Origin of the sequence: Nocardioides cavernaquae (assembly GCF_003600895.1) — a bacterium.
GTDB lineage: Bacteria > Actinomycetota > Actinomycetes > Propionibacteriales > Nocardioidaceae > Nocardioides > Nocardioides cavernaquae.
In genome coordinates, this window is the sequence record NZ_QYRP01000002.1 from 2719427 (window position 1) to 2832852 (window position 113426).

The following is a 113426-nucleotide window of genomic DNA, read 5'->3' on the forward strand; positions in this document are numbered from 1 at the left end:
CACCTGGAGGGTCGCATCTTCGAACATCAGTCCGGGGTGCCAGTTGAACCCGTCGCGGGCCTCGAGGAAGACGACGTCGAGCTCTCCCGCCTGCGCAAGGGGCTCGGCGAGTGCGGCGAGACCGAGGTTGAACGGACCCAGGCCGATGCCGACGAGGTCGTGGGTGCGGGTCGACGTCGTCATCGGGCGACCTCCATGACGGCGCGACCGAGTGCCCGGACGTCCTCGACGATGTCGAGGATCTCCTCCGGGGTGGCCAGCGGGTTGAGCAGGGTGAACTTGAGGAACTGACGGCCGTCGACCTTGGTGGCGGCGACGACGGCGCGGCCCGACGACCAGAGCTCGGAACGGATCCGGCGGTTCAGCTCGCCGAGCGTCTCCTCGTCCAGGGCTGCATTGGTGTAGCGGAACACCACGGTCGAGAGCTGTGACCGAGCGATGGTCTCGATGTCCGGCATGAGGGCAAGGCGGTCGTGGACCTCGCGGGCCAGGTCGATCGCGGCGTCGAAGCAGGCGCCGAGGCCGTCGGGGCCCATCACGCGCAGTGTCATCCAGAGCTTCACGGCATCGAAGCGGCGTGTGGTCTGGAGGGACTTGTCGACCTGGTTGGGGTTCTCCGACTCCTTGGGGTTCAGGTAGTCGGCGTACCACGACGCGTGCTGCATGGAGGCCAGGTCGCGCACGATGAGGGCGCTCGAAGAGACCGGCTGGTACCACGACTTGTGGAAGTCAATCGTGACCGAGTCGGAGCGTTCGATGCCGTCGAGGAGGTGGCGGTACCTCGGTGAGGCGAGCAGGCCGCCGCCGTACGCCGCGTCGATGTGGAACCACGCGCCGTACCTGCTGCAGGCGTTCGCGATCCGGTCCAGCGGGTCGATGACGCCGAAGTCGGTCGTGCCCGCGGTCGCGACGACGGCGGCGGGGACCAGGCCGTCGGCGACGCAGTCGGCCAGCATCCGCTCGAGTTCGTCGACGTCCATCCTGCGGCTGCCATCGGTCGGAACGGCGACCGCGGCCGCGTCGCCCATGCCGAGCAGGCGCGCGGACTTCGCGATCGAGAAGTGGCAGTCGGCGGACGTGAAGAAGCGGAGCTTCTCCAGGGGGACCCCACGGAGCTGGGCCTCGCCGCGGGCAAGCAGGAGCGCCTGGAGGTTGGACTGGCTGCCGCCGCTGGTGAAGATGCCATCCCGCAGGCCCTCGGGGTAGCCCGCGCGGGCAGCGGTCCAGTCGATGAGGTGGCGCTCCATGAAGGTGCCGCCGACCGACTGGTCGAAGGTGTCCATCGAGGTGTTGATGGCGGCCATGAAGAGCTCCGCGACCAGTGCCGGGATCACGACGGGGCAGTTCAGGTGGGCGGCGTACTTCGTGTCGTGGAAGTAGACGGTGTCGTCGAGCCAGAGCTCACGGATCTCGGCGAGCGCCGCGCTCGTGTCACCGAGCGGACGGTCGAGGTCGACGTCGAGGACCGGCTTGGCCGCGACCTCGGGGGAGAGGCCGGTGACCGGACGGTCGATCCTGGCGAGCTGCTCGAGCAGCAGGCGCAGTCCGTCGGTCATCGCCGTCGTGTAGCGACCGGCGTTGTCCGGATGGAAGAGCTGGTCGAACGAGGGGGCGGTCATGGGGTCCTCCCGAGGCAGTAGATTAAGTTAGGCACACCTAAGTAAGGCTTACCTTACTCACGAAGGTGTCGATGGTCGACACCCCCTGCGACGAGAGGACCGTCACACCGTGGCTCCGGCCCCTTCCCGCCTTGACCGGCGGGTGCTTCTCGGCTTCGCGGTCTCCGCGATCGGCAACGGCCTGACGATGCCGTTCCTCTACGTCTATCTCGCCCACGTGCGGGACCTCGGCCCGTCGACGACCGGCTGGCTCTTTGCCTGGATCGGGCTCGTCGGTGTTGTCGTGGCGCCGGCCCTCGGCTCGCTCATGGATCGCTTCGGACCCCGGCTCGTCATGATGTGCGGGCTGGGGGTCGAGGTCGTGTCGGTGGGATCCCTGGGCTTCGTCGACGAGATCGTGCCGGTCATGCTGGCACTCGCCGGACTCGTCGTCGGCGCCGCGCCGCTGTGGCCGGGCACGACGGCCCTGCTCGCCCTCGTGGTGGCTCCCGAGCGTCGCGAGGGCGTCTACGGCCTCGTCTTCCTCGCGGTCAACGCCGGCCTGGGGCTCGGTGGCGTCGTGGGGGCCGCGCTGATCGACGTCTCGCGCCTCGGGTCCTTCCAGGTCCTCTACGTCGCCGACGCGTGCAGCTACCTGGTCTATGCGGTCGTCCTGGCGACGTTGCCACGTGGGGTCGGGCGGACCCCGTCGGGAGAGCAGTGCCTCGAGGGTGGGTGGCGCGAGGTGGTCGCCGACCGTCGCGTGATGGCGCTGCTGGCCTGCGGCGTCCTGGCGGTCACCTTCGGGTACGGCCAGTTCGAGGCCGGCGCATCGGCGTACGTCGTGGAGGTGGCCGGGCTGCCGGCCCAGGTGCTCGGGTGGGGATTCGCGGCCAACACGCTCGTGATCGTGGCCAGCCAGCTGCTCGTCCTGCAGCTGACGGCGCACCGGCGCCGCACGGCGGTGCTCGCCTTCGCTGTCGCGACCTGGTCCGTCGCCTGGGTGGTCGTCGGCCTCTCTGCTGCAGTGCCGGGCTGGTGGGCAATCGCGGCGGTCGTCATCGGGCTGGGAGTCTTCGGCCTCGGGGAGACGCTGTGGGCGCCGGTCGCCACCGGCCTGGTCAACACGCTTGCTCCGGCCCACCTCCGGGGCCGCTACAACGCCGCTCTCGGCCTGGTCTGGACCCTCGGGCAGGTCTTCGGGCCGGCGATCGCCGGTGTCCTGATCGGTCACGGCCATGGGGGAACGTGGGTCGCCGTCGTCGTGGGCGGCACGTTGTTGTCAGCGCTCCTGCTCGCCTCCTTGCGGCGGCGGCTGACGCCCGAGGAGGACGGTCTTCCTGCGCGACGCGGATCACAGTGCGGACCGCTGGACGAACGCCCGAGGCATGTGACTAAGGTAAGGCAATCCTAACTTCCTACGAAAGCGGACGAATGAACCTCCGACTGACTGCCGCCGCTGCGGCCGTTGCCCTCGCGGCGTCGGCCTGCTCCACGGGATCCACCGCCGAGAAGAGCGACGAGACCGCTGCTGCCGGCCTGACCAAGGCCGAGGCGGGCGCCTTCCCGACGACGGTGAAGCACGCCTACGGCGAGACCACCATCGAGTCCGAGCCCACGCGCGTCGTGGCCCTTGGCTGGTCCGACGCCGACGTCGTCCTCTCCCTGGGCGTCGTGCCGGTGGGTGCCTCCAACAACTCGTGGGGCGGCACCAAGGAGGGCTCGACCCTCTGGTTCGACGAGGCCCTCGCCGAGATCGACGGCGCCCAGGCACCGACCCGCATCGATGACACCACCAACGCCATCGCCGGCGCGGTCGCCGACATCGCGAAGCTCCAGCCCGACCTGATCCTCGCCACGAACTCCGGCATGACCAAGGCGGAGTACGACAAGCTCTCCAAGCTGGGTGTCCCGGTCGTCGCGATGCCGGGCAAGCCCTGGATGACGACCTGGACCGAGAGCCTGGACATCGTCGGTCAGGCGCTGGGCCGCAACAAGATCGCTGACGAGGTCGAGGCCGATGTCAAGGAGAAGTTCGAGGAGGCCAAGGAGGAGTACGACGACCTCCAGGGCAAGTCGGCCTTCGTCTCCTGGATCGACCCCACCGACACCTCCTCCGTCGGCGTGTACGCCGACAGCCGCGGCACCGTGCTGGAAGAGGTCGGCCTGGTCATGCCCGAGTGGGTCGAGAAGGCCACCAAGGGTGAGGCCTACGCCTCCGTCTCCGCCGAGCGTGCGGGCACGATGGACGCCGACCTCGCGCTGGTGACTGCCGAGTCACAGGCCGAGGCCGACCAGATCAGCAAGGACAAGCTCATCGCGAAGATCCCGGCGTTCGCCGCCGGCACCGTGTGGTGGGACCTCCCCGACCACTCGACCGCGTATGCCCTCGACGTCGCCACCGCGCTGTCGCTGCCGTACATGGTCGACCACCTGCTGCCCGAGCTCGAGAAGGCGCTCGAGGACAAGTGACGCACGACCTCGCCCTGCCCGGGGCGAGCGCGGGGCACCCCTCCGGGGGTGCCCCGCGACCTACCCGGGTCGTCCCCGTGAAGGCCATCGCCGTGCTCGCAGCCGTGGCCTTCGTGGCGTTCCTCTTCTCGGTCTCCGTCGGCTCCGTGGGAGTCGTCGCCCCGTGGGCCGCCCTCGACCCCGAGCACCCGTCGTACGCCGTCGCGGCCGCCCGCTTCGAGCGGACCGTGACCGGCTGTGCGGTCGGCGCGGCTCTCGCCCTGTCAGGAGCGCTGCTACAGGGACTGACCCGCAACCCGCTCGCCGACCCCGGCCTGCTCGGCATCACCTGGGGTGCGACGACCGGCATGGTCCTCGCCGTCGCCGTCTTCAGCATCGGCACGCTCTCGGGCTACCTCTGGTTCTCCTTCCTCGGTGCGGCGATCTCCGCGGTCGCGGTTCACGTCCTCGCGACCCTGGGCGGTGGCGCTGCGACCCCGGGACGGATCGTCATCGCCGGCGCTGCGGTCTCCGCGGCCCTGAACAGCTGGACGACCGCGATCCTGCTGGCCGACCAGGCGCGCTTCGACAAGCTGCGGTTCTGGATGGTCGGCGGTCTCGGTGCCGGCTACGACGCCCTGCTCACCGTCGGCCCGACGCTGCTGCTCGGCATCGTGCTGGGCCTTGCCGGAATCCGGCTTCTCGACATGCTCGCGCTCGGTGACGACCTGGCCCGTGGCCTGGGTCGCAACGTGCTGCGCGACCGCCTCGTCGTCGGCCTCGCCGTCGTGCTGCTCGCCGGTTCGGCCACGGCAGCGGCCGGACCGATCGCGTTCGTCGGCCTGATCGTGCCGCACGCGGTGCGGGCGACGGTCGGCTCCAGCCACGGTCGCCTGCTGCCGCTCACGCTCGGCTGGGGGGCGGTGCTCGTGATCGTCGCCGACACCGTCGGCCGCGTCATCGCGCCTCCCACCGAGGTGCAGGTCGGCATCATGACCGCGCTCGTCGGCGTACCTGTCTTCTTCGTGATGATCCGCCGCGGATCAGGGGTTCGCTCATGACCACGCTCGCCCCTGTGCCCGCCGAGCATGCGGCGACCGTGCGGGCTGCGCGCCGCCTCCCGCGGCGCCGGCTGTTGCTCGTCTGGCTCGGTCTCTCCCTGGCCACGACCGGAGCGTTCCTCGCCCGGGTCCTGCTCGGGGACTACAGCTTCACGATCCCCGACGCGGTCGCGATCGTCTTCCAGGACAAGCAGATCCCGACCGCAACCTTCATCCTGATGGAGACGAAGCTGCCGCGGGCGGTCCTGGCCGTGCTGGTCGGCCTCGCGTTCGGTGTCGCCGGCGCCATCTTCCAGGGAGCGCTGCGCAACCCGTTGGCCTCACCGGACGTCATCGGTGTCGGGATGGGCGCCAGCGCAGCGGCCACGTTCGCCTTCGTCGAGCTGAACGCCGAGGGCGTCGAGGTGGCGCTGTGGGGTGCGGGGGGAGCGATCCTCATGGCCGTCGTGGTCCGACTGGTCGGCGGCTCGGGCAACAAGCTGATCCTGGCCGGTGTCGGAGCGACCGTCGCGTTGCAGGGCTTCATCCAGTACCTCTTCACCCGCGCCGACGAGTACGACGCGCACATCGCGCTGCGCTGGCTCACCGGCTCGGTCAGCGAGGCGACGTGGGAACAGATCCAGCTCGTCAGCGTGGGCCTGCTGATCCTGCTCCCGCTCACGGCAGCCCTGGTCAGGAGCATCGGCATCGCCGAGCTCGGCCCCGACCTCGCCACGGGGCTCGGTGTCGGCCCGCGGCGCACGGATGCGGTCCTGCTGCTCGCGGTGCTCCTGGTCGCGCTCGGTGTCGCCGTCGCCGGTCCCGTGTCGTTCGTGGCCTTCCTCGCTGCGCCGATCGCCCGCGCGCTCAACGGCGGGCGCCGCACGCTGGTCGGCGCGGGCCTCACTGGCGCGCTCATCGTGGTCGCTGCGGAATACCCCGCCGACTACCTCTTCGCCGACGTGAACTATCCCGTCGGCGTGATCACCGGTGCGCTCGGCGCACCGTTCCTCCTGTGGCTGCTGGCCACGGGTCGTGCTGGAAGGAGCGCCCGATGACTGACACCCTGAGCCCCGTGGTGACCACCCCCCGCCTTGTCACCTCCACGCTCTCGCTCGGCTACGCCGACCGGCCCGTCGTGCACGACCTCGATCTCGCTGTCCCCGACGGCAAGGTGACGGTGATCGTCGGTGCCAACGGCTGCGGCAAGTCGACGCTGCTGCGCGGCCTGGCCCGGCTGCTCAAGCCCTCGACCGGGGCCGTGCTCCTCGACGGACGCTCGATCCACGAGCAGCCCAGCAAGGAGGTCGCGCGCCGCCTCGGCCTGTTGCCGCAGAACCCCGTTGCCCCCGAGGGCCTCACCGTCGTGGACCTCGTCGGTCGCGGCCGGCACCCGCACCACGGTCCCTTCCGCCGCTGGTCGGCCGAGGACGACGCCGCCGTCGCGCGCGCCCTCGAGATGACCGACACGCTCGACCTGGCCCGCCGGCCGGTCGACGAGCTCTCCGGCGGCCAGCGCCAGCGCGTGTGGATCGCGATGGCGCTCGCCCAGGAGACCGACCTGCTCCTGCTGGACGAGCCGACGACGTACCTCGACGTGGCGCACCAGGTCGAGGTGCTCGACCTCCTGGTCGATCTGAACGCCGCCCGCGGCGCGACGGTCGTCATGGTGCTGCACGACCTCAACCTCGCCGGGCGTTATGCCGACCATCTGGTCGCGCTACGCGAGGGACGCGTCGTCGCGTCCGGCACACCGTCTGAGGTCGTGACGCCGGAGCTCGTGCGCGATGTCTTCGGCCTCGAGTCGCAGGTCATCGTCGACCCGGTCTCGCACACCCCGCTCGTCGTGCCGCTCGGACGGCACCACCAGTGACCCGACACGACGCACGTCGTCCTGCGGCGGCGTGACAGACTCGGATCATGCGCAGAACCAGCACCACCGAGCCGACGGGTGACCTCGCGGACCTGAAGCGGGCGATCGACAAGGCCGGTTACTACCCCGAGGTCGTCTTCGACGGCGTCGCGACCGCCGTCGCCGGTGAGGAGATCGTGGACTTCTACGTCCACCACGAGCCGACCATCGAGCACGACGAGGTACGCCGACACATCACCGTCGCGGTCCTCACGCCGAGCCGGCTGATCCTGGCGCACACCGACGAGCACGCCGGTGACGACCTGCTCCCGCAGCCCTACACGTCGACCTCCAGCGAGGCGATCGCGCTCAGCGGAGTGAAGTCCGTCGTCGTCACGCGCATGGTCACCAACCCGACCAAGGGCGCCCAGCCGCCGGTCGAGGCCGTGCTCACGATCGGCTGGGGTGGCGTCGGTCGTCTCGACCTCGAGCCCGCCGGCTGTGCGGACCCCAACTGCGATGCCGACCACGGCTACACGGGCGTGCTCGCGAGCGACGACTTCTCGCTGCGGGTCTCGGCAGCCGCCGAGGGCCAGCACGCCGTCGACGCACTGCTCGGCTTCGCCGCCTCGCTCTCGGCGCACACCCAGGGCACGCGTTGACGGACGGCGGAGCCTTCGTCGAGCCCGCCTATCACCAGCGCACCCTCGGCGATGTCGTCCCGGCGATCGCTGCCGCGCTCGGGGTCGAGCGCCATCTGGCGGGCACCCTCGTGCTGCCCGACGCCCCGGCGTACGTCGTCTTCCTGATCGACGGCCTCGGCCAGGAGCTGCTCAACCGCTACTCCTACGCGGCGCCCTTCCTCGCCTCGCTGGCGGGTTCGCCCGGCACCTCCGGCGTGCCGTCGACCACGGCCACGTCGCTCACGTCACTGGGCACCGGGCTGACCCCGGGCCAGCACGGGTTGGTCGGCTACACCGCGCGCGTCCCGGAGACCGGTGAGCTGCTCAACCACCTGCAGTGGGACCGCGACGTCGACCCGACGCTGTGGCAGCCGCACCAGACCGCGTTCGCGCGGCTCTCGGCCGCCGGCGTGCGGGTCACTTCGATCAACAAGCGCGCGTTCGCCACCTCGGGCCTGACCGTTGCCGGCCACCGCGGATCGGCCTACGTCGGCGCGGACAACGCCGAGGAGCGCTTCGCCGCGGTCCTGGAGGCCGCGGGCACGGCTCCGTCGCTGACCTACGTCTACGACGGCGACCTCGACAAGACCGGTCACCAGCACGGTGTCGCCTCGACCGAGTGGCTGCTCGAGCTCCAGGCCGTCGATGAGTTCGCCGAAGACCTGCGCGACGCGCTGCCGCCCTCCGTCCGGCTGCTCGTCCTGGCCGACCACGGCATGGTCGACTCCCCGCGCGCCTCGCGCCTCGAGCTCGACGACCACCCCGAGCTGCGCCAGGGCATCGCTCTGGTGGGGGGAGAGGCACGCTTCCGCCACCTCTACTGCCGGTCGGGTGCCGTTGACGACGTCGCCGCGGCCTGGCGAGCCGTGATCGGCAGCCGCGCCACCGTGCTCACGCGGCCGGAGGCCGTGGCGAAGGGCTGGTTCGGCGAGGTCGACCCGGCCGTCGGGCTGCGGCTGGGCGACGTGATGATCGCCTGCCACGACGACTTCGCGGTCTTCTCCACGCGGGACTTCCCGAGGGAGCACACGATGGTCGGCCTGCACGGTTCGCTCACCCGCGACGAGATGCTGATCCCGATCCTGATCGCCTGACCCGCCGCACTACTCCGGCTCGTTGCCGCCCCCGAGCCGGTAGGACGACCGCACGCCGCCGTACATCAGGTGCGCGATCAGGCCCTCGGCCGCGTGGGGCAGGTTGTGGCAGTGGTCCATCCAGATCCCGGGGTTGTCGGCGACGAAGGCGATCTCGAACTCCTCGCCCGTCCCCACCTCGAGGCTGTCGATCCACCACGGGCTGCCTGTGGTGGGTTCGCCATCACGGGACAGCACCAGGGCGCGATGCCCGTGGAGGTGCATCGGGTGGGTCTCGCCGCTCCGGTTGACGATGTGCACGACGGCGACGTCGCCCTCCTCGACGTGGAACATGGGGATGTCGGGGAAGAGGTGGCCGTTGATGGTCCACCACCGGCCCGGCCGGCCGTCGAGGAAGCCGAGGCGACGTCCGATCTCGTACTCGAACCGACGCTCCGGGTCGCTGACGTCGATCCCGGGCTCGGCCGGTGTGCCGTAGTCCAGCAGGTCGAGCTCCTGCCGCGGCTGCGCTGGTACGACGGCGGGCGCAGGTGAGCTGCCCAGGGTGATCACTGTCGTGCCGTCGACATCGATCCGGACGCCGTCCGGAGGGACGACGACGCCCAGGTCGATGCGGCCTCCGGCGGTCACACCGATCCACCTGCCGCTCACCTCCGTAGGCCCGTTGAGGTCCGTGCCGTCGACCGCCAGAACGCGGTAGGGCGCGCCGGTGACCCAGACCGAGGCCTGCGTGTTGTCGGTGTTGACGAGCCGAACCCGGACCTCCTCGCCCGGAGCCACGTCGGCGTGGAGCGCGGGAGCGCCGTTGAGCGTCGGCTTGCCGTCGTACTGGTGCAGGACGGCGACCAGGTCCTGCGTCGCCGGCCCGCTCGGATGCGTCGGCTCGACGACCAGCGCCCCCAGCAGGCCCTGCCGCACCTGCACGTGGGAGAGCTGGTGGGCGTGGTACCAGTAGGTGCCCGCGCGGTCCGCGACGAAGCGGTAGACGAACCGCTCGCCCGGGGGCACGGCGTCCTGGGTGACACCCGCGACACCGTCCATCGCGTTCGGGACGTCGACGCCGTGCCAGTGCAGCGTCGTGCCGCCCCGGACGCTCGAGTTGACCAGGGTCGCCTCGATCAGCTGCCCCTGCGTCACCCGGAGGACGGGGCCCGGCGAGGTGCCGTTGACCAGGATCCGGTCGCCCTGCTGGGTGACGGTCAGCGTGAACCGGACATCGGCCGGCCGGGCCGGGTCCTCGATCAGGTCTGCGACCGCACGGTCGCCCTTGCCGCTGCCGTGCTCGCCATGGCTCCCGGGAACGCCGTGTCCGACCGGACCGGGCCCGCCACCGGTGTCGACGTAGCCCATCGAGGCGACGTCATAGGTGGCCGGAAGCAGGCTCGACCACCACGACCACGCCAGCGGTAGAAGGAGCGCCAGCGTCGCCCCGCATGCGACGAGCAGGCGGGTCCGGCCGGATGCGACCTTCATCAGGTCACGCGTTGACCAGGTCCTGCTGCTCGGTCGTGGCCGACCTGACCCGTTTGCCGGCCATGACCGCAGCGGCGAAGAGGACGAGTGCGTTCAGCCCGTGGAGTGCGCCGAATGCAGGGTCGACGTCGCGCGCGAGGCCAGGGAGGACCTGCGACTGCAGCATGACGAGGACGAACACCGCGAATGCCCACCAGACGCCCCGGGGCACCTTGGCGAAGAACGACACGATCAGGAAGATCAGCGACAGCAGCGGGACGATCATGAATCCGTTGATTCCGTGGATCATGAAGCCACGCTCCGCCGTGAAGTTCCACGGGCAGTCGCGACAGTCGAGCTGTGCCTTGGAGAACGTGTTGCCCTCGTCGATCCAGACACCGAATCCGAAGAAGCCCCAGGCGATCGCGGTGGCCTGGACGACGACTTCGAGTGCGATGAGGAACGCGAGGACCTGATAGGCCTTTCGCATGCCGCCTCCTCCAGCGGTTCGAACAACATTCCCATGTTGCTCGTCCTCACCGGAGCCCGACATGACCCGATCGGGCCTAGGGGCGTGCTGGGGTCACCGAAGGCCGAAGGTCACCCAAAGGGGAGCGGCTCCGGAGCCAGCGAGACCGCCTTCGCGCGCGCAGCCGTCAGCCCGCGGCGGTGGTGCTGGCGGCACAGCACCTCGTAGGCGACGTGTGCCGGCGCCTCGCCGGCGGCCTCGACATCGCCCACCATCACCTGGTCACCCTCGACGACCATGACGCCGTCCTCGGTGCGGGCGTTGTGGGTGGCGCGCTTGCCGCACCAGCACAGGGCCTCGACCTGGAGCACGTTCATCCGGTCGGCCAGCTCGACCAGCCGCGCCGAGCCGGGGAAGAGCTGCGAGCGGAAGTCAGTGAGGATGCCGAACGCGAAGACGTCGATCTGCAGCTCGTCGACGATCTTGGCGAGCTGCTCGATCTGGGCTGCCGAGTAGAACTGGGCCTCGTCGCAGATCAGGTAGTCGATCCGCCCACCCTGGGTGAGCGACTGGACGACATAGGTCCAGAAGTCGAATCCGTCCGCGACCTCGAGCGCCTCGTGGGTCAGTCCCAGCCGTGAGGACAGCGTCGCCTCGCCGGCACGGTCGTGGGTCGTGAAGATCCGGCCGACCCGACCGCGCGCGGCGTGGTTGTGGTTCGTCTGCAGCGCGAGGGTCGACTTCCCCGAGTCCATGGTCCCGGTGAAGAAATGGAGTTCAGCCACGGGAGGGATTCTGCCAGCGAGGCAGACTGGAAGCATGAGCGGACCCTTGATCAGTGCCACTGAGCTCCAGGAGCTGCTGGCCGGAGCGATGCCCCCGGTGCTGCTCGACGTGCGTTACCGGACAGGCGGCCCCGCCGGCCCGCACGAGTACGCCGCGGGCCACGTCCCCGGCGCGGCGTACGTCGACCTGGACGGCGCGCTCGCTGCTCCGCCCGGCCCCCGTGGGCGTCACCCACTCCCGGACCCGACCGTGTTCGTCGCGGCGATGCAGAAGGCGGGAGTGACCCTCGAAGGCCCCGTCGTCGCGTACGACGACTGGGCCGGCCACGCTGCAGCGCGCGCCTGGTGGCTGCTGCGCCACTACGGCCACCGTGACGTGCGGGTGCTCGACGGTGGCTGGGCGGCCTGGCAGGCAGCAGGTGGTTCGGTCGAGAGGGGCACTCCCGTCACCGAGGCCGGCGACTTCCACGGAGCTCCGGGCTCCATGCCCGTCGTGGGACCCGGCACCGTGACCGAGGTCGACGTGCTGATCGACGCCCGGGCCCCCGAGCGCTATCGCGGTGAGCACGAGCCGATCGACCCGGTCGCCGGCCACATCCCGGGCGCGGTCAATGTGCCGACCGCCCGCAACCTCGACAACCACGGCCACTTCCGCGACCCGCGCGAGCTCTGCGAGGTGTACGCCGAGGTGGGCGCAGTGGATCCGGACGCATCCGTCGCGGCGTACTGCGGCAGCGGGGTCACAGCCTGCCACGACGTGCTCGCCCTCGAGCTGATCGGCGTGAGCGCCGCGCTCTACCCGGGAAGCTGGAGCGGCTGGATCACCAGTGCACGCCCTTGAAGACCTTGGCGAGCATCGCCTGCTCTGACTCCTTGCCGGCATCGGCTGAGGCACCCTTCGCGGCCGCCGAGTCCGGGAAGACCTGGTAGGCGAGGTTGAGCACGCGGAACGCCGCGCGCGGCATGAAGGTGTGCGCGACCTCGCCGACGTTGCCGGCCATCGTGTTGATCTCGAACGGCCGCTGCACCAACCCGCGGATCACCCGGTCGGCCGCCTGGGCCGGCGAGATGGTCGGGAACTTGTCGTAGAGCTTGGTCGGCGCGATCATCGGCGTCCGCACCAGCGGCATGTGGATGTTGGTGAAGCTGATGCCCTCACCGACGAGCTCGGACGAGACCACGTTGCTCCACGCGTCGAGCGCCGCCTTCGACGCGACGTACGCCGAGAAGCGCGGTGGGTTGGTCTGGACGCCGATCGAGGAGATGTTCACGACGTGGCCGAACCGGTGCTCGCGCATCTTCGGGATCAGGCCCATCACCAGCCGGATCGCGCCGAAGTAGTTGAGCTGCATCGTGCGCTCGAAGTCGTGGAACCGGTCCTGCGACAGCTTCAGTGAGCGGCGGATCGAGCGCCCGGCGTTGTTGACCAGGAAGTCGACCTGCGGCAGCTCGTCGGAGAGCTGCTTGCAGAGCGCGTCGATCGCGTCGAGGTCCGAGAGGTCGCAGGGGTAGACCAGCGCCTTGCCGCCACGGAGCTCGATCGCCCGCTTGGTCTCCTCGAGCTTCTCCTTGCCGCGCGCCACGAGCACCGGGATGCCACCGCACTGCGCCACCTTGTGGGCCGTCACGAGCCCGATGCCGGAGGAGGCGCCGGTGATCACGACGTACTTGCCCCGCAGGGCCTTGCGGTTGGCGCGGTCGTCGGCGGTGGAGGTGTCGAGCTGCTCCTCCCAGTAGGTCCAGAGCGTGCGGATGTAGTCGTCCAGCGGCGGCAGCTCGATGCCCGAGGCCGCGAGCGCGAGCTGGGTGGCCCGGGAGTCGTAGACGGTGTGGAACGCGGTGTGGGCCAGCACCTCACCTGGGATGCCGACCCGGCCGGTGGTCTGGTCGAGCAGTGCGACGACGGGCTTCAGCTTGAGCAGCGCGGTCGCGATCGTGCCCGGGTGCAGCGGCTTCGGCAGCCGCGAGAACGTACGCCGCGTGACCGGCGTCGCGAACTGGGGAGACCCGGCCGCACGGCAGATCGAGTTGACCAGCCCGATGACCGACTGCGGCTCCGGGTTGACCAGGTGGAAGGCCTGCCCGTCGTGCCCGGGGAGGTGCGCAAGGTGCTCCATCGCCTGCGCGACGTAGTCCACCGGGACCACGTTGGTGTCGCCCAGGTCGATGCCGACCAGCGGCACCCAGCCGGGGACGCTGTCGCGGATCCGCTTGATCAGCGCGAAGAAGTAGTAGGGACCGTCGATCTTGTCCATCTCGCCGGTCGTCGAGTCGCCGACCACGATCGCGGGGCGGTAGACCCGCCACGGGATGGGTGACTCCTCCCGCACGATCTTCTCGGACTCGAACTTCGTGCGGTGGTAGGGCGAGGGCAGCACCTGGCCCTCGTCGAACATCGCCTCGGTGAAGCGCCCGTGGAACTCACCGGACGCCGCGACGGAGGAGACCTGGTGGAAGCAGCCGGCGTCGATGTCCGTCGCGAGCTCGAGGGCGTGGCGGGTGCCATCGATGTTCAGCACCTCGTTGGTGCGCTCGTCCGCGGTCATGTCGTACATCGCCGCGAGGTGGAAGAAGTGCCTGATGGTGCCGCGATGATCCCCGACCCAGGCGGGGTCGACCCCCAGCGCGGGCTGGGCGAGGTCGCCCACCACGAGCTTCACCCGGTCGGATCCCCAGCCGTCGAGCAGGACCTCCATGCGCGGGATCGAGCTCGCACGTGTGAGGACGAAGATGTCGCCCTGGCGGTTGTTCAGCAGCTCCTGCACCAGCCGCCGGCCGATGAAACCGGTCGCACCGGTGACGAAGTAGGACATCCTCGGAGGCTAGACCCGCCGCCTCCGGCTGAACAGGGCGTGACCGCAGCGGGTCAGTCCTGCTGGCCGCCGCCGAACATGATCTCGTCCCAGCTCGGGACGGACGCCCGGCCACGGCGCTTGGTGGCCGGCTTCTTGGGCGCCTCGGGCTCGGGCTCCACCTCGGCGGCCGGCTGGGCGGTGGGCTCGGTGGGCTCGGCGGGTGCAGCGGCGGGGTTCTCGCGAACGCGCGCGGCGGTCTCCGTGAGGTCGACCGTGGGCTCGGCGGGGGCCGTCTCGTCGAACACGAGCTGCTCGGCAGCTACCGGCGGGGCCTGGCGGCGCTCACGGGCCTGCTGGAGGTCATCGCGCTTCGGCGTGGCCTCGGACTCCTGGAGCGGGTCGCCGATCAGCCAGCGGGCGTCGTCGTTCTCGGTGGTGACGTAGTTGCCGGGGGCGTCGAAGGCGAAGCGGGCGTGGCCCTGGCGACGACCGGCGGAGTACTCCGCGGTGAGGGCCCAGCGGCCGTCCTCGCGGCGCCACGCGTCCCACTCGACCGACTCGGGGTCGACGTTGAGGGCACGCAGCTGACCCGCCACGGCGTCACCGAGCGTGCGGGCGCCGGAGTCGAGCCCGCCACGCCGGCGCACCGACGAGCCTTGCGCGCGGCGCGCGACGTGCTCGCGCTCGGCGAGCACCGGGTTGGCGTACGGAAGGATCTTCTCGACCGTCGTCTTGGCGGCTAGTGCCACGTCCTCCGGTGACTCACCAGACCGGATCCGGGCCTGGATGTCGCGGGGGCGAAGGGTCGACTCCATCTTGGTCTCCAACTGGCCGAGGCGTGCACTGTCACCACGGAGTGCGGCTCGCAACCGGACATCGACATCCAGCGAGAACTCCTGCCCGGCCCCGTCGACCATCAGCAGACGGCGACCGTCTTCGCTCAGTCCTGCGAGCGAGAGGTGCTGCATGTCCGTTGGTCCTTTGTTGTGCGAAGGGTCGGGCGACTCCGTGGCGGCGAGCCTACGCCCTTCCTCTCTACGATGGGCGCATGCAGCCGGACCCCACGCCGTACGACGCGTTCCTGCTGGTCTCCTTCGGGGGTCCGGAGAAGCCGGAAGACGTCGTCCCGTTCCTCGAGAACGTCACGCGCGGACGCGGCATCCCGCGCGAGCGGCTCGTGGAGGTGGGGGAGCACTACTTCCACTTCGGCGGGAAGTCGCCGATCAACGAGCGCAACGAGGAGTTCCTCGCCGCGCTCCGTGAGGACTTCGCGGGCAACGGGCTCGACCTCCCGGTCTACTGGGGCAACCGCAACTGGGCGCCGTTCGTCACCGACACCGTGCGGCAGATGGCCGCAGACGGGGTGAAGCGCGCTGCGGTGCTGACCACGTCGGCCTACGCGTCGTACTCCGGCTGCCGGCAGTACCGCGAGAACCTCGCGGACGCGGTTGCAGCGGTCGAGGGCGCACCGGTGCTGGACCGGCTGCGGCACTACTTCAACCACCCGGGATTCGTCGAGGCGATGGTCGACTCGACCCTGACGGCGCTCGGCGAGCTGGCCGACCGCTCGCGCGAGTCGGCGCACCTGGTCTTCGTGACCCACTCGATCCCCGAGACGATGAACGCCTCCAGCGGCCCCCACGGCGGGTCCTACGTCCGCGAGCACGAGAGCGTCGTGGAGGAGATCATCGAGCGGGTGCGGCTCGAGACCGGCCACCGCTACCGCCACGAGCTGACGTTCTGCTCGCGTTCCGGCGCGCCGCACATCCCGTGGCTCGAGCCCGATGTGAACGACCACCTGACCAAGCTGGCGGAGATCGCCGAGCGACTCGGTCAGGAGCGCCCGGCCGTCGTCGTCGTGCCGATCGGCTTCGTCTCCGATCACATGGAGGTGGTCTGGGACCTCGACACCGAGGCTGCCGCGACCGCCGAGAAGCTCGGCCTCGAGTTCGTGCGCGCGGCCACGGCCGGCATCGACCCGCGGTTCGTGTCGATGGTCCGCGAGCTCGTCGTGGAGCGCGCGGCTGTGGAGCGCGCCGCCGTCGACGGGGGACCCGAGGTCGAGCGACCCGCCGAGGGCAGTCTCCCGGCCTGCTGGGATCGCTGTGCGCCCGGCTGCTGCGCCAACCCGAGGGGTGCCCGCCCGGCCCTGGGAGGCGCGGAGCAGTGACGGACCTGAGCGCGGAGCTGCTGGCGCTGGCGCGCGCCGTTGCGGCCGAGGCAGCCGACCTGGTGCGCACCAGGAGGGCCGACGGCGTCAGCGTTGCCGCCACCAAGTCCAGCGCCGTCGATGTGGTCACTGATGTCGACCGGGCCGCCGAGGAGCTGATCCGGGACCGCCTCCTCGTCGCCCGCCCCACCGACGCCGTGCTCGGCGAGGAGGGCGACGACGTCCCCGGCACCAGTGGTGTCCGCTGGATCGTCGACCCGATCGACGGCACCGTGAACTTCCTCTACGGCATCCCGCAGTACGCCGTCTCCATCGCCGCCGAGGTCGACGGAGTCGTCGTGGCCGGCGTCGTCTTCGACGTCGCGTCCCGCACCGAGTACGCCGCGGCGCGCGGCGCGGGAGCGACCCGCGACGGCCAGCCGATCGGCGTACGGGCGCCGGCGCCGCTGGCAGAGCGCCTCGTGCTGACCGGTTTCAGCTACTCCGCGGAGCGGCGCGCGATCCAGGCCGCCGCCGTGGCGCGGATGCTGCCGCAGGTACGCGACCTGCGGCGCATGGGCTCCTGCGCCCTCGACCTGTGTCACCTCGCCGAAGGTGCCGCCGATGCCTATGTCGAGGAGGGCACCGAGCTGTGGGACCACGCGGCCGCCGGGCTGATTGCCGAGGAGGCGGGCGCACAGGTCGCCCACGCGCCCGGGGCCGGTGGGCGCAACTGCGTCATCGCGGCGCCTCGACACGGCTTCGAGGAGTTCCTGGGGCTGGTCCAGACCTGCGGATTCCTGGCCGGCTGAACCGGCGATTCGAGCGGCATTCCGGGAATAGCCGACCCCCGGTTGCTGTTCCTTGGCAAGCATCCTGTGGAATGCGCGTGCACAAACTCGGGAGATGGTGCACAATCTGGCGCGCCGACCGCGTAGTTCCACGAGAAGAAGCGACGGCAGGACGACTGGAGAAGGTTTTATGGCGACTGACTACGACGCACCTCGGAAGACCGAGGAAGAGCAGGGCGAAGAGAGCATTGAAGAGCTCAAGGCCCGTCGTCACGACAAGAACTCGGGCAAGGTTGACGAGGACGAGGCCGAAGCGGCCGAATCCTTCGAGCTGCCGGGCGCGGACCTGTCGCACGAAGAGCTTGCGGTCGAGGTTCGACCCAAGCAGGACGACGAGTTCACCTGCATGAGCTGCTTCCTGGTGCACCACCGCAGCCAGCTGGCTGACCCCAAGAAGATGATCTGCCGCGACTGCGACTGAACGCAGCCGGCTACAGACGCGAGAAGGCCGCCGTCCCCCGATGGGGACGGCGGCCTCTCGTGCATTCAGGGCGCGCCCGGAAGCCGACCTCAGATGCTGGCGCCGATGACCTCGCCCGCGTCGCTCAGGTCGCGCCCGCCCTTCGGCTCGGCCTTGCGCTTGCCGGCGGGCCCCTTCTTGCTGGCCTTGTTGCCGTCGGCGCGGAGCTCCGGGGGCAGGTTGCCGGTGGACTTGAGGTAGTAGGTCGCGGCGCGGCGGGTCGCGAGCATCTTCATGATGTTGACGAACGTGCCACTCGCGGCAGCCCAGGCAACGGCTTCCCACAGCGCGACGTCAGGGTCGGCCGGGTTGGACGGAGGGGTCTTGCCGGTGGCGGACTTCCACCCGGTGTTGAGCGTCTTCTTCGCGACCGCGGCGCTGCCGAGCGCAGCGCCCAGCGACATGAGCGACCAGGCCTTGGAGCCGGATGCCATCGAGATCCCTCCTCAGGGGGTAAGCGTTCCGTCACACCCTAGCCAGAGCCGGGCCTCAGGAGGAGAGTGCCCGCGCCAGCCGCTTCGGGTGGCGCGTCGACAGCAGCCAGTACGGCGTGGGGTCGGCCGGGTCGTTGATCTCGACCCGGACGGCACGCCTGGCATAGGGACGGAGCAGCAGGAACGCGCGTGCGTCCGCGTCGCGCCCGGCCGCCAGCCGGGCCTGCTCCTTGTCCAGCGCCGTCACGACCCCGACGTACGCCGTGGAGATGTGGGCGCGGCCCGCGCGGAGCTCGTTGCCACGGATCTCGATGCGCGCGGCGCCGTAGCGGACGAAGCCGGCAGCGACGAGAAGGCAGATCCCGCCGGTGATCGAGAACGCCGGGACGGGCGGCACCGCGACGGCCAGGGCCAGCCAGAAGGTGGCGATGAGCATCGTCGCCTGCACCCACCAGCGCAGGGGGACGGTCAGTCGCTCGGCGTACTCCACGGGAGAAGCCTGACATCCCGCCTCGATCGGCCCGCAGGTAGGGTCGGAACCATGTGCGAGATCCCGCTCGTCCGGCTTGATCCGGACGTCCCTGTCCCGTCCTACGCACACCCGGGTGATGCCGGCGCCGACCTGGTCACCACGGTGGACGTGACGCTGGCCCCGGGGGAGCGCGAGCTGGTCCCGACCGGTGTCGCACTCGCCCTTCCGGACGGGTTCGTCGGCCTGGTGCACCCCCGGAGCGGTCTTGCTGCGAAGCACGGACTCTCGATCGTCAACGCGCCGGGCACGGTGGACTCGGGCTACCGCGGCGAGATCAAGGTCTGCCTGATCAACCTCGACCCGCGCGAGCCGATCACGCTGCGCCGCGGTGACCGCATTGCCCAGCTGGTGGTCCAGCGCGTCGAGCGCGCGCGCTTCGTCGAGGTCGACTCCCTCTCGGAGACGGCCCGCGGCGAAGGTGGCCACGGCTCCACAGGCGGATTCGCCGAACCCCTCATCTCAGCTGCCAGGAGCACCTCGTGAAGTTCAACCGCAAGAAGAACGCCGTCGCTCCGAGCTTGGCCGGCGACGCCGCCGAGACGCCGGTGGCCGCGACCGAACCCGCCCGTCCCCGCGACTCGGCGCAGGTCGACATCGATGGCGACGGGGTGGCGCGGGTCGACCTCGGTGGACTGCTGCTCGCTCCCGTCGAAGGACTCGAGGTGCGCATGCAGGTCGAGGAGAGCACCGGTGAGGTCCAGGCGGTCGTCTACGCCGGCGCCGACGGTGCTCTCGAGGTCCGTGCCTTCGCAGCGCGCCGTGGCGGCGCCATGTGGGACGAGATCCGCCCGCAGGTCGCCGCTGACGCCGCCCGCAAGGGCGGCACGGCCACGGCCGTCCCCGGTCCCTGGGGTGACGAGCTGCTCTGCCAGTTCACCGCTCCGATGCCTGACGGGACCCCGGGCCGGCAGGAGTCGCGCATCGTCGGCATCGACGGCGACCGCTGGTTCGTCCGCGGCACCCTGATCGGTGCACCTGCTGTCGACGACACCGCCCGCGCGCCGTACGACGCTGCGCTGGCCTCGCTCGTGGTGCGCCGTGGCGCCGGCGCCATGGCTCCCGGCGAGGCGCTGCCCCTGGTGGTTCCGGCGTCTGCCCGACGCCTGGACACCTGACGACTAGGCTGGAGTCATGGGTGAGGGACGCAGCCGCTTGCGGCAATCGATCAGCAGCTGGGCCAACAGCTCGGACCAGCACGCACGCGACCTCCAGGCCTCCGTGGCGGGCAGCGGCTGCGGCACGATCGCGGCTGCCCCTGACCGCGAGCACGTGGTGCTGCAGGGCTCGCTGCGCACGGTGACGCTCCGCCCCCGTGGCGGTGTCCCGGCGCTCGAGGCCGAGCTCTACGACGGCACGCAGGTGCTGACCCTGATCTGGCTGGGCCGTCGGCGCATCGCCGGCATCGCGCCGGGCCGTGAGGTCCGTGTCGAGGGGCGCATCGGCGTCCAGGACAACACGCGCGTCATGTTCAACCCGCGCTACGAGCTCACGTCGTGAGTGATCCGATCGCCGAGGCACCGTCCACCCAGACCGTCGAGGCAGTCGTTCGCCAGCACCTCGCCGACGCACTCGGCGGCCGACGCGGCATGGTCGAGGCCGCCGTCCCGACGGTGCTGTTCACCGTCGTCTTCCTGACGACGCGCGACCTGAAGCTGGCGCTGGTGATCAGCCTCGCCGCGGCCCTCCTCGCGCTGGCGGTGCGCGTCGTCCAGCGATCGTCGGTCCAGTTCGCGGTCAACGCACTGCTGGGCATCGGCATCGGCGCCCTGTTCGCGGCCCGCGCGGCCAAGGGCGGCGGCACCGCCGATGAGCAGGCGCTGGCCTACTTCCTGCCGGGCCTGCTCTACAACGCCGGCTACGCAGTGGTTCTCGCGTTCAGCAACATCGTCCGCTGGCCGGTCGTCGGCTTCATGGTCGGCAGCGTCACGGGAGACCCGACCGGCTGGCGGTCGGACCGTCAGATCGTCAAGCTCTGCAGCCTGCTCACCTGGGTGCTGGTCGCCCCGTGCATCCTGCGCGTCGTCGTCCAGGCTCCGATCTACCTGGCGGCGACCAACGGCCTGATGGACACCGGCCTCGCGGTCGGCATCCTCGGCGGCTGCAAGCTGGTCATGGGCTGGCCGCTGCAGATCGCCTCACTCGCGGCGATGGCGTGGCTGCTCAGCCGCAACGCCACGCCGCTGGAGGAACAGCCCGCCTGACCTGCTGCGGACTGGCCTCCTGCGGCGCAGCGTGGTCAGCCGTGGGTGCCGGGCGCGAGGATGCGCTCGAGCTCTTCCTCGACGTCGGCAGGCACGACGAACAGCAGCTCGTCGCCCGCCTCGAGTGGCTGGTCGTTCTCGGGCACGTAGACCTGGCCGTCGCGCAGGATGGTGACCAGCGCGCAGTTGTCGGGCCACGGCACCAGTCCGCTGGGGCGCCCCACGTGCGGGGAGTCCTCGGGCAGGACCATCTCGACCAGGTTGGCGTTGCCCTTGCGGAACGTGAAGAGCCGGACCAGGTCGCCGACCGAGACCGCCTCCTCGACCAGCGCCGACATGATGCGCGGGGTCGAGACGCTGACGTCGACGCCCCACGCCTCGGTGAAGAGCCATTCGTTGTTGGGGTGGTTGACCCGAGCCACGGTGCGCGGCACACCGAACTCCGTCTTGGCGAGCAGCGAGGTGACCAGGTTGACCTTGTCGTCGCCGGTCGCGGCGATGACCACGTCGCAGTGCTCGAAGCGCGCTTCCTCGAGCGAGCTCAGCTCACACGAGTCGGCGAGCAGCCACTCGGCGCCGGGCACGCGTTCGGGGCGGATGGAGTCGGGGCTCTTGTCGACCAGCAGCACGTCGTGGCCGTTCTCGATCAGCTCACGGGCGATCGAGCGGCCCACGGCGCCGGCTCCGGCGATGGCGACGCGCATCAGTTCTCCTCAGGTCCGCGCTCGATGGCGGCGTAGACGCTGCCGGCGGTCAGCTCGGGCATGACCATGTGGAGGATGTCGCCCTCCTGGATGCGGGTCTCTCGGTTGGGCAGGATGCCCTCACCGAGACGATCGATCCACGCGATGCGGCAGACGGCCTGCTCCTGGAGCGCGCCCATGCGGTGACCGATCCACGGCTCGGGGGCCGGGACCTGGTCGACGCGGATGGTCCCCGACGGGTCGCGGAAGTTGGGCTCGGCGCCGGCCGGGAGGATCCGGCGCAGCACCTGGTCGGCGGTCCAGCGCACGGTCGCGACCGTGCTGATGCCGAGTCGTTCGAAGACCTCGGCGCGTCCTGGGTCGTAGATCCTGGCCACGACCTGCTGGATGCCGAACGTCTCGCGCGCCACCCGGGCGGCGATGATGTTGGAGTTGTCACCGTTGGAGACCGCAGCGAACGCGTCGGCACGACGGATGCCGGCCTTGGCCAGGACTTCCTGGTCGAAGCCGTAGCCGAGGATCTTCTCTCCGTTGAACGACGGACCGAGGCGTCGGAACGCGTCGGCGTTGTTGTCGATCACCGAAACGGTGTGATTACGGTCTTCGAGGCTGCGGGCGAGCGTCGATCCGACGCGGCCACAACCCATGATCACGACGTGCACGGAACAGACGCTAGCGCAGGTATGTGGCGCGCATTGGTCTAGCCTGTCGGCTTGTGGGTGTCGGCGATGTTTCCAAGCGGATCCTTCTGGGCCGCAAACTGCGTTCTTCCCAGCTGGGAGAGACGCTGCTGCCCAAGCGCATCGCGCTCCCCGTCTTCGCCAGTGACGCCTTGTCGTCGGTGGCGTATGCGCCCGACGAGGTCTTCATCATGCTCGCCGTCGCGGGTGCCTCGGCGTACGTCTGGTCGCCGTGGATCGGCCTCGCTGTTGCGCTGGTGATGCTGACCGTGGTCGCGTCGTACCGGCAGACGGTGCACGCCTATCCGTCGGGCGGCGGCGACTACGAGGTGGCCACCGTCAACCTCGGTCGCAGCGCCGGCGTGACGGTCGCGAGCGCGCTGCTCGTCGACTACGTGCTCACGGTGGCGGTGTCGATCTCGTCGGCTGCGCAGTACGCCGCCGGCGCGATCCCGTCGCTGATCGGCCACGAGGCCATGGCGGCAAGTGCGGCCGTCGTGCTGCTCACCGCCCTCAACCTCCGGGGCGTCCGTGAATCCGGCACCTTCTTCGCGGTGCCGACGTACCTGTTCATGGTCGCGATCCTGGGCATGTGTGCCCTCGGGCTGTTGCGCCTGACCTTCGGGCACCTTCCGGAGGCCGAGAGCGCGCACCTGAAGATCACCCCCGAGGAGGGCTGGGAGGGGCCGCTGAACCAGATAGCGCTCTTCTTCCTGCTCGCGCGGGCCTTCTCGTCCGGTTGTGCGGCGTTGACCGGTGTCGAGGCGATCTCCAACGGCGTGCCGGCTTTCCAGCGGCCGAAGAGCCAGAACGCGGCGACGACGCTGCTGCTGCTCGGCCTGATCGCGGTCACCATGATGCTGAGCGTCATCATCCTCGCCAAGCAGATGGGCATTCGCTACGTCGACCCGCACCACCTGGAGAACCTCCGCCAGGCCGCAGGCGGCGCGCTTCCCGACGGCTATGACCAGCACCCGGTCATCTCGCAGATCGCTGCAGGCGTGTTCAGCGACTTCTCGCCGGGGTTCTACTTCGTGGTCTCGGTCACCGGCATCATCCTGGTGCTTGCCGCCAACACCGCGTTCAACGGGTTCCCGGTGCTCGGGTCGATCCTGGCGCAGGACGGGCTGGCGCCCCGTGCGCTCGGCTCGCGCGGCGACCGCCTCGCCTACAGCAACGGCATCGTCTTCCTCGCGGTCATGGCCATCGTTCTGATCCTGGCCTTCGACGCCCAGACGACGAAGCTGATCCAGCTCTACATCGTCGGCGTCTTCGTGTCGTTCAACCTGAGCCAGCTCGGCATGATCCGGCACTGGACCCGTCACCTCGCCACCGAGCGGGACCCCTCCGAGCGCCGGCGCATGCAGCGCTCGCGGATGATCAACACCTTCGGTCTGGGCATGACCTCGGTCGTTCTGGTCATCGTGCTGATCACCAAGTTCCTGAGCGGAGCGTGGATCACGATCATCGCGATGATCCTGTTCTTCCTGCTGATGCAGGGCATCCGCAAGCACTACGACCGCGTCGCCGAAGAGCTGGCTGCGGACGACCAGGACAAGGTCATGCCGACCCGGGTCCACGCGATCGTGCTGGTCTCCAAGCTGCACAAGCCGACGCTTCGTGCGTTGGCGTTCGCGAAGGCGACCCGGCCCAACACGCTCGAAGCCGTCTACGTCGGCATCGATGCCGAGTCCACCGACCGGCTGCTGGAGGAGTGGGACGAGCGCGGCATCGACGTGCCCCTCAAGGTCCTCCACTCGCCGTACCGGGAGCTGACCCGTCCGATCGTCGACTACGCAGTCGCGATCCGCAGCGCCCACCCCCGCGGTGTGGTCGCCGTCTACATCCCTGAGTACGTCGTCGGGCGCTGGTGGGAGCAGCTGCTCCACAACCAGACCGCGCTGCGCCTCAAGGGGCGCCTCCTGTTCACTCCGGGCGTCATGGTGACGTCCGTTCCGTACCAGCTCCGCTCGTCCCGGATCGCGCTCGACCGGGAGGCACGCGAGGAAACCCGCGTCCATGCCGGCGACCTGCGCAGCGGACGCGCGCGCGACAACTGAAAGGACCCTCGTGTCCCGAACCACCCGTAGCCCCCGCCAGCGACAGGCCCGCGGCGACTCCGTGGTCGGTCAGCGCCACACCGTCGAGGTGGAGCGGATCGCTCACGGCGGCTTCTGTGTCGGCCGTGTCGAAGGCCGCGCCGTCTTCGTGCGCCACACCCTGCCCGGCGAGACCGTCGTCGTCGAGATCACCGAGGGCACCGAAGGTGACCGGTTCTGGCGCGGCGACGCGGTCGAGGTGCTCACCGCCTCGCCCGATCGCATCGAGCCCGTCTGCCAGTACGCCGGCCCGGCGGCCTGCGGTGGTTGCGACTTCCAGCACGTCACGCTGAAGGCGCAGCGCGCCCTGAAGACCACGGTGGTGCGCGAGCAGTTGACGCGCCTGGGCAAGCTCGACCCCGCGGACCCGCTGCTGACACGGCTGTCGGTCGAGCACGTGTCGGGGGAGTCCGCCGACATCAACGCCGGCCTGCGGTGGCGCACCCGGGTGACCTGGGTCGGGCTGCCGGGAGGGCTGCACGGCCTGCACGAGCACCGCTCGCGCAACGTCGTCGAGATCGACGACTGCCTGATCGCGACGGAGGAGGCCAACGCCGGAGCCCCCACCGGCCCCGTGTCGCACACGGTGACCACGTCCGCCGGCACGCACGACTACCTGGTCGCTGCCGACGGCTTCTGGCAGGTCCATCCCTCCGCGCCGAAGCTGCTGGTCGAGACCGTCCTGGACATGCTCCAGCCGGCCGAGGGCGAGAAGGCCCTCGACCTCTATGCCGGCGTCGGCCTGTTCGCCTCCTTCCTGGCTGACGCGGTGGGGGAGAGCGGCAAGGTCGTCGCGATCGAGGGCGACCAGTCCGCGGTCGACCACGCCACCACCAACCTGCGCGCGTTCCGCCAGGCCAAGGCGGTGATGGGCGCTGTCGACAAGACCCTCGCCACGTCCTACGACGAGCCGTTCGACGTCGTCGTCCTCGACCCGCCGCGCGACGGTGCCAAGAAGGCTGTCGTCGACCAGGTCGTCGACCGGGCCCCGCGCGCCGTCGCGTACGTCGCGTGCGACCCCGCGGCGCTCGGGCGCGACGTTGCGCTCTTCGCGGAGCACGGCTACACGCTGTCGGCGCTGCGGGCCTTCGACCTCTTCCCGATGACACACCACGTGGAATGCGTGGCGCTGTTCACTCGACGTGATGTATCTTGATGTCAAGAGACTTGAACGAGATCGACCCGAAAAAGCCCAACAGCTTCTGAGACATCCCATCAACGTCTACCGCCCTCGCGAGGGGCGCGGCAGGATGGGCCCGAGTTGCGCAGCACAACACACACGAGGAGATGGCTGATGGCCAGTCAGGACAGCTTCGGCGCCAAGGGCGCCCTCGACGTCAACGGGACGTCGTACGAAATCTTCCGGCTCAACGCCGTCGAAGGCGAGGGCCTCGACGTTGCGTCGCTGCCGTTCTCGCTGAAGGTCCTCCTGGAGAACCTGCTCCGCACCGAGGACGGCGCGGACATCACGGCCGACGACATCAAGGCGCTGGCCGGCTGGGACGAGACCGCCGAGCCTGACAAGGAGATCCAGTTCTCCCCGGCGCGCGTGATCATGCAGGACTTCACCGGCGTGCCCTGCATCGTCGACCTCGCCACGCTGCGTGAGGCCGCTGCCGACCTCGGCGGCGACCCGTCGAAGATCAACCCGCTGTCCCCGGCCGAGATGGTCATCGACCACTCGGTCATCTCCGAGTTCTTCGGCACGGTCGACGCGTTCGAGAAGAACACCGAGATCGAGTACGAGCGCAACCGCGAGCGTTACCAGTTCCTGCGCTGGGGCCAGACCGCGTTCGACGACTTCAAGGTCGTCCCGCCGGGCACCGGCATCGTGCACCAGGTCAACATCGAGCACCTGGCCCGCACGGTCTTCACCCGCGAGGTCGACGGTGTCCTGCAGGCCTACCCCGACACCTGCGTCGGCACCGACTCGCACACCACCATGGTCAACGGCCTCGGCGTCGTCGGCTTCGGTGTGGGTGGCATCGAGGCGGAGGCTGCGCTCCTCGGCCAGCCGGTCTCCATGCTGATCCCGCGCGTCGTCGGCTTCAAGCTCTACGGCGACCTGCCCGAGGGCACGACCGCCACCGACCTCGTGCTGACGATCACCGAGATGATGCGCAAGCACGGCGTGGTCGGCAAGTTCGTCGAGTTCTACGGCGCCGGCGTCACCGTCCTGCCGCTCGCGAACCGCGCCACCATCGGCAACATGTCTCCGGAGTTCGGCTCCACGATCGCGGTCTTCCCGATCGACGAGGAGACCATCAACTACATGCGCCTGACCGGCCGCTCCGAGGACCAGCTCGCGCTGGTGGAGACGTACGCCAAGGAGCAGGGCCTCTGGCACGACCCCGCAGCCGAGCCGCGCTACTCCGAGAAGCTCGAGCTGGACCTGTCGACGATCGTCCCGTCGATCGCCGGCCCGAAGCGTCCGCAGGACCGCGTCCAGCTGACCGACGCCCAGACCGCCTTCGCGACCGCGCTCCCGACGTACAGCACCGAGCCGGCCGCGTCCGTCCCGGTCACGCTGGCCGACGGCACGTCGTTCGAGCTGAAGAACGGCGCCGTCACGATCGCGTCGATCACCTCGTGCACCAACACGTCCAACCCGTCGGTCATGATCGGCGCCGCGCTGCTGGCCAAGAACGCCGTCGAGAAGGGCCTGACCAGCAAGCCGTGGGTCAAGACCACGCTCGCGCCCGGCTCCAAGGTCGTCACCGACTACTACGACAAGGCCGGCCTCACGCCGTACCTCGAGAAGCTCGGCTTCGACCTCGTCGGCTACGGCTGCGTCACCTGCATCGGCAACTCGGGCCCGATCATCCCCGAGGTCTCTGCCGCGGTGAACGAGCACGACCTCGCGGTCGTCTCGGTGCTCTCGGGCAACCGCAACTTCGAGGGTCGCATCAACCCCGACGTGAAGATGAACTACCTGGCGTCCCCGCCGCTGGTCATCGCCTACGCGATCGCCGGCACGATGGACATCGACCTGCTGCACGGTGTCATCGGCATCGACACCGAGGGCAACGACGTCTACCTCAAGGACATCTGGCCCTCGCCGATCGACGTCGAGACCACCATCGCCCAGGCGATCAGCCAGGACATGTTCACCAAGGACTACGCCGACGTGTTCGCGGGCGACGAGCGCTGGCAGGGCCTGCCCACCCCGGAGGGCAAGACCTTCGAGTGGGACGAGGCCTCGACGTACGTCCGCAAGGCGCCGTACTTCGACGGCATGTCGCTCGACACCACGCCGGTCACGGACATCTCGGGCGCACGCGTGCTGCTCAAGCTCGGCGACTCGGTCACCACCGACCACATCTCGCCGGCCGGCAACATCAAGGGCGACACCCCCGCCGGCAAGTACCTCACCGAGCACGGCGTCACGCCGCGTGACTTCAACTCCTACGGCTCGCGCCGCGGCAACCACGAGGTCATGATCCGCGGCACGTTCGCGAACATCCGCCTGCGCAACCAGGTCGCGCCCGGCACCGAGGGTGGCTACACCCGCGACTTCACCGTCGAGGGTGGTCCGGTCTCGTTCGTGTACGACGCCTCGCAGAACTACCAGGCCGCCGGCATCCCGCTGGTCGTCCTGGCCGGCAAGGAGTACGGCTCCGGCTCGTCGCGCGACTGGGCCGCCAAGGGCACCTCGCTCCTGGGCGTCAAGGTCGTCATCGCCGAGTCCTACGAGCGCATCCACCGCTCCAACCTGATCGGCATGGGCGTCCTCCCGCTGCAGTTCCCGGCCGGCCAGAACGCCGAGTCGCTGGGCCTGACCGGCGAGGAGACGTTCTCCGTCACGGGCGTCACGGCGCTGAACGACGGTGTCACGCCGAAGACGGTTCGCGTTGTGACCGACTCGGGCGTCGAGTTCGACGCCGTCGTCCGCATCGACACCCCCGGTGAGGCGAACTACTACCGCAACGGCGGCATCCTGCAGTACGTCCTGCGCAACCTGGTTGCCCAGGGCTGATTGCCAGGGCTGATCTGCCCCTGCTTGATCGGTTCGGCCCGCTGCTCCTCCGGGAGTGGCGGGTCGGTCTGTTTTTCGGCGGCTCCAGATTTTGCGAGCGGACGACCCCTCCTTTCTGGCGCCTCAACACGTGTTGAGGGGTGAGGATGCTTCCGACAGTCCGAGGGGAACCACATGAGCAGCGACCTGCACGCCCAGCTGGCCGACCTGGCCGGTGATGCGCCCGCGCCCTTGCACGGCGGAGCGGGGGAGCTCTGGGCTGCCGGCAAGCGCCGCCAGCGACGTCGTACGGCGGCCGGGGTGCTCGCCGCTTCAGCGCTGGTCGTGGTGCTGGTTGTGGGCGTGGGGATCGTCGGGGGAGTCGTCCGGGGGGTTGCCGACCCGCAACCAGTGGTGACCCCGCCTCGCGCACTCCACCTTCCGGACCACATCTACCCGCCGGCCCCCTGGTCGGACGGGACGTCGGACGATGGCGAGATCGGTCCGCTGGCTGCGATAGCTGGTGGGAAGCGGCTTCGCGCGACAGGCTGGAACGGTCAGGTCGAGACGCAATCGCTGTTTGGCGTATCCGCAGTGGACGGGACGCAACGGTTTCTGGACTTTGGTCTGGACACATCGTTCCGCCCGCCCTGGGACGGCCCGACCACGGCGCTGTCGCCCGACGGGCGGAGTGTCGCCTTCGTCCTCGAAAAGGAGTCAGCCAACGGTCCGGACGCGACTGTCGCCGTGGGCTGGGCGGTGTACGACACCGTCAGTGGCAAGTTGCGGAAGTTCATGGATCCAGCGACCCCCGAGGTCGCGACTGGTCTCAGCGACCTTTCCTTCACAAGCGACTCCCGGTACCTCGTCACGGTCTACGGGCCCGCAGATCAAGCGGCCGACAACCACGCGGACTCCTTGGTGCTCTGGGATGTGGAGAGTGGCGAGCGGATCGTCGCGGAACCTGCGGGCAAGTACTGGGTGCCCAACGTCGGTTCCGCGCCTGAGGGCTTGGTGTGGGCGAGGAAGCGCGACGTTCACTGGTTCAATCCAGCGACCGGAGATCATTCGTCGTTCCGGCTTCCGAAGGCCGTCGTCGAAGCCACGGTCGGTCCAGATGGGGAGGCCCTCGCCTACATCGGTGGTGACTGGACTCCCGGGCCTGACGGAGGGATCAACGGACACACGTGGCGTCTGTACGTAGGGCCTGACCGCGACCACCTCCGTTTGACGAACCTGACAGATGAAGAGGCCGGGTACGTGTTGGGTTGGCGCGACCCCTCCCATGTCGTGGTGAGCGACTGGAGTGGTGGAGTTGTGACGGTCGACGTCACCACCGGAAAGGCAGAGCGTGCGCGTGTGATCGACGGCAATGGCCGCGCGGTGCTCGCCTCGGACCTTCTAGCGCACATGGTGGTGCCGGGCGTCCGGCCAGCGTCAGCCCATGATCCGCGGCTGTGGCGGCAGTGGGGATCCTATTCGGCACTCGTGTTGGCGTTCGTGATCGTCGTCTGGAGGCGACGTGCTCGGGCCTGAGCCTGACTTCGAGGAGTACGTCGCGGCGCGGATGCCGGCGCTGCTCCGCACGGCGTACCTGCTGACGGGACACCATCAGGATGCCGAGGACCTCGTCCAGATGGCGCTGATCAAGGTCGTGCCCAGGTGGCGCCGCATCGCTGATCGTCCTGATCCGTATGTCCGGAAGGTGCTGGTGCACGAGCACGTCTCCCGCTGGCGGAACCGGCGTTGGCGTGAGGTGCACACGGACCGGGTGCCGGAGACGGCGGAGCCTGCGCCGGGTCACGACGACCGACTCTCCCTGCAGGCGGGGCTTGCGGCGCTCGCACCACGTCAGCGGGCGGTGATCGTGCTGCGCTACTACGAGGACCTGACCGAGCGCGAGACCGCCGAGGCCCTCGGCATCTCGGTCGGCACGGTGAAGTCGCAGGCTCGCGATGCCCTCGCGCGCCTTCGTGTGGGTGCGCTCGCCGAGGTCTGAGTATCCGGGCAACGGTGTGCCCTAGCGTGGCGGCATGAGTCGCGACGTGCCCGACACGACGGCGCCCGAGCGCCAGATCCTCCAGGACCTCCTCAATGACAACCGGGAGGGACTCCTGGAGTGCGTCTCGGGGCTCACCGAGCAGCAGGCGCGCACGCGCCTGGTGGCGTCGCTGACCACGCCGATGGCGCTGGTGAAGCACGCAGCTTTCGCGGAGAAGGTGTGGTTCCACGTCACGCTTCCCGGGCGGACGCGTGCGGAGGTCGGCATCCCGGAGACGATCGACGAGAGCTTCAAGCTGGAGGACTCCGACACGATCGCGTCTCTCGTGGCGGCCTTCCGGGAGACCTGCGCCGAGTCGGACCGCATCGCCGCGGCGTACTCGCTCGACGACGTGGGGGAGCACTCCCGTCTGGGGCCCGTCAGCCTGCGCTGGATGTATGTCCACATGATCGAGGAGCTGGCTCGGCACGCCGGTCACGGCGACATCCTCCGTGAGCAACTGCTGGCTTCGCGGTCCTGAGTACGCCGCTGCGAAGGGCTGTGGATCGAGCGCCGCGGTTGTCGGTGGTCGAAGGTATGTTCGAGGTGTGATCGAGACGGACCGTCTGCTGCAGCCTTATGAGGTCGATGGCCTTGTGAGGGCTGATGTGCTGCTCGCGGTGCGTGATGCCGAGGTTCAGACGAGGATGTCGGAGCGTCGCAAGCTGCGCCTGGCGGTGCGGTGGTGTGTGCTGAATCCGGGTTCTGCGGACGATCGGGCTGACCTGGCGGATGTCGAGCGGAGCTATGGCATCGATCTGCCGGATCTGCACATTGCGGGTGAGGGGACGCCGTTGCTGGCGGCGGGTGCACCGGAAGCGTTTGCTGCTGCGTCGGGGGTGTCGGCGGCGAGTGGTCAGTCGGCGTTGGCGGATGCTCTGGACCTGACGCATCGGCTGCGGCGGATCATGCGTGGTGTCGAGGGTTTGACGGTTCCGGTGTGGAAGGCGCGCAAGGTCGCGCAGTTGACGCGGCCGATGCCGGCCGAGGCTGCGGTGTGGGTGGATCAGGAGTTGGCGCCGAAGCTTGCGGCGGGGTTGGGGTTTGTGACGATCGAGCGGACGGTGCTGGCTGCGATGGCGGCGTTCTGTCCGGAGTTGCTTGATGAGCGGGAGAAGCAGGGCAAGGCTGCGTGGCGCGTCGAGGTGGATGATCGGCGCGGTGAGGGGTGGGACGGCACGTCGGTGCTGGATGCGTTGGGTGACACCGCTGATCTGCATGATTTTCATGACTTGGTGTGTGCGGTGGCTGATCGCCTCGGTGAGCTGGGTGATACCGACACGGTGGGGCAGCGGCGTGCGAAGGCGCTGGGTGTGATCGGGCGTGGTGAGCACGGTGCGCTCCTGGGTGGCGCTGGGACGGTCGCCGCGGCCGGGGATCGCGTGCCTGAGCGGTCGGATGGGGTCGGAGGATCAGCGGGCCAGCCTTCTGCCGACGATGCCGGGGATGGCCCTGCGGTGCCTGCACGGAGTGAGCGGACCGAGGTCGCGCTGGCGGCTTCCGCTGGCTCGGCCACGGTTGTGCCATCGCGTCGGGTGTCGCGTCGGTTGTTCGTGCACATCGATGCCGCGATGCTGGCGCAGCTGAACGCCGACCCCGACTCCGGCAGCGTCACAGCTGGTGCTGGGGCGACGGTGGATGTGGAGCGGCTCGGGGTGGCGACCGCAGCGTGGGTGCGGTCGTGGCTGGGATCGGACCAGGCACTGAAGGTGACCCCGGTCGTTGACCTGGGCGGCGGGGGTGGGGTGGATCGTCATGATCCGCCGCCGTGGATGCGCGAGCAGGTGGTCTTGCGTGATCGGCACTGTGTGCATCCGTACTGCGAGGTGGACTCGAGGAGCTGCGATCTCGACCACATCGAGCCCTATCGGCCGCATGGTCCACCTGGTCAGACCCGCCCGGAGAACCTGGCGCCGTTGTGCCGGCGTGCGCATGTCGCGAAGACGCATCTGGGCTGGCGCTATGTCCGTAACCGCGACGGCACGTATACGTGGACCGACTCGTCGGGGCTGCGTTACCTCGTCACGCCTGAGGGCACCTTCCCGATCGGCTGACGGCCCGGTCAGTCGGTGGTGGGCGCTAGCGTGGCTCCCATGCGATCCGAGGTCATTCACGTGCACACCGGCGATCGGGAAGTCGTGCTGGACCTGACGGCCCAGTGCGAGCAGTTCGTCGCGAGTGTGTACGCCGAGTCCGTGCGCTCGGTGAGCGGCCTCCTGCACATCTTCGTGCCACACGCGACGGCCGGCGTGGCCATCCTCGAGACGGGCGCGGGTTCCGACGACGACCTGCTCGCCGCGTTGAAGGACCTGCTGCCGACGGATGACCGCTGGCTCCACCGTCATGGCAGCGCGGGCCACGGCCGCAGTCACGTGATGCCGGCACTGATCCCGCCCTATGCCACCATCCCGGTCCTTGACGGCCAGATGGCGCTCGGCACCTGGCAGAGCATCTGCCTGGTCGATCTGAACGTCGACAACCCCGACCGCGAGGTGCGGTTCTCCTTCATCGCGAGCAGCGGGACGAGCGACCGGTGAGGGGCGACCGATGAGTCGGCCAGATGTCCCGCGGGAGTGGATCGACCGGCTCGGCGCCATCCTGTCCGGCTTCCCCGAGTGTGTGGAGGAGCCCGCGTGGACCGGAGTCCACTGGCGCGTGGGTCGAGACGGCGTTGCCCATGTGTTCGGTGGCGAGGACCAGCTGTTCCGCATCGTCTTTCGCGCGGAGCCCGACGAGGTCATGGCGTTCACCCACCTCGGCGACCCGTACTTCAAGGGGAGCTGGGGGACCAACGTGGTCGGCATGCTGCTCGACGAGGACACCGACTGGCAGGAGCTCGCCGAGCTGCTGACCGACTCCTACTGCATCCAGGCGCCGCGGCACCTCGCACAGCGGGTCGAGCGACCCGCCCCACTCGCCGCAGAAAGTGGCAGGCTGGAGTCATGATCGTCGCGTTCAGCATCAGCCCGATGACCCCGGACGCCACCGGATCGGTGAGTGCGGCCGTGGCCGAGGCCGTCCGGGTCGTGCGGGCTTCGGGGTTGCCTCACGAGACCAACTCGATGTTCACGAACATCGAGGGCGAGTGGGACGAGGTGATGGCGGTGGTCAAGGAGGCCGTTGACGCCGTGGCGGCGGTGAGCCCGCGGGTGGGCCTGGTGTTGAAGGCCGACATCCGTCCCGGGTGGACGGGGCAGTTGAGCGCCAAGGTCGAGCGGGTCGAGCGGATCCTCGATGAGGATGCTCGCTAACGTGACGGCGTGACCGCCGCCCGGACCTTCTCCAGCATCGCTCTGGTCGACCGGCGCGGCTGGGTGCTCCTGCAGGAGCGCGACGAGCACCCGGTGATCGACCCGGAGAAGTGGGGCTTTCCCGGCGGCCACGTGGAGCCCGGGGAGACGCCCGACGCGGCGGCGTACCGGGAGCTCGAGGAGGAGACGGGTCTGGTCGTGCCGCCGGGCGGGCTCACGCAGGTCGCCTGCATCGACCTCCTTCATCCTGACAGCCCCCATCTCGACACGATCCACCTGTTCGCCGGGCAGACGACCGCTGGCGACGGAGACATCCGTCTGGGGGAGGGGCGACGAATGACGTTCGTGGCACCGGACACGGCGCGGGACCTGGACCTCGGGCAGGGTGCCTCGCTGCTCCTGCCCGACTTCCTGGCGTCGGCGGCGTACCGTGCGTTGGTCGCCGGAGCACAGGGCTAGACTCGTCCGACGGCCCGCCGGGTCACCACCTGGCCAACACGGCCACCTGAACCACTCACCGGAGGACCACGCATGGGCTACCTGGAGTCGATCGCGACCCCGCGGGACCTGCGTGACCTCACGGCCGAGCAGCTCGAGGAACTTGCGGCAGAGATCCGCGAGAAGCTCGTCGCGACCTGCGCGCGGACCGGCGGTCACCTCGGCCCCAACCTCGGCGTCGTCGAGCTGACGATGGCGATCCACCGCGTCTTCGAGTCGCCGATCGACCGCGTCGTGTTCGACACCGGTCACCAGTCCTACGTGCACAAGCTGCTGACCGGGCGCGCCACTGCGTTCGACACGCTGCGGCAGGAGGGTGGCCTGTCCGGCTACCCGAGCCGCGCGGAGTCCGAGCACGACATCGTCGAGAACTCCCACGCGTCCACCGCGCTCTCCTACGCTGACGGCCTGGCCAAGGCCTACGCGATCCGCGGCGAGGAGCGCCATGTGGTTGCCGTGATCGGCGACGGCGCCCTGACCGGTGGCATGGCGTGGGAAGCCCTCAACAACATCGCGATCGCGCCCAAGAGCCGCCTGGTCATCGTCGTCAACGACAACGGACGTTCCTACACGCCGACGATCGGCGGTCTCGCCAACGCGCTGACCAGCCTCCGCACCGACCCGCGCTACGAGCAGGCGCTCGACACCGTCAAGAAGCGCCTCAACTCGATCCCCGGCGTCGGTCCACTCGCCTACGACGCGCTTCACGCCATGAAGAAGGGCGTCAAGGACGCGATCGCCCCGCAGGGCCTCTTCGAGGACCTCGGCCTGAAGTACGTCGGCCCCATCGACGGTCACGACCGTGACGCTCTCGAGCAGGCGCTGAGCCAGGCCAAGAAGTTCAACGGCCCGGTCATCGTGCACGCCCTGACCCGCAAGGGCTTCGGGTACGACGCAGCGGAGCGCCACGAGGCGGACCAGTTCCACGCACCCGGGCCCTTCGACATCGTCTCCGGCGAGGAGAAGCCCAAGGGAGCCATCTGGACCGACGTCTTCGCTGAGGAGATGGTGCAGCTGGGCGAGGAGCGCGAGGACCTCGTCGCGATCACCGCCGCGATGATGCACCCCGTCGGCCTCGACCGCTTTGCCGCTCGCTTTCCTGATCGCACGTTCGACGTCGGCATCGCCGAGCAGCACGCGGCCACCTGCGCTGCAGGCCTCGCGATGGCCGGCACGCACCCGGTCGTGGCCGTCTATGCAACCTTCCTCAACCGCGCGTTCGACCAGGTCCTGATGGACGTCGCGCTCCACGAGTGCGGGGTCACCTTCGTCCTGGACCGCTCCGGCGTGACCGGTGACGACGGCGCCAGCCACAACGGCATGTGGGACCTCTCGATGCTCCAGGTGGTCCCGGGCCTTCGCCTGGCCGCTCCGCGTGACGCCAGCCGTCTGCGTGAGCTGCTCCGAGAGGCGGTGTCCGTCGACGACGCGCCGACCGTCGTTCGCTTCCCCAAGGGGCCGCCCCCGGCTGACATCCCGGCGATCGAGCGTGTCGGCGGCGTGGACGTCCTCGCGCGCGGCGCAAGTCCCGAGGTCCTCGTCGTCGGCGTCGGCGCGATGGCAGCGACGGCCATGGAGGCTGCGGCGCTCCTCGCCGACCGGGGGATCGTCGCCACGGTCGTCGACCCGCGCTGGGTCAAGCCGGTCGACCCTGCACTCATCGACCTGGCCCGTGCACACCGGCTGGTCGTCACGATCGAGGACAACGGCATCGTCGGCGGTGTCGGTGCCTCGGTGCTCCAGGCACTCAACGCAGCAGGTGTCACGACGCCGGTGCAGATCCACGGCATCCCGCAGGAGTTCCTCGGACACGCCAAGCGCGCGGTCATCCTCGAGCGGATCGGCCTCACCCCGATCGCCCTCGCCTCGGCCATCGCGGCCGCCGTCGATGCGCAACGGGTCGGCTGACCGTCTGCTGTCGCTCGGGCTCACGCTCGCGACGGTGGCCAGCCTGACCGCGTGCAACCCCTTCGACCGCGCCAAGCTCGAGGCGCCGGCTCCGGTCGCCCCTGCCATCGACGGTGCGATAGCCGATGCACTCGCCCTTCGTGCCCGGGCGGTCCGCACCCGTGACCAGCCCGAGTTCCTGGACGGCATCGACACCGACGAACGTGCGTTCCGGCGCAACCAGTCGCGGCTCTTCGACAACCTCCAGGAGCTTCCGCTCGCGGCATTCGACTACGAGCTCGAGGCGGTCACGCAGCTCCCCGACGGTCGGGTCGAAGCCGCCCTCACCCAGACCATGCAGCTGCGCGGCTACGACTCCGAGCCGGTGCGGACCCCGAGCCGGTTCATCTTCCGTGACCTCGACGGACGCTGGGTGCTCGACGCCGACCACGATCGCGCCTTCGACCTGGACCACGACATCAACCTCCAGCCCTGGGAGCTGACCCGCATCGAGGCAGAGCAGGCGGACGGTGTGCTCGGGATCTTCGACGCCGGCAGCATCGACGCGGCGTACCAGATTCTGCCGGCGGTCTCCGGCGGCATCGCCGACATCAGTGCCAGGATCCCGCTGCGCTGGTCGAACCGGGTGGTCGTCTACGCGCTGAGCGACATCACGATGATGGCGTCGCTCGATGACCTGCCGGGCGGTGACCCCGAGCGCCTGGAAGGCGTGGCCTTCGGTGTGCCCGCCGAGGCCGGCACCACCCGTCTGGCAGGCATGCGGTTCATGCTCCACCCGAGAGTGATCGACCAGGACGACGACCGCCGCGACCGGCTGATCCGCCACGAGCTGACGCACGTCGCCATCGGCACCCGTGACGACCACGTCCCCACCTGGCTCGCCGAAGGCCTGGCCGAGTGGGTGTCGGTGCAGGCAGTGCCGCGTGCCGAGCGCGAGATCTCCCGGGAGGCGTTCGAGATGGCGCAGGCCGGCATCACGGCGTTGCCCGCCGACGAGGACTTCAACGGCGAGCACTCGCAGGCCAACTACGGCATCTCCTGGTACGTCTGCGAGTACGTCTCGCGACGGTTCGGCCCGGAGACCGTGTGGCGGCTCCTCGCGGAGATGGACAAGGGCACCGGGACGCCCGAGGCGGACCAGGACAAGGTGCTGCTCGCGGTCCTCGGGATGCGCGGCGACGAGCTCGCCGCCGCGGCTGGCCGTCAGATAGTGCGCACGTTCAGCTGACAGGCCATCCGCTAGCGTTCGACGCCATGAACGTGTTTCGCACCAAGTCCGTCGAAGCGTCGATCGCGGAGACCGTCGAACCCGAGCACCAGCTCCGTCGCACGCTGACCGCTCTCGACCTCACCGTCTTCGGTGTGGGCGTCGTCATCGGCGCCGGCATCTTCACGCTGACCGGACGGGTGGCCGCGCAGTACGCCGGCCCGGGGGTCGTGTTCTCGTTCGCGATCGCGGCATTCTGCTGTGCGCTCGCGGCGCTCTGCTACGCCGAGTTCGCCTCGGCCGTGCCCGTCGCCGGCTCGGCGTACACGTTCTCCTATGCGACGCTGGGCGAGCTGGTGGCCTGGATCATCGGCTGGGACCTCCTCCTCGAGCTCCTGCTCGGCGCAAGCGTCGTGGCGCAGGGCTGGAGCAGCTACTTCGTGGCGCTGCTCGGCGAGCTCGGTGCGACCTGGCCGGCCGGGATCGGTCCGGGGTCGGACTTCAACCTCGCGGCGTTCCTCATGGTGGCGCTGATCGGTGCCCTGGTCTGCTACGGCATCAAGGAGAGCCTCCGCGTCAACCTGGTCCTGGTCGGGCTGAAGCTCTTCGTCGTCCTCTTCGTGATCGTGGCCGGCATCGGCTTCATCGACAAGGACAACTACTCGCCGTTCGTCCCGGACGCCGCGGGCAGCGTCGGCGCGGCTGGTAGCTGGCTCCACGCCCCGCTCGTGCAGACCCTCTTCGGGATCGAGCCGCAGGTCTTCGGCATTCTCGGGATCGTCTCGGCAGCCTCGGTGGTCTTCTTCGCCTACATCGGATTCGACGTCGTCGCGACCACCGCCGAGGAGGCGCGCAACCCCCAGCGCGACCTGCCGGTCGGGATCCTCGGGTCACTGGCCATCTGCACGGTCCTGTACGTCGCGGTCGCGCTGGTGATCACCGGGATGGTGCCGTACGACGAGATCAACCCTGACGCCGCGTTGGCCAACGCCTTCCTGGAGCACGGCAAGGACGGCTACGCCACGCTCATCTCCGCGGGTGCTGTCGCCGGTCTCACGACCGTGGTGATGACCCTCATGATCGGTGCGGTCCGGGTCGTGTTCGCGATGAGCCGCGATGGTCTGCTGCCCGAGAGCCTCGCGCGCGTGACTGCCCGCACCGGTACGCCGCTGCGCACCAGCGTCGGCATCACCGTCCTCGTGGCGCTGGTCGCATCGTTGACGCCGATCGGCAAGCTCGAGGAGATGGTCAACATCGGCACCCTCTCGGCGTTCGCCCTGGTGTCGCTCGCGGTGCCGGTGCTCCGACGTACCCGTCCCGACCTGCCGCGATCGTTCAGGGTGCCGCTCTCGCCGGTGCTCCCGGTCGCCTCGGCCCTGGTCTGCCTGTACCTGATGCTGAACCTGAGTGCCGAGACCTGGCTGCGTTTCCTGGTGTGGATGCTGGTCGGCTTCGCGATCTACTTCGGCTACGGCTATCGCAACAGCCGCGTCGGGACGACGAACGAGGCTGCCGCCGACGCCCATCTCGGGCAGTAGGTCTCGGACGCCGAACGGCGCCGGACCCCCTTGCGGGGACCGGCGCCGTTGACGTTGGAGCGGACAGATCAGTGGAACTTCTTGCCCGTGACCTTCTCGGAGACACCCTCGCGGTCGAGCAGCTTGGTGATGCCGCCGTTCCAGAAGGTGAAGCCTGCGCCCATGATCATCGCGAGGTCGATGTCCTCGGGAGCCGAGGCGACGCCCTCGTCGAGCATCAGGCGGATCTCGTCAGCCAGCGCCTCGAGGACCTGGCCGCGGACCTCGTCGGTGCTCTTGACGACCGGGTTCTCCGGGAGGGTGACCAGCGCGGCGACCTCGGGGGCCACCTCGCCGTCGGCGCCGTACCAGGAGCCGATCTTCGCCTCGACGACCTTCTTGAGGTTCTCCGACACGTACATGCGGTCGGGGAAGGCCCGGTTGAGGGTCTCGTTGTTGTGCAGCGCGATGGCCGGACCGACCAGGCCGAGGAGCACGAACGGCGGCATCGGGGCGAGACCGGCGAAGGCCGCGTCCGCGTCCTTGACCGGAGTGCCCTCGTCGACGACCTTCGCGACCTCACCCATGAACCTGCCCAGGAGGCGGTTCACGATGAAGGACGGCGAGTCCTTCACCAGGATCGAGGTCTTGCCGAGGCCCCGCGAGGTGGCGAACGCCGTGGCGAGCGCCTCGTCGGAGGTGGTCTCGCCCTTGATGATCTCGACGAGCGGCATGATCGCGACCGGGTTGAAGAAGTGGAAGCCCACGACCCGCTCCGGGTGCTCCAGGTCGGCCGCCATCTCGGTGATGGAGAGCGACGAGGTGTTGGTCGCGAAGACGGCGTGAGCCGGAGCGACCTTCTCGGCGTTGCCGAAGACGGTCTTCTTGACGCCCATCTCCTCGAAGACGGCCTCGATGATGAAGTCGGCGTCGCCGAAGGCCTTGGCGTAGTCGACCTCCGCGGTGACCAGCGCCTTGAGGCGGTTGGCCCCGTCGGTGGTCAGGCGGCCCTTGGCCACGAGCTTGTCGATCTCGCCGTGGACGTAGGCGACACCCTTGTCCGCGCGCTCCTGGTCGAGGTCGGTGAGGACCACCGGGACCTTGAGGCGACGGACGAACAGCAGCGCGAACTGCGAGGCCATCAGGCCGGCGCCGATGATGCCGACCTTGGTGACCTTGCGGGCCAGGGCCTTGTCGGGCGCACCGGCAGGGCGCTTGGCGCGCTTCTGGGTCAGGTCGAACGAGTAGAGGCTCGCGTCGAGCTCCGGCGTTGCCGCCATGTCGACCAGTGCCTGGTCCTCGAGCGCGAAGCCCTCGGCCTTGGTGTTGGTCTTGGCGGCCTCGATCAGGTCGAGCAGGCGGGTCGCGGCGACGGACTTGCCGCCGGTCTTGCCTGCGGCGACCATGCGGCCCCAGCCCACGGCGTCGTCCCAGGCCTTGCCACGGTCCACCTCGGGACGCTCGACGGTGACGTCGCCCGTGAGGACCCGAGAGGCCCACAGCAGCGACTGCTCGAGGTAGTCGGCACCGGTGAAGATGGCGTCGGCGAGACCCAGGTCGAAGACCTCGGTGCCCTTGAGGACCTTGCCCTGGTTGAGGGGGTTCTCCAGCGCGACCTTGACCGCGGTGCCGGCACCGACGAGGTTCGGCACGAGCCAGGCGCCGCCCCAGCCGGGGACCAGGCCGAGCATGACCTCGGGCAGACCGGCGGCCGGGATCGAGTCGAGCACGGTGCGGTAGTCGCAGTTCAGCGCGACCTCGAAGCCGCCTCCGAGGGCGAGGCCGTTGATGAAGCCGAAGGACTTCTTGCCACCGACCGCGGAGTCCAGCTTGCCGAAGACGAAGTGGCCGAGCTCGGCGATCGTGCGGATGGCCTCCACCGAACCGGCCGAGCGGAGCGCGGTCAGGTCGGCGCCGGCGGCAAGGATGAACGGCTTGCCCGTGACGCCGATCGAGGTGATCTCGTCGTCGGCCAGCGCCGCGTCGATCGCCTTGTTGAGCTCGACGAGCGAGCCGGGGCCGAAGGTGTTCGGCTTGGTGTGGTCGAAGCCGTTGTCCAGGGTGATCAGGCCCATCACGCCCGCGGCACCCGGCAGGGTGACCTTGCGGAGCTTGGCCTGGGTGATGACCTCGGCGTCGCTGATGAGCGCCTCGGCGCGGGTGATGACGTCGCTCACTTGGCGTCCCCTTCGGTCGTGCCGTTCCAGTTCGGGTTCTCCCAGACGATGGTGCCGCCCATGCCGAGGCCGACACACATGGTCGTGATGCCGTAGCGCTTCGACGGGTCCTGGGCGAACTGCGTGGCCAGCTGGTTCATCAGGCGCACGCCCGAGGAGGCCAGCGGGTGGCCGAACGCGATGGCGCCACCGAACGGGTTGACGCGCGCGTCGTCGTCGGCGATGCCGTAGTGGTCGAGCAGCGAGAGCACCTGGACCGCGAAGGCCTCGTTGATCTCGAAGGCGTCGATGTCGTCGATGGTGAGGCCGGCGTTGGCCAGCGCCTTCTCCGTCGACGGGATCGGGCCGGCACCCATGAACTCGGCCTCGACTCCCGCGAAGGCGTAGGAGACCAGGCGCATCTTGGGCTCGAGGCCCAGCTCGAGGGCGACGTCCTCGGCGGCGAGCAGGCACGCGGTCGCGCCGTCGTTGATGCCGGCCGCGTTGCCCGCGGTGACCCGTCCGTGCGAGCGGAACGGGGTCTTCAGCGAACCGAGCGACTCCATGGTCGTCTGCGGGCGCATCGGCTCGTCGGTGGTGGCCAGGCCCCAGCCGGCGTCGGCCGAGCGGGTCGCGACCGGCACCAGGTCGGGCTGGATCAGTCCGGCCTCGTACGCCGCGGCGGCCTTGGTCTGCGAGGCGACGGCGTAGGCGTCGCAACGCTCCTTGGTGATCGCCGGGTAGCGGTCGTGCAGGTTCTCCGCGGTGTTGCCCATGGCGAGCGCCTCGGGATCCACGATCTTCTCCGAGATGATCCGCGGGTTCGGGTCGACGCCCTCGCCCATCGGGTGGCGGCCCATGTGCTCGACGCCGCCGGCGATGACGACGTCGTACGAGCCGAAGGCGATGCCGCCGGCAGTCGTGGTGACGGCGGTCAGGGCGCCGGCGCACATGCGGTCGATGGCGAAGCCGGGCACCGAGTTCGGCAGGCCGGAGAGCATCGCCGCGGTGCGGCCGATGGTCAGGCCCTGGTCGCCGATCTGGGTGGTCGCGGCGATCGCGACCTCGGACACACGCTCAGGCGGAAGGTTCGGGTTGCGACGCATGAGCTCGCGGATGCACTTGATGACGAGGTCATCGGCGCGGGTCTCGGCGTACTGGCCCTTGGACCTGCCGAACGGAGTGCGTACGCCGTCTACGAAGACGACGTCGCGCAGCTGTCGGGACAACGGGATCTCCTCGAAGGTTCGTGGATGTTCGGAGCCATGCTACTCACGAGTAACCAAGAAGGGGAGGGTCGGGTCGCGTGGTCCTGGCCACTAGGCTCAGACCGGAATCGCCGCGAGGCGAACGGGTTCGACGAAAGGTGGGAGTGCGGTGGCGAAGTCAGCCCGGTTCGTGCACATCGTGGACGACGTGACCGGCCTCGAGGAGGGCGCGGATCTCGTGCTCGTCGTGGCGCTGCACGGGTTCCTCGATGCCGGCAACGGGGGAGCGCTCGCCGTTGACCACCTGGAGCGCGGCGGGGTCGGTCCGGTCGTGGCGACCTTCGACGTCGACGCGTTCCACGACTACCGCGCCCGTCGGCCCGCGATCTCCTTCATCGAGGACCACTACGAGTCCTATGACGCTCCGCGCCTGGTGGTCCGGGTCCAGAAGGACCAGGTCGGTCGACCGTTCCTGCTGCTCTCCGGCCCGGAGCCGGACAACCACTGGGAGGCGTTCGTCGACGGGGTCCGCTCGGTCGTCGACCGCTTCTCCGTGCGGCTCGTCGTGTCGATGGGGTCCGTGCCGATGGCCGTGCCGCACTCGCGCCCGCTCGCGGTGACCCAGCACGCCAACCGCCGGGAGCTCCTGCGCCGCACGAACTCCTGGCGGGGCGAGCTCCGGATCCCGTCCTCGGCGCAGTCCCTGCTCGAGGTGCGGCTGGGGGAGAGCGGCCATGACATGACCGGCTACGTCGCCCACGTGCCGCACTACCTCGCCCAGTTCGACCACCCCGACGCGGCCCGTGTGCTGCTCGAGGGCGTGGAGGACTCCGCCGACCTCTCCTTCGACCTCGACCCGGTCAAGCTCGCCGCCGAGCGTCGCGCGGCCGAGGTCGCGGCGTACCTCGAGGAGAACCCCGAGGTCGCCGACGTCGTGAACGGCCTCGAGCAGCAGTACGACGCGTTCCAGCGCGCCGAGGAGCAGGGTGGGCTGCTCGCACCCAACGAGCCGATCCCGACAGGGGACGAGCTCGGCGAGCAGTTCGAGCAGTTCCTGGCCGGACTCGATGGACCCGAAGGGACCGACTGATGCCCACCTCCGTCGAAGAGCTCGTTGACCTGCTCGACCTCGAGACCATCGACGTCAACCTGTTCCGGGGACGCCAGCCGATCACGTTCCTGCAGCGGGTGTTCGGTGGCCAGGTCGCGGGTCAGGCCCTGACCGCGGCTTCACGGACCGCGCCGGAGGGCATGGATGTGCACTCGCTGCACAGCTATTTCCTGCGGCCGGGCGACCCCAACGTGCCGATCATCTACGACGTCGAGCGCCTCCGTGACGGCTCCTCGTTCGCCACCCGCCGGGTGGAGGCGCGCCAGCATGGGCGGGCGATCTACTACCAGACGGTCAGCTTCCAGCGGCCCGAGCCGGGCATCGAGCACCAGGACGTCATGCCCGAGGTGCTCTCGGTGGAGGACGCTCCGGACGTGCTCGACCTACTGCGCGAGCGGGCTCCCGGTGCGGTCCGTGTCTGGGAGCAGGAGTGGGGGATCCTCGACGTCCGCCATGCCGGCCAGACCGGTCCGGGAGGAGGTTTGCCGGCGGACGAGCACCCGTCACGGTCGCGGTTCTGGGTGCGCGTGTCCGGCCCGCTGCCCGATGACGAGATCGTGCAGAAGGCAGCCCTGACCTACTTCTCGGACGTCACCCTCCTCGGCACGGCGCTCATCGCCCATGGACTGCGGTTCTCCGACCCCGGTGTGATGGCGGCCTCCCTCGACCACACGGTCTGGTTCCACCGCCCGTTCCGGGCTGACGAGTGGCTGCTCTACGACCAGGTCTCGCCATCGGCCCAGGGTGGCCGAGGCCTCGCGATCGGGCGCCTGTTCACCGAGTCCGGCGTGCTGGTAGCGACTGCGGCCCAGGAGGGCGTGGTCCGCTACAACCCGCCTGCCTGACCAGCTCTGCGCGCGGTGGTTAGCACGCAACTTCTGAAAATCAGTGCAGGCGCGCCGTGATTGTGGTTTCTTGTGTCTATCCCTGTGGCTGGGGGCCATTCACGATTCGGGAGTGACTGGAGTGATTCCGGCCGTTTCCTGATCCGGAGGATGGACATGCGCGCCCGACGAACCGCACCCGCAGCGGTTGCAGCAGCAATCGTCCTGCTCAGCGCGAGCGTGGCGGTCGCGGCTCCTGCGACAGCGTTCGAGATGCCCTTTCCGTGCGGTCAGACCTGGACGGGCACGACGTACGCGAAGCACAGCCCGAACCCGAACTCCATTGACTGGAACCGTGCCGATGACGTGGACGACGCCGTCGTGGCAGCGGCGCCGGGCACCGTCAGCGTGGCGCAGGCGGTGGACAAGGGCGGCTACGGCAAGTACGTCGTCATCGAGCACCCGAACGGCGAGAAGTCGCTCTACGCCCACCTGAACCGCCTCCTCGTGACGGCGGGACAGCGCATCGACCAGGCCCAGCAGATCGGCGCCGTCGGCAGCACGGGGAGCTCGACCGGCGCACACCTGCACTTCGAGGAGCGGGTCGGCGGTTCGACCGTCGCGGCGTACTTCCACGGCGTGAAGTACGCCGTCGGCAAGGCGCAGGCGTCGGCCAACTGCGTCGACACGCCCCTTGCGCCCGACTGGAACGGCGACAAGGTGGCACAGCCGACGGTGTTCCGTCGCGGCAACCCCGCGAGCTTCCAGGTCCACCGGCCGGGCACAACTCCGCAGGTGGTCAGCTTCGGCGGAGCCACCGACGAGCCTGTCGTCGGCGACTGGGACGGCAACGGCACCATCAATCCGGGAGTGCGCACGCCGGCTACGCGGAAGTTCACGCTGCGCTCGCCCGGGACGGGGACGATCGGCATCGTCTTCGGATCGCTGACGGACCGACCCGTCGCGGGCAACTGGGACGGCACGCGGGCATCGGAGGTCGGTGTCTGGAGCTCCGCGTCGGCGACCTTCCACCTTCGCCTGTCGACGGGCGCCGTGAGCAGGATCGTGCTCGGGGACGCCAACGACCTTCCCGTCACCGGCGACTGGGACGCCGACGGCGTGACCGACCTCGGCGTCTACGACCAGGCCACGTCGACGTTCACACTGCGTCGCGTCGACGACGAGGGCATCGTCTGGACCGCCCAGGTCACCTACGGGGCACCCGGTGACCTCCCGGTCACCGGTGACTGGGACGGCAACGGACGCACGGACCTCGGCACCTGGACGCCGCTGACGGCGACCTTCAACCGCCGGATCGCGACCGCGCCCACCGCGGCGGCCCGGACGACGACGACGCTGCAGTTCGGGCGACACCGCTGAAGCACTCCGGCGCCCCCGCAAACGCAGGACCGGCCGCAGCTCCCCTGGGAGGAGCTGCGACCGGTCCTGGTTCGTTCAGAGCGCGCGCGTGCGTCCCAGCACGTGCGGAGCACCGTTCTTCGGGTTCGTCACCGCGAAGTCGACGCCGCCCTCGACCGGGACGGCTCCGAAGCGCACCTTGCCCGGCAGGAAGATCGGCGTCTTGAACGCGACGTCCAGCCGGACCGCGTCGGGCATGCGTGCCTCCAGGGAGGCCGCCGCCTTCGACATGGTCCACATGCCGTGGGCAATGTGGCCCTTGAAGCCGAGCGCCTTGGCAGTGAGCGGGTAGAGGTGGATCGGGTTCCGGTCACCGGAGACCGTGGCATAGCGCCGGCCCAGGTTGGTCGGCAGCGACCAGATCGCGCCGGTCTGGTCGACCGGTGCGAGGTCCATGCCGGAGTCGCCGTTCTCCTTGTCGCCGCCACCCACGCGGAGGTACGTCGAGGTCTCCTCCCACACGGTCTCGTCGCCGACCGTCACCGTGGTGAGCATGTCGAACGCCTTGCCCTTGGTCGAGGCGCGCAGGTTGGCCGCCTTGACCGCCACGTCGACCTTCTCGCCGAAGCGGATCGGCCGCAGCTGCGAGATCGAGTTCTCCAGGTGGACCAGGCCCATCGCCGCGAACGGGAAGGACTGGTCGGTGAGAAGCGCCATGTGCAGCGGGAAGGCGAGGTTGTGCACGTAGGGCAGCGGTGCGACGTCCTTCTTCGGGAAGCCGGCGATCGCGGCGTACGGGGCGACGCCCTCGCGCGTGATCTCGAGGCCCTCGCGACGGAGCACGAGGTCCGGGAGGCCCTTGGACGTCTTCTTCACACCGGGCAGCTGGTTGACGCCGGGGACGATCGGGAGGATCGCCTTCAGCATCGCGCCGGCGCCGCCCGGGTTGTCGAGGACGCGGACCGTTCCAGAATCGGCGGTGGCCATGTCAGGCACCGAGCATCATCAGGCCGCAGACGCGGACCACGTTGCCCGTGACCGCGGTCGAGGCCGGGTTGGCGTACCAGGCGATGGTCTCGGCGACGTCGACCGGAAGGCCACCCTGCTGCATCGCGTTGAGGCGCTGGCCGACCTCGCGGGTCGCGAACGGAATCGCAGCGGTCATCGCGGTGATGATGAAGCCCGGGGCAACCGCGTTGATGGTGATGCCGTTCTTGAGCTCTCCGGCCAGCGAGTCGACGAAGCCGATGACGCCGGCCTTCGAGGATGCGTACTGCGTCTGGCCCATGTTGCCCGCGATGCCGGCGATGGAGGAGACGCCGATGATGCGGCCGTTCTTGTTGATCGCACCCTGCTCGAGGAGCTCGCGCGTGATGCGCTCAGGGGCGGTCAGGTTGACGGCGATGACGGAGGTCCAGCGGTCCTCGGCCATGTTCGCGAGCTTCTTGTCGCGGGTGATGCCGGCGTTGTGGACGACGACGTCGACTCCGCCGAACTTCTCCTTGACGTAGTGCGCGATGCGCTGCGGAGCGTCGGCGTGGGTGATGTCGAGCGTGAGCGAGTCACCCTCGAGCTCGCCCATGACCTTCTGCAGCTCACTGGCGGCCTGCGGGACGTCGATGCCGAGGATCGTGGCGCCGTCGCGGTGCAGGACCCGGGCGATCTGCTCGCCGATGCCGCGCGAGGCGCCGGTGACGATCGCGACCTTGCCGGCGAGCGGCTTCTCGATGTCGACGGCGACAGCGGCCTTCTTCTCGCTGGTGCCGATCCGCACAACCTGGCCGGACACGTAGGCCGACTTGGGGGACAGGTAGAAGGCGAGCGTGGAGTCGATCGCTGCCTCGGCGCCGGGGACGACGTAGACCAGCTGGACCGTCGCGCCCTTGCCGATCTCCTTGCCGAGCGAGCGGGTGAAGCCCTCGAGGGCGCGCTGCGCGATGCGGGCGGAGCCCTTCACGTCGGCCGGGTTGGTGCCGATGACGATGATGCGGGCGCAGTTCTCGAGCTTGCGCATCACCGGGGTGAAGAACTGCTGCAGCTGGACCAGGTCGGTCTCGGAGTCGAAACCGGTGGCGTCGAAGACGAGGCCCTTGTACTTCGCGCCCTCCTCGAGAGCGGTGGCGGACGAGATGCCGAGACCGTCGAGGGTCTTGGGCAGGGTGGTGGCGAGCTTGCCCGATCCGCCGACGAGGACGGTGCCCTTCACCAGCGGGTCACCCGCGGTGTAGCGGTCCAGTGCGACGGGGTTGGGCAGGCCGAGCTGCTTGACCAGCATCTTGCCGATAGGCGACTTCGCGAAGCCCTGGTAACGGTCGGTCATTGCGGGTGATCCTCCACTTGGATGAAAACAAGGATGCGGACGTCGTATGGCGCGACGCATGGATGTGCTGAGATTATGTAACTAAAGGTGTAACTCAGTGTCCACATATCGTGATCTGGCACTCAGACCGTTCCATCGCCGGTCCCGAACCGCAAGGATAGGGACACCTCTGAACCCTTACAGGAGTGACACATGCAGGCCAAGACCCGCCGCGTTGCCATCATCGGTGGCAACCGCATCCCGTTCGCGCGTTCGAACACCGTCTACGCGGACGCCTCCAACCAGGAAATGATGACCGCCGCCCTCGAGGGCCTGGTCACCCGATTCGGCCTCGAGGGCAAGTCCCTCGGGCTCGTCGCCGGTGGCGCCGTCGTGAAGCACAGCCGCGACTTCAACCTGGTCCGCGAGTCGGTCCTGAGCACGAAGCTCGACCCGTCCACTCCTGCCGTCGACATCCAGCAGGCCTGCGGCACCGGCCTCTTCGCCGCCAACGTCGTCGCGCTGCAGATCGCGACCGGCCAGATCGAGTCGGGCATCGCCAGCGGTTCGGACACCACGTCTGACGCCCCGATCGCGATCTCGGAGAAGCTGCGCAAGAAGCTCATCAAGATCAACCAGCTCAAGACCAACAAGGACCGCGTCAAGGCGCTGCTCGGCATCCGCCCGGGCGACATCGGCCTGCTCCCGCCCGCGAACAGCGAGCCGCGCACCGGTCTGGCCATGGGTGACCACCAGGCGATCACCGCGCTCGAGTGGGGCATCACCCGCGAGGACCAGGACGAGCTGGCTGCCCGCTCCCACCAGAACCTGGCCCGTGCCTGGGACCAGGGCTGGATGGACGACATGGTCACGCCGTTCCGTGGTGTGGAGAAGGACAACCACCTGCGCCCCGACTCGACCGTCGAGAAGCTCGCGAAGCTGCGTCCGGTCTTCGGCAAGGGCGAGGCGGCCACCATGACCGCCGGCAACTCGACGCCGCTCTCCGATGGCGCCTCCGCCGTGCTGCTCTCCTCCGACGAGTGGGCCAAGGCCAACGGCTTCGAGCCGCTCGCCTACATCACCGACTTCCAGGTCGCGGCCGTCGACTTCGTCGGTGGCGCCGAGGGCCTGCTGATGGCTCCGGCGTACGCCGTGGCGCAGCTGCTCGAGCGCAACAACCTCACGCTGCAGGACTTCGACTACTACGAGATCCACGAGGCCTTCGCCGCGCAGGTCCTGTCGACCCTGGCTGCGTGGGAGTCCCCGGTGTTCTGCAAGGAGCGCCTGGGCCTCGACAAGCCGCTCGGTGCCATCGACCGTTCGAAGCTGAACGTCAACGGCTCCTCGCTCGCTGCTGCACACCCGTTCGCTGCGACCGGTGGCCGGATCATCAACGTCGCCGCGAAGCTGCTCGCGGAGAAGGGCAAGGGCCGCGTGCTCCTGTCCGTCTGTGAGGCCGGCGGCCAGGGCATCGTCGCGATCGTCGAGCGCCCCTGATCACCTGATCAAGACTAAAGAAGCCCCGCCCGGTGACCCGGGCGGGGCTTCTTTGTCATATGGCAGCGGGAGGTCAGGCGGAGGTCAGGCGGAGGCCAGCGCGAGCGCCGCCCTGACCAGGTAGTCCTTCACCTGGGCTGCCGGCAGCGGGACGACCTCGGGGATGCCGGGGGCCGCTGGCCGCACGAGGATCCCGAGACGCGCGAGCTGCAGCCCGCCGAGGCCTGTGGCGTAGAGCGTGTTGGCAAGCTGGTACGGGTCGTCGACCTTCATCTCGCCGGTCTCCACGCCCTCGCGGATCGGGATGACCACGTGCTCCATGCAGGTGGCGATCTCGCGCCCGAGGCGGAACATCGCGCTCTCGCTGACCTCTTCGAGCAGCTCCGGTCCAGGGCGACGCATCAGGGTGAGCGAGCAGTCGACGAACGCCGGGTACTCCAGCCCGAAGTCGACGAAGGCCTCGATGACGGCGCGGAGCTGCGTGGTCGGCTTGCGCTTCCCCTTGACGGCTCCCGTGAGGCACGCGTCGAGGTCCTTGAGGTAGCCGACCAGCGTGAGCGCGAAGAGCTCCTCCTTGCCGGAGAAGTGGCGGTAGATGATGGCGCGGTTGATCCCGACCGAGGTGGCAACGTCCTCGATCTTCATGTCGCGCACGCCGCGCTCGTCGAAGAGCGCGCGGGTCGCGGTGATGATCTCCTGCTGGCGCTCGCGCCGGCGGGCAGCTGCGGCAGTGCGCCGTCCGTCGGTGGCGGGTGTCCGAGTCATGCGGCCAGCATAGGGCGAAGTTGCAACACTCAGTTACATAGATGTTCGGTAGTTTTCTGGCATGACTGGTGGCGCCGTGCGGACCTGGGTCCCCGCGTGGCCATGCCCCGTGGGCCAGATCCTGGTGAGCTCCCGCAGGGGAGCGGGGGATCCGACCTACAGGATCGAAGAAGGACGCCACTGGCGTGGCCTCAGGACGCCGGAGGGCCCGGCGCGGCTCTCCGTGCTGCCTCGCCCCACCCTCGGCGACGTGTACGCCGAGGCGTGGGGGCCCGGTGCCGAGTGGGCCCTCGACGCACTTCCCGCCATGCTCGGCGCTGACGATGATCCGAGCGGCTTCGAACCGGTCCACCCGGCCCTGGTCGCGGCGTACCGTCGCTTCCCGCACTGGCGCGTCGGTCGCACAGGACTGGTCCTGGAGGCGTTGGTGCCGAGCATCATCGAGCAGAAGGTGACAGGACAGGAGGCCTTCGCCGGCTTCCGGCAGCTGGTGCGCCGCCATGGCGAGCGCGCACCCGGGCCAGGGCCCGTGCTCCACCTCCAGCCGAGCGCCGAGGTTCTCGCTGCGATTCCGAGCTGGCAGTGGCTGGACCTGCATGTCGACCCGGCCCGCTCGCGGGCGATCGTCACCGTGGCGCAGCGCGCGTCCGCGCTCGAGCGGATCGTCACTGACGACATGGCGAGCGCGAACCGCAAGCTGCAGAGCATCCCGGGCATCGGGGTCTGGACGAGCGCGGAGGTGAGAGCGGCCGCTCTCGGAGATGCCGATGCGGTCAGCTTCGGGGACTACCACGTGGCCAAGGACGTCGGATGGGCCCTCGTCGGGTCTGCCGTGGACGACACGCGGCTGGCCGAGATCCTCGAGCCCTGGCGCCCCCATCGCGGGCGCGTGCAGGCGCTCGTGCAGCTCGCCGGCCTGGGCCGCCCACGCCGCGGTCCGCGGATGGCGCCGCGGACCCATCTGCCCTGAACCAGGGGCAATGGACATCCGTACATATCTTTTTACAAAGCGTGACTCATTGCACAGTGCGACGTTAGGCACACAGCAGGGTGACGAGCATCTGCAACTTTGGTCACACGAGTGACGACCAATGTGATTGCCGTTACGCTGCCGTGACCTTTGGTTTCAAGGTTCTTCAGAGGAGTGCGCAGGGTGACACGCGAATGGGCGACAGCCCCCGAAAACGGAGGGCGGGCGACGTGAGTAGCGCGATTTCCAACATCGTCGATGACATGAAGGGCCGCTCGAAGAAGGGCGTCGTGACGACCGGCGGGATGATCGTCCTGGCGCTCGAGACGGTCAAGGCCATCTTCGGCGACATCGTCGCCCGCAAGTTCTCGTGGACCGAGTTCTTCTTCCAGGCGTGGTTCATGATCCGCGTCGGCCTGGCGCCGACCATCCTCGTGGCCATCCCCTTCGGCGTCATCGTCTCGGTGCAGATCGGCGCGGTCGCCGGTCAGATCGGCGCGACGTCCTTCGCCGGCGCCGTCAACGGTGTCGGTGTCCTGCGCCAGGGCGCCCCCCTGGTGACCTCGCTGATGATCGCGGGCGCCGTCGGATCGGCCATCTGTGCCGACATGGGTGCCCGCACCATCCGTGAGGAGGTCGACGCCCTGAAGGTCATGGGCATCAACCCGGTCAACCGGCTCGTCGCCCCGCGACTGGCAGCTGCGGTGTTCGTCGCGCTGCTCCTGAACGTGGTCGTCGCCATCGTGGCCATCACGACCGGCTTCCTGATGAACGTGACGACCGGCGCGGTCAGCTCCGGCACCTACCTCGGTGGGTTCGTCGCCTTCGCGCAACCGTCGGACCTTCTCCTCGCGGAGTTCAAGGCGTTCCTCTTCGGCTTCATCGCCACGATCGTCGCCTGTCACAAGGGCCTGGCTGCGAGCGGTGGCGCCAAGGGCGTCGCCGACGCCGTCAACCAGGCCGTCGTCCTGAGTGTCATCATGCTCGCCATCGTGAATGTTGCTGTCACGCAGGCCTACGTGATGCTCGTCCCGCAGAACATCGCCTAGGAGGTCGCGACACATGCTTGCCAAGACTGTCTCGTCCACCAAGGGCACCATGCTCCGCATGGGAGACCTCGCCACCTTCCTGATGCGCGTGATCACCTCGGTTCCGGGCGTGATCAAGAACTACCGCAAGGAAGTCCTCCGCCAGATCATGGACATCGCCTGGGGCTCCGGCGCGATCCTCGTCGGCGGCGGCACCATCGGCGTCATGATCCTGCTGGGTCTCTCCTCGGGCACCTCGCTCGGCATCGAGGGCTTCAACGGCCTCGAGCTGATCGGTCTGGCCCCGCTCACCGGCTTCGTCTCCGCCTCCGTCAACACCCGTGAGCTCGCCCCGCTCGTCGCCTCGCTGGCGCTGGCCGCGCAGGTCGGCTGCCGGTTCACCGCGCAGCTCGGCTCGATGAAGCTGCACGAGGAGATCGACGCCCTCGAGGTCATGGCGGTCAACCCGATCGAGTTCCTCGTGACCACCCGGGTGGTCGCGGCGATGACGGCGATCCTGCCGCTCTACCTCATCGGTCTGCTCGGGTCCTGGATGGCGTCGAAGTTCGCGGTCGTCGTGATCTTCGGTCAATCCCCAGGTCAGTACGACCACTACTTCAACACGTTCATCTCCGGAACCGACGTGTTGTATTCCATCATCAAGATCCTGGTCTTCTCGCTGCTCGTCTCCGTGCTGCACTGCTGGTTCGGCATGAACGCGAGCGGCGGACCGCAGGGCGTCGGTGAGGCCACCGGCCGAGCCATCCGCGCCTCCATCGTGATCGTGGTGATCTTCGACATGCTGCTCACCCTCGCTTTCTGGGGCGCAAGCCCCGGATTCCGGATCCAGGGCTGAGGAAGGGCGAGACATGAACCTTCGTAACATCCTCCTGGGCAACGGACGCCCACCGAAGAGCGATGTCCTCCTGGCCCGCGGCGTGATCTTCACGATCGTCACCGCGCTGATCGTCGGTGGCCTCTACTGGATGAGCCGCGGTGTGCTGGCCGACCGCCTCGACGCCACGGCAACGTTCAAGAACGCCGGTGGCTCGCTGGTCAAGAGCGCCGACGTCAAGTACCAGGGCATCAACGTCGGCAAGGTCTACGACCTGCGCGAGGGCGAGGGCGGTGCTGCCAAGGGCGGCGTCGTGCTCGACATGCACATCGATGACAAGTTCGCGAAGGACATTCCTTCCAACGTCACCGCACGTGTCATGCCGCAGAGCATCTTCGGCACCTCGTTCGTGGACCTGATCAAGCCGGCCAACCCGACGGGCAAGTTCCAGTCCGGCACCAACATCCTGCAGGACACCTCACTGCAGACGCTGGAGCTCCAGACGATCCTCGACGGCATGGACCGGGTCGTCGCGGCGCTCGGGCCGGCAGACCTGTCGTCGATGCTGGGCAACCTGGCCACGTCGCTCGACGGCAAGGGCCAGCAGCTCGGTCAGACGATCACGCAGCTCGACACCTACCTCGGCAAGCTGAACCCGAAGCTTCCGCTGGTCAACCAGAACCTCGACCTGCTTGCCGGCAACCTCGAGGCCTTCCAGAAGGCGTCGCCGGATCTCTTCGCTGCCACGGACAACATCCTCGTCACGGCGCGGACGCTGACCAACAACGAGGAGAACTTCCACAAGCTCGTCCAGCACGGTGGCCAGTTCTTCAGCGACACCAACGGGCTGCTCACCGCCAACGAGAAGGCGCTGGTCGACACACTGACCCACACCGCCATCGTTGTCGACGCCTTGTATGACACGCGCTCAAGCCTTGTCCGCGGTGTGATCTCGATCGGCACCCTGAGTAGGAACCTGAAGACCTTGGTCCGAAACAACGCGATGCTGCGTGTCGATGCCACGGCGGTCAACCCGACGCCGCGGGCGTACACACGTGGAGACTGCTTCAGCTTCAACGGCGTGCGCGGGCGGGGGTGCTGACATGACCGGCTTTCGCCAGACGATGATCAAGGTCGTCATCTTCGCGCTGCTCTGCCTGCTGATGTTCGTGATGCTCTACAACACGATGACCAACGTCGTGGAGGGTGACCGCCAGACCTGGAAGGCCCGCTTCACCTCGGTGAGCGGCCTGCGTCCGGGAGACGACGTCCGTGTGGCCGGCGTCAAGGTCGGCCGCGTGGAGAGCGTCGAGATCATCGACAACGACCAGGCGCAGGTGACCTTCCAGCTCCAGGAGGACCAGAAGGTCTACGAGTCCACCCGGCTCGCGCTCCGCTACCAGAACCTCCTCGGCCAGCGGTACCTCTCGCTGACCGCCGGCGCGGAGCGGGGCACCCCGCTCAGCGCTGACAAGGAGCTGGGCACCGGCATGACCGACCCGGGCTTCGACCTCACCGCGCTGCTCAACGGCTTCAAGCCGATCTTCGACACGCTGCAGCCGGGCGAGATCAACAAGTTCGCGGAGAACATCATCGCCGTGCTGCAGGGTCAGGGCCCGTCCGTCGAGTCCCTGCTCAAGCAGACCGCCGACACGGCCAAGTTCCTCGCGGACCGCGACCAGGTGTTCACGCAGGTCCTCGACAACCTGACGCCGGTGCTCGAGAACCTGGCCAGCAAGTCCGGTGAGTTCGACGCCACCGTGCAACAGCTCACCCAGCTGATGTCGGGCCTGTCGGCCCAGCGCCAGACGTTCGCCTCGTCGATCGACACCCTCGGCGGGCTGGTGGGCACGACATCGGACCTGCTCGCCGACATCCGTCCGTCGGTGAAGTACGACGTGCAGCAGCTCCGCAAGACCGCCAACATCCTGGCCACGAACCGTGCCCGGATCGGCAAGTCGGTTGACGCCCTCCCGGTCGTCTTCGGCGGCCTGGCCCGTGCCGGGTCGTACTACTCGGCGCTGAACATCTACTTCTGCAACTTCGCCCTCGACGCCGGGCTCGGTCCCATCTGGATCGGCGGCCCCGACGGTCCCTACTCGGAGGTGTGCCGATGAAGCCCATCTACCAGTTCGACAAGTACCGCACCGGACTTGTCGGAATCGGCCTGATGGCCTTCCTGGTCGCCCTGGTCATCGGCGCGAGCACGCTGAACATCGGCGCTCGCACCTACACCGCCGAGCTTGCCAACACGGGTGGCCTCCGGGTCACCGAGCCCGTGCAGGTCGCTGGCGTCACCTCCGGCAAGGTCACCGGCATGGAGCTGCAGGGTGACAAGGTCAAGGTCACCTTCACGGTCGACAAGGACGTGAAGCTCGGCAAGGACACCCGGCTCGACGTCAAGATCTCGACCCTCCTCGGCACCCACTACCTGGCGGTCATGCCGGCGGGCAGCGGTGACGTCTCCGGCTCGGTGATCCCCGTGTCGCAGACGCACACGCCGTTCAACCTCCAGGACGTCATCGAGGAGGGCACGCCGCACGCGAACGAGTACGACGTGACCACCATCGAGAAGTCCCTGCAGGAGATGGCGAACGTCCTCGAGACGGCCGGTGACGACGTCAAGCCGGCGATGGTCCAGGTCGGCAAGCTGTCCAACCTGATCGCGTCGCGCAGCGACGACATCGGCAAGCTGCTCGGGGCGGCCTCGACCGTCACCAAGCAGCTCACCGACAGCAGCGACGACATCCTGTCGCTGATGAAGACGTCCGACCTGATCCTGGACACCCTCAACACCCGGCGGGAGACGATCCACAAGCTGCTCGTCGACCTCGGTGTCCTGGGCACCCAGCTCAACGGCGTACTGCAGGACACGAAGGCCGACCTCGGTCCGACGCTGCGTGACCTGAACACGGCGATCGACCTGCTCAAGTCCCACGAGAAGTCGCTCGGCCTCGCCGTCGACAACCTCGCGACGGCGGCCAAGTACGTCGCGAACGCGGCGGGCAGCGGCCCCTGGGTCAACCTGCACTCTGTCGGCGGCTCCCTTCCGGACGCCGCGGCCTGCGGAAGGAACATCCTGTGCTGAACCGCTACCGAATCGTGGGTGCCCTGACCACGCTCGCCGTCCTGGGTGGGACCACCACCGCATGTGGCCCGTTCGGCGGGGACGCGCGCACGGTCTCGGCGTACTTCGAGGACACCGCGGGCCTCTTCGTCGGCAACGAGGTCGGGGTGCTCGGCGTCCCCGTGGGCACCGTCACCGAGATCGAGCCGCAGGGCGAGAAGGTGAAGGTCACCTTCGACATCACCGACGAGTCCGTCAAGGTTCCGGCGAACGTGGGCGCACTGGTGGTGGCCCGCTCTGTTGCGACCGACCGGTACATCGAGCTCTCCCCGGTGTTCCACAGCGGTGACGAGGAGCTCCCCGCTGGCGCGGAGATCCCGATCACCCGCACCAAGACGCCGGTGGAGTGGGACGAGATCCTTGCGGCTCTCGACCGGTTCACCAACGGCCTGGCCGGCACCGACGGCAAGGCGGGTGCGTTGAGCAACCTCCTGGCCGTGGGCGCCAAGGCGCTGGACGGCACCGGTGCGACGGCCAACCAGACCCTGTCCGATGTGGCCAAGGCAGCGGAGGCTCTCTCGAGCCACCGTGGTGACCTGACCGGATCGATCGACAACCTGGCGACGCTGACGCAGGTCCTTGCCTCCAACGGCAAGACGATCGACGAGTTCTCCTCGAGCGTCACCGCCGCCGTCGCGATGTTCGACAGCGAGAAGGAGGAGTTCGGCAAGGCGCTGACCAGCCTGAGCAGCGCACTGAACCAGCTCGCCACCTTCGTCAAGAACAACCGCAGCGCGCTGAAGCAGACCACGACCGGTCTGACCGAGGTGACCACCGACCTCCTGAAGCACCGTGCCCAGCTGGGTGAGGCTGTCGAGGACCTGCCGCTTGCCTTCGAGAACCTCGGCAAGGCGGTCACCCACAACGGCTACGTGAACGTGCGCCTGCCGCTCCAGGACCTGTCGCCCGTTCCGGACCTGACCGATGCTCTCTGCCAGGCGCTCCCGGCCAACCTGTGCAACGCGCTCGGCCTCGATCCGCTGACCTCGCTCAGTGACCTGCTGAACATCCTGGGTGGAGGAGCACTGTGAACATTCGACTCACCACAGCCGCAATCGCGGGGGTGACGCTCATGGCTTCCGGCTGCAGCTTCACCGCCGAGGACCTCGCGCGGGCCAACAACAACCGAGGCGATGGCTACATCGTCAAGGTCGCTGTGCCGGACGCGCTCAACCTCCCGGACGGAGCGCCGGTCCGCATCGGCGGCGTCTCGATCGGCAAGGTGCGCGATGTCGAGGCCAAGGACTACGAGGCCATCGTCAGCCTGCAGATCAACAAGGACACGGTGATCACGGACGCAGCGCGTGCGCGCCTGCGTTACACCACTGCCCTCGGCGAGATGTACGTCCAGGTCGAGCCGTCGGACCAGGGCACCAAGCTCAGCGACGGCGCGATGCTGGACCGCACGCAGGTCAACACGGCACCCTCCGTCGAGGACGCGCTCGCGTCGGCCTCGTTGCTGATCAACGGTGGTGGCCTGGGATCGATCCAGACCATCGTCGACGAGCTCAACACCGCGCTCGAGGGCCGGATCCCGACGACGCACGGGCTGATCAAGAAGCTCGACACGTTCCTCGGGACGGTCACGCAGAGCCAGCGCGAGATCGACCGGATCCTGACCGCCCTGGCGGCGAGCTCGACCACGCTGAACCAGCGTGAGGGCACGATCAACAAGGCGCTGACGGAGATCCGTCCTGCCGCGAAGACCCTCGCGGAGAACACTGACGACCTGGCCGCGCTGCTCAAGCAGGCGGACAAGCTCGGGCGCACCGCCAAGCGGATCGTCGACGCCAACCGCGACGACGTGACCCTGATCGTCAAGGAGCTGGGCCCGGTGCTTGCCGAGGTCAACAACAACAGCGGCGCCGTGCTCAACGCGCTCGACGGGATCACCGAGGCTGCGCCTTACGTGAACCAGGCGGTTCCGAACAACTACGCCAACCTGTGGGCCAGGGTCCACCTTGGTGCGGGCCTGCTGAACATCGGCGGTCTGCCCACGTCCGGCGGCTCGACCGGTGGCACTGGCGGCACGGGCGGCGGCCAGCTGCTGCCCGGCGTACCCAATCCGCTGGACATCGTCGGCAACGTCCTGGGAGGAGCCCTCTGATGCGCAAACTCGACAAGCTCGCACTCAGCTTCGTGGCGCTCATCGTGGTGTTCCTGCTGCTGATCGCCTACATGGTGACGTCGGTCCTGAAGCTTCCGCTCACGGGCCGCGCTGACCAGATCACGGTGCACCTGAAGACGACCGGTGGCCTCTTCGAGGGGTCCCCGGTGGACTACCGCGGTTCCCGCGTCGGCACGGTGACGTCGATCCTGGTCGGCGAGGACGGGCCGGACGCCACCGTCACGTTCAAGAACGGCGCAGAGGTCCCGTCGGACTCGGTGGCGAAGGTGATCAGCCTGAGCCCCGTCGGTGAGCAGTTCCTCGACCTCCGTCCGAAGAAGGACGGTCCGCCGTACTTCAAGGATGGCGACGAGATCACCGCCGAAGCCGTGGACCTGCCGATCACGGTCGCGTCCGCTGCCGACAACCTCGACGACCTGCTCGACGAGATCAACGACGAGGACATCAAGATCCTCATGCACGAGCTCAACACCGCCATCGACGGCGCCGGTCCGGACCTGGACCAGCTCCTCGACTCCAGCAACGAGCTCGTGGCGTCCCTCGACGAGGCCTGGCCCCGCACGGATGCGCTGCTGACCAACGGCCTGACGGTCAACCAGATCCTCGCGCGTCACCAGGGCGACCTGATCACGTTCTCCAAGTCCGCCAAGGACCTGACGACCTGGCTGAAGGCGTTCGACCCGACGTTCGCGCGGATCCTGAAGAACGCTCCGGCCGACTTCGACACCGTCGGGCTGCTCGTGAAGGACCTCGGTCCGATCCTGCCCGCGCTGCTCCGCAACCTGAACTCGGCCACGGACCTCCTGGCCGACCGGGACGCGAGCCTCCGGGCCCTCGGTGTCACGACGCCGCTGACGGTCGGCAAGGTCAACAGCTCGATCCGCAACGGCACCTGGTACCTCCGGGCGTTCGTCGACGGCGAGGCGCTGTGTGACTACGGCGGCCCGAAGCCCAAGCCGACGGTCAGCGGGCGCAACGAGCTGTTCCGCCCGGGGCAGTGCGGCAGCAGCCCTGCCCGCTGGCGTGGCGCGAACCACTCGCTCCCGCCGATCGACCGCTGAGCAACAGCTTCACAGCACCAGCCACGAAGGCCCCACCGGTTCGCCGGTGGGGCCTTCGTCGTACGCCGGAAGACCCCACGGCGTGGGGTGGGGAGCGGCTACAGCAGCGGGCGGAGCGGAGCGAGCACTGCTTCGGTGAAGCGGCGGTAGATGTCGCGTGACTCCCACTCGGCGGTGGTGAGCTCGGCGCAGTTGGAGAGGTCGACCTCGTAGATCTTCTCCATCGCGCTGGCGAGGCTGCCGTCGATGAACTCGACGTTGATCTCGTAGTTGCCCTGCAGGCTCAGCCGGTCGACGTTGGCAGTGCCGATGGTCGACCACTTGCCATCGATGGTGGCGGTCTTCGCGTGGACCATCGCGTCGCGGAAGCGGAAGATCCGCACGCCCGCGTCGAGCATCTGGCCGAAGTACCCGCGGGAGATCCAGTCGGCCACGATGTGGTTGGACTTGCGGGGGAGCAGGATGCGCACGTCGACGCCGCGCTGGGCGGCCTCACGGAGGGTGTCGACGAAGTTCGGGTCCGGGATGAAGTAGGCGTGGGTCATCCAGACGTTCTGCGTGGCGCGGTTGATCGCCTCGAGGTACATCGACCGGATCGGGAAGCTCCACATGGTCGGGTCGTTGCGGTGGAAGCGCATGCGCGGCTCCCACTCGGACGCCGTCTCGAGGAGCAGGGGGCGCTCGCTGCGACGGAGGCGACGCTCGCGGTGAAGGTTCCAGAAGTCCGCGAACGCCCGCTGCAGGTCCCAGACGCCCGGTCCGGTGACGCGGCAGTGGGTGTCGCGCCACTCGGTCGCGTAGGCCGTGCCGATGTTGTAGCCGCCCACGAAGCCCACGCTGTCGTCGACGACCAGGATCTTGCGGTGGTCGCGACCCCAGTAGCGTGCGTTGTAGAAGCGCAGGCCGGCGTTGTAGACCGGGAACCGGAGCACCTTGATGCTCGACGGGAACCGCTTGAACGTCGGAGGCACGACCAGGTTGGCGAACCCGTCGTAGATGACGTGGACGGCGACGCCGCGGTCGGCGGCACGGATCAGCGCATCCTTGAACTTCTGGCCGATCTCGTCGCCCTTCCAGATGTAGGTCTCGAAGAGCACCTGCTTCTGGGCGCCGTCGATCGCGGCCAGCATGTCGTCGTACAGGTCCTGGCCGTAGGTGTACGTCGTGACCGTGCCGTCGCCGACCGGGACCTCGATCGGAGGGGTCACCGGGAAGGGCTTGGGCTTCTTGTTGCGTCGGCGATAGGAGTCGACGAGGGTCAGCGTGACCGCGAGCGCGATCTGGATGCCGAAGATGGTGAGCACGGTGCGCCGCAGCGTCCGGAACAGGCGTTCGGGGAGGGGGCGCTGGCTCACGGACTCAACATACTGGGCAGCCCCACCGTGAGGCACACGGATCCGGCGTTGTCGGTGGCCGCGACTACGCTGACCGCATGCGACCAGTGACCGATCTCGAGCGCCGCGTCGCGCCGTTGAGCGTGATCTCCGACTACGAGCCGTCGGGTGACCAGCCGGCTGCGATCGCGGAGATCACGCGTCGGTTGAAGGCCGGCGTCGAGGACATCGTGCTGCTCGGTGCGACCGGCACAGGCAAGACCGCGACGGTTGCCTGGGTCGCCGAGCAGGTCCAGCGTCCGCTCCTGGTGCTGCAGCCCAACAAGACGCTCGCGGCGCAGTTCGCCAACGAGCTGAGGTCGCTCTTCCCGGACAACGCTGTGGAGTACTTCGTCAGCTACTACGACTACTACCAGCCCGAGGCCTACGTGCCTCAGACGGACACCTACATCGAGAAGGACTCCTCGATCAACGAGGAGGTCGAGCGGCTGCGTCACTCCGCGACCAACAGCCTGCTCACCCGGCGCGACGTCATCGTGGTCTCGACGGTCTCCTGCATCTACGGCCTCGGCACTCCGCAGGAGTACGTCGACAGGATGCTCCGGCTGAAGGTGGGGGAGGAGCACGACCGCGACGCGATCCTGCGCCGGCTGGTCGAGATCCAGTACACCCGCAACGACATGGCATTCACCCGTGGCACCTTCCGGGTGCGTGGCGACACCCTCGAGATCTTCCCGGTCTACGAGGAGCTGGCGGTCCGCATCGAGTTCTTCGGTGACGAGATCGAGCGGCTGATGACGCTGCACCCGGTGACCGGTGAGGTGGTCACCGAGGACTCCGAGCTCCACGTCTTCCCGGCGACCCACTACGTGGCGGGTCCCGAGCGCATGGAGCGCGCAATCCGTGGCATCGAGGCCGAGCTCACCGAGCAGCTGTCCACCTTCGAGCGGCAGGGCAAGCTGCTCGAGGCGCAGCGCCTGCGCATGCGCACGACGTACGACGTGGAGATGATGCGCCAGGTGGGTTCCTGCTCCGGCATCGAGAACTACTCGATGCACATGGATGGTCGCGAGCGGGGGACTGCGCCCAACACGCTGCTCGACTACTTCCCGGAGGACTTCGTCCTCATCGTCGACGAGTCGCACGTGGCGGTTCCCCAGATCGGCGGCATGTACGAAGGCGACATGTCGCGCAAGCGCAACCTGGTGGACCACGGCTTCCGGCTGCCCAGTGCGATGGACAACCGGCCGCTGCGCTGGGAGGAGTTCCTCGAGCGCATCGGCCAGACCGTCTATCTCTCCGCGACGCCGGGCAACTACGAGCTCGACAAGGTCCAGGGAGACGTCGTCGAGCAGATCATCCGCCCGACCGGCCTGATCGACCCCGAGGTGGTGATCAAGCCGACCAAGGGGCAGATCGACGACCTGATCCACGAGATCCGCCTGCGCACGGAGAAGAACGAGCGCGTCCTGGTCACGACGCTGACCAAGAAGATGTCCGAGGACCTGACCGACTACCTCCTCGACGCCGGCATCCGCACGCGCTACCTGCACTCCGAGGTCGACACGCTGCGCCGGATCGAGCTGCTGCGCGAGCTGCGCCTCGGTCAGTACGACGTCCTCGTGGGCATCAACCTGCTCCGCGAGGGCCTCGACCTCCCTGAGGTGTCGCTGGTGGCGATCCTCGACGCGGACAAGGAGGGCTTCCTGCGCTCCGACAAGTCGCTCATCCAGACCATCGGCCGCGCTGCGCGCAACGTGTCGGGCCAGGTGTTCATGTATGCCGACAAGATCACGCCCTCGATGGAGAAGGCGATCGACGAGACCAACCGTCGCCGCGAGATCCAGGTCGCCTACAACACCGAGCGCGGCATCGACCCTCAACCGCTGCGCAAGAAGATCGCGGACATCTCGGAGATGCTCGCCCGCGAGGCCGAGTCGACCGACGAGCTGCTTGCGGACTGGCAGAAGGCAGGCACCCCGAAGAAGGCGCCAGTCCCCAACCTCTCCAAGCTGCACGCGGACGCGCCCGACACGCTCGGGCTCCCGTCGACGGACCTGGCCGAGCTGGTCCAGCAGCTGACCGAGCAGATGAAGAACGCCGCCGCCGAGCTCCAGTTCGAGGTCGCCGCCCGACTGCGCGATGAGATCTCCGACCTGAAGAAGGAGCTCCGCCAGATGATCGAGGCGACCAAGTGAGCGTGCAGCGGTGACGCCAGAGGAGATCGCTGGCTTCTGTGCGGGGCTTCCGGGCGCGTGGCCGGACAACCCTTGGGGGCACGAGCACCCGGTGTTCAAGGTCGGCCCCAGCGAGCAGGGCAAGATCTTTGCCTTCGTCGGAGCGGACGGGGTGGGGGTCAAGGCCGGGGCGACCCGGGAGATTGCGGACGAGTGGCTCGACCGCTACCCGGACGACGCGTCGGTGATGGCCTACATCGGGCGCTCCGGATGGAACGACCTCCGGGTCAACGGTGCCATCCCCGACGAAGAGCTCCTGGAGGCGATCGAGGAGTCCTATCGACACGTGGTCGGCAAGCTGCCCAGGAAGCATCGACCCGACGGGTGGGACCTGCCAGTATCGGCGGGGTGAGGCACTCCACGGACCTCCTGGTGATCGGCGCCGGCCCGACCGGCCTGTTCAGCGCGTACTACGCAGGGTTCCGCGGACTCAGCGTCGCAGTTGCCGACTCGCTTCCCGAGCTCGGCGGGCAGATCACGGCGATGTACCCGGAGAAGGCGATCCTCGATGTCGCGGGGTTCCCGACCATCAAGGGGCGCGAGCTGGTGGCCGGTCTGGTCGAGCAGGCAGCGAGCGCGCACCCGACCTACCTGCTCGGTCGCACGGCGCTGACGCTGGACCACGGCGCCGACTCGGTGACGGTCGGCTTCGACGACGGATCGACCGCCACCGCAAAGGCGTTGCTCATCACCGCCGGCATCGGCAAGTTCAGTCCGCGCCCGCTCCCCGCTGCGGCGGGGTGGGCCGGGCGCGGTGTCGAGTTCTTTGTCCCGGACTTCGCGCCGTACGTCGGCAAGGATGTGCTGGTCGTCGGCGGGGGAGACAGCGCGTTCGACTGGGCCCTGCACCTGGAGCCGATCGCGAAGTCCGTGACGCTCGTCCATCGGCGCGATGCCTTCCGTGCGCACCAGCGCACCGTCGACGACGTACGCGCCTCGTCGGTGGAGATCCTGACGCACGCCGAGGTGGCGGCACTCCGTGGTGACGGGGTGGTCGCCGAGGCGGATCTGATCGTTGACGGGGTGCCCATGACCCGGCCCGTGCAGGCGGTGATCGCGGCGCTCGGATTTGTTGCAGATCTCGGCCCGCTCCAGCAGTGGGGCCTCACCGTCGACCATCGGCACCTCGTCGTCGACGGAGCCATGCGCACCAACCTGCCCCGGGTGTTCGCAGCCGGCGACATCACGCAGTACGACGGCAAGGTCCGTCTCATCGCGGTCGGGTTCGGAGAAGCGGCGACCGCGGTCAACAACGCCGCGGTCGTCATCGACCCGTCCGCGCACGTCTTTCCGGGCCATTCGAGCGAAGCCTGATGGGATGTGTCACTCGCCACATCGGCCAATCGGGTGGTACACGCTGTCCCCGGTAGTTCCGGTCCCGGTTAGGCTTGCACCTCGCGCGCTCGCGCGACGGAACAGGAAGTGGGTGGCGCATGCGGATCGCGCTGCTGTCTTATCGAAGCAAGCCGCACTGCGGTGGCCAGGGGATCTACGTCCGGCACCTGAGTCGCGAGCTCGTCGCGCTCGGCCACGAGGTCGAGGTCTTCTCGGGTCAGCCGTATCCGGAGCTCGACGAGGGCGTGAAGCTCACGAAGGTGCCGAGCCTCGACCTCTACCGCGAACCGGACCCGTTCCGCGTGCCGAAGCTGAGGGAGTTCCGCGACCTCATCGACGTCCAGGAATTCCTGATCATGTGCACGGCCGGCTTCCCGGAGCCGCGCACCTTCGCCAAGCGCGTCATCAAGCTCCTGCGTGAGCGCAAGGACGAGTTCGACGTCGTCCTCGACAACCAGGTGCTCGGTGAGGGCCTGCTCGAGATCGAGGCGCTCGGGCTGCCGATGGTCACCGCCATCCACCACCCGATCACGTTCGACCGGCGCATCGACCTCGCCGCAGCAACCGGGATCAGGCGCAAGCTCAGCCTGCGCCGCTGGTACGGCTTCCTGGGCATGCAGGGCAAGGTCGCCCGCGAGGCCCGCAAGGTCATCACGGTCTCCGAGTCGTCGTACCGCGACATCGCCACCGACTTCGGCGTCGACCCGCGGAAGATCGAGGTCATCCACCTCGGTGCGGACTCCGAGTTCCAGCCGCCGACGACGCCGCGTGTGCCCGGACGGATCCTTGCCATGGCGAGCGCGGACGCGCCGCTCAAGGGCATCGACATCCTCCTCGAGGCGTTCGCGAAGCTGCGCACCGAGCGAGACCTCGAGCTGATCCTGGTCAGCAAGCCCCAGGCCGGCGGTCCGACCGAGCAGCTCATCGAGCAGCTCGGGATCCGTGACTCGGTCACCTTCCAGAGTGGACTCACGCAGACCGCACTCGTCGAGCTGATGGGCTCGGCCGAGCTGGCCTGTGTGCCGTCGCGTTACGAAGGGTTCTCGCTGCCCACCGTCGAGCTGATGTCCTGCGCGACTCCGCTCGTCGTCAGCCGTGCCGGATCGATCCCCGAGGTCGTCGGCCCCGACGGCCTCTGCGCGGACCTGGTCACCCCCGGTGACCCCGAAGAGCTGCGCAAGGCGATCGCCGCGCTGCTCGACGACCCGGAGCGTCGCGCCCGGTATGGCGCCGCCGGACGCCGGCGGGTCGAGGAGACGTTCAGCTGGCACGCCGCCGCTGTGCACACCGCAGAAGCCCTGGCCGAGGTCATCGACCAGAAGAAGCAGGAGAACAACTGATGCTGACCGTCGACTTCGACCGCCTTGGCCTGCGCCCCGGCGACCGCGTCCTCGACATGGGCGCCGGTGCCGGCCGCCACTCGTTCGAGATGTACCGCCGTGGCGCTGACGTGATCGCGCTCGACCAGGACGCCGACGAGCTGTCCGGTGTGCGCGACCTCTTCGTCGCCATGAAGGAGGCCGGCGAGGTCCCCGAGGGTGCTGAGGCCGACGTGAAGGAGGGCGACGCGCTGGCCCTTCCGTTCGCCGACGGAGAGTTCGACCGGATCGTCTGCGCCGAGGTGCTCGAGCACATCGCTGCCGACGTCGAGGCGATCAAGGAGCTGGTGCGCGTGCTGCGGCCCGGCGGCACCATGGCGATCACGGTGCCCCGCTGGCTGCCCGAGGTCATCAACTGGAAGCTCTCGGCCGACTACCACAACGCCCCCGGTGGCCACATCCGGATCTACACCGACCACGAGCTCATCGACAAGGTCACCAAGGCGGGCCGTCCGAACGACGGCACCGACGGCGATGCGATGATCTTCGAGGGCAAGGACTACGCCCACGGCCTGCACTCGCCGTACTGGTGGCTGAAGTGCGCCGTCGGCGTCAACAACGACAAGCACCCGCTCGTGAAGGCGTACCACCACGTCCTCGTCTGGGACATCATGAAGACGAAGGGCTGGAGCACGCTGACCCGCGGCGCGGAGAAGGCGCTCAACCCGGTCATCGGCAAGAGCATGGTGCTCTACTTCCGAAAGCCCGCGTGACGCACGGGATGAGCACGCACCTCCCGTTCGTCGAGGGCATCCTCAGCGCTGACGACGTGGCCGCGACGGCCGCGTCGATCGCGCGCATGCAGGAACCCGATGGCGGCATCCCGTGGACCATCGGCGAGCACACCGACATCTGGAACCACGTCGAGGCGGCGATGGCGCTGCTCGTCGGCGGACAGGTCGAGGCTGCCGAGCGCGCGCTGCGATGGGTCCCGACGATGCAGCGGGCCGACGGCTCGTGGCCGATGAAGATCGTCGCCGGTGAGGTCGAGGACGACCGTGGCGAGGTCAACATGTCGGCGTACTTCGCGGTGGGCGTGTGGCACCACTGGCTGGTACGCCGCGACCGACGGTTCGTCGAAGAGCTCTGGCCGAGCGTGCGGGCGGGTCTCGACTTCGTGGTCTCGCTCCAGCAGGAGTGGGGCGGCATCCAGTGGACGCCGGTCGACGACTTCTGCCTGCTGACCGGCTGCTCGTCCATCTACCAGTCGCTGCGCGCCGGCGTGGCTCTCGCCGAGCTGCTCGACGAGCCGCAGCCCGAGTGGGAGCTCGCGGGCGGCCGGCTCGGCCACGCGATCCGTGAGCACGCGGACCTCTTCGCGGACAAGTCGAAGTACTCCATGGACTGGTACTACCCGGTGCTCGGCGGTGCGGTCCGCGGTGAGGCTGCCAGCGAGCTGCTCGCGACCCGCTGGGATGACTTCGTCGTGCCCGGGCTGGGCACGCGCTGCGTCGACACAAACCCCTGGGTGACCGGCGCGGAGACCTGTGAGCTGGTGATGGCGCTCGATGCCATCGATGACCACGAGCGGGCGCTGCAGCTGCTCGGCGAGATCCAGCACCTGCGCGCCGACGACGGCTCCTACTGGACCGGGTGGGTCTACGAGCTCGAGGGCTACGAGAACGAGACCCCCAACGTCTACTGGCCGGTCGAGCACACCACGTACACCGCTGCGGCGGTGCTGCTCGCGGTGGATGCCCTGGGCGACCGGTTCGGCGCGTCGACCCCGGGCTCGGGCATCATGCGCGGCAACTCGCTGGCCGGCGACTTCGCCGAGATCGCGCTCGAGTGCGGGTGCGAGGGAGTCGCTCAGCACTCGCCGGCGTAGTCCGCAGGGAGGGGCGCGGGCGCAGCGACCGACTTCAGGTCGGGCCGCTGGAGGGAGTACCAGCGATCCCAGTCGGCCGTGAACCGGGTGTGCGTCATCGTGGTGCCGGGCTCACCGTCCAGGACGAGTCGCGGCACCAGCGCAACCGCCGGGATCGCGGTGGGGGCCTGCGTCCTGGTGAGCCGTCCCCGGACCTGTCCATCCGCGAACCAGGCGATGAAGTCGTCGGTGACCTCGACGGCCACGGTGTGCCAGGTGGACCGGTCACGGGGGAGCCCGATGCTGCCTGCCCACTGCGTGTCACCTGCGTGCACGCCATAGGTCGTGGCCGCGTCGTAGCCGGTCCACGCGGCGACGGTGATGGTCGGGGACGGGCATGTGCCGGGCGCCGCGCCACGCGGCACCAGCTCGACCCGCATGCCGTAGGGCGTCGCGAGCGTGCCGAACTGGGGCGCGCGCACCTTGAACTCCCAGCGCCCGCGGCTGTGCCCGGGTGCGTTGAGGACCGAGACCACGTCGCCCGTCGACGCCGCACCCATCGGCCCGGAGTCGAGGGCGATCATGCCCACGAAGTTGGTGACGCGGCCGGTCCCGTCCGCCCAGTCGGTCCAGGGAGCGATGGGCTGGCCCTGCTCCCAGTCCCAGACCTCCTGTGCGCCGCCCCAGCCGTAGGCCTGACTGGCGGTGGCAGGCGTCGCGGCTCCGGCACCGGTCACGGGCAGCGCAGACGGGCCCAGGAGACAGGCAGCGAGGACAGCGGAGGCAACGCCAGCGAGGGCACGCGGCGCGATCACGGCGCCACCTCGAGGACGACCGGGAAGGACGGGTACCAGCCGACGCCGTTCCATCCGAGCGACCGCGCACGGTACGTCGTGGTGCCCGGCGCCGGCACGGTGAACGCGATGGTCGCGGCTCCCGTGCTGTCGGTGGCCAGCGGGCCGCCGACGTCGGTCCAGGAGCCGTCGGGGTTGCGGCTCTGCAGCGCGACCGGGCGTCCGGTCCGGACCGGCCAGGTCTTCACCACGGCGCTGGCCTGTGCGCCCTGTGTCGCCCGGGCGGGAAGCGTGAGGACCGTGTCCTGCTGGTCGGCGACGACGGAGCGCGTGGGCGTCGCGAGGGCGCCGTAGCGACGCCCGTTGATCGTGACCGCCTTCGCGAACACCCGGTAGTAGTTGGTGGGCATGGCGTGGAGTCGCGTGGCCAAGGTGAGGGCTCCGGTGCTCGCGGTCTTGCCACTCACCACGGCGTACCAGGTGCTGCCGAGCTGGCGCTGCAGCTGCACTGGCCGCACCACCCGCGTGGGGAGGGTGCCACGGAACGTCAGCGACTCGCCGGGCAGGCCGCGCGAGCGGCTGGCGGTGAGGCTGCCGGCGACGGTGCCGCTCGCGGGTGAGCTGAGCAGCGGCAGGATCAGCAGGCAGGCGAGCACGAGCGCCACGCGCCACAGCACGCCGCTGCGTCGTACTCCCATGGTCGCTCCCCGCTGACTCGCCCCGGCTTCACGATAGTGAGGCGAGGCGCTGACGTCAGGACTTCTGCAGGACCCGCATCGAGCCGAGCGCCTCGACCTCGGTGAAGTCACCGCTGGCAAGGGCGGGGAGGTAGATCTGCTCGTACGGCGGGCGGCCGCCGTCAGCCGGATCGGGGAAGACGTCGTGGATCACGAGCAGTCCGCCGGACTGGATCTTGGGCACCCACGCCGCGTAGTCGTTGCGGGCCGGCTCCTCGCCGTGGCCGCCGTCGATGAAGAGCAGGGACAGCGGCGTCTGCCAGTGGCGGGCAACGGGCAGGGACTTGCCGATGACGGCGATGACCTGGTCCTCGAGGCCGGCGCGCGCAATGTTCTTGCGGAAGGTCGGGAGCGTGTCCATCAGACCGAACTCCGGGTCGACGACGGACGTGTCGTGGTGCTCCCAGCCGGCCTGGTTCTCCTCCGAGCCACGGTGGTGGTCGACGGTGAAGACGGTCCCGTCGACCTCGCGGGCAGCCGCGCCGAGATAGATCGCGGACTTGCCGCAGTAGGTGCCGACCTCGAGCGCAGGACCCGTCGGCAGCTGCTGGAGCGCGCGACGGAACAGCAGCAGGCCCTCGTCGTCGGGCATGAAGCCCTTGGCCGCGCGGGCGTGCTCGAGGAGGGCGGGGTCCATCGCGGTGCTGATCACGGGCGTCACCCTAGTGTCTGGGACAATCAGAACCATGCCCGGCACGTATGACTTCGAACTCCGCCCGGGTGAGCCCGTCGACATCTCCGATTCTGTGTCTGCACGGGTCCGTGCCCGCTACTTCCGTGACGTGGTGGGGGAGTTCGCGACCGGCGTCGTCATCGTGACGGCCAGCGCCGATGGCCGGCCGGTCGGCATGACCTGCCAGACCTTCTCCAGCGTCTCCCTGGACCCGCCGCTGGTCTGCTTCCTGCCTGCGCACACCTCCCGCTCGTGGCCGCTGATGCGCGAGGCCGGGCACTTCTGCGTGAACGTGCTCGCGGAGGACCAGGCCGACATCGCCGGCGTCTTCGCCTCCAAGGGAGCCGACAAGTTCGCTGACGTGTTGTGGCGTCCGGCGGAGAGCGGGGCACCGATCCTCGACGGCGCGCTGGCCTACGTGGACTGCACGCTGGAGGCGGTCCATCCCGCCGGCGACCACGACATCGTGGTCGGCCGGGTCCGGGCGCTCTCGACCCTGCGCGCTGCCGATCCGTTGCTGTACCACCGGGGTGGCTTCACCACGACGCGTCCCTGACCTCCCTACGATGGGCGGGTGCAGGATGACTTCGCGGACCGGATCACGCGGCGCTTCCTCAAGCTCTGTGAGAACCCCCGCACGCAGCGTGTGGTGATCGGGTTCGTCCAGTCGACCCTCGAGGGCGACGCGCGCAGCCAGCGCCTCTACAAGTACCTCAACCGCATGGTCTTCGCGCCGCTCGCCGGACCAGCCGGCATGCACGTCTCCACGGTCCGCTTCCAGCTGGTCGCGTCGACGCTCGCGGGCCTGGCGATGATGCGCTACGTCGTGAAGCTCGAGCCGCTCGCCTCCATGACGGTGGAGGAGCTCGTCCCGGTGCTTGCTCCTGCCGTCCGTGGCGCCCTTCAGGCCGAGCCGGTGGGGGAGCTGCCCGCCTGGGACGACGAGTCCGCGCCGTACCCGCTCGCGGAACGGCACTCCCTCGACGCCCACCGCTCCTGGAAGCTGACCGGCCGACTCGCCCCCTGAGGTCAGGCCTGAAGGGCCTCGATGGCCTCGGCGATCGCCAGCGTGCGCTTGGCGGACTCGACGTGGAGGTTCTCGACCATCCGGTTGTTGTAGGTCACGACGCCGCCGGTGGAGGCTTCGAACGCCTCGATCAGGCCCTTGGCGTCCTCGATCGCCTGCTCGCTCGGGGCGAACCCGGAGTTGGCCGGCTCGACCTGACCCGGGTGGATCAGGGTCTTGCCGTCGAAGCCCATCTGGCGGCCCTGCTCGACCTCGGCTGCGAAGCCTTCGGCGTTCTTCACGTCGTTGTAGACGCCGTCGATGATGACGATGCCGGCAGCGCGGGCCGCGAGCAGCGCCAGGCCGAGGCCGGTGATGACGGGCTGGCGGCCGGGGACGTGCTCGGCGTAGAGCTCCTTGACCAGGTCGTTGGTGCCCATGACGAAGCCGGTCAGGCGCGGGGAGGCCGTGGCGATGGACAGCGCGTTGAGCATGCCGATCGGGGTCTCGACCATCGCCCAGAGCTTGGTCTTCTCGGGCGCGCCGGCGGCCTCGAGCGAAGCCACGAGAGCGAGGACCTCCTCGGCGGAGTTGACCTTCGGGACGAGTACGACGTCGGGGCCGGCCTTCGCGGCGACCGCGATGTCCTCGTCGTGCCACTCGGTGCCGATGCCGTTGACCCGGATGATCAGCTCGCGGCGGCCGTACTCACCGGACTGCACGGCGGCAGCGGCGGCGACACGGGCCTCGGGCTTGGCGTCGGGTGCGACGGCGTCCTCGAGGTCGAAGATGATGCCGTCGGCGGCGATCGTCTTGGCCTTCTCCAGTGCCCGCTCGTTGGAGCTCGGCATGTAGAGGACGGAGCGGCGGGGGCGGAAGTCTGCGTTGCTCATGAGTCAGGCTCCCTCTTCCAGCTCGATCGCGTCGTAGGTGGCCTTGAGGTTCGGGTCGATCGCGGCGAGCTGCTCCGCAAGGGCGACCAGGACCAGGCACTGCTTCAGGGAGGCGTCGTCCTCCATCTTGCCGTCGAGCATCACGGCGCCGGTGCCGTCGCCCATGGCGGCAACCACGCGGCGGGCGTGCTTGATGTCCTCGACGGAGGGGGAGAAGACGCGGTTGGCGATCTCGATCTGCTTCGGGTGCAGCGACCACGTGCCGACGCAGCCGAGCAGGAAGGCGTTGCGGAACTGGTCCTCACACGCGACGACGTCGGCGATGTCACCGAACGGGCCGTAGTAGGGGTAGATGCCGTGCATCGCGCAGGCGTCGACCATCTTGGCAATCGTGTAGTGCCACAGGTCCTGCTGGTACGTCGTGCGGGCGGCGTTGATGTCGTTCGTGCCGTCGGCAGCGCGCGGCGGGTCCTGGCGGACCAGGTAGCCCGGGTGGCCGCCGCCGACGCGGGTGGTCTTCATCTTGCGGTCGGCGGCCAGGTCGGCCGGGCCGAGGGAGAGGCCCTGCATGCGCGGGGACGCGCCGCAGATCTCCTCGACGTTGGCGACGCCGCGGGCGGTCTCGAGGATCGCGTGGATCAGGATCGGCTTGGTGATGCCGGCCTTCGCCTCGAGCTGCGCGAGGAGGCGGTCGATGTAGTGGATGTCCTCGGCGCCCTGCACCTTCGGGACCATGATGACGTCGAGCTTCTCGCCGATGGCCGGCACGAGCGTGGTCAGGTCGTCCAGCACCCAGGGGCTGTCGAGCGAGTTGATCCGGGTCCACAGCTGGGTGGGGCCGAAGTCCGTGGCCTGGGCGATCCGGACGAGGCCCTCGCGGGCGGCCACCTTGTTGTCGGCCTTGACGGCGTCCTCGAGGTTGCCGAGCAGCACGTCGACGGTGCCGACCATGGCCGGGATCTTGGCGGCCATCTTCTCGTTCGACGGGTCGAAGAAGTGGATGGCACGGCTCGGGCGGGCCGGAATCTCACGGACCGGGGTGGGCGCGCCCACGGCGAGCGGGGCGAAGAAATCCTTGGCTGAACGCATGAGCGGGACGCTAGCAGCGTTCGGCCCCGGATCCAGAGGTCCTCCGGGTCCCGGACGAGGGTGACGGTCCTCACGGTCCTGTGGCGAGTGAACGATTCATGTGACGTACGTGGTGCGACTGCCCAATGTCGCGGGCCGTCTGCTCCGATATCCTGCTTTACATGAGTCAGCAGATTGTCGAAATCGATTCCTACCTCCTCCCCGTTGTCGAGGTGGTTGAGGAGACCCGGGACGCGCTCACCGTCGTGCTGTCGGTCCCCGAGGAACTTGCCGACCAGTTCGACTACAAGCCCGGCCAGTTCCTGACGATCGCGGTGCCGAGCGACACCCACGAGCTCGCCGCCCGCTGCTACTCGCTCTCCTCGTCGCCCCACGACGGCGGCCCGCTGCGCGTGACGATCAAGCGCACCGCCGAGGGCTACGCCTCCAACTGGATCGCCGACAACCTCAAGCCGGGACATCACCTCCGGGTCCTGCCACCGGCCGGGATCTTCTCGCCGAAGGACCTCGACGACGACCTGCTGCTCTTTGCGGGCGGTTCGGGCGTCACTCCCATCATGTCGATCACCCGCACCGCGCTCTCCGAGGGAACGGGCAAGATCGTCGTCTTCTACGCGAATCGCGACGAGAAGTCGGTGATCTTCCGCGACGAGTTCAACCGGCTGTCCGTCGAGCACCCCGACCGGCTGATCGTCGTGCACTGGCTGGAGTCGGTGCAGGGTCTGCCCACGCAGGACCAGCTGAAGGCCTTCGCCGCGCAGTACTCGACCTTCGACGCGTTCTGCTGCGGCCCTGCGCCCTACATGAAGTCGGTCTCGCTCGCCCTGCGTGAGCTCGACTTCCCTCGGGAGCGCCGTCACCAGGAGAAGTTCGTCTCCTTGGGCGGCAACCCGTTCGGTGACGGCTTCTCGGTCGACACTGCCGAATACGAGGTCGGCGCCTACGACCGCGACGGGGCGTGACGGTCGTCTCATCCTGTAAGGGTCGAGTTCCTACCCAGGACGGACGCTCAACGGGTCGTTCCGGCGCTAGGTTCGGAGGGTGATCGAGACCCCCTTCGCGCTGCCCTGCGGCGCCGTGCTCCCCAACCGCCTCGGCAAGTCCGCGCTCTCCGAGCAGCTCGGCAACCGCAAGCACGCCCCGGATGAGCGCCTGGTGCGCCTCTACAACCGTTGGGCCGTGGGCGGCGCGGGACTCATCGTGACCGGCAACGTGATGGTCGACAGCCGCGCTCTGGGCGAACCTGCGAACGTCGTCGTCGAGGACAACCGCGATGCCGCGGTCCTGCGTGAGTGGGCGGCCGCGTCCAAGTCGGGTGGCGCCGTCGCGCTGGTCCAGGTCAACCACCCGGGCCGGCAGTCACCACGCTCGCTGTCGCCGCGTCCGGTCGCCCCGTCGGCAGTCGGCCTCAAGGGCATGGGTGGGGCGTTCGCGACACCGCGGGAGCTGACGGCCGCTGAGATCGGCGACCTCGTCCAGAGGTACGCCGTGACCGCCAAGGTCGTCGTGGACGCCGGGTTCGACGGCGTACAGCTCCATGGCGCGCACGGGTACCTGATCAGCCAGTTCCTCTCACCGCGTGTCAACCAGCGCACCGACTCCTACGGCGGCTCCGCCGAGAACCGTCGTCGCTTCCTGCTCGAGATCGTGGAGGCCACGCGGGAGGCCATCGGTCCGGACAAGGTGCTGGCGGTCAAGCTGAACAGCGCCGACTTCCAGCGCGGTGGCTTCACCGAGGACGAGTCGACCCTGGTCGCCCGCGCCCTCGAGGAGGCCGGCGTGGACCTGCTCGAGATCTCCGGCGGCACCTACGAGCACGGCGCGATGATGGGTGTCACGCAGCGTGACTCGACCCGCGCCCGCGAGGCCTACTTCCTCGAGTTCGCCGAGAAGCTGCGCACCGAGGTCTCCCTCCCGCTCATGGTCACCGGTGGTTTCCGGACCCGCGAGGGCATGGAGTCCGCCCTCGCTTCCGGAGCGGTCGACGTCATCGGCCTGGGTCGTCCGCTGGCGCTCGAGCCCGACTTCCCCGCCGAGCTCCTCTCCGGACAGGTCGACGCCATCAAGAGCGTGGTTGCCCGCACCGTCGGTGTCCGCAAGCTCGACGCGATGGCCGAGGTGGTCTGGTACACCACGCAGCTGTGGCGCATGGGTCGCGGCGTCGAGCCCGATCACGGCAAGCCGAGTGCGGTCGGCGTGGGGGAGTACGTCTTCAAGTCCCAGGTGCCCGCGGTGATCCGTGGTGTCGGCGGCCAGATCCCGTTCGTGGGTGGCGTCTTCCGCCGCTGAGCGGGCGACCAGTGGCTCGGCCGACCCCGACCAAAGTCGGGGGTCGGTCGAGACCTGAGTCCCTCACGGAAGCCTGCATCCTGCAACTAGATTCGTGGGTGTAGCCACCGAGAGGAACCGGACATGTCGAGCACCAATGCACGGAGCGTCGCCGCTGCCGCGAGCGTGGCCGCGTCGAGTCCTGCGCCCCTCGCCCGCGTGATCCCGTTGCGGCCCGACCTCGACCCGCGCGCCTCCCGCGTGCACGTGCACGACTGGAAGGTCGTCAGCGAGGAGAGCGACGGCTTCGGCCGCGTGCGCGAGCTTGCGTGCACCGGCTGCCGCGCCGTCCGCTACGCCTGATCTCGCGGCTCACCAGCCTCGCGCGCGCCACTCGGGCAGGGACTGCCGCTCAGCGCCGAGCGTCGAGTCGCCGCCGTGTCCCGGGTAGAACCACGTCTCGTCGGGCAGCCGGTCGAAGATCCTGGTCTCCACCTGGTCGATGAGGGTCGCGAACGCATCGGCATCGCCGAACGTCGCGCCGACTCCACCGGGGAAGAGGGAGTCGCCGGTGAACAGGTGCGCGTGGCCCGGTTTCAGGTCGGTCGAGGGCTCTTCGTAGAGCAGGCAGATCGACCCGGGTGTGTGGCCGGCAACGGCGATCACCTCGAGCTCCACCTCGCCGACCTTGACCCGGTCGCCGTCGCCGACGCGACGGGTGATGCCTACGCCGGTTGCCTCGGTGATCGCGTCCGCGTCAGGGGCGCCGGCGATCACCTGGGGCCTCGTCACCGCCACCACGTCGGAGAGTGCGCGGTGGTGGTCCCAGTGCTGGTGGGTCGTGACGACGGTGTCGATGACGCCGTCGCTCAGGTCGATGAGGGCGGCCGCATCATCGGCCGCGTCGATCAGGAGCTGCTGGCCGGTCGTGGGACAGGTGAGCAGGTAGCAGTTGTTCGCCATCTTGGGGTCGACGGCGTACTTCGTCACGGTGAGTCCGTTGAGGTGACGGACGGCGGGTGCGCCGCCGGGCGTCACTTCACCGGTGTACGTCGAGTCCATTCCCCCAGCGTAGGCAGGGGGCGGGTGGAGACCAGGTCCGAGCCGTCGCCGCGGCCGACCAGCCACCAGGCCAGAGCCCCGGCGGTGCCGGCCACGCCGTGTCCGCCGCGCCCGACGCGAACGGTCTTTCCGATGTCCTGCGCGTGCAGCGTCAGCTGGACCTCTTCGGCCCGGTCGTTGGCCGCCTCGGAGAGGAGGTAGCCTGCGAAGTCCGCCGGCCAGTCGGCGGGACCGTAGGCCAGACCGAGGTCGGCGTGGTGGATCTCGACCTCGCGCCAGCGCGCTTCGACCAGGTCGACCATCGAGAAGACCGGCCCGCCCGGGGTGCGCTCCACGCTGCCGAACGCGCGCATCAGGTTCAGCTCGCCGGCTAGGCGCAGCGACGCGAACTGGGAGAACATCGCCAGGTCCTCGGCCGAGCCGCCTGATCGGGCCTCGATCTCGGCGTCGCGCGCCTCGGGGGAGTCGTAGATCGGCATCGGTGTCTCGGTGCGCAGCCCGCGCAGGGCTCGGGCGAGGCCCTGCGCGTGGTTGCCGACGTGTGCCACCACGTGACCGCGGGACCAGCCGGGAAGCAGGCTCGGTGCACGCAGCTCGTCGTCCGTCATCGCGGCGACCGTCGCCAGGTAGCGCGTGGTCGCGTCGAGGATGGCGGCAATCGGGTTGTGTGCGGTCTGCTCCGTCATGGGGTCATCCCATCAGACTCACGGCTCGCTTGCGGAATGCCCTAGGATGGCGAACACGTGTTCGAACGGGCCGCAGGGGTCCGGGACCAGAAGGCAGGGCAGTGGCGGACCAGCTGATCATCCGTGGTGCACGGGAGCACAACCTCAAGGACGTCTCCCTCGACCTGCCTCGCGATGCCCTCATCGTCTTCACCGGCCTGTCCGGATCGGGCAAGTCGAGCCTGGCCTTCGACACGATCTTTGCCGAGGGCCAGCGACGCTATGTCGAGTCGCTGAGCGCCTACGCGCGACAGTTCCTCGGCCAGATGGACAAGCCCGACGTCGACTTCATCGAGGGGCTGTCGCCCGCAGTCTCGATCGACCAGAAGTCGACGTCCAAGAACCCGCGCTCCACTGTCGGCACGATCACCGAGGTCTACGACTACCTCCGCCTGCTCTACGCCCGCGCCGGTCGTCCGCACTGCCCGACCTGCGGTGCGCCGATCGAGCGCCAGACGCCGCAGCAGATCGTCGACCGCATGATGGCGCTCGACGAGGGCACGAAGTTCCAGGTGCTCGCGCCGGTGATCCGCGGTCGCAAGGGCGAGTACGTCGAGCTGTTCCGGTCGCTGCAGTCGCAGGGCTACTCCCGGGTCCGGGTGGACGGCGAGACCTACACGCTCGACACGCTGCTCAAGGAGGGCCCGGCCCTCGAGAAGCAGAAGAAGCACACCATCGAGGTCGTCATCGACCGTCTCGCGGTCAAGGCATCCGCCAAGCGCCGCCTCACCGACTCCGTGGAGACCGCGCTCGAGCTTGCCGGCGGGCTGGTCCTCTTCGACATGGTCGACGCCGGCCCCGGCGAGCAGAGCGAGCTCAAGTTCTCGGAGCGCATGGCCTGTCCCAACGAGCACCCGATCGAGACCGACGACCTCGAGCCACGGTCCTTCTCCTTCAACTCTCCGTTCGGAGCCTGCCCTGAGTGCCATGGCCTCGGCACCCGCATGGAGGTCGACCCCGAGCTGATCGTCTCCGACCCCTCGGCGACCCTCGCCGAGGGTGTGATCCAGGTCTGGACCGGCGCCCACGTGTCGGAGTACTTCCAGCGCCTGCTCGCCGCGCTCGGTGCCGAGGTCGGCTTCGACCTGGACACGCCGTGGGAGAAGCTCTCGGCGAAGCACCAGAAGGTGATCCTCGACGGTCACCCGGGCAAGGTGCATGTCGTCGCGACCAACCGTTACGGTCGCGAGCGCAGCTACTACGCGGCGTACGAAGGTGTGCGTCCCTATGTCGAGCGGCGCCACCGCGAGTCCGAGTCCGACACCGCGCGCGAGCGCTTCGAGGGCTTCATGCGCGAGGTGCCGTGTCCTGCGTGTGCGGGTTCGCGGCTGAAGCCGGTGTCGATGTCGGTGACGCTCGGCGCCCGTGACGAGGGTGGCAAGAACATCGCGGAGGTCTGCGCGCTGCCGATCAACGAGGCCGCCGCGTACCTCAACTCCCTCGAGCTGAGCCAGCGCGAGCTGCAGATCGCCGAGCGCGTGCTGAAGGAGATCCAGGAGCGGCTGCGCTTCCTGCTCGACGTGGGTCTGGACTACCTCTCGCTCGACCGCCCGAGCGGCTCGCTCTCCGGCGGCGAGGCGCAGCGCATCCGGCTCGCGACGCAGATCGGCGCCGGCCTCGTCGGCGTGCTCTACGTCCTCGACGAGCCGTCGATCGGTCTGCACCAGCGTGACAACGAGCGGCTCATCGAGACCCTTCTCCGCCTGCGCGACCTCGGCAACACGCTGATCGTCGTCGAGCACGACGAGGACACGATCCGCACCGCTGACTGGGTCGTCGACATCGGCCCGGGCGCGGGAGAGCACGGCGGTCACGTCGTCCACTCCGGCACGGTCAAGGGGTTGCTTGCCAACAAGAACTCACCGACGGGCGCCTACCTCTCCGGCCGGAAGTCGATCCCGGTCCCCGAGGTCCGGCGCCCTCCGACGAAGGGTCGCGAGCTCGTCGTCCACGGTGCCCGGGAGCACAACCTCCAGGACGTGACCGTGGGCTTCCCGCTCGGGTGCTTCGTCGCAGTCACGGGCGTCTCCGGTTCGGGCAAGTCGACGCTGGTCAACGACATCCTCTACACGTCGCTCGCCAAGCAGCTCTACAACGCCCGCACCGTCCCGGGCCGGCACCGCAAGATCACCGGCGTCGACCTGGTCGACAAGGTGATCCACGTCGACCAGTCGCCCATCGGCCGCACACCGCGCAGCAACCCTGCGACGTACACCGGGGTCTTCGACCACGTCCGCAAGCTCTTCGCGTCGACGCCCGAGGCGAAGATGCGCGGCTACCAGCAGGGCCGGTTCTCCTTCAACGTGAAGGGTGGCCGCTGCGAGGCGTGCTCGGGCGACGGCACGATCAAGATCGAGATGAACTTCCTGCCGGACGTCTACGTCCCGTGCGAGGTCTGCCACGGCAAGCGCTACAACCGCGAGACCCTCGAGGTGCACTACAAGGGCAAGAACATCGGCGAGGTGCTCGACATGCCGATCGAGGAGGCCGCGGAGTTCTTCGCCGCGGTGCCGCCGATCGCACGCCACATGAAGACGCTGTGCGAGGTCGGCCTCGGCTACGTGCGGCTCGGTCAGCCCGCGACGACGCTCTCCGGCGGCGAGGCGCAGCGCGTCAAGCTGTCGAGCGAGCTGCAGAAGCGATCGACGGGCAGCACGGTCTACGTGCTCGACGAGCCCACGACGGGTCTTCACTTCGAGGACATCCGCAAGCTGCTCGGCGTGCTGCAGTCCCTGGTCGAGAAGGGCAACACGGTGCTCGTCATCGAGCACAACCTCGACGTCATCAAGACCGCCGACTGGCTCGTCGACATGGGTCCCGAGGGCGGATCGCGCGGCGGCATGGTGGTCGCGACCGGCACGCCCGAGGAGATCGCGGCCAACGGTGACAGCCACACCGGGCGTTTCCTGAAGCCTCTTCTCAGCTGAGACCTAGGTTGCAGCGCTAGTCTCGGCCGCATGAGCGAAGAGCCGCGCCCCACTCGACGGATCGTGTTCACGGGTCTCGGTGCCCTCGGCGTAGCCGCTGCCCTCGCGGGCTGTGGTGGCGGGACGTCGTCCGGCCCGGACGCCGGCAGCACGCAGAAGACCACCAGCGCCGGCAGTGCCGGTGACGTTCTCGCCAAGACCAGCGAGGTCCCGGTCGGTGGCGGGATCATCCTGACCGACAAGAGCATCGTGATCACCCAGCCGAAGGCAGGTGAGTTCGAGGCGTTCAGCTCCGTGTGCAAGCACCAGGGCTTCCCGGTCGGGAAGGTCGAGGACGGCACCATCACCTGCCTCCAGCACGGGACGACGTACGACGCGGCGACGGGCGAGCGCACCGCCGGACCTGCTCCCACGGGGTCCGCGCTCGACAAGGTGGAGATCAAGGTCGACGGCGACCAGATCCTCGCAGCCTGACAATCCCCAGAGATCACCCCAGACTGAGCTCTGTCGGCCTACCCGTGTGACCGTGCGGGCCTAGCGTCGAAGCCATGAACATCGCCACACAGAACATCGCCACGCCCCACGAGACGCGGCCCTTCCACGGACACGGCCACATGGATGTGGTCACTCTCGGCGACTTCACGCTCGGCAAGGGCACCTTCGAGCCCGGCTGGCGCTGGTCGAACGACGTGAAGCCGATCGCCGGCACCGACTCGTGCCAGACGAGGCACACCGGCTTCTGCCTGATGGGGCACATGACGGTCCGCATGGATGACGGCAGCGAGGCCACCATGGGCCCGGGCGACGTGGTGGTGATCGAGCCGGGTCACGACGCGTGGGTCGACGGGGACGAGGCCTGCGTGTTCATCGACACCGGCGTTGCGGCGTACGCCCTGCCGACGGTCTGACCCTGCCACGCACGCAGCGGGCTGTCGGCGGGCGCCGGTAGGTTTGACCACGTGCCCGACCCGCTGACCTATCGCCCGAAGCCGGGGGAGATCCCGACCCAGCCGGGCGTCTACCGGTTCCGCGACGCGCACGGCCGGGTCATCTACGTCGGCAAGGCCAAGAACCTGCGTGCCCGTCTGGCCAACTACTTCCAGCCGATCCACTCGCTGCACCCGCGCACCGCGACGATGGTGACGACGGCTGCGAAGGTCGAGTGGACGACGGTCAACACCGAGGTCGAGGCGCTCCAGCTGGAGTACTCCTGGATCAAGGAGTTCGACCCGCGCTTCAACGTGAAGTACCGCGACGACAAGTCCTACCCCTGGCTCGCGATCACGCTCGACGAGGAGTTCCCGCGGGTCATGGTCGGCCGCGGCGCGAAGAAGAAGGGCACGCGCTACTTCGGCCCCTACAGCCACGCCTGGGCGATCCGCGAGACCGTCGACCTGATGCTCCGGGTCTTCCCGGTGCGCAGCTGCTCCAAGGGGGTGTTCAAGCGCGCCGAGCAGTCCGGTCGTCCGTGCCTGCTGGGCTACATCGACAAGTGCTCCGCGCCGTGCGTCGGGCGCGTCAGCGCCGACGAGCACCGGGCGATCGTGCAGGACTTCTGCGACTTCCTGTCGGGCAACACCACGACGTTCGTGAAGCGCCTCGAGAAGGAGATGTACGCCGCCAGCGAGGGGCTGGAGTTCGAGCGAGCGGCCCGGTTGCGCGACGACATCGGTGCGCTCCAGAAGGCGCTCGAGAAGCAGCAGGTAGTCCTCGGCGACGGCACTGACGCGGACATCGTGGCGCTGGCCGAAGATCCGCTCGAGGTCGCGGTGCAGGTCTTCCACGTGCGTGGCGGTCGCATCCGTGGCCAGCGTGGCTGGGTGGCCGACCGCGTCGAGGAGGGCGAGACCCCCGAGCTGGTTGAGCACTTCCTGCTCCAGCTCTACGGAGGCGAGGAGGGCGACGCGATTCCGCGCGAGATCCTCGTGCCGGCGCTCCCGCCGGAGGCCGCCACCCTGGAGCAGCTTCTCGAGGAGCGCCGCGGTGGCAAGGTCCACCTGAGGGTGCCTCAGCGCGGCGACAAGAAGTCGCTGCAGGAGACCGTCGCGCGCAACGCCGAGCAGTCGCTCGCACTGCACAAGACCAAGCGGGCCAGTGACCTGACCACCCGCAACATCGCGCTCGCCGAGATCCAGGAGGCCCTCGACCTGGCCGAGGTCCCGCTGCGCATCGAGTGCTACGACGTCTCCAACCTGCAGGGCACCGAGGTCGTGGCGAGCATGGTCGTGTTCGAGGACGGGTTGGCGCGCAAGTCCGACTACCGCCGCTTCGTGATCAAGGGTGTCGAGGGCCAGAACGACGTCGCGAGCATGCACGAGGTCATCACTCGACGTTTCCGCCGGCTGCTCGATGAGCGTGGAGATGCCGTTGTGTCGACCGGAGCGACCGCCACCGATGGCGGTCCGCTGCTGGTCGATCCCGAGACCGGCAGGCCACGCAAGTTCGCCTACACACCTGGCCTCGTGGTCGTCGACGGTGGCCCGCCGCAGGTCGCGGCAGCCGTCCAGGCACTCACCGAGCTCGGCATCACCGACATCGCGGTGTGCGGCCTCGCGAAGCGTCTCGAGGAGGTGTGGCTCCCTGACGACCAGGACCCCGTCATCTTCGCGCGCAGCAGCGAGGGGCTCTACCTCCTCCAGCGCATCCGCGACGAGGCCCACCGGTTCGCGATCACCCACCACCGCAACCGCCGCTCGGCGTCCATGGTCGAGAGCGTCCTCGACGACGTTCCGGGCCTCGGCGACGTCCGCCGCAAGGTGCTGCTCAAGCACTTCGGCTCCCTGAAGAAGCTCCGGGCAGCCACCGTCGAGGAGATCGCGCAGGTGCCCGGCATCGGTCCGCGCACCGCCGAAGCGATCGCGGCCGCAGTGGCGAAGGGCTCAGGCAAGATGACCGTCAACACCGCTACCGGTGAGATCAGCGAGGACTGAATGGACCCCCTGGCACCCGAACTCCCGCCCCAGCACGAGCTCGAGGAGCTCCTCGAGCGCGCGTCCGCCCAGCCTGATGACGAGGTCGTCGCGGCGGCCTTCGCGGCTGCACTGCTCGACGCACACCTCGGTCTGCCCGGCCACGAGGACGAGGAGGGGAGGTTCGCCCCGGAGATCCGCACGTTCGGGGAGCAGGCGTTCGCGATCGCGTTCACCCACCCGGTCCGGGTCGAGCGGTTCCTCGAGGTGGCCGAGCGCTCGCCGGGCAAGCTCGTGGTCCACGCGGCACCCGGGCGGGCGCTCCTCGGAGAGCTGGTCCGCAACAACACTCCGCTGATGCTCAACCCTGCCAACGGCTACGTCCGTGAGTTCACGGTCCAGCAGATGTCGACCTTCCTCAACCAGGTCTAGGGTTCTCCCATGCATCCACCGATGGACGGCTTCCCGACCACCCGCGGCGAGCTGGTGGTGGTCACCGGCATGACCGGCGCCGGCCGCAGCACGGCCGCGAAGGAGCTCGAGGACCTCGGGTTCTACGTCGTCGACAACCTGCCACCCACGCTGCTGCGTGACGTCGTGCGGCTGGTCGACGAGACGCGTGGTTTCGAGCAGCCGATCGCCGTCGTGGTCGACGTACGTTCGGGTTCGTTCTTCGAGACCCTGCAGGCCAACCTGGCGCAGGGCGCCACCGGGCGCCGCACGACCCTGCTCTTCCTCGAGGCCTCCGACGACGTCCTCGTACGCCGCCAGGAGGCGGCCCGGCGTCCGCACCCGCTTCAGGCGGGCGGACGCCTCCTCGACGGACTCCAGCGTGAGCGGGTGGTCCTCGCCGACCTGCGCAGCGAAGCCGATGTCGTCATCGACTCGACCAACCTCAACGTCCACCAGCTGACCGACAAGGTCGCCGAGGCGTTCGGTTCGCCCGACTCGACCAGCCTCAAGATCACGTGTGTGAGCTTCGGCTTCAAGTACGGCATCCCGGTGGATGCCGACCTCGTCGTCGACATGCGCTTCCTGCCCAACCCGCACTGGGTGCCCGAGCTCCGCGCGATGACCGGCCGGGACCCGGAGGTGGCCGACTACGTCAAGGAGCGGCCGGCGGCCAAGACCTTCCTCGAGCAGTACGTCCCCGTCGTGCAGACGGTCGCCGAGGGTTACCTGCGTGAGGGCAAGCGGTTCATGACGATCGCCATCGGCTGCACCGGCGGCAAGCACCGCAGCGTGGCGATGACCGAGGAGATCAGCGCCAGGCTCCGCGACCTTGGTTACGACGCGCGTGCGACGCACCGCGACCTGGGCCGCGAATGACCGACGGCACCGCCCCGCTTCCGCTCCAGCAGGCAGTTGTCGCCCTCGGTGGGGGGCACGGTCTGCACGCCTCCCTGGCCGCACTGCGTCGGGTGGTCGACGAGGTCACCGCGATTGTCACCGTCGCAGACAACGGAGGCTCGTCCGGACGCCTCCGCAAGGAGTTCGGCGTCCTTCCTCCGGGCGACCTGCGCATGGCGCTCGCTGCGCTCTGTGGCGACGACGAGTGGGGCCAGACCTGGGCGGACGTCCTCCAGCACCGCTTCCAGGGCACCGGGGAAATGCAGGGCCACGTCGTCGGCAACCTGCTGATCGTGGCGCTGTGGGAGCTGCTCGCTGCCAAGGGGCAGAGCCAGGTCGAGGGACTCGACTGGGTGGGCCGGCTGCTCGACGCCCGCGGTCGGGTCCTCCCGATGGCGCTCACGCCCATGGACATCACCGCCGAGGTGCTCGGCCACGACCCGGCGTACCCCGATCTCGTGCAGGTGGTCCGCGGCCAGGTCGAGGTCGCCACGACTCCCGGCCGGATCCTCGGCATCCAGCTCGACCCGGCGGAGCCGGAGGCCTGCCCCGAGGCCCTCGACGCGATCCGCTACGCCGACTGGGTGGTCCTGGGCCCCGGTTCCTGGTACTCCTCGGTCATCCCGCACCTGCGCGTGCCCGAGCTGCGCCGCACGCTGGTGAAGAGCGAGGCGAAGGTGATCGTGGTGCTCAACCTGGGGGAGCAGAAGGGGGAGACCTCCGGCTACGCGCCCGAGGACCACCTGGGCGCGTTGCTCGGTCACGCCCCCGACCTGAAGGTCCACACGGTCCTGGCCGACCCGGGCAGCGTGCCTGATCCGGACCTGCTCGAGAGCGTGGTGGCGAGTGCCGGTGGCCAACTCGTCCTCGCGGACGTCGCTACCGCGCCCGGCAGCGCCCAGCACGACCCGGTCAGGCTGGCGGATGCCTATGCCCGGATCATGAGTGGTGTGACAGGATCGGACGCATGGCGATGACGGCACAGGTGAAGTCCGAACTGGCAAACACAGTGGTGACGAAGACCTGCTGCCGCAAGGCCGAGGTGTCGACGATGCTCCGTTTCGCCGGCGGCCTGCACATCGTCAGCGGCCGCATCGTGGTGGAGGCGGAGCTCGACACAGGTGGTGCAGCCCGCCGTCTGCGGCGCGACATCGCCGAGATGTACGGCCACAACGCCGAGGTTGCCGTCGTCCAGGGTTCCGGCATCCGCCGGGGGAGTCGCTACGTCCTTCGCGTCGTCAAGGACGGCGAGGCCCTCGCGCGCCAGACCGGCCTGATCGACCAGCGAGGCCGCCCCGTCCGTGGCCTGCCGCCGCAGGTGGTCTCCGGAGGCGCCTGTGACGCTGTCGCAGCGTGGCGGGGTGCCTTCCTGGCCCACGGTTCGCTCACCGAGCCGGGTCGTTCGTCGTCCCTCGAGGTGACCTGCCCCGGTCCCGAGGCCGCGCTCGCGCTGGTCGGCGTCGCGCGTCGGCTCGGCATCCAGGCCAAGGCCCGCGAGGTCCGCGGCGTGGACCGTGTCGTCATCCGTGACGGCGACGCCATCGGCGCGCTCCTGACCCGCCTCGGCGCCCACGAGTCCCTGATGGCCTGGGAGGAGCGGCGCATGCGGCGCGAGGTGCGTGCGACGGCCAACCGCCTCGCCAACTTCGACGACGCCAACCTGCGCCGGTCCGCCCGCGCTGCTGTCGCAGCCGGGGCCCGTGTCGAGCGCGCGCTCGAGATCCTGGCTGAGGAGGTGCCCGACCACCTCAAGCTGGCTGGCGACCTGCGGCTCAAGCACAAGCAGGCCTCTCTCGAGGAGCTCGGTCAGCTGCACGACCCGGTGCTCACGAAGGACGCCATCGCCGGTCGCATCCGCCGTCTGCTGGCGATGGCCGACAAGCGTGCCGAGGAGCTCGGGATTCCCGACACCGAGGCCTCGCTCACCCCGGAGATGCTCGCCGAGGACGCCTGACCTCCACCCGGGCGACCGGGTGTTGCAACGTCCCGACGGATGTTGGAATACCTTTGTTTGGTTTGTTACTCGCCCGTATCGCGGACGAGGGGATGTGGCCGAGGTCACGTGGCCGGTACGGTCGACACAGGCGCTCATGACCTGAGCGCAACTGATGGCGACTACTGATCCAGGAGATCACGTGACTGTTCGAGTGGGTATCAACGGGTTCGGCCGGATCGGCCGCAACTTCTTCCGGGCCGTGCGAGCGTCCGGCGCTGACATCGAGATCGTGGGGGTCAACGACCTCACCGACAACGCGGTGCTGGCGCACCTGCTGAAGTACGACTCGATCCTGGGCCGGCTCGACGCGGACGTCACCGCGACGGCCGACTCGATCTTCGTGGGAGACCAGGAGATCCGGGCGTTCGCGGAGCGCGACCCCAGCGCCCTCAAGTGGGGGGACCTCGACGTGGACGTCGTGATCGAGTCCACGGGCTTCTTCACCGACGCCACCAAGGCACGCGCACACATCACGGGTGGTGGCGCCAAGAAGGTGATCATCTCCGCGCCGGCCAGCAACGAGGACATCACCGTGGTCATGGGTGTCAACCACACCGACTACGACGCGGAGAAGCACTCGGTCATCTCCAACGCCTCGTGCACCACCAACTGCCTGGCGCCGCTGGCGAAGGCACTCAACGACGCCCTCGGCATCGAGCGTGGCCTGATGACGACGGTCCACGCCTACACCGCCGACCAGAACCTCCAGGACAACATCCACAGCGACCTGCGCCGTGCTCGCGCTGCTGCGATCAACCTGGTCCCGACGTCGACGGGTGCCGCCAAGGCCATCGGCCTGGTCCTCCCCGAGCTCAAGGGCAAGCTCGACGGCTACGCCGTCCGTGTGCCCACCCCGACCGGCTCGCTGACCGACCTCACGTTCGAGGCAGGTCGCGAGACCACGGTCGAGGAGGTCAACGCGATCGTGAAGGCGGCCGCGGACTCCGGCCCGCTCGCGCCGTACCTGAACTACTCCGAGGCGCCCATCGTCTCGAGCGACATCGTGACCGACCCGGCGTCGTGCACGTTCGACGCGCCGCTGACCAAGGTCATCGGCAAGCAGGTCAAGGTCGTCGGCTGGTACGACAACGAGTGGGGCTACTCCAACCGTCTTGCCGACCTGGTGACCTTCATCGGCGCTACTCTCTGACCCGTGACTGCGACTGACACCCTGGGAGACGTGCGCGGAAAGCGCGTTCTCGTCCGCTCTGACCTGAATGTTCCGCTCGATGGCACCACCATCACCGACGACGGCCGCATCCGCGCCAGCGTCCCGACCATCAAGGCACTGGCCGACGCCGGCGCCCGGGTGGTCGTGACCGCGCACCTGGGTCGTCCGAAGGGTGCGCCGGAGGACCGCTACTCGCTGGCTCCGGTTGCTGCCCGTCTGGGTGAGCTGCTCGGGGCGCCGGTGGCATTCGCGACGGACACGGTCGGTGAGTCCGCTCAGGGTGTCGTCGCTGGTCTGGCCGACGGTCAGGTCGCGCTGCTGGAGAACGTCCGTTTCAACGCCGGTGAGACGTCGAAGGACGACGCCGAGCGTGGTGCGTTCGCCGACCAGCTTGCTGCCCTGGCGGATGCGTTCGTCTCCGACGGGTTCGGGGTGGTGCACCGCAAGCAGGCGAGCGTGTACGACGTGGCGCAGCGTCTGCCGCACGCGATGGGCAACCTGGTCGCGACCGAGATCGACGTGCTGCGTCGGCTCACCGAGACCCCCGAGCGGCCCTACGTGGTCGTGCTGGGTGGGTCGAAGGTGTCGGACAAGCTCGGCGTGATCGACAACCTGCTGGGCAAGGCCGACAAGCTCCTCATCGGCGGCGGGATGGTCTTCACCTTCCTCAAGGCCCAGGGCCACGAGGTCGGCAAGAGCCTGCTGGAGGAGGACCAGATCCCGGTCTGCCTGGAGTACCTCAAGCGCGCGGCCGACACGGGCGTCGAGATCATTCTCCCGACCGACATCGTGGTTGCTGACTCATTCGGCGACGAAGCCTCTGCCCGCGTCGTCGCGGCGGACGCGATCCCGGCTGAGTCGCTCGGTCTCGACATCGGTCCGGAGTCGGGCAAGGCCTTCGCTGCCGCGCTTGCCGACGCGAAGACGGTCTTCTGGAACGGCCCGATGGGGGTGTTCGAGCAGGCTGCGTTCGCCGAGGGCACCCGTGCCGTCGCCGAGGCGCTCACCAAGACCGGCGATCTCGGCGGCCTGTCCGTCGTGGGTGGTGGCGACTCCGCCGCTGCGGTCCGGACGCTCGGGTTCGACGAGGCCGCGTTCGGCCACATCTCGACCGGTGGAGGTGCCTCCCTTGAGTACCTCGAGGGCAAGGAGCTCCCCGGCATCACCGTGCTGGAAGCGCGTACCGACTCTGGCCTGGAAGGCTGACCATGGCGAAGAACCGCGTCCCGCTGATGGCGGGCAACTGGAAGATGAACCTCAACCACCAGGAGGCTGTTGTCCTGGTGCAGAAGCTCGCCTGGACGCTGTCGGACAAGAAGCACGACTTCGCCAAGGTCGAGGTCGTCGTGGTCCCGCCGTTCACGGACATCCGCTCCGTGCAGACCGTCATCGACGGTGACCGCCTGGCCATCAAGTACGCCGCGCAGGACGTCTCCGTCCACGCCTCGGGTGCCTACACCGGCGAGATCTCCGCGGGCATGCTCTCCAAGCTCGGCTGTTCCTATGTGGTGGTCGGGCACTCGGAGCGCCGTGAGTTCCACGCCGAGACCGACGAAGTCGTCAACGCCAAGGCGAAGGCTGCGCTGGCTGCCGGGATGACGCCGATCGTGTGTGTGGGGGAGGGTCTGGACGTCCGCAAGGCGGGCGAGCAGGTGCCGTTCACGCTGGCGCAGGTCGACGGTTCGCTGGCCGGCCTGAGCGCCGAGCAGGTCGCCGGCCTGGTCGTGGCCTACGAGCCGGTGTGGGCGATCGGCACCGGCGAGGTGGCCACGCCTGACGACGCCCAGGAGGTCTGTGCGGCCATCCGCGTGCGGATCGCCGAGGTGCACGGCGAGGCCGCGGGCGACGCCGTACGCGTCCTCTACGGAGGTTCTGTGAAGGCCTCCAACATTGGCGGGATCATGGCCAAGAAGGACGTCGACGGTGCCCTTGTCGGAGGCGCGAGCCTGCAGGCCGACGAGTTCGGTGGCATCTGCCGTTTCTACGACATGCCGGTCCTCTGAGGCACCGCGCAAACCTCGCCCTGACGTGAAGTAGAGTTCCGCAACGTGACCCTGTTCCTCACCATTCTGCTCGTTGCCACGAGCCTGCTGCTGATCGTTCTCGTGCTCCTGCACAAGGGGCGCGGCGGCGGTCTCTCCGACATGTTCGGCGGCGGCGTCTCGAGCTCCCTCGGGGGCTCGTCGGTCGCCGAGCGCAACCTGGACCGGCTCACTGTCGGGCTCGGTCTCGTCTGGCTTGCCAGCATCATCGCTCTCGGCCTGCTGTACGCGTACGGCAACTGACTCACTGAAGAAGGACTGAAACGTGGCTGGTGCAGGAAACGCGATCCGGGGTAGCCGGGTCGGTGCGGGGCCGATGGGTGAGGCTGAGCGGGGCGAGGCTGCTCCGCGTCAGAGCGTCACCTACTTCTGCTCGCATGAACACCGCTCGGTGGTGACGTTCGCGCTGGAGGCTGTCGCGCCCGACTCGTGGGACTGCCCGCGCTGTGGCCTCCCGGCCGGTCTGGACGCGGAGAACGCCCCGCCGGCCACCAAGATCGAGCCCTACAAGACCCACCTCGCCTACGTGAAGGAGCGGCGCTCCGAGGACGAGGCGAAGGACATCCTCGACGAGGCCCTTGCCACGCTGCGCTCGCGGCGCAAGTCGGGCGACATCATCTTCTGAGCCTGATGCACGAAGCCCCCGCCGGACATTCCGGCGGGGGCTTCGTCATGCTCGCTCAGAGGAAGCAGGCAGCGTCCGTGTCGAGCCACCACAGGGTCGCGTTGCGCCCGTGCGGCGCAGCGACAGGTACGTCGATCACGTCGACGCCGTGGGTCAGCGCCTTCTCCACTGCCTCAGCCTTGGCGAGGCCGCTGGCCATCACCCAGACCTCGGTGGCGCGGGAGAGCCGTGCGGCGGTCATCGACAGGCGCAGCGACGGCGGCTTGGGGGAGTCGGTGACACCGAGGGCGTCTCCCGGCTCGAGCACGTCGGAGCGGCCGGGGAAGAGCGAGGCAGTGTGGCCGTCGGGCCCCATGCCGAGCATGACCAGGTCGAAGTCGTCGGTGGGGAACTCCTGCGCGTAGGTCGCGACGGCGTCGTGCAGCGGCAACCCGGAGTCAGACGCCGGTGGCTCGTGCACGAGGGCTTCGTTCGCGCCGACCGGCGTCAGGAGGTCGCGCCGGGCGGCCAGTGAGTTGCGCTCGGTGCTGAACGACTCGACGTACCTCTCGTCGCCGAGCCAGAACTCGACCCTCGTCCAGTCGACGTCACCCGGTGCAGCCGCAGTGGCGCGGTGCACCGCATCGGCGATGCCGCCACCTGCGAGCACCACCTTGGGCACCCGGCCGGCCGCCTGGATCTCCGCGAGCCTGTCGACCAGCGCCGCTGCGATCGCGGTGGCGAGGTCGCTCGCAGAGCCCTGGACTTGGACCTCCGGAGCTGGCTGTCCGCCCGTCATCACTGCTTGCGCTGCTGGCGGTAGTAGCTGATCAGCGCACGGGACGACGCGTCCTGGTCGGCGCTCGCCTCGGCGTCACCACTGATCGCGGGAATGATCTGCTGGGCCAGCTGCTTGCCGAGCTCGACGCCCCACTGGTCGAAGCTGTCGATGCCCCACACGACCCCCTGGGTGAAGGTGATGTGCTCGTAGAGCGCGATCAGCTGCCCGAGCACGGACGGCGTGAGCGACGGCGCCATGATCGAGGTCGTCGGACGGTTGCCGGGGAACACGCGCGCGGCGACCATCTTCTCCGGGGTTCCCTCGGCGCGGACCTCGTCCGGCGTCTTGCCGAACGCGAGCGCCTGGGTCTGCGCGAAGAAGTTCGCGAGGAACAGCTCGTGGACGTCCGTGTCGCCGTCCTTGAGCGGGTAGGCCGGGTTGGCGAACGCGATGAAGTCGGCCGGCACGAGGTGGGTGCCCTGGTGGATCAGCTGGTAGAAGGCGTGCTGCCCGTTGGTGCCGGGCTCGCCGAAGTAGACCTCGCCGGTGTGGGACGTGACGGGGGAGCCGTCCCAGCGCACGGACTTGCCGTTGGACTCCATCGTGAGCTGCTGGAGGTACGCCGGGAAGCGGTGCAGCAGCTGCGAGTAGGGCAGGACCGCGTGGGTGCCCGCATCGAGGAAGTTGACGTACCAGATGTTGAGCAGGCCCATCAGGGCCGGGACGTTGCGCTCGATCGGTGTGGTCCGGAAGTGCTCGTCCATCAGGTGCATGCCGCCGAGGAACTCCGCGAACCGGTCGTGCCCGATCGCGATCGCGAGCGACGTGCCGATCGTCGAGTCGACCGAGTAGCGGCCGCCGACCCAGTCCCAGAAGCCGAACGCATTGGCGGGGTCGATGCCGAACTCGGCCACCTTGTCGACAGCCGTCGAGACCGCGACGAAGTGCCGTGCGACGGCCTCCTCGTCGGTGCCGTGGAACATGCGCCGTGCCCGGAGGTTGTCGAGCAGCCAGGCGCGGCACAGCCGTGCGTTGGTCAGGGTCTCGAGCGTGCCGAAGGTCTTGCTCGAGACGATGAAGAGCGTCGTCGTCGGATCGAGGTCCGCCAGCTTGAGCGCAGCGTCGGTCGGGTCGATGTTGCTGATGAACCGGCACTCGAGGTCGCCGTGGCGGTAGGGCGCCAGCGCCTCGTAGGCCATGTGGGGTCCGAGGTCGGACCCACCGATGCCGATGTTCACGACCGTGCGGATCCGGCGGCCGGTGACCCCCTTCCACTCGCCCGAGCGGACCTGGGAGGCGAAGGAGTACATGTGCTCGAGGGCCGCATGGACGTCCTCCACGACGTTGCGCCCGTCGACCATGCTCGTCGCGTCAGCGGGAAGCCTCAGCGCAGTGTGGAGCACTGCGCGGTTCTCGGTGACATTGATCCGCTCGCCGCGGAACATCGCGTCGCGGCGCTCGCTCAGGCCCACCTCGTCGGCGAGCGACACGAGGGCGTCGAGGATGCCCGGGGTGATCAGGCCCTTGGACAGGTCGACCAGCAGCTCACCGGCGGTGAACGTCATGCGGTCGACACGATCGGCGTCGTCGCCGAACCAGCCACGCAGGTCGGGCTGGAATCCCTCTGCGTAGCCGGCGAGCTTGCCCCACGCCCCCGTCGTCGTGGCGTCGACAGGAGGCTGGCTCATGGTGCGACTGCCTCGAGCTGAGCGGCGACGGTCTCCACGAGCTCGTTCCACGAGGTCACGAACTTGTCGACGCCCTCGGTCTCGAGCACCTCGAGCACGTCGTCGAAGTCGATGCCGACCTCGGCGAGCGCCGCGAAGATCTCGGCCGCCTCGTCGCCGCGACCGGTGACGGTGTCGCCGGTGACGACGCCGTGGTCCGCGAAGGCGTCGAGGGTCTTCTCGGGCATCGTGTTGACGCAGCCGTCGACGACCAGCTCCGAGACGTAGAGCGTGTCCGGGTACGCCGGGTCCTTGACGCCGGTGGAGGCCCACAGCGGTCGCTGGACGTTGGCCGCGGAGAGCTTCGCGAAGCGCTCGCCCCCGAACACCTCCTGGTACGCCGCGTAGGCAGCCCAGGCGTTGGCCAGCGCGGCCTTGCCCTTGAGGGCGAGGGCCTCGTCGGTGCCGATGGCATCGAGGCGCTTGTCGACCTCCGAGTCCACCCGGGACACGAAGAAGGAGGCGACGGAGTGGATCGTCGCGAGGTCGATGCCCTTGGCAGCAGCCTGCTCGAGACCGGTGAGGTAGGCATCCATGACGGCGCGGTAGCGCCCGATGCCGAAGATCAGGGTGACGTTGACGCTGATGCCGTCGGCGATGGCGGCCGTGATCGCGGGAAGGCCCGGCTCGGTCGCGGGGATCTTGATCAGCGCGTTGGGGCGGTCCACCTCGCTCCACAGCAGGCGGGCCTGGTCGATCGTGCCCGCGGTCTCCATGGCAAGGCCCGGCTCGACCTCGATGGAGACGCGGCCGTCGAACGGGTCGTTGGCGTAGGTCTCCGCAAGGATGTCGCACGCGTTGCGGACGTCCTCGGTGGTCAGCTCGAAGATCGCCTCGGTCGGCGTGATGCCCTCAACGGCCTCGGCGCGCAGCTGGTCGGCGTACCGCTCGCCATCGGAGATTGCCGCGGCGAAGATGCTCGGGTTGGTGGTGACACCGACGACCGACTTCTCCTTGATCAGGTCGGCGAGGTTGCCGGTCTCGATGCGTTCGCGGGACAGGTCGTCGAGCCAGATGGACACGCCGGCTGCGGCGAGGGACTGGAGTCGTTCGGACATGGGTGATCCTTCTCCTCGGGTAAGGGCGTCAGCTGTTGTCGGCACCGGCGTGAAGGCCAGCACTCTTGATGCTGTCCAGCGCCGCGGTGACGACGGCATCGGTCGTGATGCCGTATTCGGTGAACATGCGCGTGGCGTCGGCGGAGGCGCCGAAGTCCTCGATCGAGACGATGCGGCCGTGGTCGCCGACCAGCTCGCGCCAGCCGAGGGCGATGCCGGCCTCGACCGAGACGCGGGCCTTCACGATCGGCGGGATGACGCTGTCGCGGTAGGCCTGGTCCTGCGCGTTGAACCACTCGACGCAGGGGAGCGAGACGACGCGGGCGTTGATGCCCTGCTCGGCGAGCGCGGTGCGCGCGGCGACGGCCAGCTGGACCTCGGAGCCGGTGCCCAGGAGCACGACGTCGGGCTCGCCGCCGTCGGCGTCGATGAGCACGTAGCCGCCCTTGGCCACCTCGGAGGCGGGGGCGAAGCCCTCAGAGCTGCGGGGGAAGGTCGGGAGGTTCTGGCGCGACAGGCAGAGCGCGGCGGGCCGGTCGGTGTGCTGCAGGACCGTGTGCCAGGCGACCGCGGTCTCGTTGGCGTCCGCCGGGCGGATCACGTCGAGGTGCGGGATCGCCCGGAGCGCGGCGACGTGCTCGATCGGCTGGTGGGTCGGGCCGTCCTCGCCGAGGCCGACGGAGTCGTGGGTCCACACGTAGATCGTGGGCAGCTTCATCAGCGCCGCGAGACGCACCGACGGGCGCATGTAGTCGGCGAACTGCAGGAACGTGCCGCCGAAGACGCGGGTGCCGCCGTGCAGCGTGATGCCGTTCATGATCGCGCCCATGGCGTGCTCGCGGATGCCGAAGTGGAGCACGCGACCGAGCAGCGGGTCGGCCTTCCACTCGTGCGTGGCATGCGACGGGGGGAGGAAGGACGGCGCACCGTCAATGGTCGTGTTGTTGGAGCCGGCGAGGTCGGCCGAGCCACCCCAGAGCTCGGGCATCAGCGGAGCGATCGCGTTGATCACCTTGCCGGAGGCCGACCGGGTGGCCACGCCCTTGGCATCGGCCGGGAAGACCGGCAGCGCCTCGGCGAGGCCCTCGGGCAGACCACGGACCTTCATGCGGGCCAGGATCGCGTCGGCCTCGGGGTTGGCCGTGGCCCATTCCGCGAAGTCGGTGTCCCAGGCGGCTGCCCACTCCTTGCCCCGGGCCACGAGGCTGCGGGTGTGCTCGAGCACCTCGGCCGGCACCTCGAAGTGCTGCTCCGGGTCGAAGCCCAGGACTTCCTTGGTCAGCGCCACCTCGGCGGCGCCGAGCGCGGAACCGTGCGACGCCTCGGTGTTCTGGGCGTTGGGTGCGGGCCAGGCGATGATCGTGTTGAGCACGATGAGCGACGGCTGGTCGGTCACGGCGCGACCCGCCTGGATCGCGTCGTACAGGCCCTGGACGTCCTCGACGTAGTCGGTGCCGCCGTTGGTCCAGTCGACCTTCTGGACGTGCCAGCCGTAGGCCTCGTAACGCTTCGCGACGTCCTCGGAGAACGAGACGTCGGTGTCGCCCTCGATCGAGATGCGGTTGGCGTCGTAGATGACCGTGAGGTTGCCGAGCTCCTGGTGGCCGGCAATGCTCGACGCCTCGGCCGACACGCCTTCCTGGAGGTCGCCGTCGGAGGCGATGACGAAGACGTCGTGGTCGAAGAGCGACTCGCCGGCCGCGCTGGTCGGGTCGAGCAGGCCGCGCTCACGGCGAGCGGCCATGGCCATGCCGACAGCGTTGGCGATGCCCTGCCCGAGCGGACCGGTGGTGGTCTCGACGCCCGCGGTGTGACCGTGCTCCGGGTGGCCGGGCGTCTTGGAGCCCCACGTGCGGAACGCCTTCAGGTCATCGAGCTCGAGGCCGAAGCCGGCCAGGTAGAGCTGGATGTAGAGAGTGAGGCTCGAGTGACCGCACGAGAGGACGAAGCGGTCACGGCCCATCCAGTCGGGGTTCGCCGGGTCGCTGCGCATGACCTTCTGGAAGAGGAGGTACGCCGCGGGTGCAAGGCTCATCGCGGTGCCCGGGTGGCCGTTGCCCACCTTCTGCACGGCGTCCATGGCGAGGACACGGGAAGTGTCCACCGCCAGCTTGTCGACGTCGGTCCAGTCCAGCTTGGTGGGAGCGGGGCTCACGGGGTTCCTCCGAGGTGACGACCGGCACAGCGGTCAGGTGATGGCGGTACGCCGAGCCTAGTCCAGCGTGCCGTTAGACTCGACCCGCATCTCCTACTGACCAGTTCTTGTCCCCGAGGTATCCGTGACGCATGTCGGCCAGCCCGTGACCCCCGCACAGGCACCTGTCGCCGACGCTGAAGGACCCTCGACGTGGAAGGACGTCGTCGGTGCCTACGTCGGCCTGACGAAGCCCCGCGTGATCGAGCTCCTGCTCCTCACGACGGTGCCGGTGATGTTCTTTGCGGCGCGCGGAGTCCCGGACCTGATGCTCGTCGTCTGGACGGTCATCGGCGGCACGCTCTCCGCTGGCTCCGCCTCGGCGTACAACTGCGTCTACGACCGCGACATCGACGAGCAGATGCGTCGCACGCGTCGTCGTGCGCTGCCGCGCCACATTGTCACGGCGCATTCCGCGCTGGTCTTCGCGACCGTGCTCGCGGTGGTTTCGACGGCTGTGCTCTGGTGGGGAGTCAACGGCCTCTCCGCTGGTCTCTCGCTCGGCGCGAACGCGTTCTACGTGTTCGTCTACACGATGCTGCTCAAGCGCCGGACCACGCAGAACATCGTCTGGGGCGGCATCGCGGGTTGCTTCCCGGCGCTGATCGGCTGGACCGCTGTCACCGGCGAGCTCGCCTGGGCCCCGATCGTGCTCTTCCTCGTGGTCTTCTTCTGGACGCCCCCGCACACGTGGGCGCTGGCGCTGCGCTACCGCGAGGACTACGCCAACGTCGACGTGCCGATGCTGCCGGTCGTGAAGCCCGCGCGCGAGGTCGGACGCCAGATCGTCCTCTACTCCTGGGTCATGGTCGCCACGTCGCTGGCGCTCTGGCCGATCGGCAACCTCGGCTGGTTCTACCCGTCGGCTGCCGCGATCCTGGGTGCCGTGTTCCTGGTCGAGGCGCACCGCATGTGGGGCCGCACGCGCGGGACCGAGTCGCTCTCGGAGATCAAGCCCATGCGGCTGTTCCATCACAGCAACCTCTACCTCTCGCTGCTGTTCGTCGCCGTCGCGATCGACCCGCTGATCACTCGCTGAGTCAGGCCGCTGACCGACGGGTGGTGACACGGCCGTGCCGTCAACGACCCGGCGCGGACCCTGTGTCAGGCGCGGGCGCGTGTGGTGAGTACGACGCGGGCGAGGCCGGCTGCCACCAACGCCGCGCCGAGCATGTGGATCGCGACCAGGATCTCGGGCAGGTCGGTGAAGTACTGCACGTAGCCGATCAGGCCCTGGGCGAGCTCGACGATCAGCAGGACCGAGGCAAAGAAGGCGAGGGTGCGCTCGTTGCGGCGGGCAGCGACGACGAGCAGCGCGATCGTCAAGCCGACCAGGAGCCAGACGGAGACTCCGTGCACGTGCGATACGACCTGCGGGTCGAGGCCGGTGCGCTTGGACTCCTGGTCGCCGGAGTGGGGGCCGGAGCCGGTCACCACGGTGCCGAGCCAGAGTGCCAGTGCCCCGGCAGCGACGGTTGCCCACGCCAGACGCACCGACAGACGACCAGCGGCCGGACGAACCGGGCCGCCGAGCGCGTCGATCAGCCAGACGCAGAGCCCGACCATGACCATCGAGACCAGCAGGTGCCCTGCGACGATCCACGGGTTGAGGTCGGTCAGGACGGTGATCCCGCCGAGGATCGCCTGGGCGGGGATCCCGAGGGCGATGGCGGTCGAGAGCCAGTACGCCGTCCGTGCCCGCCGGTCGCGACGGCCGCGAGCGTCACGGGTGCTGCGGAGCAGGTGGACCAGGGCGAGGGCCCAGCAGGTCACCGCGACGGCGACCAGCACGAAGGTGAGCATGCGGTTGCCGAACTCGATCGCGCCGTGGATGCCGAGCGCGGAGTGCGGGACGTAGGACTCCTCGGTGCACCGTGGCCAGGTCGGACAGCCGAGACCGGAGCCGGTCAGCCGGACAGCGCCACCGGTCACCACGATCCCGATGTTGACCACGAGGTTGGCGATCGCGGACCACCACAGGGCGCGCTGCGCGAGGGCAGAGGTGCCGGCGTACATCTGTCTCACTCCCACTTGAAGTAGCGCCCGGCCAGGACCGAGCCGATCACGGCCCAGACCGCCAGGGTCACCATGGCGACCGCATCGCAGCGGCCGTCGGTCAGGCCACCGCGCAGTGCGTCGCCGAGTGCTCCGGACGGCAGGAACCGGAGCACCTCGCCGGCAGCGCCGTAGGTGTCGCGGGGGAGCACCACGCCGCCACCCATCAGGAGCAGCAGGTAGACGAGGTTGGCTGCGGCCAGCGTTGCCTCGGCGCGGAGCGTGCCGGCCATCAGCAGACCGAGCGAGCCGAAGGCGAGCGTGCCCAGGAAGGTCCCGACCAGCGCAACGGGCAGACCGACGACGCCTCCGTCCGGCGTCCATCCCAGCGCGACGGCCACGCCGCAGATCACGATCGCCTGGAACACCTGCACCACGAAGATGGCGATGACCTTGCCCAGCAGCAGCCCGTGGCGGGGGAGCGGCGAGGCTCCGAGCCGCTTGATCAGGCCGTAGCGCCGTTCGAACCCAGTGGCGATCGCGAGCGAGGTGAACGACGTCGAGAGGACGGCCAGCGCGAGGACGCCCGGGGTGAGGACGTCGACCACCGGGGCGTCGAAGTCGAGGCCGAGTTGGTTGGCACCGATCACTCCACCGACGAGAGCGAGGACCGGGATGACGACGGCGAGCAGGAGCTGCTCGCCGTTGCGGAGCAGCAGCTTGGTCTCCATGGCGGCCTGGGCGCGGACCTGCTGGTGCAGGGGCGCCGCTCCGGGGGCGGGCGCGAACGGCGAGACGGTGCTCATGCCTCGAGCTCCCTTCCGGTGAGCTGCAGGAAGACGTCCTCGAGGGTGCGCTGGCCGAGGGTCAGGGACTCAGGAAGTACGCCGTGGTGGGCACACCACGCCGAGACCTTGGCCAGGGTGCTCGCGTCGGCGGGGCCCGAGATCAGCAGTGACTGCTCGTTGATGGCGATCACCTCGGTGTCGGGACCGAGGTCGGCCTGCAGCCCTGCAGGTGCGTCCGGCGGGAACGGCTCGGTGACGACCAGGCGGATGGTGGCGTGGCCGCGCGACCGGGTGAGCTCGAACGGCGAGCCGGAGGCGATCACGCGACCCCGGTCGATGACGTGCACCTGGTCGGCGAGACGCTCGGCCTCCTCCAGGTAGTGCGTGGTGAGGACGACGGTCACGCCCGAGTCGCGGAGCTCCTGGAGCAGCTCCCACGTCGTACGCCGCGCAGCAGGGTCCATGCCGGCCGTCGGCTCGTCGACGAAGACCAGCTCAGGCCGGCCGATGAGCGCCATGGCGAGCCCCAGGCGCTGCTGCTGGCCGCCGGAGAGGCGGCGGTAGGGGGTGGAGCCACACTCCTCGAGGCCGAGCCGCTCGACGAGCAACTCCACCGGGAGCGGATGGGCGTGGAGCGCAGCCATGTGTCGCAGCATCTCGACCGCGCGCACCCCGGACCACGCGCCGCCGGCCTGCAGCATCACGCCGATGCGGGGGAGCAGCTCGCGTCGCTGGGCGATCGGGTCGAGGCCCAGCACCCGGACCGTGCCGGATTGCGGTTTGCGGAATCCCTCGCAGGTCTCGAGCGTCGTGGTCTTGCCGGCTCCGTTCGGGCCCAGCACAGCGGTGATCGTGCCGCGCTCCACGGAGAGGGAGAGGCCGTCCACGGCAGTCTTGTCGCCGTAGCGCATGACCAGTCCGTCAATGAGGACGGCAGGGCCGTCCGGGTGGGGAGCATCGGTCACGGCGGACAGTCTAGGAACCAAAGTCGGATGCCCTTGTCGGTGGCCCGCTCTAGGGTCTTTGGCATGACCACACGACCGGCCATCGAGGCCGACAACCTGGTGAAGCACTATGGCGACACGGTGGCGGTGGACGGAGTGAGCTTCTCCGTCCCGCAGGGCACCGTCCTGGGCCTGCTCGGGCCCAACGGGGCAGGCAAGACGACCACCGTTCGCATGATGACCACCCTGACCAGGCCGACCTCGGGCACCGCCCGGGTTGCCGGCTTCGACGTCCGAGAGCAGCCGCGCCAGGTGCGCGCACGACTCGGCCTGACCGGCCAGGCCGCGACCGTTGACGAGCTGTTGACCGGCCGGGAGAACCTCCGCCTGATCGGCTCGCTCTATGGCCTCCCGTCCGCGGACGTCAAGCGGCGCAGCGATGAGCTGCTCGAGCGCTTCTCCCTGACCGAGGCGGCGGGCCGGATCGCGAAGGGCTACTCCGGTGGCATGCGCAGGCGGCTCGACCTCGCCGTCAGCCTCATCGCCCACCCGCCCGTGCTCTTCCTGGACGAGCCGACCACGGGGCTCGACCCACGCAGCCGCGTGGAGCTGTGGGCGGTGCTGCGCGACCTGGTGTCGGAGGGCACCACACTGCTCCTCACGACTCAGTACCTGGAGGAGGCCGACCACCTCGCGGACGACATCGTCGTCATCGACCGGGGCACGGTGATCGCCCAGGGCACGCCGCTCCAGCTCAAGGACGCCGCCGGCAAGGCGTCCATCGTCGTGACCGTGTCGCGCGCCGACGACCTGGCCGAGGCTGAGCGGCTGATCCGCACCTCGGTGAGCGAGGTCCACCTCGACCCGGGCGCGCGACAGTTCACCGTCGCGGCAAACGGCCTGGCCGACATGACCCGCATCGCGGCGGTCTTCGCGGACAGCGCAATCGAGCTCGACGACCTCGGGCTCAAGCGCCCGAGCCTCGACGACGTCTTCCTGCACCTCACCGGCCACCGTGCCGAGGACGCCGCGCCCGCCGAGTCCGCCGAGGAGGCACTCGCATGACCAGTCTCGAGACCCAGTCGGGCGAGCCCATGCCCGTTGACACCGCGATCCACCAGACCAGCCTGCTGCGCCAGTCCCTGGTGATCGTGCGCCGCAACCTGACCCACATCCGGCGCATGCCGGAGATGCTGCTCGACGTGACGATCCAGCCGGTGATGTTCGTCCTGCTCTTCGCCTTCGTCTTCGGAGCGTCGATCCAGACGGACTCGCAGGCCGGCTACCGGGAGTGGTTGCTCGGCGGCATCATGGGCCAGACCATCACCTTCGCCTCGTTCATCGTCGCGCTCGGCCTCACCGCCGACCTCGACAAGGGCATCGTCGACCGCATGCGCTCGCTGCCGATCAACTCGTCCGCCGTCCTGGTCGGGCGGAGCATCTCCAGCCTGATCCACTCGAGCATCGGACTCGTCGTCATGTCGGTGACCGGCCTGCTGATCGGCTGGCGCATCCGGGGGAGCTTCGTCGACGCAGTGCTCGGCTACGCGCTGCTGCTGCTCTGGGGCTTCGCGATGATCTGGGTCGGCATCCTCGTCGGCTCGGCCATGCGTTCGGTCGAGGCCGTCAACGGCCTGATGTTCGCGACGATGTTCCCGATCACGTTCCTCGCCAACACCTTTGCGCCGACCGACCCGATGCCCGCGTGGCTGCAGGCCATCGCCGAGTGGAACCCGATCTCGTCGCTGGTCCAGGCAGTGCGCAACCTGTGGGGCAACGACCCCGACGGCGTGCCCGCGAGCGCGGCCTTCCCGCTGCACCACCCGGTGCTGTCGACCCTGATCTGGGTCGTCATCATCACGGCGGTCATGGCCCCGCTGGCGGTGCGTGCGTTCCGGAAGCGCACCGATTCCTGACAGATCCCGCGATCGACACCGACCGCCCCCCTCAAGTTAGGTGACCCTTCCTTGAAGGGGGCGGTCTATTAACGTCACAATGATGTTGTGCAATTCGACCGGACTCCCGCAGCGACCCCTGAAGGGGACGCTCCGACGCGTGCGCGCGTGGTCCGTTCGATCGCCGAGCACGGGCCCCGCACGGCTGCCGACCTGGCCGCCGAGCTCGACCTGACCCCCGCGGCGGTGCGCCGTCACCTCGACCACCTGGCCGAGGCCGGCACCCTCGAGTCGGCCGAGCAGCACGTCATGCCCGGCACCCGTGGCCGCGGTCGCCCGGCACGCGTCTTCAAGCTGACGCCCGCGGGCCGTGACCAGCTCGAGAACCAGTACGACGACCTCGCCACGCAGGCGTTGCGGTTCCTCCGCGACACCCAGGGCGAGGAGGCAGTCGTCGCGTTCGCGCGCAAGCGCGTGGAGTTCATCGAGCGCGACTTCGCCGAGGTCACCACCGCCCGCCCGGAGCTGAGCCCGGCCGAGGCCCTGGCCGAGGTGCTGACCAGCGGTGGCTACGCCGCCGGCGTACGTCAGCTGCCGATCGGTGAGCAGCTGTGCCAGCAGCACTGCCCCGTGTCCCACGTGGCCCACGAGTTCCCGCAGCTGTGCGAGGCCGAGACCGAGGCTTTCAGCCACGTCCTCGGTCGTCACGTGCAGCGACTCGCGACCATCGCGCACGGCGACGGCGTGTGCACGACTTGCATTCCCCAGATCCCTGTCAACAAGGACGGAGCGTCGACATGACCGCGACCACCCCGAGCATCGAAGAACTCAACCCGGAGCTCAAGGGCATCGGCAAGTACGAGTTCGGCTGGGCCGACAAGAACGACGTCGGCGCCAACGCCAAGCGTGGGCTCAACGACGAGGTCGTGCGCGACATCTCCTCGAAGAAGTCCGAGCCGCAGTGGATGCTCGACCTCCGCCTGAAGGGCCTGAAGCTCTTCGGCCGCAAGCCCATGCCCAACTGGGGTTCTGACCTGTCGGGCATCGACTTCGACAACATCAAGTACTTCGTCCGGTCGAGCGAGAAGCAGGCCGCGACCTGGGACGACCTCCCCGAGGACATCAAGAACACCTACGACAAGCTCGGCATCCCGGAGGCGGAGAAGCAGCGCCTGGTCTCCGGTGTCGCCGCCCAGTACGAGTCCGAGGTCGTCTACCACTCGATCCGTGAGGACCTCGAGGAGCAGGGCGTGCTCTTCCTCGACACCGACACCGCGCTTCGCGAGCAGCCGGAGCTCTTCCAGGAGTACTTCGGCACGGTCATCCCGGTCGGCGACAACAAGTTCGCCGCGCTGAACACCGCCGTGTGGTCCGGTGGCTCGTTCATCTACGTGCCCAAGGGCGTCCACGTGGACATCCCGCTGCAGGCCTACTTCCGGATCAACACCGAGAACATGGGCCAGTTCGAGCGCACGCTGATCATCGTCGACGAGGACGCCTACGTGCACTACGTCGAGGGCTGCACCGCGCCGATCTACTCGTCGGACTCGCTGCACTCCGCGGTCGTCGAGATCATCGTGAAGAAGGGTGGTCGTTGCCGCTACACGACCATCCAGAACTGGTCGAACAACGTCTACAACCTCGTCACCAAGCGCGCGGTCTGCGAAGCCGGCGCGACGATGGAGTGGGTCGACGGCAACATCGGCTCCAAGGTCACCATGAAGTACCCCGCCGTCTACCTGATGGGCGAGCACGCCAAGGGCGAGACCCTGTCGATCGCCTTCGCGGGCGAGGGCCAGCACCAGGACGCCGGCGCCAAGATGGTGCACGCGGCTCCCCACACCTCTTCGTCGATCCTGTCGAAGTCGGTTGCGCGCGGCGGTGGCCGCACGTCGTACCGCGGTCTGATCCAGATCAACGAGGGTGCCTACGGCTCCAAGAGCAACGTGCTGTGCGACGCGCTCCTGGTCGACCAGATCTCGCGCTCGGACACGTACCCCTACGTCGACATCCGCGAGGACGACGTGTCGATGGGCCACGAGGCGTCCGTCTCGAAGGTCTCCGACGACCAGCTCTTCTACCTCATGTCCCGTGGCATGGAGCAGGACGAGGCCATGGCGATGATCGTGCGCGGCTTCGTCGAGCCGATCGCGAAGGAGCTCCCGATGGAGTACGCCCTCGAGCTGAACCGGCTGATCGAGCTGCAGATGGAAGGCTCGGTCGGCTGACGCCGGCCCTCCCTCTCACTGGCCATCTCTCTGGCACCGCCTTCCCCGAATGACGAAAGACCTGACGTGACTGTTACTGCAGACAACCTCGCCGCTGCCCTGGAGCGGGTGGAGTCCCACCTCCACCCCGTGGGCTCGTTCGAGCTGGCCGACCACACGGTTCCTACGGGCCGTGAGGAGATCTGGCGCTTCACGCCGATCAAGCGACTCCGTGGCCTCCACGACTCCGCGCCGCTCGGCGGCTCGGCCTACGACGCCGTGATCGACGCGCCCTCGGGCGTGCTCGTCGACCGGCTCCACGGCACGGCCGCCGACGCCGTTCGCGGCACCAGTGGGTTCATCCCGATCGACCGGATCAGCGCTCGTGCCTGGGAGGCCGCAAAGCGCACCCTCTCGGTCCGGATCCCGACCGAGCTGGTTGCCGACGAGCCGATCTTCGTGACCCTCAAGGGCACTGCCACCGACGAGGACGAGGCGACCGCGACCCACGTCGTGCTCACCGCCGAGCCGTTCTCCAAGGCGACGGTCGTGTTCCGCTTCGAGGGCTCGATGACGCTGGCCGACAACGTCGAGATCGTGGTCGGCGACGGCGCGCAGCTCACTGTCGTCTCCATCGACGACTGGGCCGACGACGCCGTCCACGTGGGCCACCGCCACATCAAGGTCGGCCGCGACGCCACCTTCAAGCACGTCGACGTCACGTTCGGCGGTGACGTGGTCCGCCACGACACCACCGCCGAGTACGCCGGCCCGGGCGGCTCCGTCGAGATGCTCGGCCTGTACTTCGCCGACGCCGGCCAGTACATCGAGCACCGTCTCTTCGTCGACCACACCGCGCCCAACACCAAGAGCCACGTGGTCTACAAGGGTGCGCTGCAGGGCGAGGGCGCCCACACGGTCTGGATCGGTAACGTCCTGATCCGCAAGGTCGCCGAGGGCATCGAGACCTACGAGGAGAACCGCAACCTGGTCCTCACCGACGGTTGCCGCGCCGACTCCGTGCCCAACCTGGAGATCGAGACCGGCGAGATCGAGGGCGCGGGCCACGCGTCCGCGACCGGCCGCTTCGACGACGAGCAGCTCTTCTACCTCCGCTCGCGCGGCATCGACGAGAAGGAAGCCCGCCGCCTGGTCGTGCACGGCTTCTTCAACGACCTGATCCGCAAGATCGACGTGCCGGAGCTCGAGGAGAGCCTCTTCGCGACCGTCGAGGCCGAGCTGGCCAAGACCGTCCTCGCCGAGCTCGTCGAGCCGGCTGAGGCGAGCGCCTGATGGCCTTCGTCCGCGCCTGCGCGCTTGCCGACGTGCCGACCGACGAGGCCCTCGCGGTCACCGTCGACCGCTACGACCTGGCGATCGCCCGCCACGAGGACGAGGTCTTCGCGCTGCAGGACCTCTGCTCGCACGCAGCCGTCGCGTTGAGCGAGGGCGAGGTCGAGGACTGCCGCATCGAGTGCTGGCTGCACGGCTCGCACTTCGACCTGCGCACCGGCAAGCCCACGTCGTTCCCTGCCACCGAGCCGGTCGCAACGTTCCCTGTGGAAATCAAGGACGACGGCGACGGCGTCCGATCGATCTACGTCGACACGACGACCACGCTCAACGGCGTCCAGCCGAGCTGACCCCACAAATTTTTCGGAAGAGAGAGACACAGATGAGCACGCTGGAGATCAAGGACCTGCACGTCACCGTCGAGACCGAGGACGGTGCCAAGGAGATCCTCAAGGGCGTCACCCTCACCATCGAGGACGGCTCGACGCACGCCATCATGGGCCCCAACGGCTCGGGCAAGTCGACGCTGGCCTACTCGATCGCGGGTCACCCGAAGTACACCATCACCGGGGGCACCGTGACCCTCGACGGCGAGGACGTCCTCGCGATGTCCGTCGACGAGCGCGCGCGGGCCGGACTCTTCCTGGCCATGCAGTACCCCGTCGAGGTCCCCGGCGTCTCGGTCTCGAACTTCCTGCGCACTGCGAAGACCGCCCTCGACGGTGAGTCCCCGAAGCTCCGCACCTGGGTCAAGGACGTCAACGGCGCGCTCGAGAAGATGAACCTCGACCCGACGTTCTCCGCTCGCTCGGTCAACGAGGGCTTCTCCGGTGGCGAGAAGAAGCGCCACGAGATCGCCCAGCTCGACCTGCTCGACCCGAAGGTCGCGCTCCTCGACGAGATCGACTCCGGCCTCGACATCGACGCGCTGAAGGTCGTCTCCGACGGCATCAACCGCTTCGCCGAGCGCGACGGCAAGGGTGTCCTGCTGATCACGCACTACACGCGCATCCTGCGCTACGTGAAGCCGGACTTCGTCCACGTCTTCGTCAACGGCCGCATCGCCGAAGAGGGTGGCCCGGAGCTGGCCGACCAGCTCGAGGCCGAGGGCTACGACAAGTACATCAAGGCTGACCAGCAGGAACTGGTCTGATCATGACTGGCGCCCCTGGCCAGCTGGCCCTCCCGGGCCTGCTCTCCGATCTGGAAGTGATCCGCAAGGACTTCCCGATCCTTGAGCGCACCCTCGCGGGTGGTCAGCCGCTGGTCTACCTCGACAGCGCGAACACCTCCCAGAAGCCCCAGATCGTCATCGACACGATGGTCGACCACCTGGAGCGTCACAACGCGAACATCGCGCGCGCCATGCACCAGCTCGGTGCGGAGTCGACCGAGGCGTTCGAGGAGGGTCGTGACAAGGTCGCGGCGTTCCTCGGTGCACCGTCGCGCGACGAGGTGATCTTCACGAAGAACGCCTCCGAGGCGATCAACCTGGTCGCCAACACGCTCGCCTGGTCGGGACCGTTCCAGGTGGGGCCGGGTGACGAGATCGTCATCACCGAGATGGAGCACCACTCCAACATCGTGCCGTGGCAGCTGCTCACCGAGCGCACGGGCGCGACGCTGAAGTGGTTCGGGGTGACCGACGACGGCCAGCTGGACCTGTCCAACATCGACGAGCTGATCACCGAGCGCACCAAGGTCGTCTCCTTCACCTGGGTGTCCAACATGCTTGGCACGATCAACCCGGTGGCCGCGATCACGCGGCGTGCGCACGAGGTCGGCGCGCTCGTCGTCGTCGACGCGGCGCAGGCTGCTCCCGTGCTGCCGATCAACCTCGCAGGCATGGCCCCCGAGGAGCGCCCCGACTTCGTGGCCTTTACCGGTCACAAGGTCGTCGGCCCGACCGGCATCGGCGTCCTGTGGGGCCGCGGCGACGTGCTTGCCCAGCTGCCTCCGTTCCTCGGCGGCGGGGAGATGATCGCCACGGTGACGATGGCGAAGTCGACGTACGCCGGGATCCCGCACCGCTTCGAGGCCGGCACCCCGCCGATCGTCGAAGCCGTCGGTCTCGGTGCCGCGGTCGAGTACCTCGGCCATGTCGGGCTGGACCGGATCCACGCCCACGAGCAGGCGATCACCGGCTACGCGCTCGCTGGCCTGCGGACGATTCCCGGGCTGACCATCCTGGGCCCCGCTGACGCAGCGGCTCGTGGTGGCGCGATCTCCTTCGAGCTCGAGGGCGTGCACCCGCACGACATCGCCCAGGTGCTCGACAGCCGCGGCGTCGCCGTGCGCGCCGGGCACCACTGCGCCAAGCCGGCGCACCAGCGCTTCGGCGTCCAGGCCTCAACGCGGATGTCGTCGTACCTCTACACGACCCCGGCCGAGATCGACGCGTTGGTCGACGGCCTGGAATACACCCGCTCTTACTTCAAGTTGGTGTGAGCACGATGGATCTCGATGCGCTGTACCAGGACATCATCCTGGACCACTACAAGAACCCACTCCACAAGGGCCTGCGGGACCCCTTCGAGGCAGAGGTGCACCACGTCAACCCCACGTGCGGTGACGAGATCACGCTGCGCGTGCACCTGAGCAACGGTGTGGTGGAGGACGTCTCCTACGACTCGATGGGTTGCTCGATCTCCCAGGCGTCGGCCTCCGTGCTGGCGGACCTGGTGATCGGCAAGACCGTCGACGAGGCGATGGGCATCCACGAGACGTTCCAGACGCTGATGCAGGGCAAGGGCAAGATCGAACCCGACGAGGACGTGCTGGAGGACGGCATCGCCTTCGCGGGTGTAGCGAAGTTCCCGGCACGCGTGAAGTGCGCTTTGCTGTCATGGATGGCGTGGAAGGACGCGACGGCTCAGATCGTCGCCCAGGAGGAGAACGCATGAGCACCACCACGGTCGAAGAGGTCACCGAGGCGATGAAGGACGTCGTCGACCCCGAGCTCGGGATCAACGTCGTCGACCTGGGCCTGGTCTACGGCGTCCACGTCGAGGGCACCAACGTCACTCTCGACATGACGCTGACGTCCGCGGCCTGCCCGCTGACCGACGTCATCACCGACCAGACCAACGCCGCACTCGAGGGACTCGCCTCCGAGGTCGCGATCAACTGGGTCTGGATGCCGCCGTGGGGCCCGGACAAGATCACCGACGACGGCCGCGAGCAGCTGCGCGCCCTCGGCTTCAACGTCTGACCGATACCTCCGGACTAGGTTGGGCGTATGGCAGAGGACGCGCTCAACCACTTCTGGAACCTGGCGCGCGAGCACGCGCGCCTGGTGGACATCCCGGGCTACTTCGGCGCGACGCCTCTGGGCGCCGTGCCGCCACCAGCATGGTCCTTCGGGGACAGCGCGGAGCTCGCTGACCGCCTGCTGCGCCTGGTGCTCGACGGCACCAAGACCGCGACCGCGAGCCTTGCGTCCGACTACGCCGCGGAGGACGAGCCGCTGCCCGAACCCGGGACGCTCGGCATCGTGATCGACGGTGCGGGCAACCCGCGGGCTCTGCTCGCGACCACGGAGGTGCGGGTGGTCCCGTTTGCCGACGTCGACGCGGAGCATGCGTGGCTCGAGGGGGAGGGCGACCGCGCGCTGGCGACCTGGCGGGCCGACCACGCGCGCTTCTTCGGGTGCTCCGCAGACGAGGCACCCGGGCCGGACGTCGTGCTCGAGCGGTTCGCGGTCATCTACCAGCAGTGACTACATCTCGATCGGGGCCTGGAAGTCCCACGCGCGGAAGAGCACCGCGTTCGGCACCCCCATCGCCTGGCCCTGTGCCGTGGTGATCCACTCGATCAGGTCGCGGGGCGCCGGGTGCCAGGGGAGCGCGGCGAGGTAGGCCTCGTGCGCCTCGAGCGAGGCGACGCCAGCCTCGATCGGGGCACCGGTCACGTCGACGCCGTGTGTCGGGTTGTCGGCACCGCTGACGATGAACCAGCGGGGGCTGTGGGGCGTGAGCCCCTCGTCGACCAGGTCGGTGAAGACCCAGCGGTTGCCCGCGTCGCGCACGGCGTCAAGGGTTGCCAGGCCGGCAGCACGGTGGTCAGCCTGGTTGAGCATGCCCATGAACTCCACGTCCCACGCGCCGGTGACGACGGCGTCGGGGCGGAACTCGCGGATCGCTCGGGCGATGTCGCGGCGCAGGTCGAGCCCGTAGACCAGCATCCCGTCCGGGTGCTCCAGGAAGTCGACCCGCTCGACACCGACGGCACGACAGCCGGTCCGCTGCTCCTCCATCCGGAGGCGCGCGGTCTCCTCGGGTTGCATCGTGTCGATGCCCGCCTCGCCGCGGGTCAGCAGCAGGTAACGGACCTCGACACCGGACGCCGTCCACGCGGCAACGGCCGCCGACGCGCCGTATTCCATGTCGTCAGGATGCGCGACCACGCAGAGCACACGCTCGAAGGTGTCGCTGGGCAGTGCAGGCAGGAGCTCGGTCATGCCTTCGAAGGTAGACCTCGCCGACCGCTAGCGTCAGGGGTTGTGAACACCGTCTTCGTGCCGCCGCCCCGGTTGCCCCGCTGGGTGGCCAACTTCGCCGAGGGCCACGGCGGGGCGACCTACACGCTGGCCGACGGCGCCCTACGAGGCGACGCGAGCGACCGCTCGTGGTTCGTGGCGCGGTTGCCCTTCGACGCGGCGTACACGGGGGAGCCGGAGGCGACTGGCTTCGCGGCGGCCGCAGAGCAGGCGGTTCCGGCTGACTGGGGCGTGCTGCTGGTCAGGAAGGGCGGCTTCGCGGTCGCACGGCTCGCCGGGACGACGGTGGGGGAGAGCAAGACCGGGCAGCGCCATGTCCAGGGGCGCACCAAGGCAGGGGGCCAGAGCCAGCAGCGATTCGCCCGCAGGCGCGACAACCAGGCGCGTCAGGCGTACGACGCGGCGGCAGGCCATGCCGCGCGGATCCTCGGCGGGTTGACCGGCCCGGTCGTCGTCGGCGGTGACCGGACAGCCGTCGAGGCCGTGCTCGAGGAGCCCGCTCTGCGCTCCCTTTCCGTCAAGGGGCCCTTCCTCACGGTCCCTGATCCGCGCCGCAGCGTGCTCGAGGAGGCGATCGTGCGGGCAATCTCTGTCCAGGTCCACGTCGTCAATGCCTGACGTGGGCCCCCATCGCCGCTAGCCTGCGGCCATGTGGCAGCCCGAGGCGCACTGGCAGCGCCTGCAGAGCGGGATGGGTGCGTCGACGCTCGGCGTCTGGCGTGACGGTGACCTGATCATCAAGCGGCTCACCGCTCCGACCCCGGATGACGCGCCTGAGCTGGAGATGCGGCGCCACGCGGCGTACTGGCGGCGAGCTGCTGACGTGGCCGCTTCCGGTGTCGTCGAGGCGACGCCCGGGCTCCGGGGGCCGGCAGTGGCGCGGATGGACGAGGATTCCGAAGGGGTCACCTTCGCCTATGCCGCGGTCGAGCCGGTGCATCTCACTGGTCCGTTCGTTGCCCGAGCCCTCGGGCGCTTCGCGGGTGCCGAGATCGGGGATCACGGCTGGCTCGCGCACAACCAGCTCGCGGACCGGCTGGCCACCACGGAGCGACGGGGTGGCTGGACGACACTCGCGCGGACCACGGTCGCTGACCTCGCGGACCGGCTCTGGTCGCGCCGTGCCCACTTCCTGACGGCCATCGCGGAGCTGCCGCAGGTGCCCCAGCACGGGGACCCGGTCCCGGCCAACCTGCTGGGCCGTGACGGTGAGGACGTCCTCGCCATCGACTGGTCCAACCTGGGCCGTGGCCCCGTCGGCGCCGACCTCGGCTACTGGTCGCTCTCCGCGCGTGAGGACTTCGACGTCCTCCTCCAGGCGTACGTCGAGGGGTTGCCGCCCGGCGTCGGCAGCATCGACCAAGCCCGGCTCGGGGCCCAGGTGACCGCGGTCTACACCGCGCTGTCGCGGGCGGACTGGGCCCTGGCGCGTGCTGCCGAGGGGGACGGTGCGCTCGCGGCGAAGTACCGCCACCCGAGCGTGGCGCCGTACCTCACCGCGTTGCAGCGTCAGTTCCCGCAGCTGGAGGCGTTGATCTGAGGCTCAGTCCCAGATGGACCGGCAGACCTCGGGGCTGCTTCCCTGGTAGCCGGCCTGGAAGGACTGCATGCGCTGTTCGGACGAACCGTGCGTCCACCCGTCAGGGTTCACCGAGCCCTGGGTCTTCTTCTGGATGGAGTCGTCACCGACCGTCTTGGCGGCATTGATCGCCTCGCGGATGTCGTCGTCGTCGATGACCTCGAAGATGGCAACGCCCTTGTCGTCCTGCACGCCCGTCGCAGCCTTGGTCCAGGCCCCTGCGTAGCAGTCGGCCTCGAGCTCGAGCTTCACCGCGTCGCTGTTCTCGCCCTGCTGGGTGCGGACGTTCTTCATCTCGCCGGTGATGTTCTGGATGTGGTGGCCGTACTCGTGCCCGAGGACGTAGGCCTCGACGAAGTCAGCGTTCTCGCCGCCGAGCTGGCCCTCGAAGATCTGCTCGTAGAACGACGGGTCCTGGTAGATGGTCTGGTCGGCAGGGCAGTAGAACGGGCCCATGCCGGAGCTGGCGGAGCCGCACGCGGTGCTGGTGTTGCCGGTGAACGTGACGACCGGGGCCACCTTGAACTTGCCGTCCGGGAGCTGCGTCTCCCAGTACTGCTCCAGCGAGTAGACGACCGCCTTGCGCGCGCAGTTGGCGTCCTCGTTGGCGTCCGCGCCGGTCTTGCACGCGTCGTACGTGCTGGTGTCGCCCTGCTGCTGGGTGGGCGTGTCGGACTGGCCGAGGCTCGGGCCCGGAAGGCCGCCGCTGGTGCACATCTGCAGGATCACGTAGAGCACGATGATCACGATCGTGCCCTTGATGCCCATGCCGCCGGGGATCGGGATCCGTGGGCCGCTGCCGCCGCCGAGCCCACCTCCGCCGAGGCCGCCGCCGAGCCCACCACCTCCGCCGCCGGTGCTGATGCGTCCGCCGCCGATGTCAGCCTTGGGGTTGAACCGCATGGTGGTGCCTTCCTGATGCAGGTCGCCGAGCCTTCCGCCCGTACACTAACCACCCGAGATGATCACTGCCCATAACGTCGAAGTCCGCGCCGGCTCGCGCCTCCTCATGGAGAACGTCAGCTTCCGCGTTGCAGCCGGGGACAAGGTCGGGCTGGTGGGTCGTAATGGCGCCGGCAAGACCACCCTCACCAAGATCCTCGCGGGGGACAACCAGCCTGCCGCGGGCACCGTCACGCGCTCGGGAGAGCTGGGCTACCTGCCCCAGGACCCGCGCACGGGTGACCCCGAGGTCCTGGCCCGCGACCGGATCCTGTCCGCGCGCGGTCTCGACGAGGCGGTGCGCAACCTGCGGGCGGCCGAGATCGAGATGGCCGACCCCGACCCGGCAGTCGCCGAGAAGGGCATGCGCCGGTACTCCCGCGCGGTCGACGAGATGCAGGCCGGCGGTGGCTACTCCGCGGAGTCCGAGGCTGCCACCATCGCGGCCAGCCTGGGCATCGAGGAGCGCATCCTGGCGCAGCCGCTGAAGACGCTCTCCGGTGGCCAGCGCCGCCGGATCGAGCTCGCGCGGATCCTGTTCTCCGGCGCCGAGACGATGATCCTCGACGAGCCGACCAACCACCTCGACGCCGACTCGATCGTCTGGCTGCGCGGCTTCCTCCAGAACCACAAGGGCGGGCTGATCGTGATCAGCCACGACACCGAGCTGCTCGAAGCCACGATCAACAAGGTCTACCACCTCGACGCCAACCGTGCCGAGATCGACATCTACAACCTCGGTTGGAAGGCCTACCTCCAGCAGCGCGAGACCGATGAGGCCCGCCGCAAGCGCGAGCGCCTCAACGCCGAGAACAAGGCCAAGACGCTCACCGACCAGGCCAACCGCATGCGTGCGCGTGCCTCGGGTGCATCGGCTGCCCAGTCCATGCTCAAGCGGGCCGAGCGCCTCAAGGCCGGCATCGAGGGCGAGCGGGTGCAGGACAAGGTCGCCGCGATCAAGTTCCCGGCTCCGGCTCCCTGTGGCAAGACGCCGCTCATGGGCGAGGACCTCTCGAAGTCCTACGGCGCGCTGGAGATCTTCACCGCCGTCGACCTCGCGATCGACAAGGGTTCGCGCGTCGTCATCCTCGGACTCAACGGCGCGGGCAAGACGACGATGCTGCGCATCCTGGCCGGCGCCACCCAGCCGGACACGGGCAGGCTGATCGCGGGACATGGCCTCAAGATCGGCTACTACGCGCAGGAGCACGAGACGCTCGACGTCAACCGCACCGTGCTGCAGAACATGCAGAGCGCCGCGCCGCAGCTGACCGACGTCGAGGCTCGCCAGGTCCTCGGCTCGTTCCTCTTCTCCGGTGACGACGCGCACAAGCCGGCCGGCGTACTCTCCGGCGGCGAGAAGACCCGCCTCGCGCTGGCGGCACTGGTCGTGTCGAGCGCCAACGTCCTGCTGCTCGACGAGCCGACCAACAACCTCGACCCCGCCTCGCGCGAAGAGGTGTTGAACGCGATCCGCAGCTACCAGGGTGCGATCATCCTGGTCACGCACGACGAGGGCGCTGTGCGTGCGCTGGAGCCGGACCGGGTGCTGCTGCTCCCGGACGGCGACGAAGACCTGTGGAGCGACGACTACGCCGACCTCGTGTCGCTGGCCTGATTCGACGAGGAGGAGACCGCAATGTCCGGCATGCAGGGAATGGGCCCGATGATGCGGACTCTCCGCACCGATCGGTCGGTGGTCAACCAGCGGCTGTCTCGTGACACCGTGCGCCGCATCTTCGGGTTCGCGCGCCCGTTGCGCCCGCTGATCGCGGCGTTCCTCGTGCTGACGGTGGTCGACGCCTGCATGGTGGTGGTCAGCCCGCTCCTGGTCCAGCGGATCGTCGACGACGGCATCCTGAAGAACGACGGGGGACTGGTCACGCAGCTCGCGTTGATCATGGCCGGCGTGGCCGTGATCTCGGCACTGCTCGCGGTCGCGTCCGGGCTGCTGTCCTCACGCATCGGCGAAGGGCTGATCTACGACCTGCGCACCCAGGTCTTTGCGCATGTGCAGCGGCAGTCGCTGGCGTTCTTCACCCGCACGCAGACCGGTGCGCTGGTCTCCCGGCTGAACAACGACGTGATGGGTGCCCAGCGTGCCTTCACGTCG

115 protein-coding genes (2 of these 115 running past the window's edge) are annotated in these 113426 nt (G+C 69.0%); 82 read left to right on the top strand and 33 right to left on the bottom strand.

Features of this window, described 5'->3' with window-relative positions:
• A protein-coding gene (locus tag D4739_RS13045) for a lysine N(6)-hydroxylase/L-ornithine N(5)-oxygenase family protein (RefSeq protein WP_120061021.1) crosses the window boundary here: on the bottom strand, positions 1-183 show its 5' portion. It extends 1173 nt beyond the left edge of the window; 183 of the gene's 1356 nt are visible here — the first part of the coding sequence; the start codon lies at positions 181-183; its stop codon lies beyond the left edge, outside the window.
• Positions 180-1619, bottom strand: coding sequence for a pyridoxal phosphate-dependent decarboxylase family protein (locus D4739_RS13050; protein ID WP_120061022.1), 1440 nt, complete (start codon positions 1617-1619; stop codon positions 180-182). Before D4739_RS13050 ends, D4739_RS13045 begins: the two co-directional genes overlap by 4 nt.
• A 109-nt stretch (positions 1620-1728) precedes the next feature.
• On the opposite strand from D4739_RS13050, the gene D4739_RS13055 reads away from it, so the two are divergent.
• The 7 genes from D4739_RS13055 to D4739_RS13085 are packed head-to-tail and all read left to right on the top strand — an operon-like array spanning position 1729 to position 8718.
• Positions 1729-3012 (top strand): MFS transporter, encoded by a 1284-nt coding sequence (locus tag D4739_RS13055; protein WP_147384920.1) that lies wholly within the window; start codon positions 1729-1731, stop codon positions 3010-3012.
• A 20-nt stretch (positions 3013-3032) separates the two neighbouring features.
• Positions 3033-4070, top strand: coding sequence for an ABC transporter substrate-binding protein (locus D4739_RS13060; protein WP_120061024.1), 1038 nt, complete (start codon positions 3033-3035; stop codon positions 4068-4070).
• A complete protein-coding gene (locus D4739_RS13065; RefSeq protein WP_120061025.1) occupies positions 4067-5110 on the top strand; it encodes a FecCD family ABC transporter permease in 1044 nt (347 codons plus the stop codon). Before D4739_RS13060 ends, D4739_RS13065 begins: the two co-directional genes overlap by 4 nt.
• Positions 5107-6147, top strand: coding sequence for a FecCD family ABC transporter permease (locus D4739_RS13070; protein WP_120061026.1), 1041 nt, complete (start codon positions 5107-5109; stop codon positions 6145-6147). The genes D4739_RS13065 and D4739_RS13070 overlap by 4 nt, the downstream gene beginning before the upstream one ends.
• The gene (locus tag D4739_RS13075) at positions 6144-6962 is read left to right on the top strand and encodes an ABC transporter ATP-binding protein (RefSeq protein ID WP_120061027.1); all 819 of its coding nucleotides are present in this window, start codon (positions 6144-6146) and stop codon (positions 6960-6962) included. Before D4739_RS13070 ends, D4739_RS13075 begins: the two co-directional genes overlap by 4 nt.
• 47 nt (positions 6963-7009) lie before the next feature.
• Positions 7010-7603, top strand: coding sequence for a DUF5998 family protein (locus D4739_RS13080; RefSeq protein WP_120061028.1), 594 nt, complete (start codon positions 7010-7012; stop codon positions 7601-7603).
• Positions 7600-8718 carry an alkaline phosphatase family protein gene (locus D4739_RS13085; RefSeq protein ID WP_120061029.1) on the top strand — a complete coding sequence of 373 codons (1119 nt, stop codon included), beginning with the start codon at positions 7600-7602 and terminating at the stop codon, positions 8716-8718. The genes D4739_RS13080 and D4739_RS13085 overlap by 4 nt, the downstream gene beginning before the upstream one ends.
• Before the next feature lie 9 nt (positions 8719-8727).
• Here D4739_RS13085 and D4739_RS13090 read toward each other — a convergent pair whose 3' ends face one another.
• From D4739_RS13090 to D4739_RS13100, 3 genes are all read right to left on the bottom strand, one after another.
• Entirely contained in the window at positions 8728-10191 is a 1464-nt protein-coding gene (locus D4739_RS13090) for a multicopper oxidase family protein (protein ID WP_120061030.1), read from the bottom strand.
• 4 nt (positions 10192-10195) lie between these two features.
• Entirely contained in the window at positions 10196-10660 is a 465-nt protein-coding gene (locus D4739_RS13095; RefSeq protein WP_120061031.1) for a hypothetical protein, read from the bottom strand.
• Between the two features lie 110 nt (positions 10661-10770).
• A complete protein-coding gene (locus D4739_RS13100; protein ID WP_220699293.1) occupies positions 10771-11460 on the bottom strand; it encodes a thymidine kinase in 690 nt (229 codons plus the stop codon).
• Between D4739_RS13100 and D4739_RS13105 the strand changes: the two genes are divergently transcribed.
• Positions 11459-12265 (top strand): sulfurtransferase, encoded by an 807-nt coding sequence (locus D4739_RS13105; protein ID WP_120061033.1) that lies wholly within the window; start codon positions 11459-11461, stop codon positions 12263-12265. The two genes, D4739_RS13100 and D4739_RS13105, sit on opposite strands and share 2 nt — an antisense overlap.
• On the opposite strand, the gene D4739_RS13110 is transcribed toward D4739_RS13105, so the two are convergent.
• On the bottom strand, positions 12246-14237 hold the full coding sequence (locus D4739_RS13110; RefSeq protein ID WP_120061034.1) for an SDR family oxidoreductase: 1992 nt from the start codon (positions 14235-14237) through the stop codon (positions 12246-12248). The two genes, D4739_RS13105 and D4739_RS13110, sit on opposite strands and share 20 nt — an antisense overlap.
• 53 nt (positions 14238-14290) lie before the next feature.
• A complete protein-coding gene (sepH, locus tag D4739_RS13115) occupies positions 14291-15187 on the bottom strand; it encodes a septation protein SepH (RefSeq protein ID WP_120061035.1) in 897 nt (298 codons plus the stop codon).
• An 80-nt stretch (positions 15188-15267) separates the two neighbouring features.
• Between sepH and D4739_RS13120 the strand changes: the two genes are divergently transcribed.
• The 3 genes from D4739_RS13120 (at position 15268) to D4739_RS13130 (ending at position 17640) form a co-directional block, all read left to right on the top strand.
• Positions 15268-16389 (top strand): ferrochelatase, encoded by a 1122-nt coding sequence (locus tag D4739_RS13120; RefSeq protein WP_120061036.1) that lies wholly within the window; start codon positions 15268-15270, stop codon positions 16387-16389.
• On the top strand, positions 16386-17180 hold the full coding sequence (locus tag D4739_RS13125; RefSeq protein WP_120061037.1) for an inositol monophosphatase family protein: 795 nt from the start codon (positions 16386-16388) through the stop codon (positions 17178-17180). Before D4739_RS13120 ends, D4739_RS13125 begins: the two co-directional genes overlap by 4 nt.
• Before the next feature lie 169 nt (positions 17181-17349).
• A complete protein-coding gene (locus D4739_RS13130) occupies positions 17350-17640 on the top strand; it encodes a DUF4193 domain-containing protein (protein WP_120061038.1) in 291 nt (96 codons plus the stop codon).
• Positions 17641-17729: 89 nt separating this feature from the next.
• On the opposite strand, the gene D4739_RS13135 is transcribed toward D4739_RS13130, so the two are convergent.
• Positions 17730-18113: a DUF4235 domain-containing protein gene (locus D4739_RS13135; protein WP_120061039.1), complete on the bottom strand. Its 384-nt coding sequence runs from the start codon at positions 18111-18113 to the stop codon at positions 17730-17732.
• Positions 18114-18168: 55 nt separating this feature from the next.
• On the bottom strand, positions 18169-18603 hold the full coding sequence (locus D4739_RS13140; RefSeq protein ID WP_238473645.1) for a DUF3093 domain-containing protein: 435 nt from the start codon (positions 18601-18603) through the stop codon (positions 18169-18171).
• Positions 18604-18654: 51 nt separating this feature from the next.
• On the opposite strand from D4739_RS13140, the gene dut reads away from it, so the two are divergent.
• From dut to D4739_RS13160, 4 genes are read left to right on the top strand one after another with little or no spacing between them, the layout of a single operon-like run.
• Entirely contained in the window at positions 18655-19128 is a 474-nt protein-coding gene (dut, locus tag D4739_RS13145) for a dUTP diphosphatase (protein ID WP_120061901.1), read from the top strand.
• Complete coding sequence (locus D4739_RS13150) at positions 19125-19760, top strand: DUF3710 domain-containing protein (RefSeq protein WP_182920417.1); 636 nt, start codon at positions 19125-19127, stop codon at positions 19758-19760. Before dut ends, D4739_RS13150 begins: the two co-directional genes overlap by 4 nt.
• Positions 19761-19776: 16 nt before the next feature.
• Entirely contained in the window at positions 19777-20142 is a 366-nt protein-coding gene (locus D4739_RS13155; protein ID WP_120061041.1) for an OB-fold nucleic acid binding domain-containing protein, read from the top strand.
• The gene (locus tag D4739_RS13160; RefSeq protein WP_238473646.1) at positions 20139-20846 is read left to right on the top strand and encodes a DUF3159 domain-containing protein; all 708 of its coding nucleotides are present in this window, start codon (positions 20139-20141) and stop codon (positions 20844-20846) included. Before D4739_RS13155 ends, D4739_RS13160 begins: the two co-directional genes overlap by 4 nt.
• Before the next feature lie 35 nt (positions 20847-20881).
• Here D4739_RS13160 and D4739_RS13165 read toward each other — a convergent pair whose 3' ends face one another.
• Together D4739_RS13165 and D4739_RS13170 are read right to left on the bottom strand one after the other, a co-directional pair.
• Positions 20882-21550, bottom strand: coding sequence for a potassium channel family protein (locus D4739_RS13165; RefSeq protein ID WP_120061042.1), 669 nt, complete (start codon positions 21548-21550; stop codon positions 20882-20884).
• Positions 21550-22212 (bottom strand): potassium channel family protein, encoded by a 663-nt coding sequence (locus D4739_RS13170; RefSeq protein WP_120061043.1) that lies wholly within the window; start codon positions 22210-22212, stop codon positions 21550-21552. The genes D4739_RS13165 and D4739_RS13170 overlap by 1 nt, the downstream gene beginning before the upstream one ends.
• A 53-nt stretch (positions 22213-22265) precedes the next feature.
• Here D4739_RS13170 and D4739_RS13175 point away from each other — a divergent pair, with 53 nt between their 5' ends.
• The 14 genes from D4739_RS13175 to D4739_RS13240 all read left to right on the top strand — a co-directional run bounded on the left by D4739_RS13175 (position 22266) and on the right by D4739_RS13240 (position 38727).
• Positions 22266-24290 (top strand): APC family permease, encoded by a 2025-nt coding sequence (locus D4739_RS13175; RefSeq protein ID WP_120061044.1) that lies wholly within the window; start codon positions 22266-22268, stop codon positions 24288-24290.
• A 10-nt stretch (positions 24291-24300) separates the two neighbouring features.
• Positions 24301-25485, top strand: a complete 1185-nt coding sequence (locus D4739_RS13180) for a class I SAM-dependent RNA methyltransferase (protein WP_238473647.1) — start codon at positions 24301-24303, stop codon at positions 25483-25485.
• Between the two features lie 138 nt (positions 25486-25623).
• The gene (gene acnA / locus D4739_RS13185; protein WP_120061046.1) at positions 25624-28305 is read left to right on the top strand and encodes an aconitate hydratase AcnA; all 2682 of its coding nucleotides are present in this window, start codon (positions 25624-25626) and stop codon (positions 28303-28305) included.
• A 174-nt stretch (positions 28306-28479) separates the two neighbouring features.
• Positions 28480-29820 (top strand): hypothetical protein, encoded by a 1341-nt coding sequence (locus D4739_RS13190; RefSeq protein ID WP_120061047.1) that lies wholly within the window; start codon positions 28480-28482, stop codon positions 29818-29820.
• On the top strand, positions 29807-30283 hold the full coding sequence (locus D4739_RS13195) for a SigE family RNA polymerase sigma factor (RefSeq protein WP_120061048.1): 477 nt from the start codon (positions 29807-29809) through the stop codon (positions 30281-30283). The genes D4739_RS13190 and D4739_RS13195 overlap by 14 nt, the downstream gene beginning before the upstream one ends.
• Before the next feature lie 34 nt (positions 30284-30317).
• Positions 30318-30806 (top strand): DinB family protein, encoded by a 489-nt coding sequence (locus D4739_RS13200; protein WP_120061049.1) that lies wholly within the window; start codon positions 30318-30320, stop codon positions 30804-30806.
• Between the two features lie 67 nt (positions 30807-30873).
• On the top strand, positions 30874-32379 hold the full coding sequence (locus tag D4739_RS13205) for an HNH endonuclease signature motif containing protein (RefSeq protein WP_120061050.1): 1506 nt from the start codon (positions 30874-30876) through the stop codon (positions 32377-32379).
• Between the two features lie 39 nt (positions 32380-32418).
• A complete protein-coding gene (locus tag D4739_RS13210; RefSeq protein ID WP_182920418.1) occupies positions 32419-32862 on the top strand; it encodes a secondary thiamine-phosphate synthase enzyme YjbQ in 444 nt (147 codons plus the stop codon).
• Between the two features lie 10 nt (positions 32863-32872).
• Entirely contained in the window at positions 32873-33271 is a 399-nt protein-coding gene (locus D4739_RS13215) for an MmcQ/YjbR family DNA-binding protein (protein ID WP_120061052.1), read from the top strand.
• Positions 33268-33576: a thiamine-binding protein gene (locus D4739_RS13220; RefSeq protein WP_120061053.1), complete on the top strand. Its 309-nt coding sequence runs from the start codon at positions 33268-33270 to the stop codon at positions 33574-33576. The genes D4739_RS13215 and D4739_RS13220 overlap by 4 nt, the downstream gene beginning before the upstream one ends.
• Before the next feature lie 9 nt (positions 33577-33585).
• Positions 33586-34035, top strand: coding sequence for an NUDIX hydrolase (locus tag D4739_RS13225; protein ID WP_120061054.1), 450 nt, complete (start codon positions 33586-33588; stop codon positions 34033-34035).
• A gap of 72 nt (positions 34036-34107) precedes the next feature.
• The gene (dxs, locus tag D4739_RS13230) at positions 34108-35982 is read left to right on the top strand and encodes a 1-deoxy-D-xylulose-5-phosphate synthase (protein ID WP_120061055.1); all 1875 of its coding nucleotides are present in this window, start codon (positions 34108-34110) and stop codon (positions 35980-35982) included.
• Positions 35963-37210 (top strand): gluzincin family metallopeptidase, encoded by a 1248-nt coding sequence (locus tag D4739_RS13235; RefSeq protein ID WP_120061056.1) that lies wholly within the window; start codon positions 35963-35965, stop codon positions 37208-37210. Before dxs ends, D4739_RS13235 begins: the two co-directional genes overlap by 20 nt.
• A gap of 26 nt (positions 37211-37236) precedes the next feature.
• Positions 37237-38727 (top strand): amino acid permease, encoded by a 1491-nt coding sequence (locus tag D4739_RS13240; protein WP_120061057.1) that lies wholly within the window; start codon positions 37237-37239, stop codon positions 38725-38727.
• A gap of 68 nt (positions 38728-38795) precedes the next feature.
• Here D4739_RS13240 and D4739_RS13245 read toward each other — a convergent pair whose 3' ends face one another.
• Together D4739_RS13245 and D4739_RS13250 are read right to left on the bottom strand one after the other, a co-directional pair.
• Entirely contained in the window at positions 38796-40883 is a 2088-nt protein-coding gene (locus tag D4739_RS13245) for a 3-hydroxyacyl-CoA dehydrogenase NAD-binding domain-containing protein (protein WP_120061058.1), read from the bottom strand.
• The gene (locus D4739_RS13250) at positions 40880-42091 is read right to left on the bottom strand and encodes a thiolase family protein (RefSeq protein WP_120061059.1); all 1212 of its coding nucleotides are present in this window, start codon (positions 42089-42091) and stop codon (positions 40880-40882) included. The genes D4739_RS13245 and D4739_RS13250 overlap by 4 nt, the downstream gene beginning before the upstream one ends.
• 148 nt (positions 42092-42239) lie before the next feature.
• On the opposite strand from D4739_RS13250, the gene D4739_RS13255 reads away from it, so the two are divergent.
• From D4739_RS13255 to D4739_RS13265, 3 genes are all read left to right on the top strand, one after another.
• A complete protein-coding gene (locus D4739_RS13255) occupies positions 42240-43160 on the top strand; it encodes a PAC2 family protein (protein WP_120061060.1) in 921 nt (306 codons plus the stop codon).
• A complete protein-coding gene (locus D4739_RS13260; protein WP_120061061.1) occupies positions 43160-44026 on the top strand; it encodes an acyl-CoA thioesterase in 867 nt (288 codons plus the stop codon). Before D4739_RS13255 ends, D4739_RS13260 begins: the two co-directional genes overlap by 1 nt.
• Positions 44027-44182: 156 nt before the next feature.
• Positions 44183-45385, top strand: coding sequence for a M23 family metallopeptidase (locus tag D4739_RS13265; RefSeq protein WP_182920419.1), 1203 nt, complete (start codon positions 44183-44185; stop codon positions 45383-45385).
• A 75-nt stretch (positions 45386-45460) separates the two neighbouring features.
• Here D4739_RS13265 and D4739_RS13270 read toward each other — a convergent pair whose 3' ends face one another.
• Together D4739_RS13270 and D4739_RS13275 are read right to left on the bottom strand one after the other, a co-directional pair.
• Positions 45461-46351 (bottom strand): MaoC family dehydratase, encoded by an 891-nt coding sequence (locus D4739_RS13270; RefSeq protein WP_120061063.1) that lies wholly within the window; start codon positions 46349-46351, stop codon positions 45461-45463.
• 1 nt (position 46352) lies between these two features.
• Positions 46353-47684 carry a 3-oxoacyl-ACP reductase gene (locus D4739_RS13275; protein WP_120061064.1) on the bottom strand — a complete coding sequence of 444 codons (1332 nt, stop codon included), beginning with the start codon at positions 47682-47684 and terminating at the stop codon, positions 46353-46355.
• Positions 47685-47876: 192 nt separating this feature from the next.
• On the opposite strand from D4739_RS13275, the gene D4739_RS13280 reads away from it, so the two are divergent.
• Positions 47877-49160: an acetyl-CoA C-acetyltransferase gene (locus tag D4739_RS13280; RefSeq protein ID WP_120061065.1), complete on the top strand. Its 1284-nt coding sequence runs from the start codon at positions 47877-47879 to the stop codon at positions 49158-49160.
• 84 nt (positions 49161-49244) lie between these two features.
• On the opposite strand, the gene D4739_RS13285 is transcribed toward D4739_RS13280, so the two are convergent.
• Complete coding sequence (locus D4739_RS13285) at positions 49245-49925, bottom strand: TetR/AcrR family transcriptional regulator (RefSeq protein ID WP_120061066.1); 681 nt, start codon at positions 49923-49925, stop codon at positions 49245-49247.
• Positions 49926-49986: 61 nt separating this feature from the next.
• On the opposite strand from D4739_RS13285, the gene D4739_RS13290 reads away from it, so the two are divergent.
• The 9 genes from D4739_RS13290 to D4739_RS13330 all read left to right on the top strand — a co-directional run bounded on the left by D4739_RS13290 (position 49987) and on the right by D4739_RS13330 (position 59074).
• On the top strand, positions 49987-50895 hold the full coding sequence (locus D4739_RS13290) for a DNA-3-methyladenine glycosylase family protein (protein WP_120061067.1): 909 nt from the start codon (positions 49987-49989) through the stop codon (positions 50893-50895).
• Between the two features lie 230 nt (positions 50896-51125).
• Positions 51126-51944, top strand: coding sequence for an MlaE family ABC transporter permease (locus tag D4739_RS13295; protein WP_238473648.1), 819 nt, complete (start codon positions 51126-51128; stop codon positions 51942-51944).
• Positions 51945-51957: 13 nt separating this feature from the next.
• Positions 51958-52779 carry an MlaE family ABC transporter permease gene (locus tag D4739_RS13300; RefSeq protein WP_120061069.1) on the top strand — a complete coding sequence of 274 codons (822 nt, stop codon included), beginning with the start codon at positions 51958-51960 and terminating at the stop codon, positions 52777-52779.
• A 13-nt stretch (positions 52780-52792) separates the two neighbouring features.
• On the top strand, positions 52793-53860 hold the full coding sequence (locus D4739_RS13305; RefSeq protein ID WP_120061070.1) for an MCE family protein: 1068 nt from the start codon (positions 52793-52795) through the stop codon (positions 53858-53860).
• Between the two features lies 1 nt (position 53861).
• On the top strand, positions 53862-54875 hold the full coding sequence (locus D4739_RS13310; protein ID WP_182920420.1) for an MCE family protein: 1014 nt from the start codon (positions 53862-53864) through the stop codon (positions 54873-54875).
• Positions 54872-55846, top strand: coding sequence for an MCE family protein (locus D4739_RS13315; protein ID WP_147384922.1), 975 nt, complete (start codon positions 54872-54874; stop codon positions 55844-55846). Before D4739_RS13310 ends, D4739_RS13315 begins: the two co-directional genes overlap by 4 nt.
• Positions 55840-56916 carry an MCE family protein gene (locus D4739_RS13320; protein WP_182920421.1) on the top strand — a complete coding sequence of 359 codons (1077 nt, stop codon included), beginning with the start codon at positions 55840-55842 and terminating at the stop codon, positions 56914-56916. The genes D4739_RS13315 and D4739_RS13320 overlap by 7 nt, the downstream gene beginning before the upstream one ends.
• Positions 56913-57992, top strand: coding sequence for an MCE family protein (locus D4739_RS13325; RefSeq protein ID WP_120061074.1), 1080 nt, complete (start codon positions 56913-56915; stop codon positions 57990-57992). The genes D4739_RS13320 and D4739_RS13325 overlap by 4 nt, the downstream gene beginning before the upstream one ends.
• Positions 57992-59074 (top strand): MlaD family protein, encoded by a 1083-nt coding sequence (locus D4739_RS13330; RefSeq protein WP_120061075.1) that lies wholly within the window; start codon positions 57992-57994, stop codon positions 59072-59074. The genes D4739_RS13325 and D4739_RS13330 overlap by 1 nt, the downstream gene beginning before the upstream one ends.
• Positions 59075-59172: 98 nt before the next feature.
• On the opposite strand, the gene D4739_RS13335 is transcribed toward D4739_RS13330, so the two are convergent.
• Positions 59173-60429 (bottom strand): phospholipase D-like domain-containing protein, encoded by a 1257-nt coding sequence (locus tag D4739_RS13335; RefSeq protein ID WP_120061076.1) that lies wholly within the window; start codon positions 60427-60429, stop codon positions 59173-59175.
• Positions 60430-60506: 77 nt separating this feature from the next.
• On the opposite strand from D4739_RS13335, the gene uvrB reads away from it, so the two are divergent.
• The 6 genes from uvrB to D4739_RS13365 all read left to right on the top strand — a co-directional run bounded on the left by uvrB (position 60507) and on the right by D4739_RS13365 (position 67187).
• Entirely contained in the window at positions 60507-62606 is a 2100-nt protein-coding gene (uvrB, locus tag D4739_RS13340) for an excinuclease ABC subunit UvrB (RefSeq protein ID WP_120061077.1), read from the top strand.
• A gap of 10 nt (positions 62607-62616) precedes the next feature.
• Positions 62617-62997, top strand: coding sequence for an MmcQ/YjbR family DNA-binding protein (locus D4739_RS13345; RefSeq protein ID WP_120061078.1), 381 nt, complete (start codon positions 62617-62619; stop codon positions 62995-62997).
• A complete protein-coding gene (locus D4739_RS13350) occupies positions 62994-63959 on the top strand; it encodes an NAD(P)/FAD-dependent oxidoreductase (protein ID WP_182920504.1) in 966 nt (321 codons plus the stop codon). Before D4739_RS13345 ends, D4739_RS13350 begins: the two co-directional genes overlap by 4 nt.
• Positions 63960-64078: 119 nt before the next feature.
• Entirely contained in the window at positions 64079-65320 is a 1242-nt protein-coding gene (locus tag D4739_RS13355) for a glycosyltransferase family 4 protein (RefSeq protein ID WP_120061080.1), read from the top strand.
• Entirely contained in the window at positions 65320-66072 is a 753-nt protein-coding gene (locus D4739_RS13360; RefSeq protein ID WP_120061081.1) for a class I SAM-dependent methyltransferase, read from the top strand. Before D4739_RS13355 ends, D4739_RS13360 begins: the two co-directional genes overlap by 1 nt.
• A gap of 8 nt (positions 66073-66080) precedes the next feature.
• Positions 66081-67187 carry a prenyltransferase/squalene oxidase repeat-containing protein gene (locus tag D4739_RS13365; RefSeq protein ID WP_120061082.1) on the top strand — a complete coding sequence of 369 codons (1107 nt, stop codon included), beginning with the start codon at positions 66081-66083 and terminating at the stop codon, positions 67185-67187.
• Here the strand turns inward: D4739_RS13365 and D4739_RS13370 are convergent.
• Genes D4739_RS13370 through D4739_RS13380 form a run of 3 tightly spaced genes read right to left on the bottom strand, consistent with a single transcriptional unit; the run spans position 67169 to position 69349 of the window.
• Positions 67169-67981, bottom strand: coding sequence for a LamG domain-containing protein (locus D4739_RS13370; RefSeq protein ID WP_120061083.1), 813 nt, complete (start codon positions 67979-67981; stop codon positions 67169-67171). The two genes, D4739_RS13365 and D4739_RS13370, sit on opposite strands and share 19 nt — an antisense overlap.
• A complete protein-coding gene (locus tag D4739_RS13375; protein ID WP_147384923.1) occupies positions 67978-68658 on the bottom strand; it encodes a hypothetical protein in 681 nt (226 codons plus the stop codon). Before D4739_RS13375 ends, D4739_RS13370 begins: the two co-directional genes overlap by 4 nt.
• Before the next feature lie 55 nt (positions 68659-68713).
• Positions 68714-69349: a class I SAM-dependent methyltransferase gene (locus D4739_RS13380; protein ID WP_238473649.1), complete on the bottom strand. Its 636-nt coding sequence runs from the start codon at positions 69347-69349 to the stop codon at positions 68714-68716.
• Between the two features lie 34 nt (positions 69350-69383).
• On the opposite strand from D4739_RS13380, the gene D4739_RS13385 reads away from it, so the two are divergent.
• Both D4739_RS13385 and D4739_RS13390 read left to right on the top strand, forming a co-directional pair.
• A complete protein-coding gene (locus D4739_RS13385) occupies positions 69384-69926 on the top strand; it encodes a flavin reductase family protein (RefSeq protein ID WP_120061085.1) in 543 nt (180 codons plus the stop codon).
• 18 nt (positions 69927-69944) lie between these two features.
• Positions 69945-70397 (top strand): TetR/AcrR family transcriptional regulator, encoded by a 453-nt coding sequence (locus tag D4739_RS13390; RefSeq protein WP_120061086.1) that lies wholly within the window; start codon positions 69945-69947, stop codon positions 70395-70397.
• A 2-nt stretch (positions 70398-70399) separates the two neighbouring features.
• On the opposite strand, the gene D4739_RS13395 is transcribed toward D4739_RS13390, so the two are convergent.
• Together D4739_RS13395 and D4739_RS13400 are read right to left on the bottom strand one after the other, a co-directional pair.
• Positions 70400-71269 (bottom strand): HpcH/HpaI aldolase/citrate lyase family protein, encoded by an 870-nt coding sequence (locus D4739_RS13395; protein ID WP_120061087.1) that lies wholly within the window; start codon positions 71267-71269, stop codon positions 70400-70402.
• Between the two features lie 3 nt (positions 71270-71272).
• Positions 71273-72358, bottom strand: coding sequence for an HpcH/HpaI aldolase/citrate lyase family protein (locus D4739_RS13400; RefSeq protein WP_120061088.1), 1086 nt, complete (start codon positions 72356-72358; stop codon positions 71273-71275).
• Positions 72359-72519: 161 nt separating this feature from the next.
• On the opposite strand from D4739_RS13400, the gene D4739_RS13405 reads away from it, so the two are divergent.
• From D4739_RS13405 to D4739_RS13415, 3 genes are all read left to right on the top strand, one after another.
• The gene (locus tag D4739_RS13405) at positions 72520-73320 is read left to right on the top strand and encodes an FAD-binding oxidoreductase (protein WP_120061905.1); all 801 of its coding nucleotides are present in this window, start codon (positions 72520-72522) and stop codon (positions 73318-73320) included.
• A 79-nt stretch (positions 73321-73399) separates the two neighbouring features.
• Complete coding sequence (locus D4739_RS13410; RefSeq protein WP_120061089.1) at positions 73400-74647, top strand: NADH:flavin oxidoreductase/NADH oxidase family protein; 1248 nt, start codon at positions 73400-73402, stop codon at positions 74645-74647.
• Between the two features lie 123 nt (positions 74648-74770).
• Positions 74771-74989, top strand: coding sequence for a hypothetical protein (locus D4739_RS13415; protein ID WP_120061090.1), 219 nt, complete (start codon positions 74771-74773; stop codon positions 74987-74989).
• Positions 74990-74998: 9 nt separating this feature from the next.
• Here the strand turns inward: D4739_RS13415 and D4739_RS13420 are convergent, their stop codons facing one another.
• The gene (locus tag D4739_RS13420; protein ID WP_120061091.1) at positions 74999-75688 is read right to left on the bottom strand and encodes an MBL fold metallo-hydrolase; all 690 of its coding nucleotides are present in this window, start codon (positions 75686-75688) and stop codon (positions 74999-75001) included.
• Positions 75661-76374: a maleylpyruvate isomerase family mycothiol-dependent enzyme gene (locus tag D4739_RS13425; protein ID WP_120061092.1), complete on the bottom strand. Its 714-nt coding sequence runs from the start codon at positions 76372-76374 to the stop codon at positions 75661-75663. Before D4739_RS13425 ends, D4739_RS13420 begins: the two co-directional genes overlap by 28 nt.
• A gap of 101 nt (positions 76375-76475) precedes the next feature.
• On the opposite strand from D4739_RS13425, the gene uvrA reads away from it, so the two are divergent.
• The 13 genes from uvrA to D4739_RS13490 all read left to right on the top strand — a co-directional run bounded on the left by uvrA (position 76476) and on the right by D4739_RS13490 (position 89433).
• Positions 76476-79340, top strand: a complete 2865-nt coding sequence (gene uvrA / locus D4739_RS13430) for an excinuclease ABC subunit UvrA (protein ID WP_120061093.1) — start codon at positions 76476-76478, stop codon at positions 79338-79340.
• Between the two features lie 30 nt (positions 79341-79370).
• Positions 79371-79814: a Rieske (2Fe-2S) protein gene (locus tag D4739_RS13435; protein WP_120061094.1), complete on the top strand. Its 444-nt coding sequence runs from the start codon at positions 79371-79373 to the stop codon at positions 79812-79814.
• A 74-nt stretch (positions 79815-79888) separates the two neighbouring features.
• Entirely contained in the window at positions 79889-80248 is a 360-nt protein-coding gene (locus D4739_RS13440; protein ID WP_120061095.1) for a cupin domain-containing protein, read from the top strand.
• A gap of 51 nt (positions 80249-80299) precedes the next feature.
• Positions 80300-82270 (top strand): excinuclease ABC subunit UvrC, encoded by a 1971-nt coding sequence (gene uvrC / locus D4739_RS13445; protein WP_120061096.1) that lies wholly within the window; start codon positions 80300-80302, stop codon positions 82268-82270.
• A complete protein-coding gene (locus D4739_RS13450; RefSeq protein ID WP_120061097.1) occupies positions 82271-82681 on the top strand; it encodes a hypothetical protein in 411 nt (136 codons plus the stop codon). It begins immediately after the preceding gene.
• Positions 82682-82690: 9 nt separating this feature from the next.
• The gene (rapZ, locus tag D4739_RS13455) at positions 82691-83578 is read left to right on the top strand and encodes an RNase adapter RapZ (protein WP_238473650.1); all 888 of its coding nucleotides are present in this window, start codon (positions 82691-82693) and stop codon (positions 83576-83578) included.
• Positions 83575-84576, top strand: a complete 1002-nt coding sequence (locus D4739_RS13460; protein ID WP_120061099.1) for a gluconeogenesis factor YvcK family protein — start codon at positions 83575-83577, stop codon at positions 84574-84576. The genes rapZ and D4739_RS13460 overlap by 4 nt, the downstream gene beginning before the upstream one ends.
• Positions 84567-85553 (top strand): DNA-binding protein WhiA, encoded by a 987-nt coding sequence (whiA, locus tag D4739_RS13465; protein ID WP_120061100.1) that lies wholly within the window; start codon positions 84567-84569, stop codon positions 85551-85553. Before D4739_RS13460 ends, whiA begins: the two co-directional genes overlap by 10 nt.
• A 181-nt stretch (positions 85554-85734) precedes the next feature.
• Entirely contained in the window at positions 85735-86745 is a 1011-nt protein-coding gene (gene gap, locus D4739_RS13470) for a type I glyceraldehyde-3-phosphate dehydrogenase (protein ID WP_120061101.1), read from the top strand.
• A 3-nt stretch (positions 86746-86748) separates the two neighbouring features.
• On the top strand, positions 86749-87972 hold the full coding sequence (locus D4739_RS13475; RefSeq protein ID WP_120061102.1) for a phosphoglycerate kinase: 1224 nt from the start codon (positions 86749-86751) through the stop codon (positions 87970-87972).
• Positions 87973-87974: 2 nt separating this feature from the next.
• On the top strand, positions 87975-88769 hold the full coding sequence (gene tpiA / locus D4739_RS13480; RefSeq protein ID WP_120061103.1) for a triose-phosphate isomerase: 795 nt from the start codon (positions 87975-87977) through the stop codon (positions 88767-88769).
• 45 nt (positions 88770-88814) lie between these two features.
• The gene (gene secG, locus D4739_RS13485) at positions 88815-89051 is read left to right on the top strand and encodes a preprotein translocase subunit SecG (RefSeq protein WP_120061104.1); all 237 of its coding nucleotides are present in this window, start codon (positions 88815-88817) and stop codon (positions 89049-89051) included.
• A 22-nt stretch (positions 89052-89073) separates the two neighbouring features.
• On the top strand, positions 89074-89433 hold the full coding sequence (locus D4739_RS13490) for an RNA polymerase-binding protein RbpA (RefSeq protein ID WP_120061105.1): 360 nt from the start codon (positions 89074-89076) through the stop codon (positions 89431-89433).
• A gap of 55 nt (positions 89434-89488) precedes the next feature.
• Here the strand turns inward: D4739_RS13490 and pgl are convergent, their stop codons facing one another.
• Genes pgl through tkt form a run of 4 tightly spaced genes read right to left on the bottom strand, consistent with a single transcriptional unit; the run spans position 89489 to position 95058 of the window.
• Positions 89489-90211, bottom strand: coding sequence for a 6-phosphogluconolactonase (gene pgl, locus D4739_RS13495; protein ID WP_120061106.1), 723 nt, complete (start codon positions 90209-90211; stop codon positions 89489-89491).
• Positions 90211-91881 carry a glucose-6-phosphate isomerase gene (gene pgi / locus D4739_RS13500; protein WP_120061107.1) on the bottom strand — a complete coding sequence of 557 codons (1671 nt, stop codon included), beginning with the start codon at positions 91879-91881 and terminating at the stop codon, positions 90211-90213. Before pgi ends, pgl begins: the two co-directional genes overlap by 1 nt.
• Positions 91878-92978, bottom strand: coding sequence for a transaldolase (gene tal / locus D4739_RS13505; protein ID WP_120061108.1), 1101 nt, complete (start codon positions 92976-92978; stop codon positions 91878-91880). Before tal ends, pgi begins: the two co-directional genes overlap by 4 nt.
• 28 nt (positions 92979-93006) lie before the next feature.
• On the bottom strand, positions 93007-95058 hold the full coding sequence (tkt, locus tag D4739_RS13510; RefSeq protein ID WP_238473737.1) for a transketolase: 2052 nt from the start codon (positions 95056-95058) through the stop codon (positions 93007-93009).
• 220 nt (positions 95059-95278) lie between these two features.
• Between tkt and D4739_RS13515 the strand changes: the two genes are divergently transcribed.
• Positions 95279-96211 carry a heme o synthase gene (locus D4739_RS13515; protein ID WP_238473651.1) on the top strand — a complete coding sequence of 311 codons (933 nt, stop codon included), beginning with the start codon at positions 95279-95281 and terminating at the stop codon, positions 96209-96211.
• Between the two features lie 65 nt (positions 96212-96276).
• On the opposite strand, the gene D4739_RS13520 is transcribed toward D4739_RS13515, so the two are convergent.
• The 3 genes from D4739_RS13520 to D4739_RS13530 are packed head-to-tail and all read right to left on the bottom strand — an operon-like array spanning position 96277 to position 98920.
• Complete coding sequence (locus D4739_RS13520) at positions 96277-97188, bottom strand: COX15/CtaA family protein (RefSeq protein ID WP_120061111.1); 912 nt, start codon at positions 97186-97188, stop codon at positions 96277-96279.
• 5 nt (positions 97189-97193) lie between these two features.
• A complete protein-coding gene (locus tag D4739_RS13525; protein ID WP_120061112.1) occupies positions 97194-97973 on the bottom strand; it encodes an ABC transporter permease in 780 nt (259 codons plus the stop codon).
• The gene (locus D4739_RS13530) at positions 97970-98920 is read right to left on the bottom strand and encodes an ABC transporter ATP-binding protein (protein WP_238473652.1); all 951 of its coding nucleotides are present in this window, start codon (positions 98918-98920) and stop codon (positions 97970-97972) included. The genes D4739_RS13525 and D4739_RS13530 overlap by 4 nt, the downstream gene beginning before the upstream one ends.
• Before the next feature lie 63 nt (positions 98921-98983).
• On the opposite strand from D4739_RS13530, the gene D4739_RS13535 reads away from it, so the two are divergent.
• From D4739_RS13535 to D4739_RS13585, 11 genes are all read left to right on the top strand, one after another.
• On the top strand, positions 98984-99964 hold the full coding sequence (locus D4739_RS13535; protein ID WP_120061113.1) for an ATP-binding cassette domain-containing protein: 981 nt from the start codon (positions 98984-98986) through the stop codon (positions 99962-99964).
• Entirely contained in the window at positions 99961-100815 is an 855-nt protein-coding gene (locus tag D4739_RS13540) for an ABC transporter permease (RefSeq protein ID WP_120061114.1), read from the top strand. Before D4739_RS13535 ends, D4739_RS13540 begins: the two co-directional genes overlap by 4 nt.
• A gap of 87 nt (positions 100816-100902) precedes the next feature.
• Positions 100903-101595, top strand: a complete 693-nt coding sequence (locus tag D4739_RS13545; protein ID WP_120061115.1) for a helix-turn-helix transcriptional regulator — start codon at positions 100903-100905, stop codon at positions 101593-101595.
• Positions 101592-103022, top strand: a complete 1431-nt coding sequence (gene sufB / locus D4739_RS13550; protein ID WP_120061116.1) for a Fe-S cluster assembly protein SufB — start codon at positions 101592-101594, stop codon at positions 103020-103022. The genes D4739_RS13545 and sufB overlap by 4 nt, the downstream gene beginning before the upstream one ends.
• Before the next feature lie 66 nt (positions 103023-103088).
• On the top strand, positions 103089-104294 hold the full coding sequence (gene sufD / locus D4739_RS13555) for a Fe-S cluster assembly protein SufD (RefSeq protein ID WP_120061117.1): 1206 nt from the start codon (positions 103089-103091) through the stop codon (positions 104292-104294).
• Positions 104294-104644, top strand: coding sequence for a non-heme iron oxygenase ferredoxin subunit (locus D4739_RS13560; protein WP_120061118.1), 351 nt, complete (start codon positions 104294-104296; stop codon positions 104642-104644). Before sufD ends, D4739_RS13560 begins: the two co-directional genes overlap by 1 nt.
• Before the next feature lie 32 nt (positions 104645-104676).
• Positions 104677-105447 carry a Fe-S cluster assembly ATPase SufC gene (gene sufC, locus D4739_RS13565; RefSeq protein WP_120061119.1) on the top strand — a complete coding sequence of 257 codons (771 nt, stop codon included), beginning with the start codon at positions 104677-104679 and terminating at the stop codon, positions 105445-105447.
• 2 nt (positions 105448-105449) lie between these two features.
• Positions 105450-106742: a cysteine desulfurase gene (locus D4739_RS13570; protein WP_120061120.1), complete on the top strand. Its 1293-nt coding sequence runs from the start codon at positions 105450-105452 to the stop codon at positions 106740-106742.
• 5 nt (positions 106743-106747) lie between these two features.
• Positions 106748-107197 carry a Fe-S cluster assembly sulfur transfer protein SufU gene (sufU, locus tag D4739_RS13575; protein ID WP_120061907.1) on the top strand — a complete coding sequence of 150 codons (450 nt, stop codon included), beginning with the start codon at positions 106748-106750 and terminating at the stop codon, positions 107195-107197.
• Positions 107194-107505, top strand: a complete 312-nt coding sequence (locus tag D4739_RS13580; RefSeq protein WP_120061121.1) for a metal-sulfur cluster assembly factor — start codon at positions 107194-107196, stop codon at positions 107503-107505. Before sufU ends, D4739_RS13580 begins: the two co-directional genes overlap by 4 nt.
• Before the next feature lie 27 nt (positions 107506-107532).
• The gene (locus tag D4739_RS13585; RefSeq protein ID WP_120061122.1) at positions 107533-108012 is read left to right on the top strand and encodes an ASCH domain-containing protein; all 480 of its coding nucleotides are present in this window, start codon (positions 107533-107535) and stop codon (positions 108010-108012) included.
• Here D4739_RS13585 and D4739_RS13590 read toward each other — a convergent pair whose 3' ends face one another.
• Positions 108013-108753: a PIG-L deacetylase family protein gene (locus D4739_RS13590; protein ID WP_120061123.1), complete on the bottom strand. Its 741-nt coding sequence runs from the start codon at positions 108751-108753 to the stop codon at positions 108013-108015.
• Positions 108754-108795: 42 nt separating this feature from the next.
• Between D4739_RS13590 and D4739_RS13595 the strand changes: the two genes are divergently transcribed.
• Complete coding sequence (locus D4739_RS13595) at positions 108796-109410, top strand: acVLRF1 family peptidyl-tRNA hydrolase (protein ID WP_120061124.1); 615 nt, start codon at positions 108796-108798, stop codon at positions 109408-109410.
• Positions 109411-109441: 31 nt separating this feature from the next.
• Positions 109442-110332: a phosphotransferase gene (locus D4739_RS13600; protein WP_120061125.1), complete on the top strand. Its 891-nt coding sequence runs from the start codon at positions 109442-109444 to the stop codon at positions 110330-110332.
• Positions 110333-110335: 3 nt separating this feature from the next.
• On the opposite strand, the gene ypfJ is transcribed toward D4739_RS13600, so the two are convergent.
• Positions 110336-111274 carry a KPN_02809 family neutral zinc metallopeptidase gene (gene ypfJ / locus D4739_RS13605; protein ID WP_120061126.1) on the bottom strand — a complete coding sequence of 313 codons (939 nt, stop codon included), beginning with the start codon at positions 111272-111274 and terminating at the stop codon, positions 110336-110338.
• 58 nt (positions 111275-111332) lie between these two features.
• Between ypfJ and D4739_RS13610 the strand changes: the two genes are divergently transcribed.
• Both D4739_RS13610 and D4739_RS13615 read left to right on the top strand, forming a co-directional pair.
• Positions 111333-112931 carry an ABC-F family ATP-binding cassette domain-containing protein gene (locus D4739_RS13610; protein WP_120061127.1) on the top strand — a complete coding sequence of 533 codons (1599 nt, stop codon included), beginning with the start codon at positions 111333-111335 and terminating at the stop codon, positions 112929-112931.
• Between the two features lie 21 nt (positions 112932-112952).
• Positions 112953-113426, top strand: partial view of an ABC transporter ATP-binding protein gene (locus tag D4739_RS13615; protein ID WP_120061128.1) — the beginning only. Its footprint extends 1401 nt past the window's final position; 474 of the gene's 1875 nt are visible here — the first part of the coding sequence; the start codon lies at positions 112953-112955; its stop codon lies beyond the right edge, outside the window.

Coding starts and splice junctions, on each gene's coding strand:
- D4739_RS13050 (WP_120061022.1), bottom strand. CDS start 1,619: ATGACCGCCCCCTCGTTCGACCAGCTCTTCCATCCGGACAACGCCGGT.
- D4739_RS13060 (WP_120061024.1), top strand. CDS start 3,033: ATGAACCTCCGACTGACTGCCGCCGCTGCGGCCGTTGCCCTCGCGGCG.
- D4739_RS13070 (WP_120061026.1), top strand. CDS start 5,107: ATGACCACGCTCGCCCCTGTGCCCGCCGAGCATGCGGCGACCGTGCGG.
- D4739_RS13075 (WP_120061027.1), top strand. CDS start 6,144: ATGACTGACACCCTGAGCCCCGTGGTGACCACCCCCCGCCTTGTCACC.
- D4739_RS13080 (WP_120061028.1), top strand. CDS start 7,010: ATGCGCAGAACCAGCACCACCGAGCCGACGGGTGACCTCGCGGACCTG.
- D4739_RS13090 (WP_120061030.1), bottom strand. CDS start 10,191: ATGAAGGTCGCATCCGGCCGGACCCGCCTGCTCGTCGCATGCGGGGCG.
- D4739_RS13095 (WP_120061031.1), bottom strand. CDS start 10,660: ATGCGAAAGGCCTATCAGGTCCTCGCGTTCCTCATCGCACTCGAAGTC.
- D4739_RS13105 (WP_120061033.1), top strand. CDS start 11,459: ATGAGCGGACCCTTGATCAGTGCCACTGAGCTCCAGGAGCTGCTGGCC.
- D4739_RS13100 (WP_220699293.1), bottom strand. CDS start 11,460: ATGCTTCCAGTCTGCCTCGCTGGCAGAATCCCTCCCGTGGCTGAACTC.
- D4739_RS13110 (WP_120061034.1), bottom strand. CDS start 14,237: ATGTCCTACTTCGTCACCGGTGCGACCGGTTTCATCGGCCGGCGGCTG.
- sepH (WP_120061035.1), bottom strand. CDS start 15,187: ATGCAGCACCTCTCGCTCGCAGGACTGAGCGAAGACGGTCGCCGTCTG.
- D4739_RS13120 (WP_120061036.1), top strand. CDS start 15,268: ATGCAGCCGGACCCCACGCCGTACGACGCGTTCCTGCTGGTCTCCTTC.
- D4739_RS13130 (WP_120061038.1), top strand. CDS start 17,350: ATGGCGACTGACTACGACGCACCTCGGAAGACCGAGGAAGAGCAGGGC.
- D4739_RS13135 (WP_120061039.1), bottom strand. CDS start 18,113: ATGGCATCCGGCTCCAAGGCCTGGTCGCTCATGTCGCTGGGCGCTGCG.
- dut (WP_120061901.1), top strand. CDS start 18,655: ATGTGCGAGATCCCGCTCGTCCGGCTTGATCCGGACGTCCCTGTCCCG.
- D4739_RS13155 (WP_120061041.1), top strand. CDS start 19,777: ATGGGTGAGGGACGCAGCCGCTTGCGGCAATCGATCAGCAGCTGGGCC.
- D4739_RS13165 (WP_120061042.1), bottom strand. CDS start 21,550: ATGCGCGTCGCCATCGCCGGAGCCGGCGCCGTGGGCCGCTCGATCGCC.
- acnA (WP_120061046.1), top strand. CDS start 25,624: ATGGCCAGTCAGGACAGCTTCGGCGCCAAGGGCGCCCTCGACGTCAAC.
- D4739_RS13190 (WP_120061047.1), top strand. CDS start 28,480: ATGAGCAGCGACCTGCACGCCCAGCTGGCCGACCTGGCCGGTGATGCG.
- D4739_RS13200 (WP_120061049.1), top strand. CDS start 30,318: ATGAGTCGCGACGTGCCCGACACGACGGCGCCCGAGCGCCAGATCCTC.
- D4739_RS13210 (WP_182920418.1), top strand. CDS start 32,419: ATGCGATCCGAGGTCATTCACGTGCACACCGGCGATCGGGAAGTCGTG.
- D4739_RS13215 (WP_120061052.1), top strand. CDS start 32,873: ATGAGTCGGCCAGATGTCCCGCGGGAGTGGATCGACCGGCTCGGCGCC.
- D4739_RS13220 (WP_120061053.1), top strand. CDS start 33,268: ATGATCGTCGCGTTCAGCATCAGCCCGATGACCCCGGACGCCACCGGA.
- dxs (WP_120061055.1), top strand. CDS start 34,108: ATGGGCTACCTGGAGTCGATCGCGACCCCGCGGGACCTGCGTGACCTC.
- D4739_RS13235 (WP_120061056.1), top strand. CDS start 35,963: ATGCGCAACGGGTCGGCTGACCGTCTGCTGTCGCTCGGGCTCACGCTC.
- D4739_RS13240 (WP_120061057.1), top strand. CDS start 37,237: ATGAACGTGTTTCGCACCAAGTCCGTCGAAGCGTCGATCGCGGAGACC.
- D4739_RS13260 (WP_120061061.1), top strand. CDS start 43,160: ATGCCCACCTCCGTCGAAGAGCTCGTTGACCTGCTCGACCTCGAGACC.
- D4739_RS13265 (WP_182920419.1), top strand. CDS start 44,183: ATGCGCGCCCGACGAACCGCACCCGCAGCGGTTGCAGCAGCAATCGTC.
- D4739_RS13270 (WP_120061063.1), bottom strand. CDS start 46,351: ATGGCCACCGCCGATTCTGGAACGGTCCGCGTCCTCGACAACCCGGGC.
- D4739_RS13275 (WP_120061064.1), bottom strand. CDS start 47,684: ATGACCGACCGTTACCAGGGCTTCGCGAAGTCGCCTATCGGCAAGATG.
- D4739_RS13280 (WP_120061065.1), top strand. CDS start 47,877: ATGCAGGCCAAGACCCGCCGCGTTGCCATCATCGGTGGCAACCGCATC.
- D4739_RS13285 (WP_120061066.1), bottom strand. CDS start 49,925: ATGACTCGGACACCCGCCACCGACGGACGGCGCACTGCCGCAGCTGCC.
- D4739_RS13290 (WP_120061067.1), top strand. CDS start 49,987: ATGACTGGTGGCGCCGTGCGGACCTGGGTCCCCGCGTGGCCATGCCCC.
- D4739_RS13300 (WP_120061069.1), top strand. CDS start 51,958: ATGCTTGCCAAGACTGTCTCGTCCACCAAGGGCACCATGCTCCGCATG.
- D4739_RS13305 (WP_120061070.1), top strand. CDS start 52,793: ATGAACCTTCGTAACATCCTCCTGGGCAACGGACGCCCACCGAAGAGC.
- D4739_RS13310 (WP_182920420.1), top strand. CDS start 53,862: ATGACCGGCTTTCGCCAGACGATGATCAAGGTCGTCATCTTCGCGCTG.
- D4739_RS13315 (WP_147384922.1), top strand. CDS start 54,872: ATGAAGCCCATCTACCAGTTCGACAAGTACCGCACCGGACTTGTCGGA.
- D4739_RS13330 (WP_120061075.1), top strand. CDS start 57,992: ATGCGCAAACTCGACAAGCTCGCACTCAGCTTCGTGGCGCTCATCGTG.
- uvrB (WP_120061077.1), top strand. CDS start 60,507: ATGCGACCAGTGACCGATCTCGAGCGCCGCGTCGCGCCGTTGAGCGTG.
- D4739_RS13355 (WP_120061080.1), top strand. CDS start 64,079: ATGCGGATCGCGCTGCTGTCTTATCGAAGCAAGCCGCACTGCGGTGGC.
- D4739_RS13360 (WP_120061081.1), top strand. CDS start 65,320: ATGCTGACCGTCGACTTCGACCGCCTTGGCCTGCGCCCCGGCGACCGC.
- D4739_RS13365 (WP_120061082.1), top strand. CDS start 66,081: ATGAGCACGCACCTCCCGTTCGTCGAGGGCATCCTCAGCGCTGACGAC.
- D4739_RS13375 (WP_147384923.1), bottom strand. CDS start 68,658: ATGGGAGTACGACGCAGCGGCGTGCTGTGGCGCGTGGCGCTCGTGCTC.
- D4739_RS13385 (WP_120061085.1), top strand. CDS start 69,384: ATGCCCGGCACGTATGACTTCGAACTCCGCCCGGGTGAGCCCGTCGAC.
- D4739_RS13395 (WP_120061087.1), bottom strand. CDS start 71,269: ATGAGCAACGCAGACTTCCGCCCCCGCCGCTCCGTCCTCTACATGCCG.
- D4739_RS13400 (WP_120061088.1), bottom strand. CDS start 72,358: ATGCGTTCAGCCAAGGATTTCTTCGCCCCGCTCGCCGTGGGCGCGCCC.
- D4739_RS13405 (WP_120061905.1), top strand. CDS start 72,520: ATGAGTCAGCAGATTGTCGAAATCGATTCCTACCTCCTCCCCGTTGTC.
- D4739_RS13415 (WP_120061090.1), top strand. CDS start 74,771: ATGTCGAGCACCAATGCACGGAGCGTCGCCGCTGCCGCGAGCGTGGCC.
- D4739_RS13420 (WP_120061091.1), bottom strand. CDS start 75,688: ATGGACTCGACGTACACCGGTGAAGTGACGCCCGGCGGCGCACCCGCC.
- D4739_RS13425 (WP_120061092.1), bottom strand. CDS start 76,374: ATGACGGAGCAGACCGCACACAACCCGATTGCCGCCATCCTCGACGCG.
- D4739_RS13435 (WP_120061094.1), top strand. CDS start 79,371: ATGAGCGAAGAGCCGCGCCCCACTCGACGGATCGTGTTCACGGGTCTC.
- D4739_RS13440 (WP_120061095.1), top strand. CDS start 79,889: ATGAACATCGCCACACAGAACATCGCCACGCCCCACGAGACGCGGCCC.
- D4739_RS13450 (WP_120061097.1), top strand. CDS start 82,271: ATGGACCCCCTGGCACCCGAACTCCCGCCCCAGCACGAGCTCGAGGAG.
- rapZ (WP_238473650.1), top strand. CDS start 82,691: ATGCATCCACCGATGGACGGCTTCCCGACCACCCGCGGCGAGCTGGTG.
- D4739_RS13460 (WP_120061099.1), top strand. CDS start 83,575: ATGACCGACGGCACCGCCCCGCTTCCGCTCCAGCAGGCAGTTGTCGCC.
- whiA (WP_120061100.1), top strand. CDS start 84,567: ATGGCGATGACGGCACAGGTGAAGTCCGAACTGGCAAACACAGTGGTG.
- tpiA (WP_120061103.1), top strand. CDS start 87,975: ATGGCGAAGAACCGCGTCCCGCTGATGGCGGGCAACTGGAAGATGAAC.
- pgl (WP_120061106.1), bottom strand. CDS start 90,211: ATGACGGGCGGACAGCCAGCTCCGGAGGTCCAAGTCCAGGGCTCTGCG.
- pgi (WP_120061107.1), bottom strand. CDS start 91,881: ATGAGCCAGCCTCCTGTCGACGCCACGACGACGGGGGCGTGGGGCAAG.
- tal (WP_120061108.1), bottom strand. CDS start 92,978: ATGTCCGAACGACTCCAGTCCCTCGCCGCAGCCGGCGTGTCCATCTGG.
- tkt (WP_238473737.1), bottom strand. CDS start 95,058: ATGGACGCCGTGCAGAAGGTGGGCAACGGCCACCCGGGCACCGCGATG.
- D4739_RS13520 (WP_120061111.1), bottom strand. CDS start 97,188: ATGTACGCCGGCACCTCTGCCCTCGCGCAGCGCGCCCTGTGGTGGTCC.
- D4739_RS13525 (WP_120061112.1), bottom strand. CDS start 97,973: ATGAGCACCGTCTCGCCGTTCGCGCCCGCCCCCGGAGCGGCGCCCCTG.
- D4739_RS13535 (WP_120061113.1), top strand. CDS start 98,984: ATGACCACACGACCGGCCATCGAGGCCGACAACCTGGTGAAGCACTAT.
- D4739_RS13540 (WP_120061114.1), top strand. CDS start 99,961: ATGACCAGTCTCGAGACCCAGTCGGGCGAGCCCATGCCCGTTGACACC.
- sufB (WP_120061116.1), top strand. CDS start 101,592: ATGACCGCGACCACCCCGAGCATCGAAGAACTCAACCCGGAGCTCAAG.
- D4739_RS13560 (WP_120061118.1), top strand. CDS start 104,294: ATGGCCTTCGTCCGCGCCTGCGCGCTTGCCGACGTGCCGACCGACGAG.
- sufC (WP_120061119.1), top strand. CDS start 104,677: ATGAGCACGCTGGAGATCAAGGACCTGCACGTCACCGTCGAGACCGAG.
- D4739_RS13570 (WP_120061120.1), top strand. CDS start 105,450: ATGACTGGCGCCCCTGGCCAGCTGGCCCTCCCGGGCCTGCTCTCCGAT.
- sufU (WP_120061907.1), top strand. CDS start 106,748: ATGGATCTCGATGCGCTGTACCAGGACATCATCCTGGACCACTACAAG.
- D4739_RS13580 (WP_120061121.1), top strand. CDS start 107,194: ATGAGCACCACCACGGTCGAAGAGGTCACCGAGGCGATGAAGGACGTC.
- D4739_RS13585 (WP_120061122.1), top strand. CDS start 107,533: ATGGCAGAGGACGCGCTCAACCACTTCTGGAACCTGGCGCGCGAGCAC.
- D4739_RS13590 (WP_120061123.1), bottom strand. CDS start 108,753: ATGACCGAGCTCCTGCCTGCACTGCCCAGCGACACCTTCGAGCGTGTG.
- D4739_RS13600 (WP_120061125.1), top strand. CDS start 109,442: ATGTGGCAGCCCGAGGCGCACTGGCAGCGCCTGCAGAGCGGGATGGGT.
- ypfJ (WP_120061126.1), bottom strand. CDS start 111,274: ATGCGGTTCAACCCCAAGGCTGACATCGGCGGCGGACGCATCAGCACC.
- D4739_RS13610 (WP_120061127.1), top strand. CDS start 111,333: ATGATCACTGCCCATAACGTCGAAGTCCGCGCCGGCTCGCGCCTCCTC.